Here is a 95587-nt window from a genome sequence, read left to right on the forward strand (position 1 = left end):
GGGGGACGCTGAGGTGGTCCAGGAGGGGCTGGGCGGTGGGCCGGTCGGCGGAGAGGGCCGCCAGGACCAGGTCAAGCGGCGGGCCCGGCGGCGGTGGCAGCCGTGGCGGCTCATGGACGATGTGGAACAGGATCGCCGGGATCGACCCGGCGGCGAAAGCCACCACGCACCCCCAGGAGAACACGTCCGGCGCCGACCCGACGGACCCGCCCCGCACCTGCTCCGGCGACATGGACGCCGGCGAGCCCACGCTGGCGCTGCTCAGGTCGACGCCGCCCAGCCGGGCGATGCCGAAGTCCATGACCTTGCCGGGCGTGTTCGCGGAGGGTGTCGAGCCGCCGCCCGACAGCAGCGAGCCGAGCAGGTAGGTGGCGGCCCGGCCTGGGAAAGCAGCACGTCCGACGGCGTGAGGTCGCGGTGCGCCACGCCCGCGCCGTGGATTGCGCGCAAGGCGGCCGCCATCGCCGCCGGCCCGTCGAGTGCCGATCTGCGCAACGGCCCGGAGCGGCGCACCGCCTCGTCCAGGCTCGGCCCCTCCACGTACCCGGTCACCAGGTAGACGGTGCCCATGCCGCCCTCGCCCAGGCGGCCCAGCAGGGTGTACGGCCAGACGCGCAACGGATCCCCGTCCCTCAGCGCAGCCAAGCTCATGGATCGTCTGGCTAGACGTCGAGCCGCCAGTCGTTCCACTCGTCCAGCAGCTCGAACCCCATGGCCTCGTTGATCGCCAGCATGTGCGCGTTGGACCGGGCGTTCCAGGTGATGATCCGCTCCACGCCGGGTTCGCTCTCGCGCAGCCAGAGCAGGTTCGTCAGCTTGAGCAGCAGCCCGAGCCGGTGGCCGCGGTGCGCGGGCAGTACGGTCGTGTCGGCCTGGGAGGCCCAGCCGTCCGGTTCGTCGCCCGTCAGGATGATCCGCGAGTAGCCCGCAGGTGCGCCGTCGGCGACGCGCCGCACCAGCACGCTGTACGTGGTCTCGCCCGTCAGCTCGATGCGCTCCTCGCCCTGGCGTACGCGGTCGAGCGAGAAGCTGGCGGCCTCGACGCCCTCGTCGCGAGGTGCGTCGTTCATGCCGTTCATGACGGTGGCGAGGTCGGGCAGCAGGTCCGGCCCCGCCGGGCCGAGCCAGCGCTCCACGCGATAGCCGTCGGGCTCCGGCAGCATGCGCCGCAGGCCGTCCCAGTCGGCCCGGCGCAGGTCGAGCACCCGGCGCGCCTCACCGAGCGAGAACGTGAAACCGCGCGCCTTGGCGAACCGCGCACCGGCGCCCTCGGCCGGCGTCTCGGTCAGCACCAGGCCCCGGCCGGCGGCACGTACGCGCTCGACGGCGTGCGCGAGCAACGCCGAGCCCACGCCGGCGCGCTGCCGCTCCGGACGGACCACCAGCGTCGCCAGGCGGCTCAGATGGGTGTTGTCGTCCACCGGGTGGGCCAGCCCGTAGCCGCCGAGAACCTCCCCGCCGTCGACCGCCACCCACGCCTCGGCGCGCGCTCCGGGAAAGCCCTCGGTCAACTCCACTTCGAGGCGTCTGCGGGACCACAGCGGCCCCGGCACGCCGGCGTACGCCGCGGCGAACGCGTCATGGAACGCGGTGAGCAGCCCGCCCGGCCGCTCGGGGTCGATCCGCTGGATCTGCATACGACCAGCCAAACGTACCGGCGCCCCGGAGGCGACCGATTTTCTCACTGGCGGTAGTTCTCCACCTCGCCGGCCGGCCGTACGGCGGCGTCGTCGGGGTTCTCGCCCGCGTTGCGGCGGGCGCGGCGCTGGCGCAGCAGGTCCCAGCACTGGTCGAGCGCCGTCTCCAGTTCCTTGACCCGGGCGCTCTCCTCGTCCGAGGCGACCTCGCCCGCCCGCAGCCTGTCGCGCAGGTCGCGCTCCTCGTCGACCAGCGCGCCGATCCTGCTGAGAATCTCGTTGTCCCGCATGCCCAAGATCCTACGTAACGTGTGCTAGAACACGCCCTATGCCGGGTATCGCGCTGGTAAGAAAGCCCCGCCCGCGACGTCGTCTCCCGCGCTGTCCTTGACCGGCCTGTAGCCGGGCTCGCTCCTGCGGGTTCTCACCATGCGAGAACAGGGGCGGTCCACGGCGAGACGTCTGGTAGCGTGAACGGCATGCTGCGCGGACTCCTTCTTAGCTGCCGCGGCGGGGGCCACTGAGGCCGGCTCCCTCGCCGCGGAGCCAGTCATGCGCGTCGGCCGCTTCCATCCGACCGACGAGGAGCACCCGACATGACCGCCCAGCAGCCCAGCGCGATGCCGTTCCAGCGCTACCAACCCTTCGAGCCGATCCGGCTGACCGATCGCACCTGGCCCGACCAGGTGATCACCAAGGCCCCGCGCTGGTGCGCGGTCGACCTGCGTGACGGCAACCAGGCGCTGATCGACCCCATGGACTCCCACCGCAAGCTCCAGATGTTCGAGCTGCTGGTGAAGATGGGCTACAAGGAGATCGAGGTAGGCTTCCCGGCCGCTTCGCAGACCGACTTCGACTTCGTCCGGCAGATCATCGACGAGGGCCGCATCCCCGACGACGTCGTGATCCAGGTGCTGACCCAGGCCAGGCCCGAGCTCATCGAGCGCACCTACGAAGCCATCCAGGGCGCCAAGCAGGCCATCGTCCACCTGTACAACTCCACCTCCACGCTGCAGCGCCGCGTCGTGTTCGGCCAGGACAAGGACGGCATCACCGCCATCGCGGTCGAGGGCGCCAAACTGGTCAAGAAGCTCGCCGACGCCTCCGACGTCGACGTCTACTTCGAATACTCGCCGGAGTCGTTCACCGGCACCGAGCTGGAGTACGCCGTCGAGGTGTGCGACGCCGTCAACGAGGTGTGGCAGCCGACCCCCGACCGCAAGGTCATCGTCAACCTGCCCGCCACCGTCGAGATGGCCACGCCCAACATCTACGCCGACCAGATCGAGTGGATGCACCGCAACCTCAAGCACCGCGACTCGATCGTCCTGTCGCTGCACCCGCACAACGACCGAGGCAGCGCCGTGGCCGCCGCCGAGCTCGGCTACATGGCCGGCGCCGACCGCATCGAAGGCTGCCTGTTCGGCAACGGCGAGCGCACCGGCAACGTCTGCCTGGTCACGCTCGGCATGAACCTGTTCTCCCAGGGCGTCGACCCCGAGATCGACTTCAGCGACATCGACGAGATCCGCCGCGTCACCGAATACTGCAACCAGCTGCCCGTCCACCCGCGCCACCCGTGGGGCGGCGAGCTCGTCTACACCGCCTTCTCCGGCTCCCACCAGGACGCCATCAAGAAGGGCTTCGAACACCTGGAGGCCGACGCCGCCACCGCCGGCGTCCCGGTCGACTCCCACACGTGGGCCGTGCCGTACCTGCCGATCGACCCCAAGGACATCGGCCGCACCTACGAGGCCGTCATCCGCGTCAACAGCCAGTCCGGCAAGGGCGGCGTCGCCTACATCATGAAGGCCGACCACCAGCTCGACCTGCCGCGCCGGCTGCAGATCGAGTTCTCCAAGGTCGTCCAGTCGCGCACCGACGCCGAAGGCGGCGAGATCAGCCCGGCCGCGATGTACGGCATCTTCCAGGACGAATACCTGCCGACGCCGCACAACCGGTGGGGACGCCTCGGCCTCATGGCCCACCGCCACGAATCCACGGTCGACGGCCAGGACCGCATCAGCGCCGACGTCCGCATCGACGGCGAGATCCGCGAGGTCGCCGGCACCGGCAACGGCCCCATCTCGGCCTTCATCGACGCGATCGCGTCGGTGGGCATCCAGGCGCGGGTACTCGACTACGTGGAGCACGCCATGAGCGCCGGCACCGACGCCAAGGCCGCCTCCTACCTGGAGTGCGAGGTCAACGGAATGGTGCTGTGGGGTGTCGGCATCGATGCCAACACCACTACGGCTTCGTTGAAGGCTATTATCTCGGCGGTCAACCGGGCTTACCGGTGAGCTTTGCTTGAGGGCTGCTGTGCGGCTGGGCTCCCTGGGGGGTGCAGTCGTACAGCTCGCCGTAGCGCTTTTGGGCTATGCGCATGAGCGCGATCAGGTCTTGGATACCGTCCCGGCCTTTGGCTACTTGGGCTAGGTCGATGTCGATTAGCCGATCTTCGTTGTCGCAGCGAAACTTGGCGCTTACTCGGTACGGCTGGTCCGCGAAGATCGAATCCGGCATGTACCCAGCCATGCCGTCGCCCAGATCGCTAGGGATCGTAATCCCGCCATGCCTCGTAAATACAGCACGCCTGTCATCCATTAGAAAGCCCAGATGTTCTTGAGGCATGCCTGGACCCTCGTGCATCCACCACACTTCCAGAGGTGGAGGGGTCCTCTCGGGAGCCGAGCAGTTGCCGTTTCTCTCTGTGCCAGCGGTCTCCTCGGTAAGCGCCCCGGCGACGCCACTGACCAGACGAAACGCCTGTTCAGGAATGAACCTACATACGTATGGCGAGGAATCAACGACTGACTGGGAAGGTGGAGCAGGTGTGGAGGCGATGTCCTTCTCCGGGGCGCAGGCTACGACAAAAAATACCAGAGCTACCAGAGGGACAGGCAGGTGTGAATGTCTCACTGTCCGCCTCCGGAGGATGATGGGATCCTGAGATTGAGATAGTCGTCAACCTCGGTAGTACGGTGGAAGGTGCCCTTGAAGCGATCGAGCAGGTCGTTGCTTCCTCCGGCTGTACGAGCCCACTTGAGGAATTCGCTATACTCTTGCGGAGTCATCTCCGAGAAGGGTTTGATCGTCCGCGCGTTACCAGCAGCAAAAATCTGCTTTTCCAAGCCAAGTCCGTCGAGCATGCCCTTGTTCAACATGGCTGTAGCCAGCATTTGCTCGGCCAGCCTCTCCACCCCCAGCCGATTGTCCGCTAGTTTCTGGTGGTTCTTATCGAGGTCTGGCCCTTTCTCAGCCATCCGCAGGGCGACTTGCCTGGCGATCTCGTCGTACCCAGCTCCCGAGAGCTTCTCGTACCCCGTGCTGATCAGGTGGCTGAACGCGCCCGTGGCTACCTCCCCTACCTGTCTGGCTCCCGGCATCGGGAGTAGCCCAACCGCGTTGCGCACCATGATTCTTAGCGTCTCGTCTGCCTTTTTGTCGTCCAGATTTTGAGCGATCAGTACCTGGCGACGAGTTTCCACGATGTGGTTGAAGGGGGAAGCTTCTGCCACGGTTTGGTCTGTCAGAAACTGCTTGACGTCGGCCTTACCGACACGCCCATCTCCGTCGAAGTCGAAGTGCTTGACGTCGGCCTTTGTGAAGCCGAGCCGTTCAGCGTTGGAGGCGTCGAGGCCGACCGGAGGAACGGTGTCGAGCGCCGCCTTCATATGCTCGGTCTGCGCACTCACCAGCGCCTCGAACCCGGCATCGTGGGAGGTAGCCAAGAGCAGCGCGTAGGACATGTCCTCCGGCGCGACTTTCCCGAAAGTAGCATGGTTCAGGTAGAGCCGAGACAGTTGGTCTACGTTTGCGGCAATCGCCCGGGCCAGGGGGTAACTCAGAGGCGCGTATCGATCGAATACCTCTCTGTTGGTGATTTTCAAGTTGCCGTCGTCTGCCTTGCCGAAGGCGCCACGCACCTCGTCGGCGAGGATTTTCGTCATCTCGGCGGCCAGTTTCTGAGAGGTCGCATCCTGGCCGGTGGTAGCAGTGATCAGCATGTCGTTGAACGGCGCGTAGTCCCTTTGATAGGAGGAAGCCCCCCACCGGGTCGTCAGCAGGTAGTCCAGTACGGACTCCTTCCATCCGGTCGGTGTGTGGTTCAGCAGCGCATGGGATGCCTCCCGGTTGGACTTGGCCGCATGGAATAGGTCGTCCACCACCGAGGACGACCCCCTTCCGCCAGGAACGCCCGCATGCGTCCCCTGTCTCAGCAGAGTGCCGAGGCCGAGCGTGCCGGCCAGGTCCACGATGGGGACCTGCGCACCCCCCAAGGCGCGTCCCAGGAGGTCCTTGCTCGCCGCCCATTGATCCTTGCGCTGCTCGTGCTCGTAGGCGATCACGTCTCGCCCGACGACCTCCATGAACTCCTTGGAGAAGGGCGTCCGCCCGTCATGGGCCCGCCAGATGAGCGCCTGGGCCTGGTAGCCCGAGTACGTGATGGCGCCGGACTTGTGCTCGGATCGGCCTTCCTGGGTCAGGTCCTTGAGGAAGCCGGCGCCCATGTACGAGGGGTCCTTGGGGTTCGTGCCTTTGGCCAGGACGGTGGCGAGCATGCTGAGGATCTTGGGCCCGGAGGCGGAGAGCCGGTCGGCGCGGTCGGTGTCCTCGCGGTTCAGGGCGTCGCGCAACTGGGCGGCGAGTGAGCCGGGCACCCGCGTCACGTCCTGGGCGCCCAGGGTGCCCAGGAACGTCTTGACGAACTCCGGGTCGCCGGCCCGTGCCGCGTACTTCTCCAGTTCGGCCAGCGCCTTGGCGTCGCCGTCGGCCGCCTTCAGCGCGGCGCGGCCGGCGAGGGTGCCGTGGAGCAGGCCCTTGGCGGTGTCCAGCTGGTCGGGCATCTCCACGAAGCTGCCGGCGGGGGTGCTCCTGCCGAAGGTGACCTTCTGCCGTTGCAGCTCGTGGACCAGCTGCTGCCGCCGCCGCAGGTCGTCGGCCTGCGTGGTGACCCGTACGGCCAGCTCGCGCAGCCGCGCGGCCGGGGCGGTGTCGAGCCCGGCCCCGTGCAGCTCGCGATGCAGGGCCTGTGCCAGCTGCTCCAGTTGCCGGGCCGCCTCGGTGTGCTTGCCGGTCATCGCGTCGAACTCGGACGGCTTGACACCGGTGAAGCCGCTCATGGGGTGTCCCGCAGCGAGGCGAGTTTCCGGTTCGCGCTGTGGACGGCTTCGGTGAGCATGGCCCACAGCTCGCGTTGGTCGGTGTGGATCTGGGTGCCGAACCGGGCGCCCGCCGGGCCCACCCACGCGTCGTCCTCCATGAGACGGCAGGAGGGGGTGAGCGCCCACCAGTGCTCGTCCGACAGCCGCTGGATCCGCTCCGCCGCGGCCCGCATCGCCTCGCGGTCGAGGTCAGCCACGATGATCCCCTCATACGGCTCGCTGCACAGGACAAGATCAGGAGGCGGCGTTCCTCCACTTCTCTCAGACGGTAATCAACATCACGTCAACAAAACAAGTTGAAGGTCAGTGAAAGTATGAGCGCGTTCGAGATTTGACCGGGATTGAAGGGGTTTGGCACACAAAAGAATCGCCACTCCCCTTCAGTGGGGAGTGGCGTCTGTCAGTGGCTTATGGATCTCTTCTTCGCGCAAGAATGAAACCGGCGGCTTCGTTGAACGTCAAGGTGAAGGGATCAGTCGAACTCGCCGTCCTTCACGCCGCCGATGAAAGCGGCCCACTCCTCCGAGGTGAAGATCAGTGCCGGGCCGGTGGGGTTCTTGCTGTCACGGACGCCACGGCCGCCTCCGGGAAGTTCGGCGACCTCGACGCAGTTGCCGCCATCGGGTCCTGATCGGGTGGATTTGCGCCATGTGGCGGTGGCGACTTCTCGGGTCAGTTCGTCCATCGCTGCAGCGTCTCCTTGATCACGTTCAGGGACTCGCGCTGGGGCAATGCTTCGGAGCGAATCCCCTCATATCTATATGTTAAGACGCTGACGTCTTCGGGTCGCTCTGTTACTCGGCTCATGATTCCGGCGGACTCGACATATGCTGTGTCGAAGACCCCTCGTGCTTGTGCGATGGCGAACCCGCCGGCCAGCCCCATGGTGGAGCACGCCGAGAGAGGGAGGACCTGGATCGTGGTCCGGGGCGTACGCCCTGCTTCGAGGAGGCGGGTGAGCTGCGCCGACATCACGGCAGGGCTGCCGATCGGGCGATGCAGGACCGCCTCGTCGAGCACGACCCACAGCAACGGAGGCTTGGGGCCGCCGGAGGATGCTCTGGCGTTCCATCCGCGCGATGACATGCTCTTCGACCTGCTCGGGCGTCACGCCGACGTCGCCGCTCAGCACGGCCCTGGCGTAGTCCTCGGTTTGGAGCAGGCCGGGGACGACCAGCGGCTCCCAGGTGCGGATCGCCTCCGCGGTGGCCTCCACGTCGAGCCACGGCCGGAACCACGGCGGCGCCGAAGCGTGGCTGACCATCGGCCACAGCCGCATCAGCGCCCCCTCCGCCTCCAGCGCCTCGTCGCAGCGGCGGGCGAAATCCTCCGTCGGCGACCGCCTGGCCGTCTCGATCATGCTGATCGTGCCGACGGAGCACGACACCGCCTTCGACAACCGGATCTGCGACCAGCTTCGAGCCTTGCGGTGTCGTCGCAGCTCGAAGCCGAAGAGTGCGGTGGGCGAGTCGGCGGGGCACAGCTCGCTTTCCCTTGGCACCTGACCTCCCGGGGGGACTGCCGCCAGTTTCAACGGGACTTTCATCGAAACAGTTGATGGCATGGCGAAGTCAATCAGCTACACATCGTAGTCAACGCTTGGGATGGTTGAAAGGCCGATCGAGGCCGACTTCTTCAAGTGGGTGAAGTGATGAAAGCAGCGAGCGCCGAGCCGAGGGTCATCGGCTCGATCCAGCTGGTGGGCATTCGTGAATCCGTCTCGCACGCCCGTTCAGAAGTACGCAGGTGGCTTGGGGACGATCACACCGCTGTCGATGACGCCGTGCTGGCGGCGTCCGAACTCGTGACGAACGCGCTCCGGCACTCGGACGCCAGGCCGTACGACTTCATCGGTCTCACCGTTCTGGCGGGAGACGGGATGGTGTATGTGGAAGTGCGTGATCCTGGTTCCGCGTTCTCCGGGCCGCATCTCCGGCAGGAGCCGGAGGCGGAGGACGGCCGTGGGCTGCTGATCGTCCGCGAGATCTCACAGGGCTGGGGAATTCGCGAGCACGGGCGCGGGCTGGGTCGAACCGTCTGGTGCGCCATCCGGGCCGATCTTCCTTCCCGTCCAACAGGTGTCCGGCCCGCTCCTGAGCGCGTCCTGCGGAGCGCGGGGGTACCGTCGAGCCCATGATGAAGATCACGACGACGATCGCCGGGGCTGGGCTGTTAACGTTCGTGGTGGCCGGGTGCGGCCTCAGTGCTGAGTCGGCGGCCGCCTGTGAGGCGGGCCGCAACGTCGCCAGGAAGATGGCGGACGACAGCTACAGGCTGGCGACGTTCTCCCTGAAGCAGGACATGACGGGGCCCCTGGCCAAGGAGCTGACCTCCAGGGCGGAGAAGGCCGGCAGCGACATCCGGGACGCCATCAACGCCCAGGCGGCGGCCATCGTCGAGCTCCGCGAGGTTCTGGGCAGTTCGCAGGGGCAGGACGCGGTCAAGGCGGCCAACGAGAAGCTCGACCGGGCCGGCGCGCGGGTGATGGAGGTCTGCCCCGAGTGATGACACGCTGGCCGGCATGGGACATGACGCGAGGATCGCGATCACCGGGGTGACCGGTTACGTGGGTAGCGGGGTGGCTCGCAGGCTGGCGGCCGAGGGGGTGTCGCTGCGGCTGGTGGCGCGCGACCCAGACCGGGTGCCCCGGCTGCCGGGTGCGGTCGTCGAGCGGGCGTCGTTCGGTGACGGGGAGGCGGTGCGGCGCGCGGTGGCCGGGGCCGAGGTGGTGCTCATGGTGTCGGCGTCGGAGGCGGCCGACCGGCTGGCCGACCATCGCGCGTTCGTCGAGGCGGCGGCCGGGGCCGGGGTCCGGCATCTGGTCTACACGTCCTTCTTCGGGGCCGCGCCGGAGGCTGCGTTCACGCTGGCGCGCGATCACTGGGCTACCGAGGAGTGCATCCGCGCGTCCGGGATGGCGTTCACGTTTCTGCGCGACAACCTGTATGCCGACTTCCTGCCCGCGATGGCGGGGGAGGACGGGGTGATCCGGGGGCCGGCGGGTGACGGCCGGGTGGCGGCGGTCGCCCGCGACGACGTGGCCGACGCCGCGGCGGCCGTGCTGTCCGGGCCGGGGCGGCACGAGAGGGCGACGTACGACCTCACCGGGCCGCAGGCGCTCACCCTGGCCGAGGTGGCCGCCGTGCTGACCGGGGCGGGCGACCGCGAGATCACCTACCACGCCGAGACCGTCGAGGAGGCGTACCGCTCGCGGGCCTCGTACGGTGCGCCGCCTTGGCAGGTGGACGCCTGGGTGTCCACGTACACGGCGATCGCGAGCGGTGAGCTCGATGGAGTCAGCGGCGACGTCGCCCGGCTGACCGGCCACCCGGCCACCGCGCTGGCCGACCTGCTCCGCCGCCGGGCGTAGCACAGCGAAGGGCGCGCACAGACAGCGAAGGGTGCGGAAGCGCAGCGTAAGGTGCGGAAGCGTGCGACCCGCCCCGCCTGCCGTGGTGACGGTGATGGGCAGGGGGTGGGCGCCGGGTGCGTAGGTCTCAGTGGCGTGGACGGAGACGCCGAAGCGCCGGCACTCCCGCCTGGCTCGGTGGGCCCGGACGATGACCGCGACGGCGGTGCCGAACTGTGCCCGGCGGGAGACGGGTGCGGAGGCCGCGTGTCCCGTAGCAGGGGGACGGTGCGGCGACGTTAGTGAACGTTGCGTTTCTTAGGGATGACGGTCTACTCTCTTAGAGAACGATCCGTTCTCTAAGGAGTGGTCGGCGTGGGGCTCGTGCTGGCGGGACTGATGCTCGCGATGCTGCTCGGCGCGCTGGACCAGACGATCATGGCCCCCGCCCTGCCCGCCGTCGCCGGGAGCCTCGCGGGCCCCGGCGGGCTGGACCAGATGCCCGCCGTCGTGACCGCCTACCTGGTCGCCGCCACCGTGGTCATGCCCGTGTACGGCAAGCTGGGGGACCGGTTCGGGCGCAAGCTGATGATGCAGGTGGCGATCGTGGTGTTCGTGGCCGGGGCGGTGCTGTGCTCGCTGGCCGCGACGATGCCGCAGTTCATCGTCTTCCGGGCGATCCAGGGCGTCGGCGGCGGCGGGCTGATGATCGGCGCGCAGGCCGTCATCGGGGAGCTCGTCAGCCCCCGGGAGCGGGGCCGCTACCTGGGGCTGATCGGCGCGATGTACATCGTGGCGGCGGTCGGCGGGCCGCTGGTCGGCGGGTTCTTCATCGACAGCGTCGGCTGGCGGTGGATCTTCGCGATCTACCCGCCGCTGGGCGTGCTGGCGTTCGTGCTGCTGACCGCGTCGCTGCGGCTGCCGAGGCCGGTCTCGCGGGCGCCGGTCGACTACGCCGGGGCCGTCACGCTGGCCGTGGCCGTGCTCGGGGTGGTCATGCTGGGGCAGAGCGGCAACCCGTCGTACCTTGCGGTGACGGCCGCCGGGGTGGTGGCCTGGCTGGTGAGCGCCCGGCTCGCCACCGACCCGATCCTGCCGCTGCGGCTGTTCAGGGACCGGGCGTTCGCCGTCCCCGTCGCGATCAGCCTGCTCGTCGGGTTCGCGCTGTTCGGCACCATCACCTACATGCCCGCCTACCTGCAGATCGCGCTCGGCGCCGGCGCGACCCAGGCGGGGCTGCTGGTGACCGCGCTGATGGGCGGCGTGCTGGCCACCACCGTCGTGTCCGGCAGGCTCATCACCAGGACCGGCCGCTACAAGGGTTACCCGATCGCCGGGACTGCGCTGGCCGCCGCGGGGCTGGCCGCGTTGCCGCTCGCCGGTCACGGGGCGGCGGCGCTGGCGGGCGTGCTGCTGGTCATCGGGCTCGGCGTCGGCCTGGTCATGCAGGTCATGGTCCTGGCCGCGCAGAACTCCGTGGACTACGCCGACCTCGGCACCGCCACGTCGGCGGTGACGTTCCTGCGCCAGATCGGCGCCTCCGCCGGGGTCGCGCTCGTGGGGGCGCTGATCACCGCCCAGGTGCCCGGGACGGCCGACCCGTCCCATGTGCCCGCCGCCGCCCGGGCCGCCTTCGCCGACGCCGTGCCGTCCGTGTTCGCCGCCATGGCGCCGCTGCTCGGGCTGGCCTTCCTGCTCGCGCTGGCCCTGCCCGCGCGTCCGCTCCGTACCACCGCGCATGCCGAGGAGAGAGCATGAAACTCGTCGCACCCCTGCGGTCCTTCGGCCGCGCCGACCTCGCCCTGGCGGGCGGCAAGGGGGCCAACCTGGGGGAGCTGATGGCGGGCGGGTTCCCCGTCCCCGACGGCTTCGTCGTCACCACCGACGCCTACGCCCTTGTTGCCGCCGGTCTCAGCACCCGGGAGGCCGTCGAGCGGGCCGAGGTCCCGGCCGAGCTGCGCCGGGCCGTCGCGGGGGCGTACGCGGAACTGGGCGGCGGGCCGGTGGCCGTGCGGTCCAGCGCCACCGCCGAGGACCTGCCGGGGGCCGCGTTCGCCGGCCAGCAGGACACCTACCTCAACGTGGTCGGCGAGGAGGCCCTCGTCGACGCCGTGCGCCGCTGCTGGGGCTCGCTGTGGACGGACCGGGCGGTCGCCTACCGCGACAAGCTCGGCATCGACCACGGCGAGGTGCGCATCGCGGTGGTGGTGCAGCGGATGGTCGAGGCGGAGGCGGCGGGCGTCATGTTCTCCGCCGACCCGGTCACCGGCGAGCGCGGGCACCTGGTGGTCGACGCCAGCACCGGTCTCGGCGAGGCGGTCGTGTCCGGGCTGGTCACCCCCGACCACTACGTGCTCACCCCCGGGGGCGAGGTGAAGGACTTCCGGCCGGGCCGCCGCGAGGTGATCGTGCGGGGCACGGCGGGCGGCGGCGTCGTCCACGAGAGCGGCGACGGCACGCCGGGTGAGCGGCTGCCCGACGCCGCCCTGCGCGAGCTGGCCGGGCTCGGCACCCGGGTCGCCGCCCATTTCGGCCGCCCCCAGGACATGGAGTGGACGTACGCCGGCGGCCGGATCAGCCTCGTCCAGGCCCGCCCGATGACCGCGCTGCCGCCCCCGCCCGTCGGCCGGCTCAACCCGCTGCAGCGCAAACTTCTGACGGTCCTGCTGGAGTACGTGCCCGTGCGGCCCTACCCGATCGACATGACGACCTGGGCCCCGCACGGCCCCGCCGGGCTGATGGCGAAGATGACCGCGTACTTCGGCCTGCGCGGCGCCTTCGAGGGGTTCCTGGAGGAGCGCGACGGCGTCGTCTACCGGCTCAACCCGCCCAGGCCGCATCCCACCCTCCGCGTGCTCGGCACTCCGTACCGTTTCCTGGCCAAGGCCAGGCGGTACGATCCCGCGCGGTGGACCGAGGACCCGCGCTTCCACGCGTTCCTGCGCACGAACCGGGAGCTGACCGAGCTCGACCTGGCCGCGCTGCCCTGGCAGGAGCTGGTCCGGGTGCCGAGACGGACGCTCGACGCCGTGCAGCCCATGGCCGACCTGCGCATCGACTACCTGCCGGGCGCGGGCAGGGCGCTGCTGCGGCTGCTGTCGGCGCTCAAGCTGCGGCGCCGGGGCAAGCTGTTCGGCGCCCTGATCACCGGGGCCCGCACCCGTACCTCCGATGCCAACGACGCTCTGGAGGAGCTGGCCGCCGAGGGGCCGGACGGCGCGCGGTTCGAGGAGATGTTCCGGGCGTTCCTCGCCGAGTACGGCCACCGCGAGACCGCGACCCCGCTCCTGGTCACCCCGCCCACCTGGGCCGACGCCCCGGATACCGTGCTCGGCCTGGTGAAGGTGCTGGCCGCCGGGCCGCCTCGCAAGGCGTCCGGCGACGACGCGCTCGACCGGCTGCTCGCCTCCCTGAAGTCGCCGCGTACCAAGGCGAGGCTCGACCGGCTGGTGCGGGCCGCCCGTGCGGGCGTCGCCTTCCGCGAGGACAGCCACTTCTATTTCACGAAGCCGCTGCCCGTCCTGCGCAGGTCGCTGCTGGAGCTGGGGCGCAGGCTGTTCGACGACCCGCAGGACGTCTTCCACCTGCGGCTGGAGGAGCTGGAGGCGATCACCGACCCCGACACGGCGGACCTGCGGGCGCTGCGGTCCGCGGTGACCGCCCGCGCCGCCAAGCGGGAGGAACTGGCCGGGGTGCGGCTCATCGACCCCCGGGCGATCTACCCCGCGCCGGCGACGGGTGACGCGCTCGTCGCCGGCGCACCCGCGAGCGCCGGCACCGCGACCGGCCCGGTCAAGGTCATCCGCGACCCGTCGGAGTTCGGCAAGCTCGACGGCGGCGACGTGCTCGTCTGCCCCTACACCAACCCGTCGTGGACGCCGCTGTTCCAGCGGGCCGCCGCCGTCGTGGTCGACGCCGGCGGCAGCGCCTCGCACGCCGCGATCGTGGCCAGGGAGTACGGCATCCCCGCGGTCATGGGCACCGGCGACGGCACCGCGGTCCTGGCCGACGGCCGCCTGGTGACGGTCGACGGCGACGCCGGGCTCGTCACGGCGGCTCCGCAGCATGGCTGACCCGATGCCTGACAGGATGGCTGACATGGTCACCGACCACCGCAAACTGCCCCGCCGCCGAGGCGAGGAGCTCAGCGCAGCCATCTACCGGGCGACGCTCGACGAGCTCGCCGAGTCCGGTTACGCCAAGCTGACCATGGAACGGGTCGCCGAGCGGGCCAGGGCGAGCAAGGCGTCGCTCTACCGCCGCTGGCCGACGAGGGTCGCGCTCGTCATGGAGGCCGTCTACCACTCGCTGCCCGACGTCGCCGACGTGCCCGACACCGGCAGCCTGCGCGAAGACCTGCTGGCGACGTTGCGGCGGATGGCGGCGGCGCTGTCGGGGCCGGCCGGCGAGGCCATGCGCGGGCTGCTCAGCGAGGCGCTGCGTGACGAGTCCAGCGCCGCGGTCTTCCGGGCGAGCTCGCAGGGCACCGGCCGCAAGATGCTGACGGAGATCGTCCGGCGGGCGGTCGAGCGCGGTGAGGTCGACCCGGAGGCGGTGACGCCGCGCCGCCTCGACGCCGGGCAGGCGCTGCTCCGGCATCACTTCCTCTTCCAGGGACCGCCCATCCCCGACCAGCTCCTGATCGACATCGTGGACGAGGTCGTCGTCCCGCTCCTCACCGCAGGCCGATCGTCTGGCCCATGAGGCGCATCGCGTGGTCGAAGGCCGTGTGCCGGTCCTCGATCGTGTTCGCGAACTGGCCGAACAGCTCGAAGCTGACCCACCCGTACAGCGCCGTCCACGCCGTCAGGCAGCGGAACACCACGTCGTCGGGCACGCCCGGCATGAGCCCGCGCACCCGCTCGGCGTCCTCGCGCAGCGGCGCCGGGGGAGCGGGCGCCAGGGCGGGCGGCGTCACGGCGCCGGCCGCGTGGGCCTGGGAGACGATCAGCCCCAGCACCGTCACGTCGCGCAGCCGGGCCGCGACCGTGTCCTGCGGCGCCTGGTAGCCGGGCACCGGCGAGCCGTAGAGCAGCGCGTACTCGTGCGGGTGCGCCAGCGCCCACTCGCGCACCCCGTGGCAGACGGCCAGCCAGCGGCCCGGGTAGTCGCCGCTCGCGCAGGCGGCGTCGGCCTGCTCGACCGCCTCGCCGAGCGCGTTGTAGCCATCAATGATCAAGGTGGTCAGCAGGTCGTCGCGGCTCGGGAAATAGCGGTAGATGGCCGACGACACCATGCCCATCTCCCGCGCCACCGCGCGTAGCGACAGCCCGCCCGCGCCCTCGGTGGCGAGCTGGCGGCGGGCGATGTCGGCGATCTCTCGGGTGAGCTCGGCTCTGACACGTTCTCTGGCGGTACGGCTCGCTGTCATGCCCGTCACGCTACCAGAGCACTGAGAGAAAACGAGAGCACTGCTCTTGACGAATGCCGCTCTTTTAGGAGAGCATTGCTCTCGTAAGCGAACGGCAGTCACCGGAGGTAAGCAATGATCGCCAAGGGCGCCAACATGGTCCTGATGTTCATCCTGGAGCTCGGCGTGCTCGCCTCGGCCGGCTACTGGGGTTTCACGCTCAACGCGCACTGGGCGGTCAAGGTGCTCGCCGGGCTCGGCGCTCCGGCGCTGTTCATCGCCGCCTGGGCGCTGTTCGGCGCGGGCGGCGGCGCGAACGCCACCTACCCGCTCACCGGCGCCGCCCGCGTCGTCCTGGAGATCCTCTGGTTCGGCGGCGGCGCGCTGGCGCTCTACGCCGCGGGACAGGCCCGGGTGGCCGCCGTCTTCGCCGTCCTCTTCGTCGTCAACGCGGTCCTCCGCATCGTCTGGAAGCAGGTCTGATCATGGGTAAGCACATCGTGGTGGGCTCCGGCCAGGTCGGCACGCATCTGGCCACCAAGCTCCTCGCCCAGGGGCACGAGGTCACCGTGGTGACCCGCTCGGGCCGCGGCCCGGCCGGAGCGGTCAAGGTCGCGGCCGACGTCGCAGACAGCGCCCGGCTCATCGAGGTCACCCGCGGCGCGGACGTCCTCTACAACTGCGTCAACCCGCAGTATCACCGCTGGCTCACCGACTGGCCGCCGATGGCCGCCTCGTTCCTGGCCGCCGCCGAGGCGACGGGCGCCGCGTACGTCATGCTCGGCAACCTCTACCCGTACGGCCCCGTGACCGGCCCGATGACCGAGGACCTGCCGCTCGCCTCCACCAGCCCCAAGGCGCGGGTGCGGGCGAAGATGTGGGCCGACGCGCTGGCCGCGCACGAGGCCGGCCGGATCAGGGCGACCGAGGTGCGCCCCTCCGACTACTTCGGCCCGGGCGCCACCGACCAGTCCTACCTGGGCGACCGCTTCCTGCCGGCGCTGCGGGCCGGCAAGACCATCCAGCTCGTCTTCCCCGCCGACGTCCCGCACAGCTGGACGTACCTGCCCGACGTGGCCGACGCGCTGATCGTCGCGGGCGGCGACGAGCGCGCCTGGGGCCGGCCGTGGCACGTGCCCACCGCCGAACCCCAGACCTTCCGCCAGATCGGCGCGCGGATGGCGGCGCTGCTCGGCAGGCCCGAGCCCAGGATGTCGACGCTGCCGTGGCCGGTGGTGCGGACGGTCGGGCTCTTCACGCCCATGCTCGGCGAGCTCAGGCACACCCGCTACCAGTTCACCGCCCCGTACGAGCTCGACTCCTCGGCCTTCCAGCGGACGTTCGGCGTCACGCCCACGCCTCTGGACGAGGCGTTGAAGGCTACGCTCGACGCGTGAAGATTGCCATGATCGGCCTGGGCGACATCGCGGCGAAGGCCTACCTCCCGGTGCTGGCCGCCCAGCCCGGCCTCGACCTCCACCTGTGCACCCGTGACGGCGTGAAGCTGGACCGGCTCGGCGACGCCTACCGGATCGCCGGGCGGTCCACCTCCGTGGACGAGGTGATCAAGGCAGGGGTCGACGCGGCCTTCGTGCACGCCGCCACCGCCGCGCATCCGGAGCTGGTCGAGCCGCTGCTCAGCGCCGGGGTGCACGTCTACGTGGACAAGCCGATCGCCGACAACCTGGCCGACTGCGAGCGGCTGGCCCGGCTGGCACGGGCGCAGGGCCGGTCGCTGATGACGGGCTTCAACCGGCGCCACGCCCCCGGCTACGCGGGGCTGGCCGAACTGCCGCGCCACCTCGTGCTGATGCAGAAGAACCGCGAGAACCACCCCGACGTCCCCCGCCGGGCGATCTTCGACGACTTCATCCACGTGGTCGACACGCTCAGGTTCCTCGCTCCCGGCCCGGTCACCGGCACCTCCGTCCGCACCCGGGTGGCCGGCGGCCTGCTGGAGCACGTCGTGCTGGAGCTGACCGGCGACGGCTTCACCGCCATCGGCCTGATGAACCGGGTGAGCGGGGCGAGCGAGGAGAGCTGCGAGGTCATGGGCGCCGGCGTCAAACGCCGCGTGGTCAACCTGGGCGACGTGACCGACTACGCCGGCGGCGAGATGCTCACCCGCCGGCCCGACTGGGTGCCCGTGGCGCGGCAGCGCGGCATCGAGCAGGTCACCCTGGAGTTCCTGGCCGCCGTCCGCGACGGCCGCGTCATCACCGCCGACGACGCCCTGGCCACCCACGCCCTGTGCGAGGAGATCGTCACTTCTTCCTGAGCAGCATCGCCCGGTCGGCCTCGGCCAGCATGCGGGTGAACGTGCTGTCGCCCAGCCGGGTCAGCACGGTGAACCCCTTGCGGTCGCGCAACGGGCTGGAGGACGACACCACGCCCGCGATCGCCCCGCCGTGCAACGCCGGGCCGCCGCTGCCGCCCGCCGCCGCATGGCAGTTGCGCGTCACCAGCACCCCCGGCCCCCGCGCCGCGTCACCGGACGTGCCCTCCACCGCGTCACCCAGGCAGTGGTACATCCGGGTCCCCGGATACCGCTTGCCCGCCGGGTAGCCGAGCAGCTCCAGCCCCTGCAGCGAGCTGCCCCTGCTGGTCGGCAGCGAGCGCAGGCCCGGCCCGGTCACCTCCTCCAGCGACTGCCGCTCCACCGTCGCCACCCCGACCAGCCCCACGTCGTACGGGAGCAGCTTGGGGGAGTACGGCCGGCCCTGATAGCGGGCCGGCACCCACGTCCGCACCGCCGGCCACACGCCCAGCGGCGGGCTGCCCCGGTCGTAGCCCGGCAGGAACGCGAGCTGCTTCAACGGCCTGCCGTGGTTGTAGAGGCAGTGCGCCGCCGTCAGCACCAGGCTCCGGCTCCGGCTCCCGATCACCGAGCCGCCGCACATCAGGTGCGTGCCCGTGACGGGATCCCGTCCCACCAGCACCCCGGTCAGCCGCCGTGCCCCCGTGTACGGGCGCGGCACGGGAGCGAAGCCGAGCCGGTCACCGCCCGGTGTGAGCACCATGCGCACCGGGATGCTGCGCTGGGACACGTCAGCGGTGACGGCGGGGTCGAGCAGAGCCAGAGTAAGCACCAACCTGAGCACCCACCTACTTCTAGCAGCAAACGATCAGCCCACTGACCTGCGACATCAAGGTTTACCTAACTCAGGTACTGGGCTCCCAGCGCGCGGAGTCTGGTGTGGGCCGACTCGTACACCGCAGGGGTGCCGAGGTAGGTCTTGGGGAGTTTCGCGACCATCGTGTAGTTGGCGTCGCACACGTTCCCCACCGGCGCCTGACCGGCCTGGCTGACGAGCTGGTAGGCGTCGAGCGTGTCGAGGCCGGTCAGCGAGGACGTCCAGGTGACCAGGTCGTGCTGGCTGATGCGGTAGGCGTCCTCCAGCGGCCGGGCCGAGCCGGTCGTCATCAGGTGCAGGTCGTCCTCCAGACGTGGCCAGGGCGTCGCCACGCCCTTGATCAGCTCGACGGCCACCACGGTGTTCATGGCGGCCTCGACGGCGGTGCCGCACACCTCGCCGTGCCCCTGCAGCCCGTGGCCGTCGCCGATGGAGAACAGCCCGCCTTCCACGTTGACGCCCAGGTAGACGGTGACGCCCGCGCGCAGCTCCGGCGTGTCCATGTTGCCGCCGTGCGCGTCGGGGACGATCGTCATGCGCGACTCGTTGGCGCCGGGCGCCACGCCGACGGTGCCGTGCATCGGGTCGAGCGGCAGCTCCACCCGGAAGTCGCTGTTGCGCGCCCGGTAGACGGCGACGCCCTTGGCCACGTCCAGGTCGTACCACCAGACCCGCTCCTCCAGGGGCGGCTGGAGCATGGCCGTGGTGTGCGTCCCGGTCAGCGCGCCGAAGTGCGGGAACGTGCTGGACACGGCCCAGTCCCTGGCCGGTGTGATGGAGACGAAGTGCAGCGCGAGCGTGTCGCCCGGCTCGGCCCCCTCGACGTGGAAGGGGCCGGTGACCGGGTTGAGGTAGGGGAACTCGCACACCCGCGACGGCAGGTCCTCGACGGAGCGGACGCGCCCGGCGAAGCAGTCCTCGGTGAACAGCTCCAGGATCGTGCCCGGCCGGATCTTCCCGACGGCGGGCCGCCCGCCGAAGGTGTAGCTGTACTCCTCGGGGGAGGGGCGGTAAGAGATGACGTTCAAGAGACCTCCGAGGGCAGGACGGGACGGCGGCCCGTCGTGTAGAGAACCACTGCCACGATCAGCCCGAGCCCGAGCCAGATGAACCCGAGCACCTGGGCCGCGACCGAGGCGTTGATGACGACCAGCACCAGCACGGCGAACCCGACCAGCGGGACGAGCAGGTGCGCGGCCCAGTTGCGGCTGCGCCGCCGCACGACATAGTGCACCACGACCGCGATGTGCAGCAGCAGGAACGCGGTCATCGCGCCGAAGTTGACCATCGAGCTGAGCAGCGCGATCGCGTCGCTGTAGAAGCTCAGCCCGACACCCAGCACCAGCGAGATCAGCGCCACGGCGAAGGTGGCGTTCACGGGCACCTTGTGCTTGGGGTCGACGCGGGCCAGGAACGAGGGGAGCTGCCGGTCGCGGGCCATGGCGAACAGCAGCCGCGAGGTGGCCGCCTGGGCGACGAGCGAGTTGGCGAAGCCCCAGGCGATCGCCGTCGCCACCGCGCACAGCACGCCGAGCCAGGCGCCGCCCGCGTAGGTCGCGGTGTCGTAGAAGGCGTTGTCCAGGCCGGCGCCGGGCGCGAGCAGCGCGGCCCGGTCGGGCACGAGCAGCGCCGCCACCCAGGTCTGCACCACGAACAGCACGGCGGCCAGGGCGAGCGCGGCGATCATCGAGCGGCCCAGGCGCCTGGCGTCCTCCCGGTTCTCCTCGGCGAGGGTGGAGATGCCGTCGAAGCCGAGGAAGGAGAGCACCGCGACGGAGGCGGCGCCGAACACCAGCGTCCAGGAGAACGACGAGGAGTCGAAGATCGGCGTGAGCGCCCCGGCGGTGCCCTTGCCCTGGGCCAGCGCGATCCCGCCGATCACCAGGAAGATCGCCAGTACGACGAGCTCGGCGGCCAGCATGATGCGCGTGATGCGGGCCGTCATCTGGATGCCGAGCCGGTTGATCACGGTGTTGAGCAGGACGAAGACGATCAGCCAGGCCCACACCGGCACTGCCGGGATGAAGGAGTGCATGGCCGCGCTGGCCACCAGGTAGAGCAGGGTCGGCACGAGCAGGTAGTCGAGCAGGATCGCCCATCCGGCCATGAACCCGACGGGCGCGCCGATGCCGCGGCCGGCGTAGGTGTAGACCGAGCCGGCCATCGGGAACGCCTTGGCCATCTGGGCGTACGACAGCGCGGTGAACGCCATCGCGACCAGGCCGATGACGTAGGCGAGGGCGACCATGCCGCCGGACGAGGCGAAGACGGTGCCGAAGATGCCGAACGGCGCGATCGGCACCATGAAGATCAAACCGTAGATCATCAGGTCGGCGAACCCGAGGGAGCGCTGAAGCTCCTGCCGGTAGCCGAACTGTTCGATGCTGCTCATGAACGGCTCCTTCAATGTGCTGGGGGTGATCAGCACATTAGAGGGTGAAGCTTTCTATTGAAAAGGTTTCTCTAGAAAGAAATCAAGGCCGTCGGCCCTGCCCAGATGCACCTGCCGGCGCACCTGCCGGTGCATCAGCGTGAGCGGCCCGCGCGCGCTGGTGATCGTGGTGCCGTCGGCGACGGCGTCGACCTCCGGCACCGCCAGCGAGCCCGCCCGCGCGGCCAGCGCGGCCAGCATCGCCACCGCCTCGTAGCAGCCCTGCCCGTGCGCGTTCAGCATGGGCGCGTCCGGGCCGAACCGGGCGGCGTAGCGCTCGGCGAAGTCGAGGCTGGCGTCGGTGCCGAGGCCGCGGAAGTAGCCCATCGACGCGTACAGCTCGCCGGTGCCGTCGCCGCCGATGCCGAGCAGCCCGTGCTCCTCCAGCGCCCCGCACAGCCGGGCCGAACCGAGCCCGCTGGCCGCGTAGGCCCGGTTGAACGCCACCAGGTCGCTGCCGATCAGCGTGAGCAGGATCGCGTCCGGCCGGGAGTCGGCCACCCGGTCGAGCCACCGCGTGGCCTCGCCGTAACGGACGAACCGCTCGCCCACGACGCTCGCGCCGCGCGCCCGCAACCGGGCCCGCGCGTCGGCGTGCACCAGCCGAGGCCACACGTAGTCGTTGCCCAGCAGGAACCAGCGCCGCGCGCCGCGCGCGCCCACCAGCCACTCGATCCCGGGCGCCAGCTGCCTGCCGGGGGTCTCGCCCAGGAAGAAGACGCCCGGCGCGTGCCCGATCCCCTCGTACGGCGGCGCGTAGACGAACGGGACCCGGCCGCCGATCGCCCGGACGACCGCCACCCGCACGTCGCTGGCGTGGGAGCCGGCCACCGCCCCGACGGCGCGGGACCGTACGAGCTCGCCCACCTCGGCGGCGACGACCGGCGCCGCGCGGCCGCCGTCGACCAGCACCAGCTCCACCGGCCTGCCGAGCACCCCGCCCGCGCCGTTGACCTCGCCGGCCGCCAGCAGGGCGCAGTTGATCGCGCAGGGTCCCACCAGCCCGAGCACCCCGGACACGGGCACCACGAGCGCGACGCGCAACGCGCCGGAGGGGATGAGCCGGGCCTCGAGAGGATCGACGATCGCCGCCACCCGACGAGTATCCTCCTGGAAAGCTCCCGGGTGAAAGGACCTCGTTCTATGACCGCCACCGGGCTCGGGTCCTCTCTCGCATACCTTCTCAGCAGCGCCGAGCGGAGCGTCAACCGCGGGCTGGCGGCCGCGCTCGCCGGCGAGGACGTGACCGTGGAGCAGTGGCGCATCCTGCGCGCGCTGGCCGACGGGCGCGGCCACTCGATGGGCGAGCTGGCGGCCGCCGTGCTCATGCCGCATCCGACGCTGACCAAGGCCGTCGACCGGCTGATCGACCGGGCCCTGGTCTACCGGGGCCCCTCGGCGGGCGACCGGCGCAGGGTGGCCGTGTTCGTCGCCGGCCGGGGGGCCGAGCTGCTCGCGCGGGTCGACGGGGCGGTGGCCGAGCACCACCGCCTGATCGCCGCCGCGTTCGGCCAGGACCGGACCGAGCGGCTCATGCGCGACCTGGAGTCGCTGGTCGCCGAGCTCCGCGAGCTCGCGGAGCCCGGTCGTTAGCGGGTCACGGGTAGAGGCCGCGCATCTGGTGCGCCTCGGCGACCCGGCTGACGCCGATGACGTGCGCCGCCTGGCGGAGCGTGAGGCCGCGCTCGGCGGCCGTCGACTTCACCTCGCCGTAGGCGCTCTCCATCAGGTCCCGGAGCCTGCGGCCGACCTCGCCCTCGCTCCAGGAGCAGGCCTGCATGTTCTGCACCCACTCCAGGTAGGACACGATGACGCCGCCCGCGTTGGCCAGGATGTCCGGCACCACGACGGTGCCGTTGGCGGCCAGGATCTCGTCGGCCTCCGGCGTGGTGGGGCCGTTGGCGCCCTCCACGACCAGCCGGGCGCGCACGCGCGGCGCGTTCGCCTCGGTGATGACGCCTTCGAGCGCGGCCGGCACCAGGATGTCCACGTCGAGCTCGAACAGCTCGTCGTGGCCGAGCGCGTCGGCGTCGCGGTAGCCCAGGACGCGGCCGGTATCGGCCACATGGGCGCGCAGGGCGGCGACGTCGAGGCCGCCGGGCGCGTACACGGCGCCCGTCACGTCGGAGACGGCCACGACCTTGCAGCCGGCGTCGGCCAGATACTGCGCGGCGAGCGCGCCGACCTTGCCGAACCCCTGCACGGCCACCGTCACGCCCTCGGGCGCGTGGCCCAGCGCCGACAGCGCCGCGATCTGGACGCCGCGCGAGGTCGCCCCCGCCCGGCCCAGCGAGCCGCCGAGCTGCATGGGCTTGCCGGTCACCACGCCCGGCACCGCGTAGCCGGCGTTGACGCTGTAGGTGTCCATGATCCAGGCCATGGTCTGCTCGTCGGTGCCGACGTCGGGGGCCGGGATGTCCTTCTCCGGGCCGATCATCGGCAGGATCTCGTTGACGTAGCGGCGGGTGAGCCGCTCCAGCTCACGCGTGGTGAGCGCGGCGGGGTCGACGGCGACGCCGCCCTTGGCGCCGCCGTACGGGATGCCGACCAGCGCGCACTTCCACGTCATCCACATGGCCAGCGCGGTGACCTCGTGGATGTCGGTGCCCGGATGAAACCGGATGCCGCCTTTGGCGGGGCCGCGCGAGACGTTGTGCTGAACCCGGAAGCCCTGGACGACGTCCATGCGGCCGTCTTCACGGCGGACCGGGACCGAGACGGTCAGCGATCGGCGGGGCGTGGCGAGCATCGTGCGGAGCCCGTCGTCGAGCCCGAGGTGCTCGGCTGCCTGACCGAGCTGGTGGAGAGCGGAGTCCAGAGCCTGTCGGCCAGGGGTGATCCGTGCCGGCGTCTTTGACGGCACCATGACACTCATGAAGAGGTCCTCCTGTTATGGACGCCCGATGTCTGGGTAAAGCGCCGTTGCCTAACCCTTTTGGGCGTACTTGTCGTGATCAGCCTAGAGGGGGTGTTTGGTGTTGCCTAGTGCTCGAAATGCGACACTCTGGCAGGCTTGTGGCCCAGAGTGTGCCGAACTGTCGAACCGGGGGGTGTGAATGCCCGCACTGGTGGTCGGGCCGATGTTGCGATACGTCGATTCTGCCAGCGCTTCGATCTTCGTGGAGACCGAAGTGCCGTGTACGGTCACCGTGGAAGCCGGTGGCAGGCCCTACAAGTCACCCACTTTCACCGTCCACGGTCACCATTACGCGATCGTCGACATCACAGATATTTCCCAGGATGTCGTCACGTATGCCGTGCGACTCGACGGGGAGCAGGTATGGCCGCTTGAAGGACGGCCGGAGAGCCGGATCCGGCGGCTGCCGGACAGCGGGCCGCGCGCGCTGGCGTTCGGGTCGTGCCGGACGAGCGTGCCGCACGACACCGCGCACGTCCTCACCCACGGCCACGACGTGCTGCGCGGCTACGGCTGCCACCTGGCCCAGGCCGGCGACGAGGAATGGCCCGACCTGCTGCTGCTCCTCGGCGACCAGGTCTACGCCGACAGCCCGTCGCCGGAGATGCTCGACTTCATCCACGCCCGCCGCGACACCGAGCCGCAGAACGAGATCGCCGACTTCGAGGAGTACGCCGAGCTCTACCGCCAGGCGTGGACCGACCCGGAGATCCGCTGGCTGCTGTCCACCGTGCCCACCGCGATGATCTTCGACGACCACGACCTGCGCGACGACTGGAACACCTCCAAGACGTGGCGCGAGGAGATGGCCGCGACCAGTTGGTGGAAGCGCCGCGTGGTGGCCGGGCTCGGCGCGTACTGGGTCTACCAGCACCTGGGCAACCTGTCGCCCGCCGAACGCGCTGCAGACCCGCTGTATCGCGATTTGTCGGGCGCCGAGGGTGACGGGGGCGCCGAGCTCGACGCCTTCGCCGCCCTGGCCGACGCCGAGCCGTCCAGCAACCGGTGGAGCTATGCCCGCGACCTGGGCCCGTCCCGGCTCATCATGATCGACACCCGGTGCGCCAGGCAGCTCACCCCCGGCGACCGGCGCATGCTCGACCCGGCTGAGCAGGCGTGGCTGGAGGAGCAGGTCGCCGCGCCCGCCGACCGGCTGATCATCGGCTCGTCGATCCCGTTCCTGCTGCCCGAGGGCGTCCACGGCGTGCAGAACTGGAACGAGGCGCTGTGCGACGGCGCGTGGGGCCGCCGGGTCGCGCGCCTGTCGGAACGCTTCCGGCAGGCGGTCGACCTGGAGCACTGGGCGGCGTTCCGGCGCTCGTTCGACGACCTGGCCAGGCTGTTCGCCGGGCTGGGCAAGCCGGTGCTCATCCTCTCCGGCGACGTGCACTACTCCTACGTGGCCAAGGCCAGTGCCGGGCAGGTCTACCAGATCGTCTGCTCGCCGATCCGCAACCCGCTCAGCCGGCTGCTGCGCTGGGCCAACATCTTCACCCAGTTCGGCATCGCCACGCTGGTCGGCGGCCTGCTCGCGCGCTCGGCCCGCATCCCCAGGCCGCCGTTCAGGTGGCGGGTGATCGCCGGGCCGTGGTTCCAGAACGCGCTGGCCACGCTCTCACTGCCCGACGCCCGCGCCACCTGGGTCCAGTCGACCGGCGACGCGGTCAAGGAGATGGGCACTGTGCAACTGGAGTGACAGCGATCATCGTTCTGGCGCCCCCGGTTCTGAAGGCGGTGCCGGCCCGGTCATGGAGATCGGCGCCGGCACCGGTCTGATCGCCGAGGTCTTCGCCGCCGCGGCCGAGGCCGAGCGTCCCGGCCGGCTCGAACGCGTCACCGTCCTGCCGTACGGGGCCCTCGACGTGGACGTCGGCGAGCCGGTCGCGGCCGGTCTCATACCCGGCGAGGGGCCCGGCGGTCCGGACGTGTGGCGCCTGGCGAAATAAGTGGAACCGAGGTCCCGCGTGCGGCCAAGAGCTGGGTGACCGCATGAGAGAGGACCGGCGACGTGGTGGGTGTGCAGGAAGTGTCAGAGGCGCTGGACGATTCAGCGCTTATCGGGCGTTCGCTGGACGACCCGGAAAGCTTCGCGGCCCTGTTCGACCGGCACGCCGACGAGATCCACCGCTACGCGGCCCGGCGGCTCGGCGTCGAGCTGGCCGAGGACGTGACCGGTGAGGTGTTCCTGGTGGCCTTCCGCCGCCGCGCCCGCTACGACCGGGCCTGGCCCGATGCCAGGCCCTGGCTGTACGGCATCGCGACCCGGGTCGTCGCCCAGCACCGCAGGGCCGAGCGACGGCGCAACCACGCCATGTCCAAGGTGAGCGCGGAGCGGCCGGGCACGTTCGACGACCGCAGCGCCGACCGGGTCACCGCCGAGCAACTGCAGCCCCGGCTCGCCAAGGCCCTGACGGTGCTCAGCGCCGCCGAGCGTGACCTGCTGCTGCTCGTGGCCTGGGCCGACCTCACCTACGAGGAGGCGGCGCTCGCCCTTGGCGTGCCGGTCGGCACGGTGCGGTCCAGGCTGCACAGGCTCCGCGCCAAGGTGCGCAGGGCGCTCGGCGGCAACGATCCCTTCGCAGAGGAGCCCCGGCATGGATGACGAGTTCAAGGAGTTCGCGGACGGCCGCCCGGCGGTGCCGCCCTACCGGCCGGAGGCGCGCTTCCGGGCCCGCGAGGCACTCATGCGCGAGACGCGGCGGGGCGGCCTGCGGCTGCCCCGGCTGGGCTGGCAGGCCGTGGCCGCCTTCGGGGTGACGATCACCCTGGTCGGGGGCGTGGCCGTGGCCCTGTCCGGCCAGGGCGGGCAGACGTCGGCCGCCAGCGGCACCGTGACCAGGACGGCCGCGCAGTTCTTCCCCGAGCTGCGGCCCCGGCCCGGCCAGTTCATCCTGATCGAGTCCGACACCATGCACGCGGCGTACGCGTACGGGAAGGACGGCGAGGAGAGCCGCCACCTCTACCGGACGTACCGGAAGTTCTACCAGTCGGTGGACGGGCGCGCGGACGGGCTGCTGTTCATCGAGGGACGCGCCCCCGTTCCGTGGCCGGGGCAGGAGCTGCCCGCCGAGGCGCGTGAGTGGGAGGGGGGCAGCTGGAACCGGCTGGCGTCCTGTCCCGACCGGATGGGAGAGCTTCGCGACGACTACGCGTACCTGAGCGGGCTGGACCCGGCGACCATGCGCGAGCGGTTCTACCGGGACGAGACGTCCGGCAAGGTGAGCGCCGACGAGCAGGCGTTCGGGGCGGCCGGCGAGCTCATCAGGGAGAGCTACCTGCCCAGGGCGCAGCGTGAAGGGCTGTTCGAGGCGGTCAAGGCGATCCCCGGGGTGCGGGTGGCCGAGGGGGTCGCCGACTCCTCGGGGCGCCGGGGGACCGCGCTCGGGCTGGCGAGCCGGGACGGGACGCTCCGGCAGCTCATCTTCGACCGGGACACGTACACCTTCCTCGGCGAGCGCGCCACGGTGGTCGACGCGCGGGTGGCCGGGGCGCCCGAGGGCAGCCTGCTCGCGCACACGGCGCAGCTCAACGTGAGCGTGGTCGACCGGCTGCCGGAGGTGGACGTCGAGCACGAGGACTCCAGTTGCGCGGACGAGCACCCGGCCACGCCGTCCCCCGTGCCGGGTGAGGACTCCCCGGTGGACGAGCCGGCGGCCGTCCCCGAGGAGGCGCGCCCGGCCACGCCTACGCCGATCCCGGCGGAGGACTTCCCGGCGGAGGAGCCGTCCGCCGACGTCCCGGCCGAGGAGCCGGCCGCCCGTCCGGTGCCCACCCCGACCGGCTGACCCCCGCCCTGAGGGGGCGGGGGCCGGGGGTACGGCCGGGCCGAACGGTCAGCGGAAGGAGGCGATGGCGTCGGCGAGCTGGTCGACCGCCCAGAGGAGGTCCTCCTCGGAGATGACGATCGGCGGCGCGAGACGGATCGTCGAGCCGTGGGTGTCCTTGGCCAGCACGCCGCGGGCCAGCAGCGCCTTGGACACCTCGCGGCCGGTGGCCAGCGACGGGTCGACGTCGACGCCGGCCCACAGGCCGCGCCCGCGCACCGTCACGACGCCGTCGCCGATCAGCTCGCGCAGCCGGGCGTGCAGGACGTCGCCGAGCCTGGCGGCCCGCTCCTGGAACTCGCCGGTGTTGAGCAGGTCGATGACCGCGTTGCCGACGGCGCAGGCCAGCGGGTTGCCGCCGAAGGTCGACCCGTGCTGCCCCGGCTTGATCACGCCGAGCACGTCCTCGTTCGCGGCGATGGCCGAGACCGGGACGACGCCGCCGCCCAGCGCCTTGCCCAGGACGTAGACGTCGGGCACGACGCCCTCGTGGTCGCAGGCGAACGTCTTGCCGGTGCGCCCGAGCCCCGACTGGATCTCGTCGGCGATCATCAGCACGTTGTTCTCGGTGCAGATCTCCCGGAGCTGGGCCAGGTAGCCGTCCGGCGGCACCAGCACCCCGGCCTCGCCCTGGATCGGCTCGACGAGCACCGCGACCGTGTTGGGCCCGATGGCCGTCCTGACCGCCTCGGCCGAGCCGTACTTCACCACCGTGAATCCCGGCGTGTACGGGCCGAAGTCGCCGCGCGCGTCGGGGTCGGTGGAGAAGCTCACGATCGTGGTGGTGCGACCGTGGAAGTTGTCCTCCATCACGATGATGTCGGCCTGCTCGGGCTCGACGCCCTTGACCTGGTAGCCCCACTTGCGGGCGACTTTGATGGCGGTCTCGACGGCTTCGGCGCCGGTGTTCATCGGCAGGATCATGTCCTTGCCGGTGAGGTCGCCCAGTCCGGCGCAGAACCGGGCGAACTGGTCGTGGTAGAACGCCCGGCTGGTCAGCGTCAGGTTCTTCAGCTGCTCCTGGGCCGCCTCGACGATCTTCTGGTTGCCGTGCCCGAAGTTGAGCGACGAGTATCCGGACAGGAAGTCCAGATACCGCTTGCCCTCCACGTCGGTCACCCACGCGCCGTGCGCCTCGTGGATCACCACGGGCAGCGGGTGATAGTTGTGCGCGCTACGGCGCTCGCTGGCCTCGATGAGGTCCGCGCTGCTGGTCATCAGTTCTCCCCCCTGATTTCCAGTGTGCAGCACTTGGGGCCGCCACCGGCTTTGCGCAGCTCCGACAGCTCGACCGGATGCACCTCGTAGCCGCGCCGCTTCAGCTCGAGCTGGAGGTCGCCGGCCTCGGAGTTGATCACGATGTTGGTGCCGTCGCTGACCGCGTTGAGTCCCAGCACCTCGGCGTCGGCGGCCGAGGCGAGCACCGCCTCCGGGAACATCCGGCGCAGCACCTGGCGGCTGCCCTCGGAGAAGGCGGCCGGGTAGTAGGCGACGTTGCGCCCGTCGAGCGGGAACAGCGCCGTGTCGAGGTGGTAGAAGCGCGGGTCCACCAGCCGCAGCGTCACCACCGGCCGGCCCAGGAACTCCTGCGCCTCCTGGTGCGCGGCCGTGTCGGTGCGGAAGCCCGTACCGGCCAGGATGACCTCGTCCAGGGTGAGGAAGTCGCCCTCGCCCTCGTTGACGTGCGACGCCTCCAGCGACGGATATCCGCGCTCGGTGAACCAGCGCAGGTAGGCGGGACCCTCGGGGCCGCGCTCGGGGAAGGCGAAGCGGGCCCCGTAGACCCGGCCGCCGGCGACGAGCGCGCCGTTGGCGGCGAAGACCATGTCGGGCAGCCCCTCGACCGGTTCGATGAGGCTGACCTGGTGCCCGAGGCTCTCGTACACCGCTTTGAGGCCTTCCCACTGCCGGATCGCGACGTCGCGGTCGGCGCCCGCCTCGGGATCCATCCACGGGTTGATCGCGTACGCGACCGTGAAGTGGTCCGGGCGGCACATGAGGAAGTGTTTGGGCATGCAGGTCTCCGTGTGTTCATGCTGAGATACGCGCTCACCTGGGAGGACGCAGTCACAGCCTAGGAATCCGGAGCCCTGCAAGGAAAGAGCGGACATTGCGCGTACGCGCCTATGTGTTGCGTCTTACCGCCCACGGCCGGCGATCCGTTGCGCGATCACGGCATGGCGCTGCCGGGAGGGGCGTCGACGAGTCTGGAGAGCACGATGACGCTCTTGGTCCGCACCACGAACGCCTGCGCCGCGATGCGCTCGATCACCCGCTCCACGTGCCTGACGTCGGTCGCCCGGATGTGCAGCAGCGCGTCCGCCTCGCCGGTGATCGTCGCCGCCCCCACCACCTCCGGGAACCGGGAGACGGCCAGCGCGATGTCGGACGGTTTCGTCTTGCCCTGGCAGAACAGCTCGACGTACGCCTCGGTCGTCCAGCCGAGCGCCTGCGGGGCCACCCGGGCGCTGAAACCGGTGATCGCGCCGCTCTCACGCAGCCGGTCCACCCGCCGCTTGACCGCCGACGCGCTCAGGCCCACCTGCTGGCCGATGTCGGCATAGGTCTGCCTGGCGTCGTCGACGAGCGCCGCGATGATGTCACGATCCAGCCGGTCCAGTTCCACGCGCTCTGTATACCGCCTGGACCTGTGGCGCGCGACGATCGCCTCCCGGCAGACTGGGCGCCTCTAACCCGCTGGAAGGTCGCAGTCATGAGCAGCACGCAGTTTCCTGAAAGTTTCGTCTGGGGCGTTTCCACGTCCGCGTACCAGATCGAGGGCGCCAACGCCGTCGACGGTCGCGGCCCGTCCATCTGGGACTCCTTTTCCGACTCCCGGGAGGCTTGCGACCACTATCACCGCTATCCCGAGGACGTGCGGCTGATGAAGGAGCTGGGGCTGGGCGCCTACCGGTTCTCGGTGAGCTGGCCCCGGGTGATGCCCGAGGGGGCCGGCCGGGTGAACCCCGCCGGGCTCGGCTTCTACGACAAGCTGGTCGACGAGCTGCTGGGCGCCGGGATCACCCCGTACGTGACCCTCTATCACTGGGACCTGCCCCAGGCGCTGGAGGATCGCGGCGGCTGGCCGGAGCGTGACACGGCGCTGCGGTTCGCCGACTACGCGCGGGTGGTGCACGAGCGGCTGGGCGACCGGGTGGAGACCTGGTTCACGCTCAACGAGCCGTGGGTGTCGGCGTTCCTCGGCTACGGCGCCGGCATCCACGCGCCCGGCAGGACGTCGGCCGCCGACGCCTTCAGGAGCGCCCACCACCAGTTGCTCGGCCACGGGCTGGCGTCGGCGGCGCTGCGCTCGGCGGGCGCCCGCGAGATCGGCGCCGTGCTCAACTTCGGCCCCGTGATGACTCCCGGCCAGGTCATCGGCTCCACCCGCGAGCTGGCCGAGGAGGACGCCGACGCGGTGGCCAGGATCGACGACCTCATGCACGGGCAGTTCCTGGAGCCGCTGCTGCACGGCCGCTACCCCGAGCGCGTGATGGAGCTCGCCGGGACGGAGCACGTGCGCGACGGCGACCTGGAGGTCATCTCCGGGCCGCTCGACCTGCTCGGCGTCAACTACTACGCGCCGACCGTCGTGCAGGCCCAGCCCAGCGAGCCCGCCGACCCCGCCTACCCGGGCAGCGACGGCATCCTGTTCTGCACCGTGCCCACCGCCGTGACCGCCATGGGCTGGCCGATCGTGCCCGGCGGCCTCACGCTGCTGCTCGACCGGCTGACCCGGGAGTACCCGGGCCTGGAGCTGATGATCACGGAGAACGGGGCCGACTTCGCCGACTCCGTCACCGGCGACGGCGTGCGCGACGTGGACCGCATCCACTTCATCGAGGAGCACCTGCGCGCCCTGCGCACCTCCATCGAGCGGGGCGCCAAGGTGCGCGGCTACCTCGTCTGGTCGCTGCTCGACAACCACGAATGGACCGACGGCTACCAGCGCAAGTTCGGCCTGGTGCACGTCGACTTCGCCACCCAGAAGCGGCGGATGAAGGACAGCGCGCTGTGGTACCGCGACGTGGTGCGCCGCAACGGCCTCGGCGGCGACCGGCCGCGCCGCCCCACGCTGGAGACCGTCGCCGCCCGCGCGGGCGTCTCCCGGGCGACGGTCTCCCGCGTCGTCAACGGCGAGGTGTCGGTCAGCCCGGAGGTCCGCGCCGAGGTGCTGCGCGCGGTCCGCGAACTCGGCTACGTGCCCAACGCCGCCGCGCGCAGCCTCGTCACCCGCCGCACCGACGCGATCGCGCTGATCCTGGCAGTGCCCCGGCACGGCGGCGACGCGCTCACCGCCGCCGTCGTCCAGTACGTCACCAGTGTCCTGGAAGGCGCCGGGAAGCAGGTCACGCTCATGCTCGCCGACACCGCCGAGAGCCACCGGCGCATCCTGCAGCGGGTGGAGACTGGGCTGCTCGACGGCGTGGTGCTGCTCCCGTCCGACGGCCCGGACCCGCTGGCCGAACGGCTGACCCGTACCGGCACGCCCGTGGTGCTGCTCGGCAAACCCGCGGTGGCCTCGCTGGTGCCGTACGTGGACGTGGACAACGCCGGCGGCGCCGTGGCCGCCACCGAGCACCTGCTGCGCCAGGGCCGCCGCCGCATCGGCCTGATCTGCGGCCCCACGGACCTGGTCGCCGTCCAGGACCGGCTGGCCGGCCACCGCGAGGCCCTGGAACGCGCCGGGATGCGCCCGCACCTCGCGCTGGCCGGCCTCACCCGCGAGTCGGGCGCGGCGGCGTTCACCCGCCTGCTCGCCGAGGACGACCGCCTCGACGCCGTCCTCGCCACCAGCGACCACCTGGCGATCGGCGCCCTGCAGGCCGCCGCCGCGGCCGGCCTGCGGGTGCCCGCCGACCTGGCCGTCGTCGGCTTCGACGACATCGACGCCGCCTCCGCCACCACCCCGCCGCTCAGCACCGTACGGACCCCCGTGACGGAGCAGGCGATGGCGCTGGCCAGGCTGCTGCTGTCGAGGCTGGAGGGCAGGCACGCCGGGTCCGTGGTGCTCCCGGCACGCCTCGTGGTGCGCGCGTCCAGCGATTAGCATCGAGGCAGGGCTCCCGCTGGAGGGCACATGCGCTTCTTCCGCCGGCACACGCACGAACCCCCCGACCCCGGGCAGGTCACCCGCATCACGCCCGCCGTCGCCTACGACGGCGACCTCTACCACCTGCCCGACTGGGCCCGTCGCCGGCAGGAGGAGCGCGACCTCGGCCGCCGCCACGCCACCGACGGCCAGATCGACACGCTCACGCTGCAGACCGGCAGCGTGCCGCGCTTCCACGAGCTGGAGGACGAACGGCTCGGCGAGCTGGCCCGCGTCGAAGACCTCGGAGAGCGGGAGCTCCAGCAGGCCCGGGCCGCCTTCGAGGCCCAGCGGATCAAGCTGGCCGAGTCGCAGCGCGCCTTCGCCGACGCCCGCCGCGCGCTCGACGACACGCTGCCGCGCCTGGCCGACCTGGAGCAGCCCAGCCTCCGGCCCGGCGACGGCCGCCCCAGCTCGATCGCCCTGTCGGGCAGCCGCTGGCCCGTCGTGCGCCGCTGGCTGCCCGCCGCGCTGCTGCTTCTCCTGCTGCTCGTCGTCGAGGTGCCCATCCTCTACCAGGTGATCCTCAGCTGGGGCGACAGCGTCGCGATGACCGCCCTGCTCGCGGCCGGCGCGGCGCTCATCATGCTGGTCGCCCCGCACATGTACGGCAGGGCGTTCCGGTCCTGGCAGGAGCACGGCGGCTCGGCCAAGGGGCGCCGGCTGCTCGTCCTGACCGCGCTGATCTGGCTCGGCCTCATCGTCGCCGTCGCCGTGCTGCGCCGGGACGCGCTGGTCAAGCCGCTGGTCGTGGACGGGGAGGCGATCGGGCCGACCGCCGAGGGGGTCGGCGAGCTGCCCACCATGATCCTGCTGCTGGCGTTGCTGATCGCCACCGCGCTCATCGCCGCCGACCTCGGCCGCCGCATGCACAACCCCAACGACGGCCGCCTGCGCGACCTGCGCGCCAAACGCGACGCCGAGGCCGCGGCCAGTGCCGCCGCCCAGGTCGTCTACCAGCAGGACGCCGGCTACGCCGAGAGCATCGCCCAGTACGCCCAGGCCGCCGACCGCCGCCGCGCCTCCCGCGTCCGCCAGCTCGACAGCGGCTACGACAGCCTGGCGACGGCGTACCTGGGCGGCGTCGTCGAGGGCCTGCGCGACCCGGAGGCGGCCAGCTGGGCCGAGCGCATCGTCGCCCGCCGTCGCAACGCCGGCGCCCCCGGCCCGAACTGACGGGCTCCCCGGCGGAGGGGAGCCCGCCCGAGGGTGTCACGTGGTGGAGAAGGTGAACCAGTTGACGTTGACGAAGTCCGCCGGCTGGCCGCTGCTGAAGGTCAGGTAGACCGTGTGCGTCCCGGTGACCGGCGAGATGTTGGCCGGGATCGTGCGCCAGCTCTGCCAGCCGCCGGTGTTGCCGATCGCGAAGTCGCCGATCGGCGCGGCCGTCGGGCTGCCGAGGCGCACCTGGACGAGCCCGCTGACGCCGCCCCCCGCCCCCGACGCCACGCGCGCCTTGAACTGGTGGGCCGCCGTGGAGCCGAAGTTCACCCCGTCGAAGCGCAGCCAGTCGCCGTTGGCGATGGCGCCGACGTTCTGGCCGCCGCCGGAGTCGGTGGTGGTCTCGACCATCGTCCCGGACTGGGCCTGGTAGCGCTCGGCCTGGATGGTGGAGCGGGCGTCGACGCCGCCGGGCGAGGTGGGGGTGATCGTCGGCGAGGGCTGGGTGGTGCCGCTCTGCCACACCGCCACGTAGTCGACGACCATCGGCCGCCCCGGCACGGTGGCCGGGGTCGGCGTGCCGAAGCCGGCCACGCCGTTCGGGAAGCCGCCGCCCATCGCCACGTTGAGCAGCAGGAAGTAGCCCGCGTGACCGGTCATGTTGTTCCAGGTGCCGGCGTCGAACTGGGACTGGCTCAGGCTGTGGAACTGCTGGCCGTCCACGTACCACCGGAGCTGGTTGGGGCTGACGCTGCGGTCCCACTCGAAGCGGTAGGTGTGGAAGGACGACTGGCACGACGAGCCGGGGCAGGCGCGGCTGGCGCCCAGGCCGTTGGTCTCGTTGCACGGCCCGCCGGGGGTGACGCCGCAGTGCAGCACGGCCCACACGGAGTTGATGCCGTTGACGTTCTCCATGATGTCGAACTCGCCGATGCCCGGCCAGTTCCAGTAGTTGCCCCGGTACGGCGAGCCGAGCGCCCAGAACGCCGGCCAGTAGCCGAGTGCGGCGTCGCCGGTGACGTTCGGCATCTGGATGCGGCCCTCGATGCGCAGGACGCGTCCTTCGGCGGGCTTGAAGTCGGCCTTCCTGGTCTCGATGCGGGCCGACGTCCACTCGCCCGAGGAACTGCGCAGCGGGGTGATGCGCAGGTTGCCCGAGCCGTCGAGCGCCAGGTTGGACGGGCTGGAGGTGTAGTTCTGGATCTCACCGGTGCCCCAGTTGCCCGGCCCGCCGGGGTAGGCGTGCCCGGTGTCGATCTGCCAGTTGGCCGACGAGGGCGGTGAGCCGGAGGGGCCGTCGAAGTCGTCGGACCAGACCAGTGACCAGCCGGACGGGGTGGGCGGCACGGCGGCGGAGGCGCTCACCGCCACGTGCACGAGCAGGGCGCTGAGCACGGTCAGCGCGGCGGCGACCGCCGCGAGCCGGCGGCGGCCGGCGGTTCGTAGGGTACGTAACGTCATCGCTGCTCCCGGGGGGTGCGGAGGCAAACCGGAGAGAGCGCTCTCTCGCTCATGTGAACACATGGCTTAACCCGCTGTCAATAATCCGCCCGGACGGCTTGACGTGGGCCCGTCCGGACGCTATCTCTGATGAGAGAGCGCTCTCAGCTCATCACAGCAGGTCCACCGTCACGGCGCCCGACTCCTCCAACGCCTCCCTCCAGAACCCTTCCAGCAACGGGAACCGGTCCGGGCTCGACGTCTTCTCCCGCAGGAACCCGTGCACCGTCACCGCGTAGCCGCTCAGATCGGGCAGCAGGCCGGCGTCCCGCAACTCCTTGACCTTCCGCTGCCTGGCGGCCTCGCTCAGGTCCAGCTCGTGGACGTTCAGCTCGCCCCGGTTGTTGATGAGGTCGCTGAAGACGACGAGCCGGTGCGCGCTGTCCGGCCGGCGGTGCGCGGTGAGCTGCTTGACCGCGTACCGCAGCGCGCCCAGCACGTCGGAGCCCTCGCCCTCGGCCGGGCAGTCGAACAGCTTGACCGCGCGCGGCACCACCTCCGTGACGCGGTGCTTCCTGACGCGCTCCTCGACGACCGGGTTCTCGTTCGGGTTCTCCGCCGTGGTGGCGGCCAGCGGGACCGGGTCCTGGCGGCACGAGCTGCTCTCCGAGCTGCCGGTGACGGCCGCGAACGCCATCCAGTCGCAACCCTCGGCGAACGGCGGCAGCTTGGAGGTCACGTCCGTCCGGGAGGTGGCGGGGTCGGCGTAGGAGGTGGAGTCGACCACCACCCCGCACACGGCCCTGGCCTCCGTCCCGCAGGCGGCCGGCCCGGCCGCCAGCGCCACCGCCGCCAGCACGGCCACCCGGCGCCGCGCCGCGGGCCGGGCTCTTCCGGTCGGCCTCGATAAGTGCGGGATCTCGTCAGGCGTCATCACGACTCCCTCCAAAAGGGCCACCCCCGGACGGGAACCCCGGCTCCGCCCGATCGTCGGGTGGCGGGTCGTGCGGCGGGTTCGGTCCCGGCTCCGGCTGGTCGGCTGGTCGAGTGCCCGGGGGCGGGAGTTGGGGGTGCCGGCCGCGGGGTGTCAGCTCGGGTGGGAGGACCACCGCGTGCCACTCCTCGACCCGCCCTTCGACCTCGCGCAGGATGCGGTTCATGCGCTCGCGGCCCGCGAGGGCGGCGGGGGTGCCGGCGGCAGGGTCCATGGCGGCGATCTCGCCCGGCCACAGCGGCGGGATCTCCTCCCGGCGCGGGTGCGTGCGCCTGGCCCCGCTCCGGTAGGCGGCGATCAGCTGGGCGGCCCTGGCGTACGCCGCCTCGACGTCGTGGTCTCGCTCGTCGACCGCGCTCTCCCACTCCTGCGCGCACCGCTCGGCGAGCGCGAGCGCCTCCCGCACCCGGCGGCGCGCCGCCTCCACCTCGCGCAGCCGCAGCGCCTCCGCCCGCCGCCGCCGCGACTCGGCGATGGAGATGAACTCCCCGGTCTCGCGCGCGGAATGCCCGTTGGTGTACGGCCCGGGCCGCAGGTCGAACCGGTCGAGCTCGCCCAGGATCGACGCCTTCGCCTCGTCCAGCCGCGCCAGCAACGCCAGCTGCCCGGCCGACAGCCGCTTGTCGATCGCCGCGATCTCCTCCCGCACCTGGGCGAGCACCTCGGCGACGAACGAGGGCTGGCTGCCCGGATCGGTGAACTCGCCCAGCGGACCCTGCCGGGCGTCGCGCATGCCCCGCCGGCGCGCCTGTTCGCGGTCGGACAGCGGATCGCCCTGCTTCCACCACGACAAGAACGCCATCCGCGTCTCCCGGTTCACCGGACGATGCATCCAGCCTAATCATCGGACACGGAAAAGGGGGCCGGTCGCGACGGCGACCGGCCCCCTCGGACGAGCGCGTGGCTAGGCCTTCTCGGCCTCGCCCGTGGCCTGCTCCATGGCCTCCTCGGGGGAAGCCTCCAGGTCCTGCTCGGCCTCGGCGCCCGCCTGGGCGGAGGCCTTGTCGAGGCGGACCCAGCTCGTCACGCTCTCCACGGCGAACAGCACGAACAGGTACGCGGTCAGCACCGCCAGCACCGGCGTCAGCCAGCCCAGCGCCGCGCCCGCGCCGATGATGAGCAGCCGCAGCTCCCAGCCCAGCCCGGCGTGGAACACCCAGGCGGGCGGCCAGATCGACTGCCGGGTCCGGTAGACGGTGTCGTAGGTGTGGTAGCCGACCACGTACACCAGCACGAACAGCAGCCACTTCGGCGCGTCGGCGGCCAGACCGATCACGATCATGGTGAGGAACTCGGCGCCGCGCAGCAGCGGCGGAGTCAGCCAGTCGAAGCGGCCCAGGTGGTGGCGCGGCGCGGTGGGCAGCACCAGCAGCACCACGATCAGAGGCGGGACCAGCAGCATCGGCCCCGGCTCCAGCAGCCCGCCGGCGGTGACGGCGATGACGGCCAGCAGCGCGGCGAGCGTGGCGGGGACCGGCGGCAGGCCCTTGCCGAGCTTGCCGGCCAGCGCGTGCACGAGGGGGCCGTCGTCGCGGTAGGCGAGCAGACGGGCGGTCTGGATCCGGCGGCGTTCCTCGTCCGGGTCCGGTGTGGGGGTGGCGGCGGCCTGCGGTTGGGTGATCATGCGAGCGACCTCATGAGGCGTCCGGTGAGGGTGTAAGCGGCGGCGACGGTGCCCCAGATCACCAGCGTGAGGAAGGTAATGCGGGCGTCGAAGAGAGCGGCGGTGATCGCGATGGCCGCGAACCGCTCGCCGATGGGGAACACGATCATCTTACGGGCCCAGTGCACGGCGCGATACTTGCCGGCCTTGGTCCACATCTTGAGCAGCCCGCGGACGCCCTGGCTGCGCTCGACCTTGCGGCGCTCCAGCGCCTTGCGCAGATCGCGGTCGTCGGGCGCGTCGAGCGGCAGCATCGGGAGCTGCGCGGGCGGCTTGCGGCGGTTGGAGATGCCGAAGGAGAAGTCGAGCAGGTGGCGTACCGACTGCAGGCCGATCGCCGCCAGCGCGAAGATCCAGATCGTGTCGTCGCCGTGGCCCGCGACCACCCAGCCGATGGCCAGGCCGGCGAAGACGACGTACTCCTTGAACCGGTCGAAGGTGGCGTCGAGCCACGCCCCGAGCACCCCGAACTTGCGGGCGTAGCGGGCGACCTGGCCGTCGACGCAGTCGAAGACGAACGCGAAGTAGATCAGGATGCCGCCCGCGACCATCCCCACCCGGTCACCGGTGGCGAAGCAGGCGGCGGCGGCCACGCCGAGCGCGATCGAGATGAGCGTGACCTGGTTGGGCGTCAGCCCCCGGCGCGCCGCCCAGCGGGCGATGAAGCGGGAGTAGGTGGAGACGAAGTAGGTGGTGAAGAAGCCGTCGGCGCCCTTGACGGCGTTGTCCAGCCTGGCCCGGTCCTCGTCCATGCCGGTGATCTCGGAGCCGGCCTCGTTGACCTCCTCCTGCGTGGTGACGCGGCGGTAGAACAGGTCGCGGCGGCCCCGGATGCCGACCGAGACGCCCTTGCGCACCAGGCCGAACGCGATGAGCTGCACCAGGTCGTCGTCGGCGCCGAACGTGTCGGCCATCTCGGCCAGCTCGCGGCACGTCTCGGCGAGCACCGGGGCGTTGCGCGCGCTGATGTGCATGGGGCCGAGCAGCACCGCGTTGGGCCGGGTCACCTTGTGGGTGGCGGTGCCGATCGACACCACCCGGGATTTGCCGATGCGGGAGCGAACCGGGAGCCCTTCGACCCGGTTCATGCCGATCTCGGGCTCTGCCTCGTCGATCGGCACGGTCTCGGTGACCGTCTCCTCCTGCCCCTCGCCGGACTCCTCGCCGGAATCCTCGCCGTTCGTCAGGCGTGGCTCCTTGGCGACGAGCACCAGCGCGCCGCGCTTGGTCTTGGTGATCTGGTAGATCAGCTCGTCGTGCACGACCGAGTTTTCCGGGATGATGAACAGGCTTTCCGTCGCCGACTCGGCGACCTCGGCCAGTGCGCGCAGGGCGGCGGCCACGTCGCCTGACGCGATCGTGGCGGGCCGCGGGTCCATGGTGCGAAGCTGGCTGTGCAGCCGCTCGGCGACGGCGGGATTGCCGGGTAGCGCGGCGAGCCTCAGGCCGGTCGGAACGGTGTCGGGGCCGGGCGAAGAGCCCAGCAGGACCACGCGGGTCATGACTCCCTTTCGAGGCGGTTTCGGGGGGTTGAACATCGGGCAATGCGGGACAGGCGTCAAAGTGTAGTAAGGGTTCCTGAGCAACGCGTCACCGCCGCACGCCTGGAGCACGAAGTACCGACGCTTTCCCGGCCATAAGATGAGCGAGTGAGTCTCTACCGTGACGAGGGCGTGGTCCTGCGCACGCAAAAGCTCGGCGAAGCCGACCGCATCGTCACAATCCTGGCCAAGCGCACGGGCAAGGTGCGGGCCGTGGCCAAGGGGGTGCGCCGCACCACTTCGCGCTTCGGCGCCAGGCTGGAGCCGTTCACCCACGTCGACCTGCAGCTCCACACCGGCCGCACGCTCGACGTGGTCACCCAGGCCGAGACCATCAGGCCCTACGGCGAGACGCTCGCGGCCGACTACCCTCGCTACACCGCAGGCACCGCGATGCTGGAGACCGCCGACCGGCTCACCCACGGCGAGAAGGAGCCGGCGCTGCGCCAGTTCCTGCTGCTGGTGGGCGGGCTGCGCACGCTGGCCGACGGCGAGCACGAGGCCAGGCTGGTGCTCGACGCCTATTTCCTGCGCTCGCTGGCCGTCGCCGGCTACGCGCCCGCGCTGGAGACGTGCGCCAAGTGCCGGGCCCCGGCCGTCCGGGCGTTCGCCATCGTGGCGGGCGGCGTGGTGTGCGGAGCCTGCCAGCAGGCGGGCGCCGCCGTGCCCGCCGGCGAGACGATCGGGCTCATGACGGCGCTGCTGCGGGGCGACTGGGTCTCCGCCGACGCCTCCGAGCCGCGCCATCGCAGCGAGTGCAGCGGCCTGGTGGCCGCCTACCTGCAATGGCATCTGGAGCACGGTATCCGCTCGCTGCGCCACGTAGAAAGAGAGCCCGCGTGAATCCCCGCCCGCCGTCGCCGCATCCGTCCGGCGCGACGCCGCCGCCGATCCCGCGCGACCTGGTGCCCAGGCACGTCGCCATCGTCATGGACGGCAACGGCCGCTGGGCCAAGTCCCGCGGCCTGCCGCGCACGGAGGGGCACAAGGCGGGTGAGGCGTCGCTGTTCGACGTCATCGAGGGCGCCCTGGAGCTGGGCGTCCCCTACCTGAGCGCGTACGCCTTCTCCACGGAGAACTGGAAGCGCTCGCCCGAGGAGGTGCGCTTCCTCATGGGCTTCAACCGCGACGTGATCCGCCGCCGCCGCGACGAGCTCAACGCGATGGGCGTGCGGGTGCGCTGGGCCGGGCGGCCGGGCAGGCTGTGGAAGAGCGTGATCTCCGAGTTGCAGGCCGCCGAGGCGATGACCGAGCACAACCGCACGCTGACGCTGCAGTTCTGCGTCAACTACGGCGGCCAGGCCGAGATCGTCGAGGCGGCGGTCAAGCTGGCCGAGGACATCGCGGCCGGCCGGGTCAAGCCGTCGAAGGTCAACGAGAAGGTGTTCGCGCGCTACCTCGACGAGCCGGAGATCCCGGCGGTCGACCTGTTCGTGCGCTCGTCGGGGGAGCAGCGCTTCTCCAACTTCCTGCTGTGGCAGTCGGCCTATGCCGAGATGGTGTTCCTGGACCGGCTCTGGCCCGACTTCGACCGGCGCGACCTGTGGGAGGCGTGCGAGACCTACGCCAAGCGCGACCGCCGCTACGGCGGGGCGGTGCCCAACCAGGTCTGAGCGGCCCCCGGCGCGGGCAACGTCAGAGCATGTGGCGACTGATCTGGAACACCGGCCTGGTCATCGCGCTCTACTACCTCGTGCCGCTGGAGGCGGGCGTGCCCGTATGGCTGAGGTGGGCGCGCGCGGCGGTGTTCGCGGCCGGGGTGGCGCTCGTCGTGTGGAGCGTCGCCCGCGCGATCCGGCGGCAGGCGACGGCCGAGCCCGGCACCCTGCCCGCGACCGGTCTCGCGTCGGTGACCGTGGTAGGCGTGGTCCTGTTCGCCCTGGCCGACTACGGGGTGGCCGTCTGGGGTGAGGGCGAGTTCGCCGGGCTGCGGACGCGCACCGACGCCCTCTACTTCGCCGTCTCGACGCTGGCCACCGTCGGCTTCGGCGACGTCCACGCGCAGGGGCAGGTGGCCAGGACGCTGGTGCTGGCGCAGATGGTGTTCAACCTGGTCGTCCTCGCCACCGCCGCGGGCCTGCTGACGCGCCGCGTCAGGGAGCGCACGGCGGGACGCGGGGGAGCGGGCCGGTAGGACCGGGTCAGCCGATCGCCGTGGCGAGGCGGCGGACGGCTTCGGGGAGGTCGGCCGGGCTCGGGGCGGCGGCGAAGGCGAGGCGCAGGTACGGGCCCGGGGGTTCGGCCGGGAAGTAGCGGGTGCCGGCGTCCACCGCGACGCCGTGGGCGCGGGCGGCGTCGGCGAGCGTGGTGTCCTGGACGCCGTCGGGCAGGCGGACCCACAGGTGCAGGCCGCCGGCCGGGTGCCGGGTGACGGTCCAGTGGGGCAGGTCGCGGGCGAGCGCGGCGGTGAGCAGGGCGCAGCGCTCACGCAGGGCGGCCGACAGCGTCCGCAGGTGGCGGTCCCAGGCCGGGGTGGTGAGCAGCTCGACGGCGGCCTCCTGGAGCGGCCTGGCGGTGAAGAAGTCGTCGACGAAGCGCATCCCCCACAGCCGCCGCATGACGGGGCCGCGGGCGATCAGGGCGCCGATGCGCAGGCTGGGGGAGGCGGGCTTGGTCAGCGAGGTGAGGTGGATGACGGTGCCGTCGCGGTCGTCGGCGGCCAGGGGGCGCGGCAGCGGGCCGCCGTGGCCGAGGTGGCGGGCGAAGTCGTCCTCGACGAGGAAGGCGCCGGCCGCCCTGGCCACCTCCACCACCTGCTCACGCCTGCCCGGGGCGAGGACCGTACCGGTCGGGTTGTGGAAGGTGGGCTGGCAGTAGAGCAGGCGCGCGCCGGTCATGGCGAAGGCGTCGGCGAGCAGGTCGGGGCGGATGCCGTCGGCGTCCATCGGCACGGGCAGCGGGCGCAGGCCGGCGGCGCGGGCGGCGGCCAGCGCGCCCGGGTAGGTGGGCGACTCCATGAGGACCGGCCCGCCGGGCGCGACGATGGCCCTGAACAGCATCGACAGCGCCCCCTGCCCGCCGCCGGTGACGAGCACGTCGTCGGGGCCCACCGAGCCGCCGGCCTGGCGGGCGAAGAGCGCGCGCAGCGGCGCGAGACCGGCCGTCGGGGCCCGGTGCCAGGCGCCGGGGCGGCGGGCGGCGCGGGCCAGCGCGGCGGCCAGCGCCCGGGTGGGCTGGAGCGACTCGTGCGGGTAGCCGCCCGACAGGGCGATCGCGCCGTCCGGCAGCGGGATCGGCGGCTCGGCCGAGGCGTCGCGCCCGGTGAGAGCCACCGCCTGCCAGGAGGTGTCGGCCGAGCCCCCGGGACCGGAGGGACGGGCGGCCACGAAGGTGCCGCTGCCCGGCCGGGTGATCACCGCGCCTTCGGCGGCGAGCCGGGCGATCGCGCGGGACACGGTGGCGGGCCCGACGCGGTGCCGGCCGGTCAGCTCGCGGCTGCTCGGCAGGCGGTCGCCGGGCGCGAGGCCGGCGATCAGCCTCCGGAGAGCCGAAACCATCTCAGAAGTGCTACTGTCGGACATGAAGGACAAGAGTAACGCTTCTGAGTTCAGCGAGGAAACGCTTCTGGCCCTGCGGGCCGACACACCGGGGTGCGAGCAGGTCACGCACTTCAACAACGCCGGATGCGGCCTGCTGGCCACGCCCGTGCTGACGGCCATGGTCGACCACCTGCGCCTGGAGGCGGGCATCGGCGGCTACGAGGCCTCGGCCGCCCGCGCCGAGCAGGTGCGCGGCTTCTACACCGAGATCGCCGCGCTGATCAACTGCGCGCCCGGCAACGTCGCCTTCGCCACCAGCGCCACCCACGCCTACGCCACGGCGCTCTCGGCGATCCCGTTCGAGCCGGGCGACGTCATCCTGACCACCCGCAACGACTTCATCTCCAACCAGATCGCCTTCCTGTCCCTGCGCAAGCGGTACGGGGTCCGCGTCGTGCACGCGCCCGACACGCCGGAGGGCGGGGTGGACGTGCCGGCGATGGCCGCGCTCATGCGCGAGCTCCGGCCCCGGCTGGTCAGCGCCACCCACATCCCCACCAACTCCGGCCTGGTGCAGCCGGTCGCCGAGATCGGCGCGCACTGCCGCGAGCTGGACCTGCTCTACCTGGTCGACGCCTGCCAGTCCGTCGGCCAGTACCCGGTCGACGTGGCGGAGATCGGCTGCGACCTGCTCACCGCCACCTGCCGCAAGTTCCTGCGCGGCCCGCGCGGCTCGGGCTTCCTGTACGTGTCCGACCGCGTGCTGCGGGCCGGCTACGAGCCGCTGTTCATCGACATGTACGGCGCCCGCTGGGCCGCGCCGGACCGCTACGAGCCGGTCGGTACGGCGGCCAGGTTCGAGGACTGGGAGTTCCCGTACGCCACGGTCCTGGGCTCGGCGGCGGCCGTGGCCTACGCCCGCGAGGTCGGGATGGCGGCGATCGCCCGGCGCACCCCGGCCCTGGCGGCTCGGCTGCGCGACCGGCTGGCCGTGATCCCCGGCGTGCGCGTGCTCGACCGGGGCCCGCAGCTCGGGGGGCTGGTCACGTTCGGCATCAAGGGGTGGGAGGCGCAGCCGTTCAAGGCGGCGATGGACGCGCGCGGCATCAACTCGGCGCTCAGCTTCCGGGAGTTCGCCCAGTTCGACTTCACGGACAAGGACGTCGAGTGGTGCCTGCGGCTGTCGCCGCACTACTACAACACCGAGGAGGAGGTGGCCCGGGTGGCGGACGCCGTGGCCGAGCTCGCCCGCGCCTGAGGGGGCCGAAAAGAGGTTGCGGCCCCGGATTCGGGCGCGGGACGCTTCGCTGTGTGAAGATGCACGCCGGCCAGCTGATGGTGACACCCGAGACGGTCCGCGCGCTGGTGGACGAGCAGTTCCCGGAGTGGCGGGGGCTGCCCGTCGAGAGCGTCGCCGGCCAGGGCACGGTCAACGCCATCTTCCGCGTCGGCGACCGGCTCGCCGCCCGTTTCCCGCTGCAGCCAGGCGACGTCGAGGCGACGCGGCGCGGGCTCCGGGCGGAAGCCCGCGCGGCCGGCGAGCTGGCCGGGCGCACGCGGTTCCGCACGCCCGAGCCGGTCGCGCTCGGCGAGCCGGGGGCGGGCTACCCGCTCCCGTGGTCGGTGCAGACGTGGCTGCCCGGTGTCGTGGCCACGGACGACGACCCGGGCGAATCGGTCGCGTTCGCGCACGACCTGGCCGCGCTCATCCACGACCTGCGCGCCGTCGGCACCCGGGGCCGCACCTTCACCGGCTCGGGCCGAGGCGGCGACCTGCGGGCCCATGACGAGTGGATGGAAACCTGCTTCGGGCACAGCGCGGGGCTCCTGGACGTCCCCCGGCTGCGCCGGCTGTGGGCCCGCCTGCGGACGCTGCCCCGGGGCGGCGCCGACGTCATGAACCACGGCGACCTGATCCCCGGCAACGTGCTCGTCTCCGGCGGGCGGCTGGCCGGGGTCCTCGACGTCGGCGGCTTCGGACCGGCCGACCCGGCGCTGGATCTCGTGAGCGCGTGGCACCTGCTGGAGGCGGGGCCGCGCAAGGCGTTCCGCGACGAGCTCGGCTGCGACGACCTCGAATGGGAGCGCGGCCGGGCGTGGGCCTTCCAGCAGGCCATGGGCCTGGTCTGGTACTACGCGGAGAGCAACCCGGCCATGAGCCGGATGGGCCGGCGCACCCTGGAGCGTGTCGTGGCCGGTTGACCGGCGCGCTAGCGGCGCACCATCTCGGTGATCCAGATGGGCGCGAACGGGGACGTGCAGCCGGGGGAGGTCGGATAGTCCTTGAGCACCTCCAGGCGCTCACCGATGTCGATCGCGCGGGCGCGGTGCTCGGCGTGGTCGATCCCGATCTGGGCCAGGCAGTGGTTCATCGCCCACTGCAGGCGGTCCGGCGCGTCCTTCATCTCGGCCTCGATGACGTCGAGCAGCCCCGGGAGGTCGAGGCCCGCGGGTTTCTTCGCCACGCGCTCGGTGGTCAGCGCCCAGCCGGCGGAGGCCACCACCGGGTCCGGATCGGCGAACCAGGCCAGGCGCAGCTCCTCGGCGTGCGGGCTCTTCTTCACCACGTAGTTCACCAGCCAGTCGTGCACCTTGGGGGTGCCCGCCTGGCGGATCATCAGGTCCAGCTCGTCACGGCCGAACGCCTTCGGGCGGCAGATCAGGAGCGCCAGCAGTTTCGCCGCGGTGTCGCCGGTCTCCCAGAGGCGGAGCGCGAGCTCGTGCTGCGTCTTCAGCCTTTTCGCGACCGCGCGCAGCTTGCCGAGATTGACGCCGTGGTCGTCGCCGTGCTTCTCGTTCACCTGGCGTGCCTTCGGGTCCTCGAGCGCGGCCAGCTCGGCCATCACCCCGGCCACCGTCTGGGCCATAGTCTGGGCCACGGTCTGGGCCACAGTCTCGGTCGGCGTCGTCGCGGTCACCTCGGCCTCCTGTCTCCGGTCGCGTGCGGATTCAGCCTACGACGGAAGCGGGCGGCCCGGGACCTGCTCAGCCGCGGCGGCGGGCCCGGTAGGCGGCCACGTGCATGCGGTTACCGCAGGTCCGGCTGTCGCAGTAGACGCGCGACCGGTTGCGTGACTCGTCCACGAAGACGTGCTCGCAGTCGGGCGCCGAGCAGGTGCGCAACCGCTCGTGCTCGCCCTCGACGAGCAGGTGCGCCAGGGCCACCCCGCAGTCGGCCGCCAGGTGCTCGGCGAGGGTCGCGTCGGGCGCGAAGTAGTGCACGTGCAGCGGATGCCCGTCGTGCTCGGTCAGCCGGGGCGTGATCCTGGTCTCGGACAGCAGCGAGTTGAGGGTGCGGACGGCCGACGGCTGGTCGGGGGCGACGAAGACGCGGTGGAACGCCTCCCGTACGATGCGTACCTGTCCGAGGTCGCGCGGGGTGAGGGTGCTGATGCCGCTGACCTCACGGGATTCGACGAAGGACTGCAGATCGGCCAGGGTCGCCAGACCGTCGTCCCCTCCGGTGGAGGGGGAGGTGTTGATCAGCTCGACGACGGTGGCCAGCGCATGCACCATGTCATGGCCAAACGGCATATTGACTCCTGTCCGGACCGGGTTCTAGCGTGGTCGCAGCGTATCTCTCCCACGGGGGGTCGGGGGTTTCGGTGAGTGCACATCGTCGTTTCGTGCTGATCGCGATCGCCGGAGCCCTGATCATCTCGACCTCCGCCCCGCTCGTGCGCCTGGCCGAGGTCACGCCCGCGACGTCGGCGTTCTTCCGGTGCGCCTACGCGGTGCCGCCCATGCTCGTGCTGGCCTGGCTGGAGCGGCGCAGGCTGGGGCCGCTGACCGGCAGGCCGCGTCGTCTGGCCTGGGTGGCGGGGCTGACGTTCGCGTTCGACCTGCTGTTCTGGCACCACACCATCGACTACGTGGGCGCGGGGCTGGCGACCGTGCTGGGGAACCTTCAGGTGTTCATCGTGGCCTTCGCCGCGTGGGCGCTGTTCCGGGAGCGGCCGTCGACGCCGCTGATGATCGCCACACCGGTGGTGTTCGGCGGCGTGGTGCTGATCTCGGGGGTGTTCGACAGCGCGGCTTACGGCGCCGACCCGGCGCTCGGGGTGCTGACCGGCGTGGCGACGTCGATCTCGTACGCGGCGTTCCTGCTGCTGATGAAGGCCGGGTCGGGGCGCGCGGCCGGGCCGCTGGCGCACGCGACGGTGGTGGCGACGCTGGCGATCGCGGCACTGAGCCCGTTGTTCGGCGGGGCGAGCTTCGTGCCGCAGTGGCCCGCGCACGGCTGGCTGTTGCTGCTCGCGCTGGGCCCGCAGGTGCTCGGCTGGTTGCTGATCACCTATTCGCTGCCCCGGCAGCCGGCCGTGCTGACCGCGCTGCTCCTGCTGGTGCAGCCGGTGACGACGGTGGTGCTGTCGGCGGTGACGCTCGGCGAGCGGCCGTCGGCCCTCCAGCTCGCCGGGTGCGCGGTGGTGGTGCTGGGGGTGCTGTACGGGTCGCGCCGGGGTCAGGCCGGGCGCGCCACGCGCGAGCAGGACGAGCAGGTGCCGAACACCTCGACGGTGTGAGTGATCTCGGTGAACCCGTGCTCGGTGCCGACCGTCTCGGCCCAGCGCTCGACGGCGGGCCCGGCCACCTCGACGGTGCGTCCGCAGCGGCGGCACACCAGGTGGTGGTGGTGCTCGCCGGTCTCGCACGCCCGGTAGACCGACTCGCCGTCGTCGGTGCGCAGCACGTCGACGTGGCCGCCGTCGGCCAGCGCCTGCAGGGCGCGGTAGACGGTGGTCAGGCCGATCTTGGCGCCGTGCTGACGCATCTCGGCGTAGACGTCCTGCGCGCTGCGGAAGCCTTCGCTCTGGCGGAGGGTGTCGTGCACGGCATCGCGTCTCGTGGTCATACGACCTCCTCGGCGCGCGTGCTTGGCTCGGTCAATGTCGACTCCTGGGATCGGCCTCGGCGTACGAATTTACCCACACCCAGGGCCAGGACGAAGCCGGCAAGAGCAAGAAGCACGATCGAGGCCCCCGGCGGCACCCGGGTGGAGGCGGTGGAGGCCAGCAGCCCGCCCACGGCGGCGATCACGCCGAACAGCATGGCCAGCAGCATCGTGGTGCGGAAACCCCGGGTGAGCTGCTGGCTGGTAGCGACCGGGATGACCATGAGCGCGCTGACGAGCAGCAGGCCGACCACGCGCATCGCGATGACCACGGTGAGCGCGGCGGTGACGGCGATGAGCAGGCTGAGGAAGCGCACCGGCAGCCCGCTGGCCCGGGCCATCTCCTCGTCCTGGCAGAGCACGAACAGCTCCCTGCCGAAGAACGCCACGACCGCGAGCACGGCGACGGCCAGGCCGCCGATGATCCAGATGTCCTGCTCGGTGACGCTGGCGATGGCGCCGAACAGGTAGGAGTTGAGCTTGGCGTTGCTGCCGCCTGGCGCGATGCCCATGAGCAGCACGCCGCCCGCGATGCCGCCGTAGAACATCAGGGCCAGCGCCACGTCGCCGCTGGTGCGGCCGCGCGCCCTGACCAGCTCGATGGCGACGGCCCCCGCGACCGCCACCAGCACGGCGGTGAGCACCGGCGCGGTGCCCGTCAGGAACCCGAGCGCGACCCCGGTCAGCGCCACGTGCCCGATGCCGTCGCCGAGCAGCGCCAGCCTGCGCTGCACGATGAACGTGCCCACGGCGGGCGCGCAGAGGCCGACCAGCAACGCCGCGATCAGCGCGAACTGGAAGAACTGCCGGTCCAGCAAATCGATCATGCTTCTCCCTGCCAGCCCCGCAGCGGCCCGGCCGTGGCCTCGGCGGCGTGCGGGTGGACGTGCTCGTGCCCCGGCCTGGCGCAGTCGCCTTCGGGCCGGGGCGGCGGGCCGTCGTGCGCGACGAGGCCTTCGCGCACGACGACGCCGCGGGTGATGAGCGGCTCCAGCGGGCCGAGCTCGTGCGCCACGAGCACGATGGTCTTGCCGTCGGCCACCAGCCTGGCCAGGGTGTCGGCCAGGAGCTGCTGGGTGTCGGCGTCGACGCCCGCGGTGGGCTCGTCCATCACGTATGTGTCGGGCTCGCCGGCGAGGGCGCGGGCGATGAGCACCCGCTGCTGCTGCCCGCCGGAGAGCGCCTGCACGGGGTCGCGGACCCGGTCGGACAGGCCGACGGCCTCCAGGGCGCCTGCCACGGCGGCCCGGTCGGCGGCGCTGGTGCGGCGCAGCCGGCTCTGCCGGGCGATGCGGCCGGAGGTGACCACCTCGCCGACCGTCGCGGGCACGCCGCCGCCCACCGAGAGCCGCTGCGGCACGTAGCCGATGCGCCACCAGTCGCGGAACCTGGCGGGCGGGCTCCCGTACATCAGGGTCCGGCCGCCGGACAGCGGCGTGAGGCCGAGCAGGGCGCGGATCAGCGTGGACTTGCCGGAACCGTTGGCGCCCATGATGGCGACGACCTCGCCGGGGCGGACGGCCAGGTCGATGCCGCGCAGGATGGGCCGCCGGTCGAGCGTGACCCGGCCGTCGCGCATCGCGAAGACGGTCTCTGTCAAGGTGTGCATCCCAACGCCGACTGCAGGGTCTTGAGGTTGCCCCGCATGGCCGACAGGTAGTCGCCCGAGGGCTTGCTCTCCAGCGGGTCGAGCACGGCCGTCTTCGCGCCCACCTCGGCGGCGAGCACCTCGGCGACCTTGGGGCTGACCAGGGCCTCGGTGAAGATGGTCGTCACCTTCTCCGCCTTGGCGAGCTTGGCCACCTCGTCGATGCGGGCGGGCGAGGGCTCGGTCTCGGGGTCGAGGGTGATGCCGACCTGCTTGAGCTTATACCTGTCCGCCAGGTAGCCGAACGCCTCGTGCGCGGTCACCATCGTGCGCGTCGCGCAGGTCGTCAGGCCCGTGGAGAACTCCTGGTCCAGCGTGGTGAGCGAGGAGGCGGCGGTGGCGGCGCGGTCCTTGAAGCCCTGCGCGTGCGCCGGGTCGGCGGCGGCCATCCGCTCGCCCAGCTTGGTCGCGACGGTGGCCAGGCGGGCCGGGTCGAGCCAGAGGTGCGGGTCGTAGGCGACCTCGTGGTCGTGGCCCTCTTCCGCGTGGCCCTCCTCGGCGAGGCCTTCTTCCCCGTGCTCGTGCTCGTGCTCGCCGGCCGGGATCGTCGCCACGGCGGTGGCCGCGTCGAAGCTGCGCTCGGGGTCGACCGCCTCGTCGACGGCGGGCTGCACGCCCTTGATGTAGACGGTCAGCGTGGCGTCCTCGAGCTGGGCCATCTGCTGGGCGCCGAGCTCCAGGTCGTGCGGCTCGACGCCGGGCGCGGTCAGGACGGACACCTGGGCGTCGGGGCCCGCGATCTGCTCGCTGAGCCACTGCAGCGGATAGAACGCGGCGAGGACCTGGGGCTTGCCCTCGGGCGTCGCGCCGGAATCGGCTCCGCAGGCGGTGGTGGTGAGCAGCATGGCGCCCGCGAGGAGCCCGGCGGCACGCAGGCGGGAATGTCCTGACATCATGTGAGTCAGTATGCTGCAAAATGAAAATGGTTGTCAAAATCGACCTTGGTAGGGATGCCGAACGGCGTGCTGGGGGCCAGGCTCCGCCGTCGGCATCCCCCTCATCACCCCGGTGTTGGCGCGCCGGCAGAGCCGTTGCCGGCGCCCGGGGTGATGTCCAGCCGCCGCTCGCCCGCGTAGACGTTCATCGAGTCCCCGCGCAGGAACCCGATGAGCGTCAGCCCCTCCTCCGCGGCCAGCTCGACCGCGAGGGAGGAGGGCGCGGAGACCGCGGCGAGCACCGGGATGCCCCCCATGACCGCCTTCTGCACCAGCTCGAAGGAGGCCCGGCCGGACACCATGAGCACGGTCGAGCGCAGCGGCAGCCGGCCCTCCCGCAGCGCCCAGCCGAGAAGTTTGTCCACCGCGTTGTGCCGGCCCACGTCCTCCCGCACGCACAGCGCCTCGCCGTCGGCCGTGAACAGGCCGGCCGCGTGCAGCCCGCCCGTCCGGTCGAAGACCCGCTGGGCCGTGCGCAGCCGGCCGGGCAGGGCCGCCACCGTCGCCTGGCCGAGCTGGACGGAGTCGTCACGCGCGGACCAGCGGGCGACCGTGCGCACCGCCTCCAGCGACGCCTTGCCGCAGACGCCGCAGGAGGAGGTGGTGTAGAAGTTGCGTGGCGCCGGCGCCTGGACGCCCGGCGCGAGCCGCACGTCCAGGACGTTGTAGGTGTTCTCGCCCTCGGCGGTGGCGCCCGCGCAGTAGCGGATGGTGGCGATGTCGCCGGCCGAGGCGACGGCGCCCTCGCTGACCAGGAACCCGGCGGCCAGGTCGAAGTCGTCGCCCGGGGTCCGCATGGTGACGGTCAGCGGCGTGCCGTCGAGCCGGATCTCCAGCGGCTCCTCGGCGGCCAGCGAGTCGATCCTGCGCGACGGGGCCGAGTCCCGGATGCGCAGGATGCGGCGCTTGACGGCGACCCTAGACATACCCGTACCCGAACCTGCCCTTGACGCAGAGGTTGCCCTTGGTGACCGGGTTGTCGTGCGGTGAGGTCACCTTCACGATCTTGTTGTCCTGCACGTGCAGGGTCAGGTTGCAGCCGACGCCGCAGTAACTGCAGATCGTGGTCGTCCGGGTCTGCTGCGACTCGTCCCAGGTGCCGGCGGCGCGCATGTCGAACTCCGACTTGAACGACAGCGCCCCGGTCGGGCACACCTCGACGCAGTTGCCGCAGTAGACGCAGGCCGAGTCGGTGAGCGGGGCGTCGAACTCGGTGGAGATGTGCGAGTCGAAGCCCCGGCCGGCCACGGCGATGGCGAAGGAGTTCTGCCACTGGTCACCGCAGGCGTCCACGCACTTGTAGCACATGATGCACTTGCTGTAGTCGCGCACGTAGAGGTCGTTGTCGACCTTGGCGGGCTGCTCGACCGTGGCCGCGTCGTCGCCGAACCTGCCGGGCTCGGCGCCGTACTCCTCGATCCAGCCGGCCGCCTCGGGGGTCGTCGACAGGTCCACCGACGAGCCGAGCAGCTCCAGCACCACCTTGCGGCTGTGCCGGGCGCGCTCGGTGTCGGTGCCGACGTTCATGCCCGCCTCGACCTTCCTGGAGCAGGCCGGGGCCAGCGTGCGCGACCCCTCGACCTCGACCACGCACACCCGGCAGGCGTTCTTGGGGGTGAGCGTGTCGCCGTAGCAGAGGGTCGGGACGTCCTTGCCCGCCGCGTGGCAGGCGTCCAGGATCGTCGAGCCCTCCGGCACCCGTACGGTCTCGCCGTCGATCTGCACGTCGACGAGCCGCCGGGGCGGCTGGAGCGGGATCACTTGTATACCCCCAAGCGGTCGATGGCCGATTCCACCGCGTTCCATGCGGTCTGTCCGAGGCCGCAGATCGAGGCGTCCCGCATCGTCCGGCCGACCTCGCGCAGCAGGAGCAGGTCGCTCTCGTCCACGCGCTCCGACAGCCGGTGCAGGGCCTCCTCCTGCCGTACGGTGCCCACGCGGCAGGGCGCGCACTGGCCGCACGACTCGTCCCTGAAGAACTCGGCGATGCGCAGCAGGATGTGCTTGAGATCGACGGTGTCGTCCAGCACGAGCACGACGCCGGAGCCGAGCGTGGCGCCCGCCGCCCGGGTGCCCTCGAACGTGAGCGGCACGTCCAGGTCCGTCACGAACGCCCCGGCCGCGCCGCCGAGCAGCACCGCCTTGAGCGTCCCGGCCGGCCCGGCCAGGTCGAGCAGCTCGCGCAGCGTCGCGCCGAACGGCAGCTCGTAGATGCCCGGCCTGTCCACGCTGCCCGACACGCAGAACAGCTTGGTGCCGGTCGAGCCCTCGGTGCCGATCGACGCGTACGCCGGGGCGCCGTGCTCCAGGATCGGCAGCACGTTGACCAGCGTCTCCACGTTGTTGACCACGGTCGGCTTGCCGAACAGGCCCTTCTCCACCGGGAACGGCGGCTTGCTGCGCGGCTCGCCGCGGAAGCCCTCGATCGAGTTGAAGATCGCGGTCTCCTCGCCGCAGATGTACGCGCCCGCGCCCCGCCTGAGCTCGATGTCGAAGGAGAAGCCCTGGCCCAGGATGTCCGCGCCGAGCAGGCCACGGGCCCGCGCCGTGGCCATCGCGTGCTCCAGCCGCCGGATCGCCCGGGGATACTCGCCCCTGATGTAGAGGTACCCCTTGGCGCATCCGGTGGCGTAGGCGGCGATCGTCATGGCCTCGATGAGCGCGTACGGGTCGCCTTCCATGATCACGCGATCCTTGAAGGTGCCCGGCTCGCTCTCGTCGGCGTTGCACACCAGGTAGTGCGGGTGGTCGGGCTGGCGGGCGGTGGCGTCCCACTTCCGGCCCGTCGGGAAGGCCGCGCCACCCCTGCCGACCAGGCCGGACTCCAGCACCTCCCGGATCACCCCGGCCGGCCCGAGCTGGAAGGCCCGCCGCAGCGCCGCGTACCCGCCGGCGGCCCGGTAGCCGTCCAGGCTGGCCGGGTCGACGACGCCGATCCGCTTCAGCAGCACCAGGCCGTCCTGCCCGGCCTGCGGCACGGCGGCCTCGGCGGGCGGCTCCCAGCCGGTCGGGCCGGAGCCGTTCGTGCTCACCGGCGCGGTGACCTCGTCGCCCTGGAAGGGCCCGTACACCTGGGTCGCAGGCGGCAGGCCGGCCTCGATGGTGAGGGCGGCCGGGGCGCGTTCGCACAGCCCCAGGCACGGGCTGGCCTGCCAGGAGGAGCCCGCCGGCCCGAGCCGCTCCTCGACGCGCTTGCGCACGTCCTCGGCGCCCCGCGCCTGGCAGGCGAGGTCGGTGCAGACGTGCAGCACCCGCGCGGGACGCGGCTTCAGCGACAGCAGCGAGTAGAACGACGCCACCCCGTACGCCTCGGCGGGCGGGACGGTGAGGCGGCGGCAGATGTAGTCCAGCGCCCCCTCGCTGATCCACCCGACCCGGTCGTTGACCGCGTGCAGGGCGGGCAGCAGCAGGTCGCGGGCCGTTTCGGAGCGAGCCGCGTAACGCAGCTCGGCCTCCGTCCTGGCGCCGCCCTCCCAGCCGGTGGCCGGGGGGCCGAGCAGCGCGTCGACGGCGGCGCGCTCCTCGGCGGACGGCTCCACATCGCGAAATCTCAGATCCATCTGTTCACCCGGCCTTGACGAGCTTCTCGACGCGTACGGCTGCCGCCTTGAACTCGGCCGTGCCCGCGATGGGGCAGGTGGCCTCGATGGTCAGGGCGTTGGTGTCCACCTCGTCCGGGAAGTGGAACGTCATGAACACCAGCCCGGGCCGCAGCCCGGGATCGATGAAGACGGGCGCGACCACCGAGCCGCGCCGTGAACTGATCCGCACCTCTTCACCGGCGACCAGCCCGAGCCGCTCGGCGTCCTCAGGGGACAGCTCGATCGTCTCGCCCCGCCGCAGCGGCGAGGCGAACCCGGACGACTGCACGCCGGTGTTGTAGGAGTCCAGCCGCCGCCCGGTCGTCAGCCGGAGCGGGTACTCCTCGTCCAGCAGGTCGACCGGCGGCGAGTGCCGCAGCACCGCGAACGGCGCGGGCGTGCCCCGCCTGACCGGGTCGCTCTCCCACAGCCGCCCGTGCAGGTAGGGCGGCTCGACGGAGTCCTCCGACGGGCACGGCCACTGGATGCCGTGCAGGTCCTCCAGCCGCCGGTAGGTCATCCCGGTGTGGTCGGGGGACAGGGCGCGCAGCTCGTTCCAGACCTCCTCGGCGCCGTCGTAGTGCCAGTCGTGGCCCAGGCGGCGGGCCAGCTCACACATGATCCAGATGTCGTCGCGCGCCTCGCCCGGCGGGTCGAGGGCCTTGCGCACCCGCTGCACCCGGCGCTCGCTGTTGGTGAAGGTGCCGTCGGCCTCGCACCACGCGGCGCTGGCCGGCAGCACCACGTCGGCCATCTGGGCGGTCTTGGTGAGGAAGATGTCCTGCACGACGAGGTGGTCGAGCATGGACAGGCGCTTGATGCAGGCCAGGGAGTCGGCCTCGGACTGCACCGGGTTCTCGCCGATGAGGTAGCAGGTGGTGACCTCGCCCTCGGCCATCGCCTCCAGCATCTCGGTGAGGTTGTGGCCGTAGCGCGGCTGGATGCCGACCCCCCAGGCCGTCTCGAACTTCTGCCTGATCGACGGGTCGAGGATGTCCTGGAAGCCCGGCAGCCGGTTGGGGATGGCGCCCATGTCGCCGCCGCCCTGCACGTTGTTCTGGCCGCGCAGCGGCGACAGGCCGGAGCCGTAGCGGCCGACGTGGCCGGTCAGCAGGGAGAGGTTGATCAGCGCCCGGACGTTGTCGGTGGCGTTGTGGTGCTCGGTGATGCCTAGGGTCCAGCACATCTGGGCGCGGTCGGCGCGGGCGTAGGCGTGGGCCAGTTCGCGGATGGCGTGCGCGGGCACGCCGGTGACCTGCTCGGCGGCGCTGAGCGTCCACGGCTCGACGCACTCGCGGAACTCCTCGAAGCCGGTCGTGGCCCGCTCGATGAACTCCTGGTTGTGCAGCCCGGCATGGATGATCTCGCGGGCGATCGCGTGGGCGAGCGGGATGTCGGTGCCCACGTTCAGCCCTAACCACAGGTCGGCCCACTGGGCGGTGCCGGTGCGGCGCGGGTCCACGGCGAACATCCGCGCGCCGTTGTGTATGCCCTTCAGCACGTGCTGGAAGAAGATCGGATGGGCGTTCCGCGCCGCGGAGCCCCACATCACGATCACATCGGTGTCCTCGACCTCCTGATAGGAGGAGGTGCCGCCACCGCTGCCGAACACGGCCGAGAGCCCCGCCACGCTGGGCGCGTGGCAGGTGCGATTGCAGGAATCCACGTTGTTGGTGCCGATCACCACGCGGGTGAACTTCTGCCCGACGTAGTTCATCTCGTTGGTGGAACGGGCGCACGACAGCATGGCGAAGCTGTCGGGGCCGTGTTTGTCGACGTTGCGCCGGAACCCCTCGGCGGCGCGGGTGAGCGCCTCTTCCCAGGTGGCCTCGCGCAGCACGCCGTCCTCGCGCACCAGTGGACGGGTCAGGCGGTCATAGCTCATGATCCCTCCATTCTGTATACAATCTACGGTATGCCTAGCTAGACCGCTCGGACAAGGTTCTCGGCCAGGAGGTCGCTCACCGCGTGGATCGCACGCAGCGTCGGCACCTCGGCGCCGGTCAGGTCGGCCAGCTCGACCACCGCCGCGAGCAGCACGTCCAGCTCCAGGGGCTTGCCCTTCTCCAGGTCCTGGAGGGTGGACGTCTTGTGCTCGCCGGCCTTCTCGGCCCCGCGCAGCCGGCGCTCGATGGAGATGCCGGGATCGCAGCCGACGTTCGCGGCCACCTCCAGCGTCTCGCGCATCATGGCCCGCACCAGCTCCCTGGCGCCGTCGTGGCGGCAGATCCCCGCCATGGTCGCCCTGGCCAGCGCGCTGATCGGGTTGAAGGCGATGTTGCCCATGAGTTTGATCCACACGTCGCGGCGCAGGTCCTGCTCGACGGGGCACTTGAGCCCGCCGGCCACCGCCGCGTCGCTGAAGCTCGCGCATCTGCGCGTCAGCGTGCCGTCCGGCTCGCCGATGGAGAACCGGGTGCCCTCCAGGTGCCGGATGACGCCCGGCTCCTCGATCTCGGTCGCGGCGTAGACGACGCAGCCGATGGCCCGTTCCAGGGGCAGCGCCGCGCTGACCGCCCCTCCCGGATCCACGCTCTGGATGCGGTAGCCCTCGTGGGGGCCCCTGAGCCCGTGGAAGTACCACCACGGGATGCCGTTCTGCGCGGCGATGATGCCCGTCGACTCGTGCAACAGCGGCTTGATCATGGGGCCCGCGGCGGCGTAGCTGTTCGCCTTGAGGCCCAGGAAGACGTGGTCCACCGGACCGACCTGGTGAGGGTCGTCGGTGGCGTGGGGACGGGCGACGAAATCGCCCCTCGGGCTGAGCACCCGCACACCGGATCTGCGTATGGCGTCCAGGTGCGCACCTCTGGCGATGAGGTGCACCTCGACTCCCGCCCTGTGGAGGGCGGCGCCCACGTACGCGCCGATGGCGCCGGCGCCAAGAACAGCGACTTTCATGCTGCGCTCCGTTCTCGCGTCGGATCATGTCCGGCCCCCCGGCCCACCGCCGGCCGATGGATGCGACCTGCAGTGCATTCGGTATACAGTATGGAAAATTCGGGGTCAAGGGAGCCGCTTCATGACCGTTCTTCGTGAGGAACCCGTGCTGGAAGCGCTGTCCTGGGGTGCCGCCAGGGAGCTCGCCGCAGGTTGCGCCCGCCTTCTCGAACCCGTCGCGGTGCCTCTCGCCGAGGCCGCCGGCTGCCGGCTCGCCGCCCCCTTACGGGCCCTGGTGCCCGTGCCCGGGGTCGACGTGGCCGCCATGGACGGCTACGCGGTCGCCGGCCCGCCGCCCTGGCACGTGGTGGCCCACGTCCTGGCCGGCGGCACGCCGTACCCGGCCACGCTGCTGCCGGGCGAGGCGGTCGAGATCGCCACCGGCGCCCCGGTCCCGGCGGGCACGTCGGCGGTCCTCCCGTACGAGCAGGCCGGGCCCTCCGGCGACCGGCCGCCCGAGGGGGGCTCCTCCGGGACGCGGCCGCGACCGCCGGAAGGCGGCGGATCCGGGGGCGCGCTGTGGGTCGCCGGGCACGTCGAGGCGGGGCGGCACGTGCGGCGGCGGGGCGAGGACGTCGCCGAGGGCGCCGCCGTGCTCGGCGCGGGCGCGCTCGTCACGCCGGTGGTGCTCGGGCTGGCCGCCGCCCTGGGGCACGACACGCTCCCGGTACGGCCCAGGCCCCGGGTGCGCGTGCTGGTGACCGGCGACGAGGTGGTCGGCCACGGCCTCCCCGAGCCCGGCCGGGTGCGCGACGCCATCGGCCCGTTCCTGCCCGGCCTGGTCGCCTGGGCCGGTGGCCGCCTCGCGGAGACCGCCCGCCTCCCCGACGGCCCCGATCCGCTGCGCGCCGCACTCGCCCCGGGGGGATCGCCGGTCGAGGTGGTGGTCGTGTGCGGGGCCTCGTCGAAGGGGCCGGCCGATCACCTGCGGGCGGTGCTCGCCGACCTCGGCGCCGAGGTGCTGGTCGACGGGGTCGCCGTACGCCCCGGGCACCCGCAGCTGCTGGCGCGGATGCCGTCCGGGACGCTGGTGGTCGGGCTGCCCGGGAACCCGTTCGCGGCGCTGGCGGCGGCCGTCACGCTGCTGGCGCCGATGCTGCGCACGATGGCCGGCCGGGAGGCGCGGCGGGAGGTGAGCGCGCTGGCCGGGACGGTGCGGACGCACCCGAGGGACACCCGGCTGGTCCCGGTGCGGCGGTCGGGACGCGGGGCGGTGCCCGTCGGGCACGATCGGCCGGGATCTCTGTGGGGCGCCGCGATGGCGGATGCCCTGGCCGTGGTACCCGCGGGGTGGGCCGGAGAGCCGGTGGAGCTGATCGAGTTGCCCGAAGGGGGCTAGACAGGCCGGTGACGGGAGGGTAACCATTGCGTTCATACGGTATGCAGTATGCGGGAGACAGTCGCTTGGAAAGGGACGCATCGATGTCGGAAACGATCTCTGGCGGTCATCTGGTAGCCAAGGCGCTCAAGGCCGAAGGCGTGGACGTGATCTACACGCTCTGCGGCGGCCACATCATCGACATCTACGACGGCTGCGTCGATGAGGGCATCGAGGTCATCGACGTGCGCCACGAGCAGGTGGCCGCGCACGCGGCCGACGGCTACGCGCGCATCACCGGCAAGCCCGGCTGCGCGGTGGTCACCGCCGGGCCCGGCACGACGGACGCGGTCACCGGCGTGGCCAACGCGTTCCGGGCGGAGAGCCCGATGTTGCTGATCGGCGGGCAGGGGGCGCTGAGCCAGCACAAGATGGGCTCGCTGCAGGACCTCCCGCACGTCGACATGATGACGCCGATCACCAAGTTCGCCGCGACGGTGCCGAGCACGGAACGGGTGGCCGACATCGTGTCGATGGCCTTCCGCGAGTGCTACCACGGCGCCCCGGGCCCGTCGTTCCTGGAGATCCCGCGCGACGTCCTGGACGCGAAGGTCCCGCTGGAGAAGGCGCGCATCCCGAAGAACTACCGGGCCTCCACCCGCCAGGCCGGCGACCCGGAGGCCATCGAGAAGCTGGCCGACCTGCTGGCCCACGCCGAGAAGCCGTGCATCCTGCTCGGCAGCCAGGTGTGGACCTGCCGGGCCACGGACTCGGCGATCGACTTCGTCCGCCAGCTCAACGTGCCCGCCTACATGAACGGCTCGGCGCGCGGCACGCTGCCGCCCGGCGACCCGCACCGCTTCCAGCTCAGCCGCCGCTACGCCTTCACCGAGGCCGACCTGATCATCATCGTCGGCACCCCGTTCGACTTCCGGATGGGCTACGGCAAGCGGCTGTCACCGACGGCGACGGTGGTGCAGATCGACCTCGACTACCGCACCGTCGGCAAGAACCGGGACATCGACCTGGGGATCGTCGGCGACGCCGGCCTCATCCTGGCCGCCACCGCGCAGGCCGCCAGCGGGCGGATCACCGACTCGGCCGCCAGGCGCAAGGAGTGGATCGAGGAACTGCGCGCCGTCGAGCAGGCCGCCTACGACAAGCGCCTGCCCCGCCAGCTCTCCGACGCCCAGCCGATCGACCCCTACCGGCTGGTCCACGAGATCAACGAGTTCCTCACCGAGGACAGCATCTACATCGGCGACGGCGGCGACATCGTCACCTTCTCCGGCCAGGTCGTCCAGCCCAAGTCGCCCGGCCACTGGATGGACCCGGGACCGCTCGGCACGCTCGGCGTCGGCATGGCCTTCGCGATGGCCGCCAAGCAGGCCCGGCGTGACAAGGAGGTGCTCTGCCTGTTCGGCGACGGCGCCTTCAGCCTCACCGGCTGGGACTTCGAGACGATGGTCCGCTTCGACCTGCCGTTCATCGGCGTCATCGGCAACAACTCCTCGATGAACCAGATCCGCTACGGCCAGGCCGCCAAGTACGGCGAGGACCGCGCCCGCATCGGCAACACGCTGGGCGACATCCGCTACGGCGAGTTCGCCAAGCTGCTGGGCGGCTACGGCGAGGAGGTCCGCGACCCGGCCGAGATCCGACCCGCGCTGGAGCGGGCCCGCGAGTCCGGCAAGCCGTCGCTGATCAACGTCTGGGTCGACCCCGACGTGTACGCGCCCGGCACCATGAACCAGACCATGTACAAGTAGGGCAGGTCCTGACATGAAGGCACTCGAAGGTGTCCGCGTCCTCGACATGACCCACGTCCAGTCCGGCCCGTCCGCCACCCAGTTGCTCGCCTGGCTGGGCGCCGACGTGGTCAAGCTGGAGTCCCCGACCGGCGACATCACCCGGCAGCAGCTCCGCGACCTGCCGGACGTCGACAGCCTCTACTTCACAATGCTCAACTGCAACAAGCGCAGCATCACGCTCAACATGAAGAGCGAGCGCGGCAAGGAGCTGTTCACCGAGCTGGTGAAGGGCGCCGACGTGCTGGTGGAGAACTTCGGCCCCGGCGCGGTCGACCGCATGGGTTTCACCTGGGACCGGCTCCAGGAGCTCAACCCGCGTCTCGTCTACGCCTCGATCAAGGGCTTCGGCGCCGGCCGTTACGCCAAGTTCAAGGCGTACGAGGTGATCGCCCAGGCGATGGGCGGCTCGATGTCGACCACCGGCTTCGAGGACGGCCCGCCGCTGGCCACCGGCGCGCAGATCGGCGACTCGGGCACCGGCATCCACGCGGTCGCCGGCATCCTGGCCGCCCTCTACCAGCGCGAGCGGTCCGGGCGCGGGCAGCGGGTGCAGGTCGCCATGCAGCACGCGGTGCTCAACCTGGCCCGCGTCAAGCTGCGTGACCAGCAGCGGCTCGCGCACGGCCCGCTGCGCGAGTACCCGAACAAGACGTTCGGCGACGAGGTGCCGCGCTCCGGCAACGCCAGCGGCGGCGGCCAGCCCGGCTGGGCGGTGCGCTGCGCGCCCGGCGGCCCGAACGACTACATCTACGTGATCGTCCAGCCGGTCGGCTGGAAGCCGCTGTCGGCCATCATCGGCCGCCCCGAGCTGGCCGAGGACCCCGAGTGGGCGACGCCGGAGGCCCGGCTGTCCAAGCTGGACAAGATGTTCCAGCTCATCGAGGAGTGGACGATCCGCCACGACAAGTGGACGGTGCTGGACCGGCTCAACGCCGAGAACATCCCGTGCGGCCCGATCCTGTCCACCAAGGAGCTGGTCGAGGACGAGAGCCTGCGCGAGGAGGGCATCGTCGTCGCGGTCGACCATCCGGAGCGCGGCGAGTTCGTGACCGTCGGCAGCCCGCTGCAGCTGTCGGACTCGCCGGTCGACGTGAAGACGCCGCCGCTGCTGGGCGAGCACAACCAGGAGATCTACGGCCCGCTCGGCGTGAGCGCCGAGGAACTGGCCGAGCTGAAGACGAACGGAGTCATCTAGTGAGTGCAGTCAGGGACATCCTGGACAAGGCGCTCGCCGAAGGCCGCACGGCCCTGACCGCCCCGGAGGGGCGCGGGATCTGCGAGGCGTACGGCATCGCCACCCCGGGTGAAGGGCTGGCCACCTCGGCGGCCGAGGCCGTCTCGATCGCGGAGGAGATCGGCCTCCCGGTGGTGCTGAAGATCGTCTCGCCGGACATCCTGCACAAGACCGACGCCGGTGGCGTGCTGGTCGGGCTGAAGTCGGCCGACGAGGTACGCGACGGCTTCGAGACCATCATGGCCAACGCCCTCGCCTACAACGCCGGCGCCCGCATCGACGGTGTCCAGGTGCAGCAGCTCGTCGGCGGCGGGTTCGAGGTCATCGTGGGCGCGGTCACCGACCCCACGTTCGGCAAGGTGATCGCGTTCGGGCTGGGCGGTGTCCTGGTTGAGGTGCTCAAGGATGTTACTTTCCGGCTTGCCCCGGTTTCGGGTGATGAAGCCCTGGGGATGCTCGACGACATCAAAGCGGCGGAAGTGCTGAAAGGTGCCCGTGGTGCCGAGCCCGCGAACCGGGAGGCCCTGGCGGCGCTGATCGAGCGCGTCGGCAGGCTGGTCAGCGACTTCCCCGAGATCACCGAGATCGACCTCAACCCGGTCTTCGCCGACGCCCGCGGCGCCGTGGCCGCCGACGTGCGCATCCTCATCGGAGAGGCGCCCGCCGAGGTCAGCCGGCTGCCCCGCGAGCGCATCCTGGAGCAGATGACGCGGATCTTCAAGCCGCGCTCGGTCGCCGTCATCGGCGCCTCCGCCGAGACCGGCAAGATCGGCAACTCGGTCATGCGCAACCTCATCAACGGCGGCTACCGGGGCCAGATCTTCCCGATCAACCCCAAGGCCGACGACATCATGGGGCTGCCCGCGTACAAGAGCATCTCCGACGTGCCGCACGACGTGGACGTCGCCGTGTTCGCGATCCCCGCCAAGTTCGTGCCAGCCGCGCTGGAGGAGGCCGGGCGCAAGGGCGTCGGCGGCGCCATCATGATCCCCTCGGGGTTCGCCGAGACCGGCAACGTCGAGGGCCAGCGGGAGATCGTGGAGATCGCCCGCAAGCACGGCGTGCGCATGCTCGGACCCAACATCTACGGCTACTACTACACGCCGGAGAACCTCTGCGCGACCTTCTGCACCCCCTACGACGTGCGCGGCGGCGTCGCCCTCACCTCGCAGAGCGGCGGCATCGGCATGGCCATCCTGGGCTTCAGCCGCACCACCAAGATGGGCGTGTCGGCGATCGTCGGCGTCGGCAACAAGGCCGACGTGGACGAGGACGACCTGCTCACCTTCTTCGAGCAGGACGACAACACCCGCGCCGTCGCCATGCACCTGGAGGACCTCAAGGACGGCCGGGGCTTCGTCGAGGCCGCCCGCCGGGTCGTCAAGGAGAAGCCCGTCATCGTGCTGAAGGCCGGGCGCACCGCCATGGGCGCGCGCGCCGCCGGCTCCCACACCGGCGCGCTGGCCGGCGACGACAAGGTCTACGACGACATCCTGCGGCAGGCCGGCGTGGTACGCGCCCCCGGGCTGAACGACATGCTGGAGTACGCCAGGTCGCTGCCGATCATGCCGACGCCCCAGGGCGAGAACGTGGTCATCATCACCGGGGCGGGCGGCTCCGGCGTGCTGCTGTCGGACGCCTGCGTCGACGCCGGGCTGACGCTCATGGACATCCCGCCCGACCTGGACGAGGCCTTCCGCGCCTACATCCCCCCGTTCGGCGCGGCGGGCAACCCCATCGACATCACCGGCGGCGAGCCGCCCTCGACCTACGAGAACACGCTCCGGCTCGGCCTCGCCGACGACCGGATCCACGCTCTGGTCCTGGGCTACTGGCACACGATCGTCACGCCGCCGATGGTCTTCGCCGAACTCGTCGCCCGCGTGGTGGCCGAGGAACGGGCGAAGGGCAACGTCAAGCCGGTCGTCGCGTCGCTGGCCGGGGACACCGAGGTTGAGGAGGCCAGCGAGTACCTGTTCGAGCACGGAGTGGTCGCGTACCCGTACACGACCGAAAAGCCCGTAGCGGTCCTCGGCGCGAAGTACCGCTGGGCCAGGGCAGCCGGCCTGCTGGGCTAAGAGCCGAGCACAGCAGAGCCAGGCGAGGGGGCGCATTCGGGGCAGCGCAGGAGAACCAACAAATCCCCCCAGGAGGTCCGTAGGTGGACACATCAAAACCCCCGGCGACGTCTGCGCCGCCGGTCGAGGACGATCGAGTATGGAAAGCGGGCCGGCTGGAGCCGATGCCCATCAGGAAACTCCCCGACGCGCCTCCCTCGGTGCACATCCTCGGGCCCACCGTCTTCCTCGTGGCTCTGGGCGTGGGGATGGGCGAGTCGTACATGTGGCCCCGGCTCGTGCTGCTGTTCGGGCCGGAGATCAGATGGTTGTTCCTGATCGGCGTGACGCTCCAGGCCGTGGTCATGCTCGAGATGGCCCGCTACGCGATGGCGACGGGGGAGAGCATCTTCTCCGGCGCCGCCCGCGTGTTCAAGCCGCTCATGTGGTTCTTCTTCATCGTCGCCATGGCCGTCTACATCTGGCCCGGTCACCTGTCCGCGGGGGCCGCGGCGCTGGAGGAGATCAGCGGGATCCCCTGGATGATCACCGCGATAGCGGGGCTCGTCCTGGTCGGAGTGATCTTCAGCTTCGCCAAGGTGATCTACAACCTGCTGGAGAACGTGCTGTCGCTGCTCATCGGCGCCCTCGTGATCGGCACCGCGGTGGTGGCCGCCATGGTGGGCTCGTGGAGCGACGTGGTCACCACGATCACCGGCATGTTCTCCATCGGCTACCTGCCGGCCGAGGCCATGACGGCCGCGTGGTTCCCGGTCATCGTCGGGGCCTGCGCGTTCGCCGGGCCGTCGGGCATGCAGCAGATGTGGTACACGCTGCACCTGCGGGCCTCCGGAGCGGGCATGGGCGCGCACATCCCGAAGGTCCACGGCCTGCGGCACGCCGGCGAGGAAGAGGCCATGCCCTCGCGCGGCTTCATGTTCGACACCGAGGACCCGGCCGAGATGGCCAAGTGGAAGGGCTGGCGCCGCTGGGTCACCTTCGACGCCTTACTGCTCTTCTGGGGCATCACCATGCTGGTCACGATCTCCTTCACGGTGATCGCCCAGGCGGCGGTGCGCCAGAACCCGGACGTCCGCACGGCCATCCAGGGCGACGACCGCGAGGTGGCGCTGAGCGCCATGGCGGACGCCGTCTCCTCGGCCGGCAGCTCGGTGCTCGGCGTGATCTTCCTCGGGTTCATCGCGCTCATCGGCCTCAACGCCACGCTGGGACTGTTCGACTCCTTCTCGCGTGGTCAGGCCGACATGACGTACAACTTCGTGCCCGGCGCGAAGAAGCTGCGCATGTCGCACCTGTACGCGGGCTTCCTCTGGGGCGTGATCATCTTCGGCATCCTGATCCTGCTGTTCGGACCCGCTGACGGGCCGAGCGGGATCCTGGACACGCTGGCGTTCCTGTCGACGTTCGCGATGGGCGCGTACTGCGTGACGCTGCTCCTGGTCAACAACCGCATGCTGCCCAAACCGATCAGGCCGAGGTGGTGGTCCAACCTGATCATCGGGTTCGGCGCCGTCTTCTACCTGGGCATGCTGTTCTACAGCCTGTTCGCCTTCGGCGTGGTCGTGGGCTGATGATCGAACGGCACAGCCTCGAACTCGCCCTGCCAGGGGCGTCGATCGGAGCCGTCGCCGGCGCCATGGCCGGTGGGCTGACCCTGTTCGCCGGGGTGCCCGCCGGCCTGGCCGCCCTGTCGGCCCTGGCCTTCGCCATGACCCTCGGCCTCTTCGGCGGCCTGTACGGCGTGCTGCTCGGCCACGGCCTCTTCCGGCCCGGCACCTTCGGGCCGTGCGGCCTGTACTGGATGGCGGCCTTCCCGCTGTCCAGGCTGGCCCAGGAGACCCTGGCCGGGACCGGCGGCCTGGCCGACGGGGTGCCCGGCTTCCTGGTCTACCAGGCCATGGTCGGCCTCGGCTTCGCGATCGGCTTCGTCTGGCTGCACGAGCGGCTCATGCCGCACTGGCTGATCCGCCTCGCCCCGGCCAACCCGCAGGCCGAGGCGCTGCTCGGCCTCTACCTTCAGCACGCCCAAGCGCTGCGTAGCTCGCGTGCCTCCCGGAGCCCCCGGAACTCGCGGAGCTCGCGGAAGGGGGCCCGCCGATGAACCTGCCCGCCTGGGTGTGGCTCGCCACGATCGGCGGCTTCGCCCTCATTCTCGCGCTGGACTTCTACCTCGTCGCACGCAACCCGCGCGAGCCCTCCTTCAAGGAGTGCGTCGGCTGGGTGTCGTTCTACGTGGGCCTGGCCGTCCTGTTCGGGATCGGGCTGCTGCTGACGTCGGGCCCCGGCCACGGCGGCGAGTTCTTCGCCGGCTGGATCACCGAGTACTCGCTCAGCGTCGACAACCTGTTCGTCTTCCTGCTGATCATGAGCCGCTTCCAGGTGCCGCGGCAGTACCGCCAGAAGGTGCTGCTCATCGGCATCGTGCTGGCCCTGATCATGCGGGGCGCCTTCATCGCCGCCGGCGCCGAGGCGGTGACGAGGTTCGACTGGCTCTTCTACGTCTTCGGCGCCTTCCTCGTCTACACGGCCTGGAAGCTGATCGGGCACGAGGAGGACGAGGCGGAGTTCTCCGAGAACATCGCCCTGCGCACGGTCCGCCGGGTGCTGCCCACCACCGACGCCTACCACGGCGCCCGGCTCACCGTGCACCTGGGCCGCAGGATGGTGACGCCGATGCTGATCGTCATGGTCGCCATCGGCACCACCGACCTGCTGTTCGCGCTCGACTCGATCCCGGCCATCTTCGGGCTCACCAAGGAGCCGTATCTCGTCTTCACCGCCAACGCCTTCGCCCTCATGGGGCTGCGGCAGCTGTTCTTCCTCATCGGCGGCCTGCTCGACCGGCTGGTCTACCTGAGCAAGGGCCTGTCGGTGGTGCTCGCCTTCATCGGCGTGAAACTCATCCTTGAGGCGCTGCACCACGACGGCGTCTCGTGGGCTCCGGAGATCCCGATCCTGGTGTCGCTCGGGGTCATCCTCGGCACCCTGGCCGTCACCACGGTCCTGAGCCTGATCAAGTCGTCCCGCGACGCCAAGGCCGCCCAGGAGGTGGAGCCCGTCGAAGCGGAGCGCTGAACGGGCCGCGCGCGGGGGAGCCGTCTCCCGTGCGCGGCTCAGCCTTTGGGGCTCCTCCGCACGTCGTGCCCAGGGGAGTGGCCCGTGGGGTGCTCAGGGGAGTGGCCTGTGGAGTGCTCTGTGGAGTGTTCCGTGGACCAGTCGCGCAGGTAGCGCTCCGCGTCGTCGGCGCTGTAGTGCTTCCTGAGCGCCGCGCTCAGTCCGACGCCCATGGCCCGGCCGTCGGCGGCCTGACCCAGGGGATCACCAAGGAGGAAGCGGACAAGCGTCTTCTTCATCGTCATGCACCTCTCAATCTGTTCCATCTGCTGCCCGGGACGGCCCCGGGCAAGCGGAATCCTCCGCCCGGACTGTTTCCGGGCGGCCGTCCTCACGTGAACGCGGGGCCTAGTTGGTCGACGGCGTCGCGCGTGGGCGCCGGCGGCGCACCGGCTTCGGCGCGGGCTCCACCGGCTCGTTCTCGCGCTGCTCCATGTAGGAGGCGCGGGTGTGCCCGGTGTGCTCGTGCATGATCGACGCCGCCCGGTCGGCGTCGCCCGCCTCGATGGCGTCGATCAACGCCCGGTGCTCCTCCCACGAGGCCATGCCCCGCTGGCGGGCCACCGGCGTGTGATACCAGCGCACCCGGCGGGCCACCTGGCTGGCCAGCTCCTCCAGCACCTTGTTGCCCGACAACGCGGTCACCAGCGCGTGCAGCTCGGAGTTGGTGGCGACGGCGCTGTCGACGTCGTCGGAACGCACGGCCGCGATGCCGCGCTCGCACAGCGCCCGCAGCCGCCGCACGCCCTCCTCACCCGCGTACTGCGCCGCCAGCCTGGCGGACTCGGTCTCCAGCAGGGCGCGTACGGCCAGCAGCTGGTCGGCCTCCTCCACCGTCGGCACGTGCACGAACGCGCCCTGACCGGGGTGCAGGTCGACCCATCCCTCGCCGCTGAGCTGCTGCAGCGCCTCGCGCACCGGCTGCCGCGACACCCCGAGCAGGGCGGCCAGCTCGCTCTCGACCAGGTGCTGGCCGGGCTTGAGCTGGCCGGAGACGATGAGCTCCTGAATGGCCTCGATCACGCTCTCCCGGAGCGTGGCGGGGCGGGGAATCTTGGTGGCCGCCGCCTGACCGGCCTGATCCGACAGCAACATGAGGACTCCAGAGACTGCGCAACATAGTGGTTTTGGTCGACTGCCTACAGCATACTGCGCAGGATGCACGCCCCGCCGTGAGTCTCATCACAGAGAGCAACATCACAACACTTTCACAGCGGGATGGTCGCGGGGAGTCCCGGGGTGCGCAACCTGGGCGTGGCCAGGGCCGGGAGGGCGGCGAGCGCGGTGGCGGTCAGCAGCGCCGCGCCGGGCGCGGCCGGCGCCGCGAGCGCCAGGCAGGCGGCCATCACCCCGGCCACGGCCTTGGCGCTGTAGACGACGGCCTGGATCTCGCCGACCTTCTCGACCCCGAAGAACTCCCGTACGAGGCTCGCCACCAGCGGGTAGAACGCGCCCCCGCCCAGCCCGGCGGCGACCGCGCCGAGCCACAGGAGCGGGGCCGCTGTGCCGTTCTGGACGGCGGCCAGCAACAGGAGCTGGCCCGCGGCGAGGATCGTCAGCACGGCGGCGAGCACGCCCCGGCGGCCGAAGGCGTCCGAGGCGCGCATGGCCACCGCCCGGCCCGCGCCGTTGAGCGCCACCAGGAGGGCCAGCGCGCCCCAGGAGCCGGTGGCGGCCACCACGATCACGTCGAAGACGGACACGGCGCCCGCGCAGGCGAGGATGACGGCGAGCGCCGGCAGCGCCCGGGTCCGCAGCGCCTGGGCCAGCCCGAACTGGCGGACCGCGCCGGGGGTCCGGCGCAGGATCGCCGCGTCCAGCGCGTGGGCGCGCGGGTCGACGCTGCCGGGCCACCAGTGGCGCGGCGGCAGCCGCAGGTGCCGGGCCGCCGCGCCGATGGCCACGGCGGCGACGAGGGCCGCCGTCCCGAAGGCGACCGGTGTCGCGGCCGGCGCGATCCCGGCCCACACCAGCAGCGGGACCGCCCCGTACCCGAAGGCGCCCGTCACCAGGCTGACCCGGGAGGCGGGCCGGTCCGGGTACCAGGACGAGACGACCTCGCTGCACACCCCGTAGACGGCCCCCGCCCCCAGCCCGCCGAGCAGCGCGTACCCCAGCAGGGCGAGGAACAGCGGCCCGCCCACGAGAGCGCCCGCGCCGCCCGCGCCCAGGCCGCCCGCCACCTCAGCGCCGGTCCCGCCGCCGTTCGGGGCGGTGGTGAGGGTGGTGGTGAGGGTGGTGGTGAGGGCGACGGTCAGGAAGCCCGCGGCCGTGAGGGCGGCGCCCGCGGTGAGGGCCGCGCGGACCGATACGCGGCCGCGGCGGACGAGGTGGAGGGCCGGGAGGGCGCCGGCGGCCTGGAAGACGATGCAGGCGGCCAGGAGCAGCAGCCCGGTGGCGTCCCCGGTCAGCAGGGCGGCGAAGCCGTACTGCAGCGGGCTGATGGCGGCCATGGCCACGAGGGCGTGCCGGAACATGCGGGTGCGATCGGCGGGGACGGGTCCGACGGGGTAGGAGCGCCCGCGCCAGTCCCGGACAACTTCTGCATTCTCCATACCGTATGGAATATCCAGTAACCGAGCCCCTGTCGAGACCTAGACGAAGGATATTCCATACGGTATACCGTCTACAAAGGAGGCTCGAATGGACCTGTACGAGTACCAGGCGAAGGAGCTCTTCGGGCGCCACGGGATCCCGGTCCCGCAGGGCAGGGTCGCGGAAACTCCTGAGCAGGCCCGCGAGATCGCGGCCGAGCTGGGCGCCCCCGTCGTCATCAAGGCCCAGGTGAAGACCGGTGGCCGGGGCAAGGCGGGCGGGATCAGGGCGGCGGCGGGCCCGGCCGCGGCCGAACAGGAGGCCGCCCACGTCATCGGCATGGACATCAAGGGACACATCGCGAACCGCGTGCTGGTGGAGACCGCGACCGTGCCCTTCGAGGAGTATTACGCGGCCTTCCTGGTCGACCGGGCCGAGGGCGGCTTCCTGGCCATGGTGTCCAGCCAGGGCGGCATGGAGATCGAGGAACTGGCCGCGACGGACCCCGGGGCCATCGTGCGGCTGCCGATCGACCCGGTCGCGGGCGTGGACGCCGGCACGGCGCGGCTGCTGACGGAGAAGGCGGGGCTGCCCGAGGCCGCCGCCGAGGTGCTGGAACGGCTGTGGAAGTTGATGGCCGCCGAGGACGCCCTGCTCGTCGAGGTGAACCCGCTGATCTGCACCACCGACCAGCGGATCATGGCCCTCGACGGCAAGGTCACACTGGACGACAACGCCGGCTTCCGCCACGAGCGGCCCGGCGAGGAGCGCACCGGCAGCCTGGAGGACCGGGCCAGGGCCAAGGGCCTCAACTACGTCAAGCTGGACGGCAGCGTCGGCGTGATCGGCAACGGCGCCGGGCTGGTGATGAGCACGCTCGACGTGGTCGCCGGGGCCGGGGCCGACCCGGCGAACTTCCTGGACATCGGCGGCGGCGCGTCCGCCCAGGTCATGGCCGACGGCCTGGAGATCATCCTGGCCGACCCGGACGTCAAGTCGGTGCTGGTCAACGTCTTCGGCGGCATCACCGCCTGCGACGCGGTGGCCAACGGCATCGTGACCGCACTCGGACTGCTCGGCGAACGCGGCCACAGCCGGCCCATCGTCGTACGCCTGGACGGCAACAACGCCGAGGTGGGCCGGCGCATCCTGAGCGACGCCCGGCACCCGGTGGTCCGCCAGGTCTCCACCATGGACGGCGCCGCCGAGATGGCGGCCAGACTCGCGGCAGGTGCGTGATGGCGATCTTCCTGACCAAGGACAGCCGGGTGCTGGTCCAGGGCATGACGGGCGCGGAGGGCAGCAGGCACACGGCCCGCATGCTCGCGGCGGGGACCGAGGTGGTGGCGGGGGTGACGCCGGGCAAGGGCGGCCGCTCGGTGGACTTCGGCGAGCGCGCGGTGCCGGTGTTCGGCTCGGTGGCCGAGGCCATGGCGCAGACCGGCGCGGACGTGTCGGTGGTGTTCGTGCCGCCGCGCTTCACCCTCTCCGCCGTTCAGGAGGCGGTGTCGGCGGCGGTGCCGCTGTGCGTGGTCATCACCGAGGGCGTGCCGGTGCACGACGCGATCCGGCTGCGCGCGGCGGCGGCGGCCGGGCAGACCAGGATCATCGGGCCGAACTGCCCCGGCCTGATCAGCCCCGGCCAGTCCTCCGCCGGGATCATCCCCGCCGACATCACCTCCTCGGGGCGGATCGGGCTGGTCTCCAAGTCCGGCACGCTCACCTACCAGCTCATGTACGAGCTGCGCGACCTGGGATTCTCGACCGCCGTGGGGATCGGCGGCGACCCGGTCATCGGCACCACGCACATCGACTGCCTGCGGGCGTTCCAGGACGACCCGGGCACCGACGCGATCGTGATGATCGGCGAGATCGGCGGCGACGCCGAGGAGCGGGCGGCCGCGTACATCGCCGCGAACGTCACCAAGCCCGTCGTCGCCTACGTGGCCGGGTTCACCGCGCCGGAGGGCAAGACGATGGGGCACGCGGGCGCGATCGTGTCCGGCTCGTCGGGCACCGCCCAGGCCAAGAAGGAGGCCCTGGAGGCGGTCGGCGTACGGGTCGGGCGGACCCCGTCGGAGACGGCCAGGCTCATGCGGTCGGCACTCGGCAGGGCGGCGGCATGAGGTTCGCCGTCAACCTGTCCATCCTGCTGACGGACCTGCCGCTGCTGGAGCGTCCGGCGGCCGCGGCCAAGGCCGGGTTCGACGCGGTCGAGCTGTGGTGGCCGTTCGCCACGCCCGAGCCGGACCCCGCCGACCTGGCGGCGCTGCGCGACGCCGTCGAGAACGCCGGGGTGCGGCTCGCCGGCCTCAACTTCGACGCCGGCGACATGGCCGGCGGCGAACGCGGCCTGCTGGCCCGGCCGGCCGGCTCCGAGCGGTTCCGGGCCAACATCGACGTCGCCGTCGCGCTCGCGGGCGAGCTCGGGTGCGGGGTGCTCAACGCCCTGTACGGCAACGGGCCGGGGACGGATCGCGACCTGGCGGTCGAGAACCTGAGGAGGGCGGCCGACGCGGCGGCCGGGATCGGCGCGACCGTGGTGGTCGAAGCCCTCAACTCCCACGAGAACCCGCACTATCCGATCACGTCGTCCGCGGCGGCCTTCGGCCTGATCGACGACGTGGGCCGCGAGAACGTGGCCTTCCTGGCCGACCTCTACCACCTGCACCGGATGGGCGAGGACGTGCTCGCGCTCATCGACGGGCACGCGGCGAGGTTCGGCCACGTGCAGATCGCCGACGACCCCGGCCGGGGACAGCCCGGCAGCGGGCGGATGCCGTACCCGGAGATCCTCACGCGGCTGGAGGCCGCGGGATACCGGGGGCACGTCGGCCTGGAGTACCGGCACGAGGGGCCGGGAGCGTTCGCTTGGAGGCAGGGATGACGATCGCGTTCGTCGGCTTGGGGATCATGGGCAGCCCGATGGCCGCCAACCTGGTCGCCGCCGGGCATGCCGTGACCGGTTTCGACGTGAGCGCCGCGCGCGTGGACGAGCTGGTCGCGCGGGGCGGCAAGGGCGCCTCCAGCGTCGCCGAGGCGGTGACCGGCGCGGACGTGGTGATCACCATGCTGCCCGACTCGCCGCAGGTCGAGCAGGTGGCGCCGGACGTCGTCGAGCACGGCCGGCAGGGCCTGCTCTACCTCGACATGAGCACCATCCGCCCCGAGACCTCGCGCTGGGTCGCCGGCCTGGCCCGGGCCCGGGGCATCCGGGCGCTGGACGCCCCGGTCAGCGGCGGCGAGCGGGGCGCCGTCGACGGCACGCTGTCCATCATGGTCGGCGGCGCCGCCGAGGACGTGGAGGCGGCCCGGCCGGTGCTCGGCGCGCTCGGCACCACCATCGTGCACGTCGGCCCGGCAGGCGCGGGCCAGACCGTCAAGGCGGCCAACCAGCTCGTCGTCGGCGGCATCTACGGCCTGGTGGCCGAGGCCATCGTGCTGCTGGAGGCGTCCGGCGTGGACCCGGCGGCCGGGCTGGACGTGCTCGCCGGCGGCCTGGCCGGCTCGCGCATCCTCGACCTCAAACGGCACACCATGATCAAACGGGAGTTCGCCCCCGGATTCCGCATCGACCTGCACCACAAGGACATGGGCATCGCGGTCGCCGCCGCCCGCGAGGCCGGGGTCAGCCTGCCGCTCACCGGCCAGGTCGCCCAGCTCGTCGCGGCGGCCAGGGCGCAGGGCCACGGCTCGCTCGACCACTCCGCGCTGCTCAAGGTGATCGAAAGGCTTAATTCATGACACGAGTCCCCTGCATGGAGGCCGTGGTCGCGGTGCTGGAGTCGGAGGGGGTCGACACCGTCTTCGGCATCCCGGGCGCGGCCATCCTGCCCCTGTACGCGGCGCTCCAGCACAGCTCGATCCGGCACATCACGGTCCGCCACGAGGAAGGCGGCACGCACGCCGCCGACGGGTGGGCCAGGGTCACCGGGAACGTCGGCGTCTGCATCGGCACGTCCGGCCCGGCCGGCACCAACATGATCACCGGGCTCTACACGGCGATGGCCGACTCGATCCCGATGATCTGCATCACCGGGCAGGCCGCCACCTCGAAGCTGCACCAGGAGGCGTTCCAGGCGGTCGACATCGTGGAGATCGCCCGGCCCGTCACCAAGTGGGCGGTGCAGCTCAAGGAGCCCGCGCAGGCGCCGTGGGTGTTCCGGGAGGCGTTCCGGATCGCCCGTTCCGGGCGGCCCGGCCCGGTGCTCATCGACCTGCCGATCGACGTGCAGCGCGGCACCTGCCTGTACGACAGGACGGTGGACGCGCCGCTGCCCGTCGAGGTGCCCACGCCGTTACCCCAGGCCGTACGCCGCGCGGTGGACCTGATCGGGGAGGCCGGGCGGCCGCTCATCCTGGCCGGCGGCGGCGTGATCATCGCCGACGCCACCGAGGAGCTGCTCGCGCTGGCCGAGCACCTGCAGGTGCCGGTGCAGGTCACGCTCATGGGCAAGGGCGCCTTCCCGGAGGACCATCCGCTGTTCGCCGGGATGGCCGGCATCCAGACGCAGACCCGGTGGGGCAACGCGGCGTTCCTGGAGAGCGACCTCGTGCTGGCCGTCGGGGCGCGGTTCGGCGACCGGCACACCGGCGACCTGGACGTCTACCGGGGCAAACGCACGTTCATCCATGTGGACATCGAGCCCACCCAGCTCGGCCGGGTCTTCGAGCCCGACCTCGGCCTGGTCGCGCACGCCAGACCGGCGCTGTCGGCGCTGCTCGGCGAGGCGCGCGCCCGGGGCGAAGCCCGTCAGCCCGGGGCGTGGCCGCGCCGGGTCGGCGAGCTGCGCGGCACCATGGCCCGCCGCGACGACTTCGACGACGTGCCGATCAAGCCGCCCAGGGTGTTCAAGGAGCTCAACGAGTTCTACGGCAGGGACACCACGTTCGTCACCGCCATCGGGCTCTACCAGATCTGGTCCGGCCAGTTCCAGACGACCTACCTGCCGCGCCGCTACCTGGTCTGCGGCCAGGCCGGGCCGCTGGGCTGGGAGGTGCCGGCCGCGATGGGCGTCAAGTGCGCCCACCCCGAGCGGCAGGTCGTGGTGGTGGTCGGCGACTACTCCTTCCAGTTCCTCATGGAGGAGGTCGCGGTCGCCGCCCAGTACCGCATCCCGTTCGTCATCGTCATGGTCAACAACGAGTATCTGGGCCTCATCAGGCAGGCGGAGATCCCGTACGACATGAACTTCGCCGTGGACCTGCACTACGGGGAGGGCGGCATCGACCATGTCAAGGCCATGGAGTCGTTCGGCTGCCCGGCCCGCAGGGTGGAGGTGCCCGGCGACATCCGCGACGCGCTGTCCTGGGCGACCGCCGAGGCCGCGCGCGAACGGCTCCCGGTGCTCGTGGAGGTGATGGTCGAACGCGAGGCCAACGCCGCCATGGGGCCGTCGCTGAAGGAGATCAAGGAGTTCGAGCCGCTGCCCGAGCTCATCGCCGTCGACTGGTCCGACTGAGGAGGCGCCATGCTGCTCAAACCGGGTACGGCCTGGCAGGACACCTACGACCGCAGCCGCGCGGTGGCGCCCGAGGCGTTCCACGACGACCGGGTGCTCAACCACTGGGGCGGGTTCTGGCAGCGGGACGGGCGGCCGGCGCCGGTCTTCTCGCCGCTGGACGGCACCGCCATCGCCGGGCCGCCCCGGCTGGACCGGGCCGGCGCGGGCCGGGCCGTGGCAGGGGCCGTCGAGGAGCACCGGCAGTGGCGGCACCTGCCGCTCGCCGAGCGCAAGGCCCGGGTCGAGGCGGCGGTGGACGCCATGGCCGAGCACCGCGACCTGCTGGCCCTGCTGCTCGTGTGGGAGATCGGCAAGCCGTGGAAGACCGCGCGCGCCGACGTCGACCGCTGCCTGGACGGGGTGCGCTGGTATCTGGAGGAGATCGACCGCATGGTCGCCGGGCGGACGCCGCTGCCCGGCCCGGTGAGCAACATCGCGAGCTGGAACTACCCGATGAGCGTGCTCATGCACGCCATGCTCGTGCAGGCGCTGGCCGGCAACGCGGTGATCGCCAAGACGCCCACCGACGGCGGGCTGTGCTGCCTCACCCTCGCCTGCGCGCTGGCCGTACGGGAAGGCCTGCCCTTCACGCTGGTCAGCGGGGGAGGGGCGGAGCTGTCGCCGGTGCTGGTGGCGGGGCGCTCGCTCGGCTGCGTGTCGTTCGTCGGCGGCCGGGACGCGGGCGCCAGCGTGGCGACCTCGCTGGCCGATCTGGAACGGCGGCACGTGCTGGAGCAGGAGGGGCTCAACTGCTGGGGCGTGTGGGAGTACTCGGACTGGGACGTGCTCACGCGGCAGATCCGGGCGTCGTTCGACTACGGCAAGCAGCGGTGCACCGCCTATCCGAGGTTCGTGGTGCAGCGGTCGCTGTTCCACGAGTTCCTGGGGGCGTACCTGTCGGCGGTGGGGTCACTGCGGTTCGGGCATCCGCTGGCCGTGGCCGAGCCCGGCGACCCGCTGCCCGAGCTGGACTTCGGGCCGCTGATCAACGCCTCGAAGGCCAAGGAGCTGGCCGACCAGGTGGACGAGGCGGTGGCGCGGGGCGGGGTGCCGGTGCACCGGGCGTCGCTCGATGCCGGACATTTCCTGCCGGGGCAGGATATTTCGGCTTATTTTGCGCCCGTGGCGTTGCTCAGCCCGCCGCGCTCCTCGCCCCTCTTCCACGCCGAGCCGTTCGGGCCCGTCGACACGATCGCGCTGGTGGACACCGAGGCCGAACTGCTGGCCGCGATGAACGCCAGCAACGGCGCCCTGGTCGCGACCCTCTCCTGCGACGAGGAGGACACCTACCGCCGGCTCGCCCTCGACGTGCGGGCCTTCAAGGTCGGCCACAACCGGCCACGCTCCCGGGGTGACCGGGAGGAGCTGTTCGGCGGGCTCGGCGCCTCCTGGCGCGGCGCCTTCGTCGGCGGCGAACTGCTCGTCAGGGCCGCCACCCAGGGCCCCGAGGGCGAGCGCCTGCCCGGCAACTTCCCGCACTACACGCTGCTGCCCTGACAGGGCCGCCGGCCCGGCGGCCCGTGGCGGCCCTGACGGGGGTCAGCGGACCAGGCAGGGCCGCTTGGGGTCGAAGGTCCACTCCGGCACCAGGTAGCGCATGGCCACGGAGTCGTCGCGGGCTCCGAGGCCGTGCTCCAGGTACAGCTCGTGGGCCCTGGCCAGGGCGTCGCGGTCGAGTTCGACCCCGAGCCCCGGGCCGGTCGGCACGTCGACGCCGCCGTCGGCGATCCGCGGCGGCTCGGTGGTGAGCGCCTGGCCGTCCTGCCAGATCCAGTGCGTGTCCAGCGCGGTGATCTCACCCGGGGCGGCGGCTCCCACGTGCGTGAACATGGCCAGGGAGATGTCGAAGTGGTTGTTGGAGTGCGACCCCCAGGTCAGCCCGAAGTCGTGGCAGAGCTGGGCGACGCGGACGGAGCCGGCCATGGTCCAGAAGTGCGGGTCGGCGAGCGGGATGTCGACGGCCGAGGCGCGGACGGCATGGGCCATCTCCCGCCAGTCCGTGGCGATCATGTTGGTGGCGGTGGGCAGGCCCGTGGCTCGCCGGAACTCGGCCATCGTCTCGCGCCCGGAGAAGCGGCCCTCCGCTCCGCACGGGTCCTCGGCGTAGGCCAGGACGCCGCCGAGGCCGCGGCACAGCCGTACGGCGTCGGCCAGCGGCCAGCCGCCGTTGGGGTCGAGGGTGATGCGGGCGTCGGGGAACCGGCGGGCCAGCGCCCTGACCGCCTCGACCTCCTCCTCCCCGGCCAGCACCCCGCCCTTGAGCTTGAAGTCGGTGAAGCCGTAGCGATCACGGGCGGCCTCGGCCAGCGCGACGATCGCGTCCGGGGTGAGGGCCTCCTGGCGGCGCAGCCGGGACCAGCGGTCCCCGTCCCCGTCGCCGACCAGGTAGGGCAGATCGGTCCTGCCCGGATCGCCGACGTAGAACAGGTAGCCGAGCATGGGCACCCGGTCGCGCTGCCGGCCCTCGCCGAGCAGGTCCGCGACGGGCAGGCCGAGATACTGGCCGTGCAGGTCGAGCAGGCCGGACTCCAGACCGGTCACCGCGTGCACGGTGGTGCGGAGGTCGAAGGTCTGGGCGCCGCGCCCGCCGGCGTCGCGCTCGGCGAACCGGGCCGCGACCTCACGCAGCAGGCTGCGGTAACGGGCCACCGGCCGGCCCGTCATCAGCGCGCCGGCCTCCTCGATCGTGCGGCGGATGGCCTCGCCGCCCGGCACCTCGCCGAGGCCGGTGCGGCCGTCGGAGTCGGTGACGATGACGACGTTGCGGGTGAAGAAGGGGGCGTGCGCGCCGCTGAGGTTGAGCAGCATGCTGTCGTGGCCGGCGACGGGGACGACCTCGACGTGCTGGACGGTGGGGGACATGGCTCAGCTGATCCTCTTGATGAGCGCGGCCAGCTCGGCCTGCTCCGCCTGGGTCAGGTTCTGCAGCGGCGGGCGGACGGGCCCGGCGGGGCGGCCGACGGCGGCCAGCCCGGCCTTGATGATCGACACGGCGTATCCCTTCGTGCGGTCCCGGATGTCCAGGTAGGGGATCACGAACTCGCGCAGCCGGCGGTAGACCTCCTCGTGGTTCCTGGCCCGGACGTCGGCGTAGAAGTCGAGCGCGAACTGCGGGACGAAGTTGAAGATCGCCGAGGAGTAGGTGCTCATGCCGAGCTGCAGCAGCGGCAGGGCGAACGTCTCGGCCGTGGGCAGGCCGCCGATGTAGGCCAGGCGGTCGCCGACGGTGGCGTAGATGCGGGTCAGGCTCTCGATGCTGCCGACGCCGTCCTTGAACCCGACGAGCGTCTCGTTGCGGTCGACCAGGGTCCGCACGGCGCGGTCGTGGAGCACGGCGTTGGCGCGGCTGTAGACGATGACGCCGAGCCCGGTGCTGCGGCAGACCGCCGATACGTGCTCGACCAGGCCGTCCTGGCCCGCCTCGGTCAGGTAGGGCGGCAGGAGGAGCACGCCGTCGGCGCCCGCGGCCTCGGCGGCCCGCGCCTGGGCGATCGCGTTCGCGGTCCCCCCGGTGGCGGGCGCGATCACCGGCATCCGGCCGCCGATCTGGTCGACCGCCACGCGCACCACCCGGTCGATCTCCTCACCGGTCAGCGAGAAGCCTTCACCCGTGCCGCCCCCGGCGAACAGTCCGGCCACCGGGTACTGGCTCAGCCAGGCCAGGTGGTCGCGGTAGCCCGCCTCGTCGAACTGGAGGTCGTCGGTGAAATGCGTGACGGGGAACGACAGCAGCCCGCTCTTGAGCTGGGTGGCGAGCTCCTGCGGCGAAAGTCCGGGCATGCGGGGGCACCTCGACATTCATGACGTGGGTATCTGTGCCGCCAGGCTAGGGAGGTGGGACGATTCCTGTCCAAGTGCGATTCCGTATCCGGCGATACCTTCAGGGCATCATGGCGCCTCGGGGCTGGGAAGCAGGTCGAGCACACGCGAGAGCGCCGGGTTGGTCGAGCCGCGGTCCCAGATGACGTGCAGCTCGACGGGCCGCCCGGTGCCGGCGCCGTCGTCGAGCGGGTGGCTGCCGCCGAAGGCCAGGTCGCGGACGACGACGCCCTCGACGCCGAGCGAGCGCACGCTGGCGGGGGCGAGCGCCACCCCTCGGCCGGCCGCCACGAGCAGCACCGCCGTGAGCACCTGGTGCACGTGCTGCTCGATCCTGGCGTGCACGTTGGTCAGGAAGCGGACGGTGAGCTCGTGGAAGTAGCGCGACTGCACGGGGTTGTAGCTGATCATCGAGAGGCCGGCGAAGTCGTCCGGGACCAGCGGCCGGTCGGCGCCGGCGAGGTGGTGCCCGGCGGGGACGACCGCGCACAGCGGCTCGCGGAAGACGACGCGCGAGTCGAGCGTGGCGATGTCGGAGGTCGGGCGCGCCAGGCCCAGGTCGAGTTCGCCGCGCGCGATGCCGCTGACCTGGCCCGCCGTCACGCGCTCGTGCAGCAGGACGTCGATCTCGGGCAGTTCCTCGGCCAGGCGGCGCAGCAGGGTGCCGAGCAGGCTGATGGCCGAGACCGCGGTGAACCCGAGCCGCACGGTGCCGGCGGCGCCGCCGGCGATCCGGCGGGCCCGGTCGCCGGAGGTCTCGGCGAGCGTGAGCATGTGCCGGGCGTCCTCCAGGAAGGCGCGTCCCGCGTTGGTGAGGATCACCCGCCGGTTGTCGCGTTCGAAGAGGGTCACGCCGATCGTGCGTTCGAGCTTCTGGATGTGACGGCTCAGCGGGGGCTGCGTCATGCGCAGCCGCTCGGCGGCGCGGCCGAAGTGCAGCTCCTCGGCGACCGCCACGAATGCCCTGATTTGATCAAGCGTTAGCATGATGCGCAGAGAGTATCACTTGATACCGAAAAGAGCCTGGACAGGCATCGAAGCTGGTCCTTAGTCTCCGGAGACTACGAGACCGAAAGTTGCGGAACCCGCAATCGCCCCTATCGCTGCACAGCGCGCGTCCCCCTGCACGAAGGAGAAGCCAATGCCGACATATCGGACAGCCTCCCATCGCATCCTCACAGGCGTCCTCGGCGCCGCCGCCGCGATCGCGCTCACCGCGTGCGGCGGCGTCAAGACGACCTCCTCCGGCAGCGACGGAGGGACGTACCCGACGGGCAACATCGAGTTCAGCGTCGGAGCCTCCGCCGGCGGCTCGTCGGACCTCATCAGCCGGGCCCTGGCCCAGGGCATGGCCAAGGAGCTCGGCGTCTCGGCCCCCGTGGTCAACAAGCCGGGCGCCAACGGCGCGCTCGCCGCCAAGGAACTCCAGGCCGCCAAGCCCGACGGCTACAAGATCGCCGTGCAGAACGCCTCGCTCTTCACGATCACCCCGCTGACGGTGTCCGCCGCCGAGGCCACGAAGATCGACTCGTTCGACGTGATCACCGGCGTCTCGCGCGACGACTACGTCATGGCCACCAGCACCGCCTCCGGCTACAAGAGCGTCAAGGACCTGAAGGACGCGGGCAAGCCGATCCGCTACGGCACGACCGGCGTCGGCACCGGCGCGCAGCTCGCCTCCGCGCTGACGTTCGAGGCCGCCGGGGTCAAGGCGACGGCCGTGCCCTTCGACGGCGGCGCCCCCAACCTGACCGCGCTGCTCGGCAACCAGGTGGACGTCTCCACCATGCAGGTCGGCGAGGCCATCGAGAACATCAAGGCCGGCAAGCTCGTCCCGCTCGCTGTCTTCTCCGCCGAGCGCATCCCCTTCCTGCCCGACACGCCGACGGCCAAGGAGCAGGGCTTCGACGTCCAGGTGACGCAGTACCGGTTCCTGACCGCCCCCAAGGGCACCCCCGAGGACGTCAAGGCCCGGCTGCTGGAAGCGGCCAAGAAGACGTTCGCGACGCCCGAGTACAAGAAGTTCAACGAGGACAACTCGCTCACTCCGATGGAGGTCTCCCCCGAGGAGGTGCTCAGCGCGCTGAAGTCCGACGGCACGAACTTCGCGGCGAAGCTGGACGAGTTCGGCATTAGCCTGACCGGCTGACACGCACGTCCCCTCCCCGAGGAGTGAGCATGTCCGTATCGGACGCGTCCGACCCGGCCTCCCAGGCCGATCGGCTGCAGGCCGAGCTCGACGAGACCCGGCCCCCGCACGCGGGCCCGATCTCACAGCTGGCGGCTGCCCTGGTGGCGCTGGCCGTCGGCGTCGCCGGCGCGGCCGGCTCGTACGCGCTCGGGCTGGGCGAGCTGACCCAGCCCGGCCCCGGGCTGTGGCCGTTCGCCATCAGCGTGGTCATCGTGGTGCTGTCGGTGACGCTGGCGGTCACCGGCCGGAGCCTGGAGGACGCCGAGCGCTTCTCCCGGTCCAGCCTGCTCACCGCCGGCGGTCTGGTCACGCTCGTGCTGCTCGCCGTGCTGCTCCCGCTGATCGGGTTCGAGATCCCCTCGCTGCTGCTGATGTTCGTCTGGCTTCGCTGGCTGGGCAAGGAGTCGTGGCGGTCATCCATCGTGGTCAGCGTCTGCACCGTCGCCGCGTTCTACCTGCTCTTCGTGGTGCTGCTGCAGATCCCGCTGCCCCGCCTCATCTGAGAAAGCGACATGGACCTCACCCCGATCCTCAACGGCTTCAGCGTCGTCCTGGAGCCGGCGAACCTCCTGTACTGCCTCGTCGGCGTCCTCATCGGCATGCTCATCGGCGTGCTGCCCGGCCTCGGCCCCGGCGCGACGATCGCCATCCTGCTGCCGATCACGTACGGCATCGAACCGGTCTCGGCGATCATCATGCTGGCGGGCATCTTCTACGGCGCGCAGTACGGCGGCACCATCACCTCCGTCCTGCTCCGCCTGCCCGGCGAGGCGTCCTCGGTGGTGACCGTGTTCGACGGCTTCGCCCTGGCCAAGCAGGGCAGGGCGGGCACCGCGCTGGGCATCGCGGCCGTCGGCTCCTTCGTCGGCGGCACGGTCTCCATCGTCGGCCTGTCGCTGGTGGCGCCGATCGTGGCCGGGTTCGCGCTCGACTTCGGCCCGCCGGAGTACGCGGCGCTGGGCATCCTGGGCGTGCTGCTGATCTCCTCGGTGGGCAACGGCAACAAGCTCAAGGCCGTCGTCGCGGCCTGCGTGGGGCTGCTCCTGGCGACCGTGGGCCGCGACACGTTCACGGGCGCCGAGAGGTTCACCTTCGGCAGTCTCAACCTGGCCGAGGGCCTGGACTTCATCCCGATCGCCATGGGCCTGTTCGGCCTCAGCGAGATCCTCTACAACCTGGAGGAGCGGCACAACAAGGTCGCCTCACCCGCCAAGATCGGCAACGTCTGGCCCTCCCGCAAGGAACTGGGCGAGGCCAAGGGCGCGATCGGGCGCGGTTCGCTGATCGGGTTCGTGCTGGGCGTGCTGCCCGGCGGCGGGGCGACGCTGTCGTCCCTGGCCGCCTACGCCTTCGAGAAGCGGCGCGCCAAGCAGCCCGAGCGCTTCGGCAGGGGTGCCGTGGAGGGCGTCGCCGCACCGGAGACCGCCAACAACGCGGCCGCGACCTCGTCGTTCATCCCGCTGCTGACGCTGGGCATCCCGGCCAACGCCACCATGGCGCTGATCTTCGGCGCGCTCCTCATCCAGGGCATCCAGCCGGGCCCGCAACTCGTCACCCAGCATCCCGACGTGTTCTGGGGCGTCATCAACTCGATGTACATCGGCAACATCCTGCTGCTCGTCATGAGCATCCCGATGGTCGGCGTCTTCGTGAAGATCCTCCGCGTACGTGCCGCGATCCTGGCGCCGATCACGGTGCTCATCACCCTGCTCGGGGCATACACCGTCAGGAACCAGGTCTACGACGTCTTCCTGGTGATCGGCTTCGGCCTGCTCGGCTACCTGATGAAGAAGTTCGGCTTCGAACCCGGGCCCCTGCTGCTCGCGTTCGTCCTGGGCACCATGATCGAGAGCTCCGCCCGCCAGGCGCTGCTCATCTTCGGCGGCGATCCGACCGGCTTCCTGACCCGCCCGATCTCGGGCACCATCTTCGCCCTGGTGGCGCTCGTCGCGGTGCTGCCACTGATCCGCACGGCCTGGCGGCGCAAGGCGATCCGCAAGGCCCCAGCCGAGGAGAAGACCTCATGACGATCCTCGTCGGTTACCTTCCGACACCCGAGGGCGAGGCCGCCGTGGAGGCCGGGCTGCGCGAGGGCGCGCTGCGCGGCGAGCGGGTGATCATCGTGAACTCGCCGCGCCGGGGCGCTCCGGTGGACCAGCGCAGGGTCGACGACGCCGCGGGCGCCGCGCTGCTCGACCGCGCCCGGGCCGCCGGCGTGGACGCCGAACTGCGCCGGCCGCTCCACGACGACGACCTGTACGAGACGTTCGAGGCGCTGATCGAGGAGACCGGCGCCGGCCTGATCGTGATCGGGCTGCGGCACCGGTCGCTGGTGGGCAAGTTCGTCCTGGGCAGTCAGGCGCAGCGCATCCTCATGGAGGCCGCCGTGCCCGTCCTGACCGTCAAGGCGTGAGCCGGGCCGCAGGCCGGGGTGCCGGTCAGGGCGCTTGCAGCCGGGCGCGCGAGTTGGCCAGGTGCAGCCGCATCGCCGCGCGCGCCGCGGCCCCGTCGCGGTCGGCGATCGCCCGGTAGACGTTCTCGTGCTCCAGCGTCACCCGGGTGAGATGGGTGGCGTCGGAGACGGTGTACGTGTGCTCCAGCCGCGTGCGCGGCAACATGATCATCATGGGGCCGAAGGAGGCGAGCAGGTCGGAGTAGAACCGGTTGCCCGACGCCAGCGCGACCTTGAGATGGAACCGGAAGTCGGCCTCGACGGCGTTGCCCGGCTGCCCGCCGGGGGACGTGAGGTCGACCAGGGCCCGCTCGACGGCCTTGAGCTGCAGCTCGGTACGGCGCTCCGCGGCCAGGCCGGCCGCCTCGGACTCCACGCCTATCCGGAAGTCGAGCATGTCGAGGACGTCGCGGTGGGTCCTGATCTGGGTGGCCTCCACGGTGAAGGCCGTGGAGGCGGGCACGGCCAGCACGAACGAGCCCCGTCCCTGGAACGTCTCGACCAGGCCCGCCGCCTGCAGTTGCGAGACGGCCTCGCGGACCACGGTGCGGCTCACGCCGAACTCCTCGATCAGGGAGGACTCCGTGGGCAGCTTCTCGCCGGGCCGGATCTCCCCGGCGAGGATGCGCGCCTTCAGCCGCTCGACGAGCTCGTAGGCGAGCCCCCGGCCGGTGTTGCGATCGAGGGGCACGCTCACGCCCCGCCGGTGAACTCGACGCTGTCGACCGTCCACTTGCGGCACTGCTCGCTGAGCGTGAAGCCGAGCCCCGGCCGGTCCGGGACGATCATGCGGCCGTCGCGGGTCTCCAGGCGCTCCTCGAACAGCGGGTTGAGCCATTCGAAGTGCTCGACCCACGGCTCGCGCGGATAGGCGGCGGCCAGATGGAGGTGGATCTCCATGGCGAAGTGCGGCGCGAGTTCGAGGCCCGCGTGGTCGGCGAGCGCGGCCAGGCGCAGGAACGGGGTGATCCCGCCGACGCGGGGGGCGTCGGGCTGGATGACGTCGGCGGCGCGCGCTTCGATGAGGCGGACGTGCTCGGGGACGCTGGAGAGCATCTCGCCCGTGGCGATCGGGGTGTCGAGGGCGTCGGCGAGCCGGGCGTGCCCCTCGGCGTCGTAGGCGTCCAGCGGCTCCTCGATCCACACCAGCCCGAACTCCTCGACCGCGCGGCCGAAGCGCAGCGCGGTGGCCCGGTCCCACTGCTGGTTGGCGTCCACCATCAGCGGCACGCCGTCGCCGAGGTGCTCGCGCACCGCGGCCAGCCGCCGCAGGTCCTCCTTCGTGTCCGGCTGGCCCACCTTGATCTTGATCCCGCCGATGCCCGCCGCCAGGGACTGGCTCGCCCGCTCCTTGACCTCCTCGATCGGCGCGTGCAGGAAGCCGCCGGAGGTGTTGTAGGCGCGCACGGAGTCGCGGTAGGAGCCGAGGAGCTTGGCCAGCGGCAGCCCGGCCCGCCGGGCCTTGAGGTCCCACAGGGCCACGTCGATCGCGGCCAGCGCCTGCGTGGCTACGCCGGAGCGGCCCACCGACGCGCCGGCCCACAGCAGCTTCTCGTAGACCCGGCCGATGTCGGAGGGGTCCTCGCCGAGCAGCCCCTCCGCGACCTCCTTGGCGTGCGCGTACTGCGCCGGCCCGCCCGCCCGCTTGGAGTAGCCGAAGCCGGTGCCCCGGTGCCCGTCGGCGGTGGCGATCTCCGCGAACAGGAAGAAGATTTCGGTCATCGGCTTCTGCCGGCCCGTGAGCACCTTGGCGTCGCTGATGGGGACGTCCAGCGGAAGCCGTACGGAGGAGAGCGTGACATGACGGATGCGGTCGGCGGCCATCGGCGATTCCTAGCAAGAGACGATCGATGCATCAGTCATCGTATAAATGCCTCACTCGTCTGACAAGTTTGATCCCGCTGGGTCCGACTCTCTCGGAACGGACGGTCAGAAGGCCCCGAACCGGGTCGCGGCCAGCAGCACCAGGAACGTCAGCATCGTCACCCGCAGCAGCTTCCCGCCCACTTTCAGGGACGGCCACGACAGGTAGGCCAGCCAGCAGACGAAGGCGAGGACCGGCAGCACCGCCACGCCCCCCAGCCAGTTGGTGACCGCGAACCCGGCCAGCAGCAGGATCACCATCACCGTGGGCGTCACCCACCGGGGCACCTGCGTGAACAGGAACGCCATCGGCGTCGCGCTGCGCTCCTCCACCGACTTGCGCAGGCCCGTCGCGCCCGGTGTGAAGAACTGCTCGCCGGGCGGCAGCGGGCGCTTGGCCCCGGGACGCGGCTGGGCGAGCGGGTGTCTGCGGCGGTCGTCGTCTGTGCCCACGGCCAGAGCCTAGCGCCGGGCGAATCGGCCCGGCGGCTCCGCGCTGTCTGACATCCTGGGGAACGTGCTCGCCGTGATCCGCTACACCGTTCCAGAGTCCCAGTCCCAAGACTTCGCCAAGCAGGGCCACGCCATCCTCGACCTGCTCGCCGAACAGCCCGGCTACCTGCGCGGCCGGCTGGCCCGATCGGTCGACGAGCCCAATCTGTGGGCCGTGGTCAGCGAGTGGGAGGGCGCCGGGTTCTACCGCCGGGCGCTGTCCGCCGCCCGGATGGCGATGTATCCCCTCATGACCCTCATGGTCAACGAACCCAGTGCTTTCGAGGACGTCTACCTCCTCGACGGTGCGTAACGTCACTCGCGCGCGAGGCCGGGCCGGTGTCCCCTAAGCTGGGACCTCACTGAGAATCCCTCGCCGACCTCCAGCCGGAAAGAGAACCGACCAACATGGCACGACGCACCGACGTCATGGACACCATCGTCAGCCTCGCCAAGCGCCGCGGGCTCGTCTACCCGTCGAGCGAGATCTACGGCGGACTGCGCGCGTCATGGGACTACGGTCCACTGGGCGTCGAGCTGAAGAACAACGTCAAGCGGCAGTGGTGGCTGTCGATGGTCCAGGCCCGCGACGACGTCGTAGGCCTCGACTCCTGCGTCATCCTCGCCCCCGAGGTGTGGCAGGCCAGCGGCCACGTCGAGACCTTCACCGACCCGCTGACCGAATGCCAGTCCTGCCACAAGCGCTTCCGCGCCGATCACCTGCTCGAGGCGTACGAGGAGAAGAACGGCAAGGAGCCCGCCGGCGGCCTGGCCGACATCACCTGCCCCAACTGCGGCAACAAGGGCTCCTTCACCGCGCCCCGGCAGTTCAGCGGCCTGCTCAAGACCTTCCTCGGCCCGGTCGAGGACGAGTCGGGCCTGGCCTACCTGCGGCCCGAGACCGCCCAGGGCATCTTCATCAACTACCAGAACGTGCAGCAGTCGGCCCGCCGCAAGGTCCCGTTCGGCATCGGCCAGATCGGCAAGTCGTTCCGCAACGAGATCACGCCGGGCAACTTCATCTTCCGCACGCGTGAGTTCGAGCAGATGGAGATGGAGTTCTTCGTCAAGCCCGGCACCGACGAGGAATGGCACCAATACTGGATCGACGAGCGCTTCCGCTGGTACTCCGACCTGGGCATCAACAAGGACAACCTCCGGCTCTACGAGCACCCCAAGGAGAAGCTGTCCCACTACGCCAAGCGGACCGTCGACGTCGAATACCGCTTCAACTTCACCGGCTCGGAGTGGGGTGAGCTCGAAGGCATCGCCAACCGCACCGACTTCGACCTGACCGCCCATTCCAAGGCGTCCGGCGTCGACCTCAGCTTCTTCGAGCAGGACACCGGCGAGCGTTACGTCCCGTACGTCATCGAGCCGGCCGCCGGCGTCGACCGGGCCACGCTGACGTTCCTGCTCGACGCCTACACCGAGGACGAGGCGCCCAACGCCAAGGGCGTCATGGAGAAGCGCACGGTGATGCGCCTCGACCACCGGCTCGCCCCGGTCAAGGCCGCGGTGCTGCCGCTGTCGCGCAACGCCGACCTGTCGCCGAAGGCCCGTGACCTGGCCGCCCAGCTCCGCCGCCGGTGGAACGTCGAGTTCGACGACGCGGGCGCCATCGGCCGCCGCTACCGCCGCCAGGACGAGATCGGCACGCCGTTCTGCATCACGATCGACTTCGACACCCTGGAGGACCACGCGGTCACCGTGCGCGAGCGCGACTCCATGGGCCAGGAGCGCATCGCCCTCGACCAGGTCGACTCCTACCTGAGGCAGCACCTCAACGACTAGCACGTCCCGCTTCGTGTGAAGGGCCGCACTTCGGTGCGGCCCTTTTCGCGTCCCTGTCCGAACATGTCATCGATGTCACGGCGTACTCCCTCATGTGTCGCTTGTAGCATGCATGCACTGCCGATGTCCGACCTCTCCAGGAGTCTCCGTTGACCGCTCATGCCGATGCCACGAGGCGACGCGTACACGATCTGCTGCGTGCCGAGGAGGAGCGGATCCTGCAGCGCTGGACCGATCTGGCGAAAACGTCCGCCGAGGAGCTGCGGGACCTCTACCGGGCGCTGCGCCTGGCCCTCGGCGACGAGCGTGACGACCTGGCCGACGTCCGGGGGCTGCTCGCGGAGCTGTCGCGGGAGCGCGCCCGGCAGGGCCACACGCCCTCCGACACCGCGCGCGTGGTGTTCTGCCTCAAGGAGGCCGTCCACGAGGCGGTCGCGAGCGACGGCTCGGCGGAGGCGCTGAAGGGCTTCATCTGGTTCTCGCGGCTGATCGACGACCTCGGCCTCTACACCTTCGAGGTGTACGCGACCGCCCGGGAGAAGATCATCCTGGATCAGGCGGAACAGCTCCTGGAGCTGTCGACGCCCGTCGTCAAGCTGTGGGAGGGCATCGTCGCGGTGCCCCTGATCGGCACCCTCGACTCGGCCAGGACCCAGGTCGTGATGGAGAAGCTGCTGCAGACGCTGGTGGAGACCGGCGCCGAGCACGCCGTGATCGACATCACCGGTGTCCCCGCCGTCGACACCCAGGTCGCCCAGCACCTGCTCAAGACCGTCGTCGCCGCCCGGCTGATGGGCGCCGAGTGCGTCATCTCCGGCATCCGCCCGCAGATCGCGCACACCATCGTCACGCTCGGCATCGAGTTCGGCGACATCATCACCAAGGCCTCGCTCGCCGACGCTCTCGCGTACGCGCTCAGCCGCAGCGGCGCCGAGATCAGCACCCCACGCCGCACGCGCATCGCGGTGCGGACCGAGGAGGTGTGATGGAGCGCGTCCCCATCCTGAAGCTGGGCGACATCCTGATCATCTCGATCCAGGTCGACCTGGAGGACCAGAGCGTGCTCGCCCTTCAGGAGGACCTGGCCGACAAGGTGGTCTCCACCGGCGCGCGCGGCGTCATCATCGACATCACCGCCGTGGAGATCGTCGACTCCTTCATCGGCCGCATGCTGGCCACCATCGCCGCCACGTCGAGGATGCTCGACGCGGAGACCGTGGTCGTCGGCATGCGCCCGGCCGTGGCCATCACGCTCGTCGAGCTCGGCCTGTCCCTGGGCGGTGTGCGCACCGCGCTCAACCTGGAGAAGGGGGTCGCGTTGCTGGACCACACCCGGAGCGCCCCGCGATGAGCGGTGACGGTCACCTGCTGCCGATCGCGAGCAACGCCGACGTGGTGGCCGTGCGCCGGCAGGTCCGGGCCCTGGCCGTGGACGTGGGGCTCTCCCTCGTCGATCAGACCAAGGTGGTCACGGCGGCCAGCGAACTCGCCCGCAACGCGCTCGTGTACGCCGGTGGAGGCCGGGCGAGCATCGAGATCGTCGAGAACGGCGTCCGGAAGGGCCTCAGGTTGTCCTTCATCGACGAAGGGCCCGGCATCCCCGACCTGGCGCTCGCGCTCACCGACGGCTGGACCACCGGCAGCGGCCTGGGCCTGGGGCTGGGCGGTTCCCGGCGCCTGGTCGACGAGTTCGATCTGATCTCGGCCCCCGGGAAGGGGACGACGGTGACCGTGACGAAGTGGGCCAGGTAGGTGAGCCAGATCAAGCGACTCGGTGACGACACCTGGGTACGGGCCGAGGACCCCAGCGCGGTCGGCGCGGTACGCAGGCCGGCCACCGAGCTCGCCCTCGCCGCCGGGCTCGGGGCCGACCGCACGGCGCAGATCGCCGTGGCGGTCACCGAGGCCGTCTCCAACCTGGTCAAGCACGCCGAACAGGGGATGGCGCTGGTCCGGCTCTGCCCCGGCGCCCCGGACGTCGTCGAGCTGATCACCCTGGACCGCGGGCCGGGCATGCCCGACGTGGCACGCGCCCTGCGTGACGGCTACTCCACGTCCGGCACGCTGGGCATCGGCCTGGGCGCGATCGCCCGCATCGCCTCCCGCTACGACGTCCACTCGCTGCCGGGCAGGGGGACCGTGCTGGCCGTGCAGTTCGGCGCGGCGGAGCTGCCCGCCCCGCCGCCGGCCACCGGGCTGGTGCGCCCCATCGGGGAGGAGCCCGTTTCCGGCGACTCCTACGCGATCGTCACGAACGGCCCGGAGACGACCGTCCTGGTCTGCGACGGGCTGGGCCACGGCCCGGCCGCCGCGCAGGCCTCCCGTGAGGCGGTGGCGCTGTTCCTGCGCGCACCCGGCGACGAGCCCAAGGAGATCCTCGACCGCGTGCACCGCGGCCTGCGCTCCACCCGCGGCGGCGCGGTGGCGGTGGCACGTGTCAGCGCCACCACCGTCAGCTACGCCGGGCTCGGCAACATCTCCGGCTGGATCTCCTACGCCGACGCGCGCCAGGGCATGATCTCGGTGCCGGGGATCGCCGGCCACGCGGGCGGCACGCTGCGCCAGTACGAGTACGAGGTGGGCGAGCACGCGACCGTCGTCCTGCACTCCGACGGCCTGACCGAGCGCTGGTCCGCCGCGGCCGTGCCGGGCCTGTTCGCCCGCTCCCCGGCCGTGGTCGCGGCCGGGCTGCTGCGCGAGGCGGGCAGCCGCCGGGACGACGCGTGCGTGGTGATCGTGAGACCGCGGCCATGAGCGGGACCGAGGTGGCCCGGCTGCGCCTGACCGGTGACCAGGACGTCTTCTCCCTGCGCCGCCTCGGCAGAGCGGTCGCGCAACTGGCCGGGCTGGAGACGCAGGACCAGGTCCGCGTGGCGACCGCGCTCAGCGAGGTCGGCCGGGAGATGGTCGGCACCGGCGCCCTCGCCGTCTTCTCGCTGGAGAACGAGCGGCTGCTCATCACCGTCGAGCGCGCCCCCGACGGGCTCTGCGACTCCGAGGGCCTGGCGCTCGCGCGCCGCCTGGTCGACGAGGTCAGCGCCGACCCCGGCGGGATGGTCACCATCGCCAAGCGGCTGCCGCCGAACCTCCCCGGCCCGCCCGTCGCCCGGGTCCGCGAGGATCTGGCCAGGCTGACGCCGGTCAGCGCCCTGGAGGAGCTGCGGGCACAGAACGAGGAACTGGCCACGGCACTGGAGGACGTCCGCAGGCTCAACACCGAACTGCAGGAGACCAACACCGGCGTCCTGGCGCTGTACAACCAGCTCTCCAGCGAGCTTGAGGAGACCAACCGCGGCGTCGTCGCGCTCTACGCCGAGCTCGACGAGAAGTCCAGCCAGCTACGCGATGCCGCGGAGGCCAGGAACCGGTTCTGGACCACGCTCAGCCACGAGCTGCGGACCCCGCTCAACTCGATCATCGGCCTGGTCCGGCTGCTCGTGGGGCCGGGCGGCGAGCCGCTCACCAGGGAGCAGACGCACCAGATCCGGCTCATCGGCGGCTCGGCCGAGACGTTGCTGGGGCTGGTGGGCGAGCTGCTCGACATGGCCAAGGCGGAGTCCGGGCGGCTGGAGCCGGAGCTCGGCCCATGCGACGTGGCCGGGCTCGCCGAGCAGCTCCGGGTGACGATGCAGCCGACCGGGGAGGTCGAGCTGCACGCCACCGTGGCCCCCGAGGCGGCCGAGATCTACACCGACGGGGTCATGCTCAGCCGCGTGCTGCGCAACCTGCTGTCGAACGCGCTGAAGTTCACCCTGCGCGGCGAGGTGCGGCTGCGGGCCGAGCTCGACGAGGCCGAGGGCGAGGTGGTCATCACCGTGAGCGACACCGGCATCGGCATCCCGCAGGAGCATCTCGGGCACGTCTTCGAGGAGTTCTACCAGGTGCCGGGCCCCCTTCAGGCCGAGGCCAGGGGCACCGGAATCGGCCTGCCGTACGCGCGCAGGCTGGTGGAGGCGCTGGACGGGAGCCTGGAGCTGGCGAGCGGCGGCGAGGGCACGACCGTGATCGTGCGCCTGCCGAGGCACGGCCTCGCGCCCCAGATCGGGCGGCTGCTGATCGCCGACGACGACGAGGCGTTCCGCGCCGTCGCCCGCAGGATGCTGCACGGCTTCGCCGTCGACCTGGACGAGGCCGGCGACGGCGTGGAGGCGCTGGAGGTGATGAAGGAGCGGCGGCCCGACGTCGTGGTGCTGGACATGCTGATGCCGCGGCTCGACGGCAGCGCGCTGCTCCAGCGCATGTCGGAGGACGAGGAGCTGAGGGAAGTGGCGGTGGTCGTGGTGACGGTCGCGCCGGGCAGGGCGGTGGCGGGCCACCCGGTGCTGTCTAAGGACCGGCTGCGCCGGGAGGACCTGCTGCGCGCCGTGCGTGAGGCGATGGGGACGAGCCGTGGCTGAGCCTTCCGCGACGATCCTGGTGGTGGAGGACACGCCGACCAAGCGCTACATCCTGTCGAGCTGGCTGCGCCGTGCCGGCCACCAGGTCGTCGAGGCCGGCACCGGCGAGGAGGCCCTTCTGATGCTCGCCAGCGAGCGCCCGGACCTGGTGGTGCTGGACGTACGCCTGCCCGGCCTCGACGGGTACGCGGTGTGCGAGCGGATCAAGGCGGACCCGGCGACCGCCTCCATCCCGGTCATCCAGGTGTCGGCCAACGCCGTCACGGTGGCCGATCGGACCGAGGGGCTGGAGCGGGGCGCGGACGCGTACCTGCCGGACCCCATCGAGCCGGACGAGTTCACCGCGATCGTCGTGGCCACGCTGCGCTACTCGCGGGCGCGGCGGCGGGCCGAGGTGATGGCCGCGCGCCTGGCCAAGCTCGCCGAGACGACACTGCTCATCAACCGCGCCGACTCCTTCGAGCGGCTGCTGTCGGTGGCCGTGGAGGGCACGGCCGAGATCCTGGACCGGTTCGCCGGCGCGCTGGCGGTGCCCGCCGACGGACGCCCGCGCCGCTACCGGGCGCGCCCGGGCGGGGCCGTCATCAGCAAGGGTGTCCCTCCCAGCCTGCTGGAGCGCCTGGCCGCGATCGGTCTCGGCCAGGCGACGGGCGCCGAGGTGATCGTCCTGCCGCCCGGCGAGTGGCACCGGCTGGTGCCGGACTCGGAGATCGGCATGCCCGTCACCGGAGTGCTCTGCCGGACCAGGAAGGGCAGACCGCCGATCTTCCTCGGCGTGGAGGCCGAGCCGGAACTGGACGCCGACGAGGTCAACCTGCTGCGCCAGCTCGCCCAGGAGCTGGCCCTGGCCGTGGACGCGCGGCGCGCCTACACCGAGGAGCACGCGATCTCGATCACCCTGCAGCGCAGCCTGCTGCCCTCGCACATCCCCGACGTGCCTGGGGTGACGCTGGGGCTGCGCTACGAGCCCGCCCACGGCGGGATCGAGGTGGGCGGCGACTTCTACGAGGTGCTGACGGTGGGCGACCGGATGCTCGTGGCGATCGGTGACGTGATGGGCCACTCGCTGCACGCCGCGACCATCATGGCCGAACTGCGTCACGCGCTGCGCGCCTCCGTCATGGACGAGGTGGACCTGGCGGCGTCGATGGACCTGCTCAACAAGGTGCTGCGCCGCTACCACCCCAGCATGACGGCCACGGTCTGCCTGATGCTGCTGAATCCGGCGACCGGCGAGATCATGCTGGCCAACGCCGGTCACATCCCGCCGCTGCTGGCCGGGCCGGACGCGCGCTTCCACGGCATGGGCAACCTCATGCTGGGCGTGGCGGAGGAGGACTACAAGGTCGACCACCTGACTCTGCCGCCCGGCGCGACGATCATGATGTTCACCGACGGGCTGGTGGAGGACCGGCACACGTTGCTGGACGACAGCCTGGAGCGGGCCAGGCGGCTCGCCGAGACGGTCGGGGACGACCTGGAGGCGTTCTGCGACGAGATGCTGGCGGCCTTCGGGACGCGGGAGGACGACGTCGCCCTCGTGGTGCTGCGGCGCGACCTCTGACCCGCTGCACCCGACCCGTCGCCCCACTGCACCGAAAAACCGTATAAAGGCCGGAGTTACTCACGTTTTCGCGTGCTTTTGATGACATGACCCTGAACCCGATGAAAGGGACAGGGGACCCATGCCACGCACAACACGTTTCGCCGCCCTCCTGCTGGCCGGCGGTGCGCTGCTCCTGACGGGCGGCGCCGCGTACGCCGAGCCTGAGCCGTCCGCGCTGGAGCTCCGGCTCATCGTGGACGACTGCCCCGAGGTCAAGCCATGACCGATGCCGAACTGCTGGAGCGGGCGCTGTTCGAGGTCAAGCGGGTGATCGTCGGACAGGACCACATGGTCGAGCGGCTGCTGGTCGCCGTCCTGGCCAGAGGGCACTGCCTGCTCGAAGGAGTGCCGGGCATCGCCAAGACGCTGGCGGCCGAGACCATGGCCACCGTGGTGGGCGGCACGTTCGCCCGCATCCAGTTCACCCCCGACCTGGTGCCGTCCGACATCGTCGGCACCCGGATCTACCGGCCGTCGACCGAGACGTTCGACATCGAGCTCGGCCCGGTCATGGCCAACCTGCTGCTCGCCGACGAGATCAACCGGGCGCCCGCGAAGGTGCAGTCGGCGCTGCTGGAGATCATGGCCGAGCGGCAGGTCAGCATCGGCGGCGTCACGCACCAGGTGCCGACGCCGTTCCTGGTGCTGGCCACGCAGAACCCGATCGAGTCCGAAGGCGTCTACCACCTGCCCGAGGCGCAGCGCGACCGCTTCCTGCTCAAGGTGGACGTGGGCTATCCCAGCGAGTCGGAGGAGCTGGCGATCGCCTACCGGATGAGCGTCGACCCGCCGGTCCCGCAGCGGGTGCTCGACCCCGATCGGCTGGTCGAGCTGCAGCGCCGGGCCGACCAGGTGTTCGTGCACCACGCCGTCGCGGAGTACGCCGTCCGCCTCGTCTACGCCACCCGCGCCCCCGACCGCTACGGGCTGCCCGGCCTGGGCCGCCACCTGGCGTTCGGGGCCAGCCCGCGCGCCACGCTCGGGCTGCTGGCCGCCGGACGGGCGCTCGCGCTGATGCGCGGCCGCTCGTACGTGCTGCCCGACGACGTCCGGGACCTGGCCCAGGACGTGATGGCGCACCGGCTGGTGCTGTCGTTCGACGCGCTGGCCGACAACGTGTCGCCGAGGTCGATCGTGGACCAGGTCCTGTCGGCGGTGCCGCTCCCGGTCATCGCCCCGCAGCAGGACGTGGCCGCATGATCTCCTACCTGACGGCCGAGCCGGCGCTGCGCAGGCTGGAGCTGACCATCACCAGGCGGCTGGACGGGCTGCTCCAGGGCGAGCACCTGGGCCTGTTCCCCGGGCCGGGCAGCGAACTCGCCGAGGCCAGGCCGTACCAGCCGGGGGACGACGTGCGGCGGATGGACTGGAACGTGACCGCGCGAACCGCCGAGCCGCACGTGCGCGAGCTCGTCGCCGACCGCGAGCTGGAGATCTGGACGCTGCTGGACGCCACGGCCAGCATGGACTTCGGCACCGCCAGGATGGAGAAGCGGGAGCTGGCGCTGGCCGCCGTGGCGGCGGTCGGCTTCCTCACCCAGCGGACCGGCAACCGGATGGGCGCGCACCTGCTGCACGGCGGCGGTGTGCGGGTGCTGCCCGCCAGGACCGGGCGGCCGCACCTGATGGCGGTGCTGCAGGCCATGTTCGGGCTGCCGCGCACCCCGCCCGGCACCGCCGGGCCGAGACTCGGGGCGGCGATCGAGCAACTCGGGAAGGTGGTGCGGCGGCGTGGCCTCGTCGTGGTGGTGTCGGACTTCCTGGACGAGCCGCCGGCGTGGGAACCGGCGCTGCGCCGGCTCGCCGCCCGCCACCAGGTTCTCGCGGTGGAGGTGCTCGATCCGCGCGAGCTGACGCTGCCGGACGTGGGCATCCTCACGCTCGTCGACCCCGAGACCGGCAGGCGGCGCGAGGTCTCCACGGCGAGCGCCCGCCTCCGCCTCCGCTACGCCGAGGCCGCCGCCGCCCAGCGCGCCGCCATCGGGACCGGCCTGCGCCGCGCCGGCGCCGGCCACCTGCGCCTGCGCACCGACGGCGACTGGGTCCGCGACCTGGCCCGCCACGTCCTCACCCAACGCCGCCTCGCCCACGGACTTCATGTGCGTGGTGAGCGTGCGGTCGGCGCCGCGGAACTTCTCGAAGGCGAAGCGCGGCACCTTGACGACGATGTAGTCGAGGGTCGGCTCGAAGGAGGCCGGGGTCTC

General features: G+C 71.6%; 94 protein-coding genes and 2 pseudogenes. 52 read left to right on the forward strand and 44 right to left on the reverse strand.

Going from position 1 to position 95587, the window contains the following annotated elements:
- Positions 1–301, reverse strand: a pseudogene (locus tag ADY59_RS11580) (serine/threonine-protein kinase); the annotation flags it as partial.
- Positions 302–406: 105 nt separating this feature from the next.
- On the opposite strand from ADY59_RS11580, the gene ADY59_RS51245 reads away from it, so the two are divergent.
- Positions 407–559: a hypothetical protein gene (locus ADY59_RS51245; protein WP_197093555.1), complete on the forward strand. Its 153-nt coding sequence runs from the start codon at positions 407–409 to the stop codon at positions 557–559.
- A gap of 103 nt (positions 560–662) precedes the next feature.
- Here ADY59_RS51245 and ADY59_RS11585 read toward each other — a convergent pair whose 3' ends face one another.
- Positions 663–1637, reverse strand: coding sequence for a GNAT family N-acetyltransferase (locus tag ADY59_RS11585; RefSeq protein ID WP_049561271.1), 975 nt, complete (start codon positions 1635–1637; stop codon positions 663–665).
- 44 nt (positions 1638–1681) lie between these two features.
- Entirely contained in the window at positions 1682–1927 is a 246-nt protein-coding gene (locus ADY59_RS11590) for a DUF2630 family protein (protein ID WP_049561274.1), read from the reverse strand.
- 306 nt (positions 1928–2233) lie between these two features.
- Here ADY59_RS11590 and leuA point away from each other — a divergent pair, with 306 nt between their 5' ends.
- Positions 2234–3940: a 2-isopropylmalate synthase gene (leuA, locus tag ADY59_RS11595; RefSeq protein ID WP_049561276.1), complete on the forward strand. Its 1707-nt coding sequence runs from the start codon at positions 2234–2236 to the stop codon at positions 3938–3940.
- On the opposite strand, the gene ADY59_RS11600 is transcribed toward leuA, so the two are convergent.
- The 6 genes and pseudogenes from ADY59_RS11600 to ADY59_RS53955 form a co-directional block, all read right to left on the reverse strand.
- On the reverse strand, positions 3921–4271 hold the full coding sequence (locus tag ADY59_RS11600) for a hypothetical protein (protein WP_156325425.1): 351 nt from the start codon (positions 4269–4271) through the stop codon (positions 3921–3923). The two genes, leuA and ADY59_RS11600, sit on opposite strands and share 20 nt — an antisense overlap.
- A gap of 284 nt (positions 4272–4555) precedes the next feature.
- Positions 4556–6763: a hypothetical protein gene (locus ADY59_RS11605; protein ID WP_049561281.1), complete on the reverse strand. Its 2208-nt coding sequence runs from the start codon at positions 6761–6763 to the stop codon at positions 4556–4558.
- Complete coding sequence (locus ADY59_RS11610; RefSeq protein WP_049561284.1) at positions 6760–7002, reverse strand: hypothetical protein; 243 nt, start codon at positions 7000–7002, stop codon at positions 6760–6762. The genes ADY59_RS11605 and ADY59_RS11610 overlap by 4 nt, the downstream gene beginning before the upstream one ends.
- Positions 7003–7277: 275 nt before the next feature.
- Complete coding sequence (locus ADY59_RS11615) at positions 7278–7490, reverse strand: DUF397 domain-containing protein (RefSeq protein ID WP_049561286.1); 213 nt, start codon at positions 7488–7490, stop codon at positions 7278–7280.
- Complete coding sequence (locus ADY59_RS52460) at positions 7478–7891, reverse strand: DUF5753 domain-containing protein (protein ID WP_269433576.1); 414 nt, start codon at positions 7889–7891, stop codon at positions 7478–7480. Before ADY59_RS52460 ends, ADY59_RS11615 begins: the two co-directional genes overlap by 13 nt.
- 10 nt (positions 7892–7901) lie before the next feature.
- A pseudogene (locus ADY59_RS53955) lies at positions 7902–8369 on the reverse strand (Scr1 family TA system antitoxin-like transcriptional regulator); the annotation flags it as partial.
- 75 nt (positions 8370–8444) lie between these two features.
- Between ADY59_RS53955 and ADY59_RS11630 the strand changes: the two are divergent.
- The 6 genes from ADY59_RS11630 (at position 8445) to ADY59_RS11655 (ending at position 14858) form a co-directional block, all read left to right on the forward strand.
- Complete coding sequence (locus ADY59_RS11630) at positions 8445–8942, forward strand: ATP-binding protein (RefSeq protein WP_156325426.1); 498 nt, start codon at positions 8445–8447, stop codon at positions 8940–8942.
- Positions 8939–9310, forward strand: coding sequence for a hypothetical protein (locus tag ADY59_RS11635; protein ID WP_156325427.1), 372 nt, complete (start codon positions 8939–8941; stop codon positions 9308–9310). Before ADY59_RS11630 ends, ADY59_RS11635 begins: the two co-directional genes overlap by 4 nt.
- 16 nt (positions 9311–9326) lie before the next feature.
- Complete coding sequence (locus ADY59_RS11640; protein WP_049561300.1) at positions 9327–10175, forward strand: SDR family oxidoreductase; 849 nt, start codon at positions 9327–9329, stop codon at positions 10173–10175.
- 354 nt (positions 10176–10529) lie between these two features.
- Positions 10530–11912 carry an MFS transporter gene (locus ADY59_RS11645; RefSeq protein ID WP_231618667.1) on the forward strand — a complete coding sequence of 461 codons (1383 nt, stop codon included), beginning with the start codon at positions 10530–10532 and terminating at the stop codon, positions 11910–11912.
- Positions 11909–14227: a PEP/pyruvate-binding domain-containing protein gene (locus tag ADY59_RS11650; protein ID WP_049561302.1), complete on the forward strand. Its 2319-nt coding sequence runs from the start codon at positions 11909–11911 to the stop codon at positions 14225–14227. The genes ADY59_RS11645 and ADY59_RS11650 overlap by 4 nt, the downstream gene beginning before the upstream one ends.
- A 25-nt stretch (positions 14228–14252) precedes the next feature.
- The gene (locus tag ADY59_RS11655; RefSeq protein ID WP_049561304.1) at positions 14253–14858 is read left to right on the forward strand and encodes a TetR/AcrR family transcriptional regulator; all 606 of its coding nucleotides are present in this window, start codon (positions 14253–14255) and stop codon (positions 14856–14858) included.
- Here ADY59_RS11655 and ADY59_RS11660 read toward each other — a convergent pair.
- Entirely contained in the window at positions 14830–15525 is a 696-nt protein-coding gene (locus tag ADY59_RS11660) for a TetR/AcrR family transcriptional regulator (RefSeq protein WP_049561306.1), read from the reverse strand. The genes ADY59_RS11655 and ADY59_RS11660 overlap by 29 nt on opposite strands.
- A 114-nt stretch (positions 15526–15639) precedes the next feature.
- Here ADY59_RS11660 and ADY59_RS11665 point away from each other — a divergent pair, with 114 nt between their 5' ends.
- The 3 genes from ADY59_RS11665 to ADY59_RS11675 are packed head-to-tail and all read left to right on the forward strand — an operon-like array spanning position 15640 to position 17782.
- Positions 15640–15987: a YrdB family protein gene (locus ADY59_RS11665; protein ID WP_049561308.1), complete on the forward strand. Its 348-nt coding sequence runs from the start codon at positions 15640–15642 to the stop codon at positions 15985–15987.
- A gap of 2 nt (positions 15988–15989) precedes the next feature.
- Positions 15990–16901: an NAD-dependent epimerase/dehydratase family protein gene (locus ADY59_RS11670; RefSeq protein WP_049561310.1), complete on the forward strand. Its 912-nt coding sequence runs from the start codon at positions 15990–15992 to the stop codon at positions 16899–16901.
- On the forward strand, positions 16898–17782 hold the full coding sequence (locus ADY59_RS11675; protein WP_049561312.1) for a Gfo/Idh/MocA family protein: 885 nt from the start codon (positions 16898–16900) through the stop codon (positions 17780–17782). The genes ADY59_RS11670 and ADY59_RS11675 overlap by 4 nt, the downstream gene beginning before the upstream one ends.
- Here ADY59_RS11675 and ADY59_RS11680 read toward each other — a convergent pair.
- The 4 genes from ADY59_RS11680 to ADY59_RS11695 are packed head-to-tail and all read right to left on the reverse strand — an operon-like array spanning position 17769 to position 22164.
- Positions 17769–18605 carry a trypsin-like serine peptidase gene (locus ADY59_RS11680; RefSeq protein ID WP_156325428.1) on the reverse strand — a complete coding sequence of 279 codons (837 nt, stop codon included), beginning with the start codon at positions 18603–18605 and terminating at the stop codon, positions 17769–17771. The two genes, ADY59_RS11675 and ADY59_RS11680, sit on opposite strands and share 14 nt — an antisense overlap.
- A gap of 56 nt (positions 18606–18661) precedes the next feature.
- On the reverse strand, positions 18662–19666 hold the full coding sequence (locus tag ADY59_RS11685; protein ID WP_049561316.1) for an acetamidase/formamidase family protein: 1005 nt from the start codon (positions 19664–19666) through the stop codon (positions 18662–18664).
- Positions 19663–21030 (reverse strand): APC family permease, encoded by a 1368-nt coding sequence (locus tag ADY59_RS11690; protein WP_049561319.1) that lies wholly within the window; start codon positions 21028–21030, stop codon positions 19663–19665. Before ADY59_RS11690 ends, ADY59_RS11685 begins: the two co-directional genes overlap by 4 nt.
- Positions 21031–21084: 54 nt before the next feature.
- A complete protein-coding gene (locus ADY59_RS11695) occupies positions 21085–22164 on the reverse strand; it encodes a substrate-binding domain-containing protein (RefSeq protein ID WP_049561322.1) in 1080 nt (359 codons plus the stop codon).
- A gap of 48 nt (positions 22165–22212) precedes the next feature.
- On the opposite strand from ADY59_RS11695, the gene ADY59_RS11700 reads away from it, so the two are divergent.
- Positions 22213–22662, forward strand: a complete 450-nt coding sequence (locus tag ADY59_RS11700) for a MarR family winged helix-turn-helix transcriptional regulator (protein WP_049561324.1) — start codon at positions 22213–22215, stop codon at positions 22660–22662.
- Between the two features lie 4 nt (positions 22663–22666).
- On the opposite strand, the gene ADY59_RS11705 is transcribed toward ADY59_RS11700, so the two are convergent.
- Positions 22667–23944 (reverse strand): Glu/Leu/Phe/Val family dehydrogenase, encoded by a 1278-nt coding sequence (locus ADY59_RS11705; RefSeq protein ID WP_082310038.1) that lies wholly within the window; start codon positions 23942–23944, stop codon positions 22667–22669.
- A gap of 181 nt (positions 23945–24125) precedes the next feature.
- Between ADY59_RS11705 and ADY59_RS11710 the strand changes: the two genes are divergently transcribed.
- From ADY59_RS11710 to ADY59_RS11725, 4 genes are all read left to right on the forward strand, one after another.
- A complete protein-coding gene (locus ADY59_RS11710; protein WP_049561329.1) occupies positions 24126–25682 on the forward strand; it encodes an alkaline phosphatase D family protein in 1557 nt (518 codons plus the stop codon).
- 52 nt (positions 25683–25734) lie between these two features.
- Positions 25735–25932 (forward strand): hypothetical protein, encoded by a 198-nt coding sequence (locus ADY59_RS11715; protein WP_049561331.1) that lies wholly within the window; start codon positions 25735–25737, stop codon positions 25930–25932.
- A gap of 71 nt (positions 25933–26003) precedes the next feature.
- Complete coding sequence (locus tag ADY59_RS11720; protein WP_197093558.1) at positions 26004–26588, forward strand: RNA polymerase sigma factor; 585 nt, start codon at positions 26004–26006, stop codon at positions 26586–26588.
- Positions 26581–27771: a CU044_5270 family protein gene (locus ADY59_RS11725; RefSeq protein ID WP_049561337.1), complete on the forward strand. Its 1191-nt coding sequence runs from the start codon at positions 26581–26583 to the stop codon at positions 27769–27771. The genes ADY59_RS11720 and ADY59_RS11725 overlap by 8 nt, the downstream gene beginning before the upstream one ends.
- Positions 27772–27819: 48 nt before the next feature.
- Here the strand turns inward: ADY59_RS11725 and rocD are convergent, their stop codons facing one another.
- From rocD to ADY59_RS11740, 3 genes are all read right to left on the reverse strand, one after another.
- A complete protein-coding gene (gene rocD, locus ADY59_RS11730) occupies positions 27820–29028 on the reverse strand; it encodes an ornithine--oxo-acid transaminase (protein ID WP_049561340.1) in 1209 nt (402 codons plus the stop codon).
- On the reverse strand, positions 29028–29825 hold the full coding sequence (gene ddaH, locus ADY59_RS11735; protein ID WP_049561341.1) for a dimethylargininase: 798 nt from the start codon (positions 29823–29825) through the stop codon (positions 29028–29030). The genes rocD and ddaH overlap by 1 nt, the downstream gene beginning before the upstream one ends.
- Positions 29826–29980: 155 nt before the next feature.
- A complete protein-coding gene (locus ADY59_RS11740) occupies positions 29981–30436 on the reverse strand; it encodes an Lrp/AsnC family transcriptional regulator (RefSeq protein WP_049561343.1) in 456 nt (151 codons plus the stop codon).
- A gap of 87 nt (positions 30437–30523) precedes the next feature.
- On the opposite strand from ADY59_RS11740, the gene ADY59_RS53695 reads away from it, so the two are divergent.
- Both ADY59_RS53695 and ADY59_RS11750 read left to right on the forward strand, forming a co-directional pair.
- Positions 30524–32860, forward strand: a complete 2337-nt coding sequence (locus ADY59_RS53695; protein ID WP_063780633.1) for a GH1 family beta-glucosidase — start codon at positions 30524–30526, stop codon at positions 32858–32860.
- Between the two features lie 30 nt (positions 32861–32890).
- Entirely contained in the window at positions 32891–34078 is a 1188-nt protein-coding gene (locus tag ADY59_RS11750; RefSeq protein WP_049561344.1) for a hypothetical protein, read from the forward strand.
- 36 nt (positions 34079–34114) lie between these two features.
- On the opposite strand, the gene ADY59_RS11755 is transcribed toward ADY59_RS11750, so the two are convergent.
- The 5 genes from ADY59_RS11755 to ADY59_RS53300 all read right to left on the reverse strand — a co-directional run bounded on the left by ADY59_RS11755 (position 34115) and on the right by ADY59_RS53300 (position 39662).
- Entirely contained in the window at positions 34115–35524 is a 1410-nt protein-coding gene (locus ADY59_RS11755; protein ID WP_049561346.1) for a glycoside hydrolase family 16 protein, read from the reverse strand.
- Positions 35525–35675: 151 nt separating this feature from the next.
- Entirely contained in the window at positions 35676–36437 is a 762-nt protein-coding gene (locus ADY59_RS11760) for a vWA domain-containing protein (protein WP_156325429.1), read from the reverse strand.
- Positions 36427–37329 (reverse strand): hypothetical protein, encoded by a 903-nt coding sequence (locus ADY59_RS11765; protein ID WP_049561351.1) that lies wholly within the window; start codon positions 37327–37329, stop codon positions 36427–36429. The genes ADY59_RS11760 and ADY59_RS11765 overlap by 11 nt, the downstream gene beginning before the upstream one ends.
- 72 nt (positions 37330–37401) lie before the next feature.
- On the reverse strand, positions 37402–38121 hold the full coding sequence (locus ADY59_RS53295; protein WP_049561353.1) for a DUF5941 domain-containing protein: 720 nt from the start codon (positions 38119–38121) through the stop codon (positions 37402–37404).
- Positions 38118–39662, reverse strand: coding sequence for a CDP-alcohol phosphatidyltransferase family protein (locus ADY59_RS53300; protein ID WP_049561355.1), 1545 nt, complete (start codon positions 39660–39662; stop codon positions 38118–38120). The genes ADY59_RS53295 and ADY59_RS53300 overlap by 4 nt, the downstream gene beginning before the upstream one ends.
- A 147-nt stretch (positions 39663–39809) precedes the next feature.
- Here ADY59_RS53300 and recO point away from each other — a divergent pair, with 147 nt between their 5' ends.
- Genes recO through ADY59_RS47480 form a run of 3 tightly spaced genes read left to right on the forward strand, consistent with a single transcriptional unit; the run spans position 39810 to position 41835 of the window.
- A complete protein-coding gene (gene recO, locus ADY59_RS11780) occupies positions 39810–40544 on the forward strand; it encodes a DNA repair protein RecO (RefSeq protein WP_049561392.1) in 735 nt (244 codons plus the stop codon).
- Positions 40541–41314 (forward strand): isoprenyl transferase, encoded by a 774-nt coding sequence (locus tag ADY59_RS11785; RefSeq protein ID WP_049561394.1) that lies wholly within the window; start codon positions 40541–40543, stop codon positions 41312–41314. Before recO ends, ADY59_RS11785 begins: the two co-directional genes overlap by 4 nt.
- 29 nt (positions 41315–41343) lie before the next feature.
- A complete protein-coding gene (locus ADY59_RS47480) occupies positions 41344–41835 on the forward strand; it encodes a potassium channel family protein (RefSeq protein ID WP_053174673.1) in 492 nt (163 codons plus the stop codon).
- Positions 41836–41842: 7 nt separating this feature from the next.
- On the opposite strand, the gene ADY59_RS11795 is transcribed toward ADY59_RS47480, so the two are convergent.
- Positions 41843–43198, reverse strand: a complete 1356-nt coding sequence (locus tag ADY59_RS11795; protein ID WP_231618668.1) for an aminotransferase-like domain-containing protein — start codon at positions 43196–43198, stop codon at positions 41843–41845.
- A gap of 22 nt (positions 43199–43220) precedes the next feature.
- On the opposite strand from ADY59_RS11795, the gene ADY59_RS11800 reads away from it, so the two are divergent.
- Complete coding sequence (locus ADY59_RS11800; protein ID WP_049561398.1) at positions 43221–44438, forward strand: aminotransferase class V-fold PLP-dependent enzyme; 1218 nt, start codon at positions 43221–43223, stop codon at positions 44436–44438.
- A 59-nt stretch (positions 44439–44497) separates the two neighbouring features.
- Entirely contained in the window at positions 44498–45382 is an 885-nt protein-coding gene (locus ADY59_RS11805) for an aminoglycoside phosphotransferase family protein (RefSeq protein ID WP_049561517.1), read from the forward strand.
- An 8-nt stretch (positions 45383–45390) separates the two neighbouring features.
- On the opposite strand, the gene ADY59_RS11810 is transcribed toward ADY59_RS11805, so the two are convergent.
- Positions 45391–46047, reverse strand: coding sequence for a DNA alkylation repair protein (locus ADY59_RS11810; protein WP_156325436.1), 657 nt, complete (start codon positions 46045–46047; stop codon positions 45391–45393).
- Positions 46048–46165: 118 nt separating this feature from the next.
- On the reverse strand, positions 46166–46714 hold the full coding sequence (locus ADY59_RS11815) for a CGNR zinc finger domain-containing protein (RefSeq protein ID WP_049561400.1): 549 nt from the start codon (positions 46712–46714) through the stop codon (positions 46166–46168).
- A 92-nt stretch (positions 46715–46806) separates the two neighbouring features.
- Here ADY59_RS11815 and ADY59_RS11820 point away from each other — a divergent pair, with 92 nt between their 5' ends.
- Complete coding sequence (locus tag ADY59_RS11820) at positions 46807–47703, forward strand: DMT family transporter (protein WP_231618669.1); 897 nt, start codon at positions 46807–46809, stop codon at positions 47701–47703.
- On the opposite strand, the gene ADY59_RS11825 is transcribed toward ADY59_RS11820, so the two are convergent.
- The 9 genes from ADY59_RS11825 to ADY59_RS11865 form a co-directional block, all read right to left on the reverse strand.
- A complete protein-coding gene (locus ADY59_RS11825) occupies positions 47643–48032 on the reverse strand; it encodes a Fur family transcriptional regulator (RefSeq protein WP_049561405.1) in 390 nt (129 codons plus the stop codon). The genes ADY59_RS11820 and ADY59_RS11825 overlap by 61 nt on opposite strands.
- Positions 48029–48898 (reverse strand): metal ABC transporter permease, encoded by an 870-nt coding sequence (locus ADY59_RS11830; RefSeq protein WP_049561407.1) that lies wholly within the window; start codon positions 48896–48898, stop codon positions 48029–48031. The genes ADY59_RS11825 and ADY59_RS11830 overlap by 4 nt, the downstream gene beginning before the upstream one ends.
- Complete coding sequence (locus ADY59_RS11835; protein ID WP_231618671.1) at positions 48895–49650, reverse strand: metal ABC transporter ATP-binding protein; 756 nt, start codon at positions 49648–49650, stop codon at positions 48895–48897. Before ADY59_RS11835 ends, ADY59_RS11830 begins: the two co-directional genes overlap by 4 nt.
- 17 nt (positions 49651–49667) lie before the next feature.
- Positions 49668–50615: a metal ABC transporter substrate-binding protein gene (locus ADY59_RS11840; protein WP_156325430.1), complete on the reverse strand. Its 948-nt coding sequence runs from the start codon at positions 50613–50615 to the stop codon at positions 49668–49670.
- Positions 50616–50719: 104 nt separating this feature from the next.
- Positions 50720–51580 (reverse strand): formate dehydrogenase accessory sulfurtransferase FdhD, encoded by an 861-nt coding sequence (gene fdhD, locus ADY59_RS11845; protein WP_049561412.1) that lies wholly within the window; start codon positions 51578–51580, stop codon positions 50720–50722.
- Complete coding sequence (locus ADY59_RS11850) at positions 51573–52412, reverse strand: 2Fe-2S iron-sulfur cluster-binding protein (RefSeq protein ID WP_231618672.1); 840 nt, start codon at positions 52410–52412, stop codon at positions 51573–51575. The genes fdhD and ADY59_RS11850 overlap by 8 nt, the downstream gene beginning before the upstream one ends.
- Positions 52412–54214 carry an NAD(P)H-dependent oxidoreductase subunit E gene (locus tag ADY59_RS11855; protein ID WP_049561417.1) on the reverse strand — a complete coding sequence of 601 codons (1803 nt, stop codon included), beginning with the start codon at positions 54212–54214 and terminating at the stop codon, positions 52412–52414. The genes ADY59_RS11850 and ADY59_RS11855 overlap by 1 nt, the downstream gene beginning before the upstream one ends.
- Positions 54215–54218: 4 nt before the next feature.
- Positions 54219–56120, reverse strand: a complete 1902-nt coding sequence (locus ADY59_RS11860) for a molybdopterin oxidoreductase family protein (RefSeq protein WP_156325431.1) — start codon at positions 56118–56120, stop codon at positions 54219–54221.
- A gap of 38 nt (positions 56121–56158) precedes the next feature.
- On the reverse strand, positions 56159–57136 hold the full coding sequence (locus ADY59_RS11865) for a 2-dehydropantoate 2-reductase (protein ID WP_049561419.1): 978 nt from the start codon (positions 57134–57136) through the stop codon (positions 56159–56161).
- A 121-nt stretch (positions 57137–57257) separates the two neighbouring features.
- Here ADY59_RS11865 and ADY59_RS11870 point away from each other — a divergent pair, with 121 nt between their 5' ends.
- The 7 genes from ADY59_RS11870 (at position 57258) to ADY59_RS11900 (ending at position 66691) form a co-directional block, all read left to right on the forward strand.
- Positions 57258–58514, forward strand: a complete 1257-nt coding sequence (locus ADY59_RS11870) for a molybdopterin molybdotransferase MoeA (RefSeq protein ID WP_049561422.1) — start codon at positions 57258–57260, stop codon at positions 58512–58514.
- A gap of 83 nt (positions 58515–58597) precedes the next feature.
- Entirely contained in the window at positions 58598–60262 is a 1665-nt protein-coding gene (locus tag ADY59_RS11875) for a thiamine pyrophosphate-binding protein (protein WP_049561425.1), read from the forward strand.
- Positions 60263–60275: 13 nt separating this feature from the next.
- A complete protein-coding gene (frc, locus tag ADY59_RS11880; RefSeq protein WP_049561428.1) occupies positions 60276–61499 on the forward strand; it encodes a formyl-CoA transferase in 1224 nt (407 codons plus the stop codon).
- Positions 61499–63616, forward strand: coding sequence for an acetate--CoA ligase family protein (locus tag ADY59_RS11885; RefSeq protein WP_049561431.1), 2118 nt, complete (start codon positions 61499–61501; stop codon positions 63614–63616). Before frc ends, ADY59_RS11885 begins: the two co-directional genes overlap by 1 nt.
- 164 nt (positions 63617–63780) lie before the next feature.
- Positions 63781–65187 carry an Nramp family divalent metal transporter gene (locus tag ADY59_RS11890; RefSeq protein WP_082310039.1) on the forward strand — a complete coding sequence of 469 codons (1407 nt, stop codon included), beginning with the start codon at positions 63781–63783 and terminating at the stop codon, positions 65185–65187.
- Positions 65187–65717: a hypothetical protein gene (locus tag ADY59_RS11895; RefSeq protein ID WP_049561436.1), complete on the forward strand. Its 531-nt coding sequence runs from the start codon at positions 65187–65189 to the stop codon at positions 65715–65717. Before ADY59_RS11890 ends, ADY59_RS11895 begins: the two co-directional genes overlap by 1 nt.
- Positions 65714–66691, forward strand: coding sequence for a TerC family protein (locus ADY59_RS11900; RefSeq protein WP_049561438.1), 978 nt, complete (start codon positions 65714–65716; stop codon positions 66689–66691). The genes ADY59_RS11895 and ADY59_RS11900 overlap by 4 nt, the downstream gene beginning before the upstream one ends.
- 38 nt (positions 66692–66729) lie before the next feature.
- Here ADY59_RS11900 and ADY59_RS11905 read toward each other — a convergent pair whose 3' ends face one another.
- The 3 genes from ADY59_RS11905 to ADY59_RS11915 all read right to left on the reverse strand — a co-directional run bounded on the left by ADY59_RS11905 (position 66730) and on the right by ADY59_RS11915 (position 69285).
- On the reverse strand, positions 66730–66969 hold the full coding sequence (locus ADY59_RS11905; RefSeq protein ID WP_156325432.1) for a hypothetical protein: 240 nt from the start codon (positions 66967–66969) through the stop codon (positions 66730–66732).
- Between the two features lie 109 nt (positions 66970–67078).
- Positions 67079–67825, reverse strand: coding sequence for a GntR family transcriptional regulator (locus ADY59_RS11910; RefSeq protein WP_049561443.1), 747 nt, complete (start codon positions 67823–67825; stop codon positions 67079–67081).
- A gap of 113 nt (positions 67826–67938) precedes the next feature.
- On the reverse strand, positions 67939–69285 hold the full coding sequence (locus tag ADY59_RS11915) for a hypothetical protein (RefSeq protein ID WP_156325433.1): 1347 nt from the start codon (positions 69283–69285) through the stop codon (positions 67939–67941).
- 88 nt (positions 69286–69373) lie between these two features.
- Here ADY59_RS11915 and sucC point away from each other — a divergent pair, with 88 nt between their 5' ends.
- Genes sucC through ADY59_RS11945 form a run of 6 tightly spaced genes read left to right on the forward strand, consistent with a single transcriptional unit; the run spans position 69374 to position 76266 of the window.
- The gene (sucC, locus tag ADY59_RS11920; RefSeq protein WP_049561449.1) at positions 69374–70504 is read left to right on the forward strand and encodes an ADP-forming succinate--CoA ligase subunit beta; all 1131 of its coding nucleotides are present in this window, start codon (positions 69374–69376) and stop codon (positions 70502–70504) included.
- The gene (gene sucD, locus ADY59_RS11925) at positions 70504–71391 is read left to right on the forward strand and encodes a succinate--CoA ligase subunit alpha (RefSeq protein ID WP_049561452.1); all 888 of its coding nucleotides are present in this window, start codon (positions 70504–70506) and stop codon (positions 71389–71391) included. Before sucC ends, sucD begins: the two co-directional genes overlap by 1 nt.
- Positions 71388–72152, forward strand: a complete 765-nt coding sequence (locus ADY59_RS11930; RefSeq protein ID WP_049561454.1) for a hydroxypyruvate isomerase family protein — start codon at positions 71388–71390, stop codon at positions 72150–72152. Before sucD ends, ADY59_RS11930 begins: the two co-directional genes overlap by 4 nt.
- Positions 72149–73009: a 2-hydroxy-3-oxopropionate reductase gene (locus tag ADY59_RS11935; protein WP_049561457.1), complete on the forward strand. Its 861-nt coding sequence runs from the start codon at positions 72149–72151 to the stop codon at positions 73007–73009. Before ADY59_RS11930 ends, ADY59_RS11935 begins: the two co-directional genes overlap by 4 nt.
- Positions 73006–74727: a glyoxylate carboligase gene (gene gcl / locus ADY59_RS11940; RefSeq protein ID WP_082310040.1), complete on the forward strand. Its 1722-nt coding sequence runs from the start codon at positions 73006–73008 to the stop codon at positions 74725–74727. The genes ADY59_RS11935 and gcl overlap by 4 nt, the downstream gene beginning before the upstream one ends.
- A 9-nt stretch (positions 74728–74736) precedes the next feature.
- Positions 74737–76266, forward strand: coding sequence for an aldehyde dehydrogenase family protein (locus ADY59_RS11945; RefSeq protein WP_049561462.1), 1530 nt, complete (start codon positions 74737–74739; stop codon positions 76264–76266).
- Between the two features lie 42 nt (positions 76267–76308).
- On the opposite strand, the gene ADY59_RS11950 is transcribed toward ADY59_RS11945, so the two are convergent.
- From ADY59_RS11950 to ADY59_RS11960, 3 genes are all read right to left on the reverse strand, one after another.
- Positions 76309–77631, reverse strand: a complete 1323-nt coding sequence (locus ADY59_RS11950) for an enolase C-terminal domain-like protein (RefSeq protein WP_049561464.1) — start codon at positions 77629–77631, stop codon at positions 76309–76311.
- A gap of 3 nt (positions 77632–77634) precedes the next feature.
- Positions 77635–78549, reverse strand: coding sequence for a 5-dehydro-4-deoxyglucarate dehydratase (gene kdgD / locus ADY59_RS11955; protein WP_049561467.1), 915 nt, complete (start codon positions 78547–78549; stop codon positions 77635–77637).
- A gap of 108 nt (positions 78550–78657) precedes the next feature.
- Positions 78658–79575 carry a LysR family transcriptional regulator gene (locus tag ADY59_RS11960; RefSeq protein ID WP_049561470.1) on the reverse strand — a complete coding sequence of 306 codons (918 nt, stop codon included), beginning with the start codon at positions 79573–79575 and terminating at the stop codon, positions 78658–78660.
- 154 nt (positions 79576–79729) lie between these two features.
- Between ADY59_RS11960 and ADY59_RS11965 the strand changes: the two genes are divergently transcribed.
- The 4 genes from ADY59_RS11965 to ADY59_RS11980 are packed head-to-tail and all read left to right on the forward strand — an operon-like array spanning position 79730 to position 83192.
- Positions 79730–80737 (forward strand): tripartite tricarboxylate transporter substrate binding protein, encoded by a 1008-nt coding sequence (locus tag ADY59_RS11965; protein WP_049561473.1) that lies wholly within the window; start codon positions 79730–79732, stop codon positions 80735–80737.
- A 29-nt stretch (positions 80738–80766) separates the two neighbouring features.
- Positions 80767–81282: a tripartite tricarboxylate transporter TctB family protein gene (locus ADY59_RS11970; protein ID WP_049561475.1), complete on the forward strand. Its 516-nt coding sequence runs from the start codon at positions 80767–80769 to the stop codon at positions 81280–81282.
- A 9-nt stretch (positions 81283–81291) separates the two neighbouring features.
- Positions 81292–82806, forward strand: a complete 1515-nt coding sequence (locus tag ADY59_RS11975) for a tripartite tricarboxylate transporter permease (protein ID WP_049561478.1) — start codon at positions 81292–81294, stop codon at positions 82804–82806.
- On the forward strand, positions 82803–83192 hold the full coding sequence (locus tag ADY59_RS11980) for a universal stress protein (RefSeq protein ID WP_049561480.1): 390 nt from the start codon (positions 82803–82805) through the stop codon (positions 83190–83192). The genes ADY59_RS11975 and ADY59_RS11980 overlap by 4 nt, the downstream gene beginning before the upstream one ends.
- 25 nt (positions 83193–83217) lie before the next feature.
- On the opposite strand, the gene ADY59_RS11985 is transcribed toward ADY59_RS11980, so the two are convergent.
- The 3 genes from ADY59_RS11985 to ADY59_RS11995 form a co-directional block, all read right to left on the reverse strand.
- On the reverse strand, positions 83218–83928 hold the full coding sequence (locus ADY59_RS11985) for a FadR/GntR family transcriptional regulator (RefSeq protein WP_049561483.1): 711 nt from the start codon (positions 83926–83928) through the stop codon (positions 83218–83220).
- Positions 83925–85055 (reverse strand): L-talarate/galactarate dehydratase, encoded by a 1131-nt coding sequence (locus tag ADY59_RS11990; RefSeq protein WP_049561486.1) that lies wholly within the window; start codon positions 85053–85055, stop codon positions 83925–83927. The genes ADY59_RS11985 and ADY59_RS11990 overlap by 4 nt, the downstream gene beginning before the upstream one ends.
- A 105-nt stretch (positions 85056–85160) precedes the next feature.
- Positions 85161–85547 (reverse strand): DUF6703 family protein, encoded by a 387-nt coding sequence (locus ADY59_RS11995; RefSeq protein ID WP_049561489.1) that lies wholly within the window; start codon positions 85545–85547, stop codon positions 85161–85163.
- Positions 85548–85611: 64 nt separating this feature from the next.
- Here ADY59_RS11995 and ADY59_RS12000 point away from each other — a divergent pair, with 64 nt between their 5' ends.
- The 11 genes from ADY59_RS12000 to ADY59_RS12045 all read left to right on the forward strand — a co-directional run.
- Positions 85612–85899 carry an antibiotic biosynthesis monooxygenase family protein gene (locus ADY59_RS12000; protein ID WP_049561491.1) on the forward strand — a complete coding sequence of 96 codons (288 nt, stop codon included), beginning with the start codon at positions 85612–85614 and terminating at the stop codon, positions 85897–85899.
- A 95-nt stretch (positions 85900–85994) separates the two neighbouring features.
- Positions 85995–87380, forward strand: coding sequence for a glycine--tRNA ligase (locus ADY59_RS12005; RefSeq protein WP_197093560.1), 1386 nt, complete (start codon positions 85995–85997; stop codon positions 87378–87380).
- A gap of 149 nt (positions 87381–87529) precedes the next feature.
- Entirely contained in the window at positions 87530–88366 is an 837-nt protein-coding gene (locus ADY59_RS12010; protein ID WP_049561496.1) for an STAS domain-containing protein, read from the forward strand.
- Positions 88366–88731: an STAS domain-containing protein gene (locus ADY59_RS12015; RefSeq protein WP_197093561.1), complete on the forward strand. Its 366-nt coding sequence runs from the start codon at positions 88366–88368 to the stop codon at positions 88729–88731. The genes ADY59_RS12010 and ADY59_RS12015 overlap by 1 nt, the downstream gene beginning before the upstream one ends.
- The gene (locus tag ADY59_RS12020) at positions 88728–89132 is read left to right on the forward strand and encodes an anti-sigma regulatory factor (RefSeq protein ID WP_049561500.1); all 405 of its coding nucleotides are present in this window, start codon (positions 88728–88730) and stop codon (positions 89130–89132) included. Before ADY59_RS12015 ends, ADY59_RS12020 begins: the two co-directional genes overlap by 4 nt.
- On the forward strand, positions 89133–90134 hold the full coding sequence (locus ADY59_RS12025; RefSeq protein ID WP_053174677.1) for an ATP-binding SpoIIE family protein phosphatase: 1002 nt from the start codon (positions 89133–89135) through the stop codon (positions 90132–90134).
- On the forward strand, positions 90131–91777 hold the full coding sequence (locus ADY59_RS12030) for an ATP-binding protein (RefSeq protein WP_049561503.1): 1647 nt from the start codon (positions 90131–90133) through the stop codon (positions 91775–91777). The genes ADY59_RS12025 and ADY59_RS12030 overlap by 4 nt, the downstream gene beginning before the upstream one ends.
- The gene (locus tag ADY59_RS12035) at positions 91770–93341 is read left to right on the forward strand and encodes a fused response regulator/phosphatase (RefSeq protein ID WP_049561506.1); all 1572 of its coding nucleotides are present in this window, start codon (positions 91770–91772) and stop codon (positions 93339–93341) included. The genes ADY59_RS12030 and ADY59_RS12035 overlap by 8 nt, the downstream gene beginning before the upstream one ends.
- A gap of 121 nt (positions 93342–93462) precedes the next feature.
- On the forward strand, positions 93463–93606 hold the full coding sequence (locus ADY59_RS49820) for a hypothetical protein (RefSeq protein ID WP_156325434.1): 144 nt from the start codon (positions 93463–93465) through the stop codon (positions 93604–93606).
- Positions 93603–94583, forward strand: a complete 981-nt coding sequence (locus ADY59_RS12040; RefSeq protein WP_049561507.1) for an AAA family ATPase — start codon at positions 93603–93605, stop codon at positions 94581–94583. Before ADY59_RS49820 ends, ADY59_RS12040 begins: the two co-directional genes overlap by 4 nt.
- Positions 94580–95587 (forward strand): DUF58 domain-containing protein (locus tag ADY59_RS12045; RefSeq protein WP_063780635.1); only part of this gene is annotated, 1008 nt, incomplete at its 3' end. The genes ADY59_RS12040 and ADY59_RS12045, both read left to right, overlap by 4 nt.

Origin of the sequence: Nonomuraea sp. SBT364 (genome assembly GCF_001083785.1) — a bacterium.
In the GTDB taxonomy this organism is placed as follows: domain Bacteria; phylum Actinomycetota; class Actinomycetes; order Streptosporangiales; family Streptosporangiaceae; genus Nonomuraea.

Coding starts and splice junctions, on each gene's coding strand:
- ADY59_RS11585 (WP_049561271.1), bottom strand. CDS start 1,637: ATGCAGATCCAGCGGATCGACCCCGAGCGGCCGGGCGGGCTGCTCACC.
- ADY59_RS11590 (WP_049561274.1), bottom strand. CDS start 1,927: ATGCGGGACAACGAGATTCTCAGCAGGATCGGCGCGCTGGTCGACGAG.
- leuA (WP_049561276.1), top strand. CDS start 2,234: ATGACCGCCCAGCAGCCCAGCGCGATGCCGTTCCAGCGCTACCAACCC.
- ADY59_RS11600 (WP_156325425.1), bottom strand. CDS start 4,271: ATGCCTCAAGAACATCTGGGCTTTCTAATGGATGACAGGCGTGCTGTA.
- ADY59_RS11605 (WP_049561281.1), bottom strand. CDS start 6,763: ATGAGCGGCTTCACCGGTGTCAAGCCGTCCGAGTTCGACGCGATGACC.
- ADY59_RS11615 (WP_049561286.1), bottom strand. CDS start 7,490: ATGGACGAACTGACCCGAGAAGTCGCCACCGCCACATGGCGCAAATCC.
- ADY59_RS52460 (WP_269433576.1), bottom strand. CDS start 7,891: ATGTCATCGCGCGGATGGAACGCCAGAGCATCCTCCGGCGGCCCCAAG.
- ADY59_RS11635 (WP_156325427.1), top strand. CDS start 8,939: ATGATGAAGATCACGACGACGATCGCCGGGGCTGGGCTGTTAACGTTC.
- ADY59_RS11640 (WP_049561300.1), top strand. CDS start 9,327: ATGGGACATGACGCGAGGATCGCGATCACCGGGGTGACCGGTTACGTG.
- ADY59_RS11650 (WP_049561302.1), top strand. CDS start 11,909: ATGAAACTCGTCGCACCCCTGCGGTCCTTCGGCCGCGCCGACCTCGCC.
- ADY59_RS11655 (WP_049561304.1), top strand. CDS start 14,253: ATGGTCACCGACCACCGCAAACTGCCCCGCCGCCGAGGCGAGGAGCTC.
- ADY59_RS11660 (WP_049561306.1), bottom strand. CDS start 15,525: ATGACAGCGAGCCGTACCGCCAGAGAACGTGTCAGAGCCGAGCTCACC.
- ADY59_RS11665 (WP_049561308.1), top strand. CDS start 15,640: ATGATCGCCAAGGGCGCCAACATGGTCCTGATGTTCATCCTGGAGCTC.
- ADY59_RS11670 (WP_049561310.1), top strand. CDS start 15,990: ATGGGTAAGCACATCGTGGTGGGCTCCGGCCAGGTCGGCACGCATCTG.
- ADY59_RS11690 (WP_049561319.1), bottom strand. CDS start 21,030: ATGAGCAGCATCGAACAGTTCGGCTACCGGCAGGAGCTTCAGCGCTCC.
- ADY59_RS11700 (WP_049561324.1), top strand. CDS start 22,213: ATGACCGCCACCGGGCTCGGGTCCTCTCTCGCATACCTTCTCAGCAGC.
- ADY59_RS11705 (WP_082310038.1), bottom strand. CDS start 23,944: ATGAGTGTCATGGTGCCGTCAAAGACGCCGGCACGGATCACCCCTGGC.
- ADY59_RS11710 (WP_049561329.1), top strand. CDS start 24,126: ATGCCCGCACTGGTGGTCGGGCCGATGTTGCGATACGTCGATTCTGCC.
- ADY59_RS11715 (WP_049561331.1), top strand. CDS start 25,735: ATGGAGATCGGCGCCGGCACCGGTCTGATCGCCGAGGTCTTCGCCGCC.
- ADY59_RS11725 (WP_049561337.1), top strand. CDS start 26,581: ATGGATGACGAGTTCAAGGAGTTCGCGGACGGCCGCCCGGCGGTGCCG.
- rocD (WP_049561340.1), bottom strand. CDS start 29,028: ATGACCAGCAGCGCGGACCTCATCGAGGCCAGCGAGCGCCGTAGCGCG.
- ddaH (WP_049561341.1), bottom strand. CDS start 29,825: ATGCCCAAACACTTCCTCATGTGCCGCCCGGACCACTTCACGGTCGCG.
- ADY59_RS53695 (WP_063780633.1), top strand. CDS start 30,524: ATGAGCAGCACGCAGTTTCCTGAAAGTTTCGTCTGGGGCGTTTCCACG.
- ADY59_RS11750 (WP_049561344.1), top strand. CDS start 32,891: ATGCGCTTCTTCCGCCGGCACACGCACGAACCCCCCGACCCCGGGCAG.
- ADY59_RS11755 (WP_049561346.1), bottom strand. CDS start 35,524: ATGACGTTACGTACCCTACGAACCGCCGGCCGCCGCCGGCTCGCGGCG.
- ADY59_RS11760 (WP_156325429.1), bottom strand. CDS start 36,437: ATGACGCCTGACGAGATCCCGCACTTATCGAGGCCGACCGGAAGAGCC.
- ADY59_RS11765 (WP_049561351.1), bottom strand. CDS start 37,329: ATGCATCGTCCGGTGAACCGGGAGACGCGGATGGCGTTCTTGTCGTGG.
- ADY59_RS53295 (WP_049561353.1), bottom strand. CDS start 38,121: ATGATCACCCAACCGCAGGCCGCCGCCACCCCCACACCGGACCCGGAC.
- ADY59_RS53300 (WP_049561355.1), bottom strand. CDS start 39,662: ATGACCCGCGTGGTCCTGCTGGGCTCTTCGCCCGGCCCCGACACCGTT.
- ADY59_RS47480 (WP_053174673.1), top strand. CDS start 41,344: ATGTGGCGACTGATCTGGAACACCGGCCTGGTCATCGCGCTCTACTAC.
- ADY59_RS11795 (WP_231618668.1), bottom strand. CDS start 43,198: ATGGTTTCGGCTCTCCGGAGGCTGATCGCCGGCCTCGCGCCCGGCGAC.
- ADY59_RS11800 (WP_049561398.1), top strand. CDS start 43,221: ATGAAGGACAAGAGTAACGCTTCTGAGTTCAGCGAGGAAACGCTTCTG.
- ADY59_RS11805 (WP_049561517.1), top strand. CDS start 44,498: ATGCACGCCGGCCAGCTGATGGTGACACCCGAGACGGTCCGCGCGCTG.
- ADY59_RS11810 (WP_156325436.1), bottom strand. CDS start 46,047: ATGGCCCAGACGGTGGCCGGGGTGATGGCCGAGCTGGCCGCGCTCGAG.
- ADY59_RS11815 (WP_049561400.1), bottom strand. CDS start 46,714: ATGCCGTTTGGCCATGACATGGTGCATGCGCTGGCCACCGTCGTCGAG.
- ADY59_RS11825 (WP_049561405.1), bottom strand. CDS start 48,032: ATGACCACGAGACGCGATGCCGTGCACGACACCCTCCGCCAGAGCGAA.
- ADY59_RS11830 (WP_049561407.1), bottom strand. CDS start 48,898: ATGATCGATTTGCTGGACCGGCAGTTCTTCCAGTTCGCGCTGATCGCG.
- ADY59_RS11835 (WP_231618671.1), bottom strand. CDS start 49,650: ATGCGCGACGGCCGGGTCACGCTCGACCGGCGGCCCATCCTGCGCGGC.
- ADY59_RS11840 (WP_156325430.1), bottom strand. CDS start 50,615: ATGATGTCAGGACATTCCCGCCTGCGTGCCGCCGGGCTCCTCGCGGGC.
- fdhD (WP_049561412.1), bottom strand. CDS start 51,580: ATGTCTAGGGTCGCCGTCAAGCGCCGCATCCTGCGCATCCGGGACTCG.
- ADY59_RS11855 (WP_049561417.1), bottom strand. CDS start 54,214: ATGGATCTGAGATTTCGCGATGTGGAGCCGTCCGCCGAGGAGCGCGCC.
- ADY59_RS11860 (WP_156325431.1), bottom strand. CDS start 56,120: ATGAGCTATGACCGCCTGACCCGTCCACTGGTGCGCGAGGACGGCGTG.
- ADY59_RS11865 (WP_049561419.1), bottom strand. CDS start 57,136: ATGAAAGTCGCTGTTCTTGGCGCCGGCGCCATCGGCGCGTACGTGGGC.
- ADY59_RS11870 (WP_049561422.1), top strand. CDS start 57,258: ATGACCGTTCTTCGTGAGGAACCCGTGCTGGAAGCGCTGTCCTGGGGT.
- ADY59_RS11875 (WP_049561425.1), top strand. CDS start 58,598: ATGTCGGAAACGATCTCTGGCGGTCATCTGGTAGCCAAGGCGCTCAAG.
- frc (WP_049561428.1), top strand. CDS start 60,276: ATGAAGGCACTCGAAGGTGTCCGCGTCCTCGACATGACCCACGTCCAG.
- ADY59_RS11890 (WP_082310039.1), top strand. CDS start 63,781: ATGCCCATCAGGAAACTCCCCGACGCGCCTCCCTCGGTGCACATCCTC.
- ADY59_RS11895 (WP_049561436.1), top strand. CDS start 65,187: ATGATCGAACGGCACAGCCTCGAACTCGCCCTGCCAGGGGCGTCGATC.
- ADY59_RS11900 (WP_049561438.1), top strand. CDS start 65,714: ATGAACCTGCCCGCCTGGGTGTGGCTCGCCACGATCGGCGGCTTCGCC.
- ADY59_RS11905 (WP_156325432.1), bottom strand. CDS start 66,969: ATGAAGAAGACGCTTGTCCGCTTCCTCCTTGGTGATCCCCTGGGTCAG.
- ADY59_RS11910 (WP_049561443.1), bottom strand. CDS start 67,825: ATGTTGCTGTCGGATCAGGCCGGTCAGGCGGCGGCCACCAAGATTCCC.
- ADY59_RS11915 (WP_156325433.1), bottom strand. CDS start 69,285: ATGGAGAATGCAGAAGTTGTCCGGGACTGGCGCGGGCGCTCCTACCCC.
- sucC (WP_049561449.1), top strand. CDS start 69,374: ATGGACCTGTACGAGTACCAGGCGAAGGAGCTCTTCGGGCGCCACGGG.
- sucD (WP_049561452.1), top strand. CDS start 70,504: ATGGCGATCTTCCTGACCAAGGACAGCCGGGTGCTGGTCCAGGGCATG.
- ADY59_RS11930 (WP_049561454.1), top strand. CDS start 71,388: ATGAGGTTCGCCGTCAACCTGTCCATCCTGCTGACGGACCTGCCGCTG.
- ADY59_RS11935 (WP_049561457.1), top strand. CDS start 72,149: ATGACGATCGCGTTCGTCGGCTTGGGGATCATGGGCAGCCCGATGGCC.
- gcl (WP_082310040.1), top strand. CDS start 73,006: ATGACACGAGTCCCCTGCATGGAGGCCGTGGTCGCGGTGCTGGAGTCG.
- ADY59_RS11945 (WP_049561462.1), top strand. CDS start 74,737: ATGCTGCTCAAACCGGGTACGGCCTGGCAGGACACCTACGACCGCAGC.
- ADY59_RS11950 (WP_049561464.1), bottom strand. CDS start 77,631: ATGTCCCCCACCGTCCAGCACGTCGAGGTCGTCCCCGTCGCCGGCCAC.
- kdgD (WP_049561467.1), bottom strand. CDS start 78,549: ATGCCCGGACTTTCGCCGCAGGAGCTCGCCACCCAGCTCAAGAGCGGG.
- ADY59_RS11960 (WP_049561470.1), bottom strand. CDS start 79,575: ATGCTAACGCTTGATCAAATCAGGGCATTCGTGGCGGTCGCCGAGGAG.
- ADY59_RS11965 (WP_049561473.1), top strand. CDS start 79,730: ATGCCGACATATCGGACAGCCTCCCATCGCATCCTCACAGGCGTCCTC.
- ADY59_RS11970 (WP_049561475.1), top strand. CDS start 80,767: ATGTCCGTATCGGACGCGTCCGACCCGGCCTCCCAGGCCGATCGGCTG.
- ADY59_RS11975 (WP_049561478.1), top strand. CDS start 81,292: ATGGACCTCACCCCGATCCTCAACGGCTTCAGCGTCGTCCTGGAGCCG.
- ADY59_RS11980 (WP_049561480.1), top strand. CDS start 82,803: ATGACGATCCTCGTCGGTTACCTTCCGACACCCGAGGGCGAGGCCGCC.
- ADY59_RS11990 (WP_049561486.1), bottom strand. CDS start 85,055: ATGGCCGCCGACCGCATCCGTCATGTCACGCTCTCCTCCGTACGGCTT.
- ADY59_RS12005 (WP_197093560.1), top strand. CDS start 85,995: ATGGCACGACGCACCGACGTCATGGACACCATCGTCAGCCTCGCCAAG.
- ADY59_RS12015 (WP_197093561.1), top strand. CDS start 88,366: ATGGAGCGCGTCCCCATCCTGAAGCTGGGCGACATCCTGATCATCTCG.
- ADY59_RS12020 (WP_049561500.1), top strand. CDS start 88,728: ATGAGCGGTGACGGTCACCTGCTGCCGATCGCGAGCAACGCCGACGTG.
- ADY59_RS12030 (WP_049561503.1), top strand. CDS start 90,131: ATGAGCGGGACCGAGGTGGCCCGGCTGCGCCTGACCGGTGACCAGGAC.
- ADY59_RS49820 (WP_156325434.1), top strand. CDS start 93,463: ATGCCACGCACAACACGTTTCGCCGCCCTCCTGCTGGCCGGCGGTGCG.
- ADY59_RS12040 (WP_049561507.1), top strand. CDS start 93,603: ATGACCGATGCCGAACTGCTGGAGCGGGCGCTGTTCGAGGTCAAGCGG.